Raw genomic sequence first — 115,343 nt, 5'->3', positions numbered from 1 at the left:
GTTGGGCTGGTCTGCGCAGCGCATCCAAGGTTGGCGTGTGCCGGAGGAATTGGTAGGAACAGATCGCCCCATCGTCATTTATGGAGAACCGCTCTTTGCAGAAGCGGTCGCAGATCAACTAGGCCTAGTTATCCTGGAGCCTGCCATTGACTGGCTGACCTCGGTGCCCCGTGAGTACCTCCAGCGTGACATTGAGATCATGCCTCTGGCAAGGGCTCGCGCCTTCGCCACCAAAGCTTTTGTTAAACCTGCCGATGGTAAGATTTTCGATCCCAAAGTCTATGAGTCAGGCAACGCTTTGCCGGGCGACGACCAAGTGGACGCTGACATCCCGGTTCTTCGGTCCGGGGTTGTGGATTTCCGCCTGGAAGTCCGATGCTTCATCCGCGCCCGTGAAATCGTAACATTGAGCCCGTATTGGCGAGAGGATGCCCTGGCTCACGATGAGCAGGGTGAGTGGCTATTCCTCCCCGATGAAGAGGCCGAAGCGCGAGACTTCGCTGGTCAAGTCCTCGGGGATGATCGGATCAAGCTGCCTCCGGCCTGCACGCTGGATGTCGGTCGTCTGGATACAGGCACCTGGGCCATCATTGAAGCCAACCCCTGCTGGGGAGCCGGGCTCTACGGCTGCGATCCTCAGACTGTTCTGGAAACTCTGCGCGCGGCCATTCTTCCTCGCCGCGACATCACCGCCGAGCATCGACCCTGGATCTCGGCCCGGCGGCAGATGCCATAATGCAGAAAAAAGGCGCACCAGACAGAATCCGGTGCGCCTCGAAAGGAGTCAAAACTCGGGTTAACTCAAAGTTATCAGACCAAACACTCCGCGATCTGCACCGCGTTCAGCGCCGCGCCTTTCAGGAGCTGGTCGCCGACGACCCAGAAGGCCAGGCCATTGTCCAAAGCACAGTCCAAACGCAGACGACCCACGGCGCAATTGTCACGGCCAGCGATGTCGAGAGCCAAGGGATACTGTTTGTTAGCCGGATCATCCAGCACATCCAGGCCGGGGGCCTTGGAAAGCACCTCACGGGCAGCCTCCACGGTCACCGGCTTTTCAAACTCAGCGCTGATGGCGATGCTGTGCGCACGGAAGACGGGGATGCGCACACAGGTGACAGAAGCTCGGAAATCCGGGTGGTGCATGATCTTGCGCCCCTCGTTTTCCATCTTCATCTCTTCCTTCGTGTAGCCACTGTCCAGGAACGAATCCACATGCGGGATTGCGTTGAAGGCGATCTGGTGCGGATACACATGCGGCTGGGAGTCCAGCTTCGCTGCGTCCCAGGCACGGTTTTCAGCGGCCCATTCGCGCGACTGGTTTGCCAGTTCCTCGATGGCCTGTGCGCCGGTGCCGGAAACAGCCTGGTAGCTGGAGGCAAAGATGCGCTTCACGCCAAAGGCCTGGTGCAGAGGATACAGTGCCATCAGAGAGATGGCCGTCGTGCAGTTCGGGTTCGCAATGATGCCCTTGTGATTCTTCGCATCCGCCGCATTGATCTCTGGGACCACGAGAGGCACGGTGGGGTCTTGACGGAAGAAGGAGGAGTTATCCACCACCACGGCTCCTGCCTTCACCGCATGCGGGGCGAAGTCGCGCGAAATGCCGCCACCGGCGCTGAACAGCGCGATGTCCACACCGGCAAAGCTCTCCGGGGTCAGTTCCTTGATGGTCACGTCTTCACCTTTGAATTTCATCGTCTTACCGGCGCTGCGTGCGCTGGCGAGAAGGGTGAGTTGGCCGACGGGGAAATTCCGCTGTTCCAGACAGCGAAGCATTTCCACCCCCACCGCTCCGGTGGCGCCGACGACTGCGACGTGCTTGAGGTTGCTCATGGTTGTTTTGTTTTTGGTTTGGGGAAAAAGGGCGATCAGGTTAGGCCTGGATTCCACATTCGCAAGAGAGGGCTTCAAATCTCGCAGGAATACTGGAATCACCGGATTTCATGCTTTCATGCCACCCTCGGGCGGCTCATCCCTACTGCCATGCCCTAAAACTCCCTGTTTTCCTGAGTCGGATTCCACCAATCCAGTATTGCCAGCATAGGTTTGCTGCATGTAGCCTGGAGTTTCCTGCGTTTAATTCGTCCGTTTCAACCCCACCCCATGAGCAAGAAGAAAGCTGCCAAGCCCGCCCCCAAGAAAGCCGCTGCCAAAAAGTCTGCCGGTAAATCCCAGACGATCATGACGGAAAATCGCGTTTTCAAACCCAGCGCAGAATTTTCCAAAAAAGCCCGCGTCGGCAGCATGGCGGAATATCGCCGCATGTATGAGGAGTCCATCAAGCATCCGGATAAATTCTTTGGCCGCGAGGCGAAAGAACTGCAGTGGCAGAAGCCCTACACCAAGGTCATGGAGTGGAAGTGCCCGAATGCGAAGTGGTTCGTGGGTGGCAAACTCAACGTCAGCGAAAACTGCCTGGACCGCCACCTGGTGGGGCCTAACAAAACCAAAGCCGCCCTCATCTGGGAAGGTGAACCCGGTGAAAAACGCGTGCTCACCTACCAGCAGCTTCACCGCGAAGTCTGCCGCTTTGCCAATGTACTGAAGCGCAACAAGGTGAAAAAGGGTGACCGCGTGATGATCTACCTGCCGATGATTCCAGAGGCAGCCATCGCTATGCTGGCTTGTACCCGCATCGGTGCCATCCACAGTGTGGTGTTCGGCGGTTTCAGCGCAGAAAGCATCAAGGACCGTGTGCTCGATTGCGGAGCCAAAATCGTCATCACCTCTGATGGTGGCTACCGCCGCGGCGCCGTGGTCCCGCTCAAGAAGAACGTGGACGATGCCCTCAAAGGTGGCGATACGCCTGTGGAAACCGTCATCGTCTTCCGCCGCACGGGGCAGGACGTCCACATCGAGGAAGGCCGCGATGTCTGGTGGCACCGCGAACTGGAATACGTGGACGCTCACTGCCCTGCCGCCGTCCTGGATTCTGAAACCCCTCTGTTCATTCTCTATACCAGCGGCAGCACGGGCAAGCCCAAGGGGATTCTGCACAGCACCGCAGGCTACCTCCTGCACGCTGAGATGACCTGCAAATACGTCTTCGACCTCCGCGATGACGATGTGTATTGGTGCACAGCCGATGTCGGCTGGGTCACAGGTCACAGCTACATGGTCTATGGTCCTCTTTCCCTCGGTGCCACCTCCCTTATGTATGAAGGCGCGCCGAACTGGCCGGAAAACGACCGCTTCTGGAAGATCATCGAGGAATACGCCGTCACCGTATTTTACACTGCTCCGACGGCCATCCGTGCCTTCATGAAATGGGGTGATGAGTGGCTGAAAAAATGGGATCTCTCTAGCCTCCGCCTTCTGGGCACCGTCGGTGAGCCTATCAACCCTGAAGCCTGGATGTGGTATCATACCCAAGTCGGCGGTGGCAAGTGCCCCATCGTGGACACCTGGTGGCAGACCGAAACTGGCGGCCACATGATCACCCCCATCCCTGGTGCCACCCCCACCAAACCTGGCACCGCCACCCTGCCCTTCTTCGGTGTGGATGTCGCCATCGTGGATGACCTCGGCAAAGAAGTGGGCAAGGATGAACAGGGCAAACTCGTCATCCGCAAACCTTGGCCTTCCATGCTGCGCGGCATCTGGGGCGATAAGAAACGCTACCAGGAAACCTACTGGAGTGAATTTGAAGGCTGGTATTTCGCAGGCGATGGAGCACGCCGTGACAAGGACGGTTATATCTGGATCATTGGCCGTATTGACGACGTGCTCAATGTCGCAGGTCACCGCCTCGGCACTGCCGAAGTGGAAAGCGCCCTCGTCTCCCACCCTGCCGTGGCTGAGGCTGCCGTCGTGGGCCGCCCAGATGAAATGAAAGGCCAGGGCGTCGTCTGCTTTGTCACCGTCAAGGAAGGCATGGCCACCGGTCGCGAGCTCGCAGACGAGCTCAAAAAACACGTCCGTAAAGTCATCGGCCCCGTCGCCACCCCAGATGAAGTCCGCTTTGCCGCCGCTCTGCCGAAGACTCGCTCTGGCAAGATTATGCGTCGCCTGCTGAAGCAAATCGCCGCCGGCGAAGTCATCAAAGGCGATACCACCACCCTGGAAGACCTGAGCGTCATCGCCCAGCTCGCTGCCAGCGGGGAGGATTAATTTCCCTTCCACACTTCAGGTTAAACTTAACCCACGCAGGCAACTGCGTGGGTTTTTCATGCCCTCGTCTTCTCCTCTCTCTGCTTATGGAAGTCGTGGCTGTGACTTGACTAGCCAGCCTGCCCCATCTACCCCAGCCTCATGCGTATCCTCATCACCGGCGGCGCCGGTTTCCTCGGCTCCCATCTCTGCGAACGGCTCCTGAATGAAGGCCACGATATCCTATGCATGGATAACTTCTTCACCGGCCGCAAAGCCAACATTGCGCATCTGCTCCCCAACCCGAATTTCGAGCTCTTTCGCCATGATGTGATTGATCCATTCAAGGCCGAGGTGGACCGCATCTACAACCTCGCCTGCCCGGCATCGCCTCCTCATTATCAATACAACGCCATCAAGACCATCAAGACCTCCGTCATGGGAGCAATCAATGTTCTTGGTTTGGCTAAACGCACTCGCGCCCGTGTTTTCCAGGCCTCCACTTCCGAGGTCTATGGCGACCCTGAAATCCACCCTCAGCCCGAAAGCTACTGGGGCCACGTCAACCCCATCGGCATCCGCTCCTGCTACGATGAAGGTAAGCGCGTGGCAGAGACCCTCTTCTTTGACTATCACCGCCAAAACGGCGTGGACATTCGCGTGGTGCGCATTTTCAACACCTACGGCCCTCGCATGCTGCCAGACGATGGCCGTGTCGTCTCTAACTTCATCGTGCAGGCCCTCCGCGGCCAGAACATCACCATTTATGGAGATGGCAGCCAGACCCGTAGCTTCTGCTACGTGGATGACCTCATCGAAGGCTTTGTCCGCCTCATGGAAACCACCGGTCACACGGGCCCCATCAACATTGGAAACCCGGGTGAATTCACCATGCTACAGCTAGCCGAGCTAGTGCTAAAAAAGGTCGGAGGCCCCTCGAAGATCACTTTCCATCCCCTGCCCTCCGACGATCCAAAACAGCGCCGCCCGGACATCACGCTCGCCAAAAGCCACCTAGGCTGGGAACCCAAAGTGCCACTGGAAGAGGGCCTGGATCGCACCATCGCTTACTTCAAGACGATTGTTGCGGCCTGATAAGGAGGCCTATCAGCCGAACTTTATTTTTATTTACTTTTCCAATGAACATCTGCTGCATCGGTGCTGGTTATGTCGGTGGTCCCACGATGGCGATGATCGCCGCTAAATGCCCGAACATTCGGGTGGAAGTGGTGGATCTCAATCAGGCACGCATCGAAGCGTGGAACTCCGATGAGCTGCCCATCTATGAGCCGGGCCTAGATGAAATTGTCGCTTCAGCGCGCGGGCGAAATCTATTTTTCTCCACTGGGGTAGAAGATGCCATCCGGACAGCAGACATCATCTTCGTTAGCGTCAATACGCCCACCAAGACCTTCGGCCTGGGCGCGGACAAAGCTGCCGACCTTCGTTATGTTGAGGCAGTGGCTCGCACCATTGCAGAGGTGGTGAATGAGCCGAAAATCATTGTCGAAAAAAGCACCATCCCGGTGAAAACAGCGGAGGCCATTCACAGCATCCTCGCCTCCAACGGCAAGGGGCTGAAACATCAGGTGCTATCAAATCCGGAGTTCCTGGCGGAAGGAACGGCGGTGGCTGATCTGAGTAATCCAGACCGCATCCTCATCGGTGGTGAGACCACACCTGAAGGACAGGCCGCCATCGAAGCCTTAGTCAGCGTCTATGCCCACTGGGTGCCCCGTGAGCGCATCCTCACCACCAATCTCTGGTCTTCAGAGTTGTCCAAACTCGTGGCCAATGCCTTCCTGGCACAGCGCATCTCCTCCATCAATAGCATCTCAGCTCTGTGCGAGACGACCGGGGCGGATGTGGATGAAGTAGCCCGCGCCATCGGCACGGATTCACGCATCGGGCCGAAGTTCCTCAAGGCGTCCGTGGGTTTTGGCGGTTCCTGCTTTCAAAAGGATGTGCTGAATCTCGTCTATCTCTGCGGACACTTCGGCCTGCCGGATGTAGCCGCCTACTGGGACCACGTCATTCGCATGAATGACTGGCAGAAACATCGCTTCTCCGAACGTGTCGTCCGCACGCTGTTTAATACCGTCACTGGCAAGCGCATTGCGGTGTTGGGTTTTGCCTTCAAGAAAGACACCAACGACACTCGCGAGTCAGCGGCCATCTATGTCTGCCAAGACCTGTTGGAAGAGCGTGCTCACCTAGCCATTCACGATCCGAAGGTGAAAGCCGAGCAGATTCGCAAAGACCTATCCCTTTCCCTCGAAGACCAACGGGTGACCTTTGCCGCATCGGCCGAGGAGGCCTCCCAAGGGGCTCACGCCCTCCTCGTCCTCACTGAGTGGGATGCTTTTAAAGACTTGGACTTTGAGGTCATTTACGAAAACATGCTCAAACCCGCCTGGATCTTTGATGGGAGAAACATCCTTGATAGGCCCAAGCTAGAGAAGATTGGCTTCCGCGTTTACAGCATCGGCAAACCGCTCGGAAAAAGCTAAACGGAATAGGCGCTCAAGCCCCGTTGTTTCAGCCATTCTCTTCCTTCATTTTCTCTTATCTCCCTCATGCCCATCGCCCTCATCACCGGAATTACAGGCCAGGATGGTTCTTACCTTGCCGAACAACTTTTGGCTAAGGGCTACACGGTGCATGGCATGATCCGCCGCGCCTCGAACTTCAATACTCAACGTATCGAGCACTTGTTCAATGATCCCGAGATCTACAACCAGCGGCTCTTCCTTCATCACGGAGATCTCACAGACTCGAGCAATCTGAACCGTCTATTGGAAAAAATTGGGCCTAACGAAATCTATAACCTCGCGGCACAGAGCCATGTCAAAGTCTCCTTTGAAGTTCCCGAGTACACTGCTGAGGTAGATGGTCTGGGCACTCTGCGATTTCTCGATTCCATCAAGGAAGTGGGGCTCGAAAAACGGGCTCGTTTTTACCAAGCCTCCACCAGCGAACTCTTCGGACTCGTCCAGGAAGTCCCTCAAACGGAAAAGACCCCTTTTTATCCACGCTCTCCTTATGGGGTGGCGAAACTGTACGGCTACTGGATCGTGGTGAACTATCGTGAATCCTACGGCCTGCATGCTAGCAATGGGATTCTCTTCAATCATGAATCTCCTCGCCGAGGCGAGACCTTCGTTACACGCAAGATCACCCGTGCCGCAGGTCGCATCCGCGAAGGTATGCAGGAGCATGTGGCCCTGGGTAATCTGGGAGCTCAGCGCGACTGGGGTTACGCCCCTGAATATACTGAGATGATGTGGCGCATGCTCCAGCAAGAACAGCCTGGCGACTATGTCTGCGCGACTCAGGAAACCCACACGGTGCGCGAATTTTGCGAGCACAGTTTTGCAGCCGTGGACATGCCACTGACCTTTGAGGGCGAAGGCGAAAACGAAGTGGGCCGCGATGAAAAAGGCATTGTACGCGTGAAGGTGAACCCAAACTACTACCGCCCAGCAGAGGTGGAACTGCTCATTGGCAATCCAGAAAAAGCCCGCCGGGAGTTGGGCTGGCAGCCCAAGGTCACTTTCGCTGAACTTGTCCAAATCATGGCGAAGGCCGACTGGGATCTGGCTAAAAAAGAGAAGCTGCTCGCTGCCTGATTTTCACTTTTCCGCCCATGTCTTTTCTCGATTCCCGCATCTACGTCGCCGGTCATCGTGGCATGGTGGGCAGCGCCTTGGTCAGAGCCCTCCATGAACGTGGAGGCAAGGACATCATCACCGCAACCCATGCGGAGTTAGATCTGCGCCGGCAGGCCAATGTGGAAACTTGGTTAGGCCAAAACAAACCCGACACCGTCATCTTGGCCGCCGCTAAAGTGGGGGGCATCCATGCCAACAGCACTTACCCGGCCGAGTTCATTTATGACAACCTCATGATGGCAGCCAATGTCATCCATGGGGCTTACGCGTCGGGGGTGAAACGACTGCTCTTTCTCGGCAGCTCCTGCATCTATCCCCGTCTGGCCCCGCAGCCTATGCCGGAGGACTGCCTGCTTACCGGATCCCTCGAAGGCACCAATGAAGCCTACGCATTGGCCAAGATCGCTGGGCTGAAACTTTGCCAGCACTACCGCAGCCAATATGGGGTGATGTTTCACTCCGCCATGCCCACAAATCTTTATGGGCCGGGCGACAACTACCACCCGGACAATTCCCACGTCATTCCGGGGCTGCTGCGTCGCTTTCATGAGGCCAAGGTGAATCAAACCGAAGCTGTCACCGTCTGGGGCACGGGCACACCACTGCGCGAATTTCTGCACGTGGATGACCTCGCCGAAGCCTGTCTGCACCTCCTTGAGCTCGATACCCCACCCGATTGGGTCAATGTGGGCAGTGGCCAGGAATGCAGCATCGGCGAACTGGCGCAGACGGTGAAACGTGTCGTAGGCTATAAGGGCGAACTTCGTTTCGACACTACCAAACCGGACGGCACGCCGCGCAAGCTGCTGGATTCTCATTTGATCCAAAGCCTGGGCTGGAAACCTCGAGTCAACCTTGAAGCAGGACTGGGCGAAGCCTATGCTGCCTTCCTGAAAACCCTGCCATAAAAAAGTCTGGCCCCGCACGATTGCAGGGCCAAACAAATTTAGTCGAAGGATCTTCAGATCACGCGGTCATTGCCGCCATCCACAGGGATCTGGGCACCTGTGACTTTGGAAAACAGCGGAGATGCCATGGCAGACACCATGTTACCAATGTCTTTGCTCTTGATCTCCACCTTCATGAGGTTCTTTGTTTTGTACTCGTCCACTGTCATGCCGTAACGCTCAGCACTGCGTTGCAGGGCTTCTGGCGTCCAGAGTTTGGTATCAAAAACAGCATCTGGATGGACAATGTTCACCCGGATCCGGTAAGGAGCCAGTTCTAGCGAGGCCACGCGGCAGAGCTGCGTGAGAGCCGCCTTACTGCAAGAGTAGGCCGAGGCACCCGGGCCTGGGGCTTTGAAGTTACGGCTGCCCACGAAGATGATGCTGGCATCCAGGCCCAGCTTCACATAAGGGATCACCTTGTTCATCAGCTTCTGGTGGCTGGTGAGATTGATCGAGATAGTGCGATCCCAATCGTTCTGCGCCATGACATCCAAATGCTCGTTCTTCGGGAAAATGCCCGCATTGCTGACCACGATGTCAATGCCGCCAAACTCACGTACCACGAACTCGATCGCGTCCTGCACGGGCTGGTCTTCGGTGAGGTTCACCACGATACCGATGCCGCCGATCTTCTGCATGATCTCAGGGATGTCTTTATCAATGTCGAGCCCCACCACCTGAGCCCCTTGCTCAGCGAGGCTCTCCGCAATAGCGAAGCCAATGCCTGCCGCACAACCGGTGACGAGGGCCACTTTGCCCTGATGCACCTTACGAGCCGGGCCTTTGCGCAGTTTAGCCTGCTCCAGTTCCCAGTATTCGATGTCGAAGATGTCTTTCTCAGGCAGAGGCTCCCAGCCCCCCACCGCTTCGCCCAGTTGCACCGTAGCCAGGGTGGACTCGGAAATATCCGCAACGATCTTTGCATCCTTCACGGTATCGCCAAAGCTCACCACGCCTTGGTTAGGCCAGATGGCAAAACGTGGCGCAGCATCCAGCATGGTGTGGCCACTGGCGTTGCGGTCGAAATAGGCTTTGTAGTCGTCGGCAAATTTTTGCACGGAAGCCTCGATGTCTTCACCAATGAAAGCAGGAGCACGTTTGGTGCGAATGCTGTGATCTGGTGTCAGAGGCCCGCGTGTGCCAAAGTCCGCCACTGCGGGTAAATTGGCGTAGCCCACAGCTTCAGCGCTGGCATTGAGGCGGGCGATCTGGGGAACGCCGCGCTTCAGGGAAACCACCTGACGCAGTTTGGCGAGGGCCTTGAGATCTGTCGCCGCTTCGCCTGTGGCCAAAGGAGCCCCCGACTTTTTCGCCAGGAACTCTTCCGCCTGCGTCACCATCTCGATGTGCAGTTCATAGCTCTTGCGGGCATCGTCGTCGAAAGTGAAAAGGCCATGCTTCAGCAGCACCATACCCTGGATGCCTTCGGCGCGCAGATCGCGCCCGGCGATCAGGTCTGCCACCGTCTTTGCCAAAATGAAACCTGGCATGACATAGGGGACGATGATGACACGGCTGCCAAATACTTCTTTCACGCGGGCTTCACCGTCTGCGTGGCAGGTCAAAGCTGAAATAGCGTTGGCATGGCTGTGATCCACGAAACGGAAAGGCAGGATGGCATGCAAGATGGCCTCAATGCTGGCCGCAGGCGCATTCGGGTTAGTCATCGCGGCCCGCTGCTGCAGGACCATGTCCGCATCGCTCATGGTGGCGAGTTTCGACATCTTGATGAGGGCCTCCTGGCGGACTGGGGAAAAACCCTCGCGCTCAATGGTGCCGAGGTCCCAGCCACTGCCCTTAACGTAGCAAAGTTCCACTTCGTCACCGAAGAAGTCTTTCTCCGTGACTTTGACGGAGGTATTGCCACCGCCATGGAGTACCAGGGCAGGATTGCGCCCGAGCAGGCGGCTGGTATAGACGCGCTGGCCCAGCAGGTCGGTTCCAAAGGTGGCGGCTTCTGTATCGTTCCAAAGGCTTTGCATGGTCGGGAAAAAGGAGTGTCAGACTTCCGGTGGATGGGCCGGGGGCGCAAGGGGATTTTGGTCAAGGTCATGCCCCATGCTCGATCAATCGCGATTCACATGTATCGCCCTAGGCTAGGCACCTGCCTGGACAGGGATTTATAAAGGATCTTGCGCAGCTCTTGCAGCGTTCGACGGGCGCTGAGGCTGTCGTGGCACACGACTTTGACCGTAAAACCCCCGGTAGAGAGCGGCCCATGCCCCAAATAGACCTCAGGGCTATTCAGCGCCTCCAGTTCAGCCACTGGCAGGTCCCCTCCCCCCAGGACAAAGCAACTCAGATAATGGGCCTGGGGATGCATGAGGCGCAGCGAATGCAGACTGTGGTCTTCCGGGGAAAGTCGGTAGCGCTCCCGGGCGGCTAATTTATCCCCCATCCAGACATCCAAGTCCCAAAGGAGCTCAGCATACTGGAATACCTCGCCACTGGCGACTCGGCCAGGAGAAAGCCAGTCGAAATAGAGCAACTGACCCTCAGCGGCTACCCGCAGCTCTGTTTTCTGCTGATAACGCGCTCCAGCCTGAGGAATGAAGGGCTCGGGGTAAAATTCCAAAAACGCCCCGGCCTCTACCGTAAAGGTCTGGTGCACCTTGGCCGGGCCACCACTGCGCGAGCGATAGACGCGGCTAGCACTGGGGGTGGTGAGCACGATCGAGGCTCCCGTTTCGGCAGCCACATTGATCTCAATGGCATCGCCATCAAAAATCCCGGCGGTGGGATTGACGATATTTACCACCAGGGCCCCGGCATCTTCATGAGGTTTGCTCAGATGAAGCGGCGCACGAAACGATTGATCACGCAGATACGTTTGTCCTGCGGGATAGCAGGAAGCCGTGAGATGAAGATGGCCGCGCATGGCGAGTGGATGACGAAGCCCAGGTCAGACGAAAAGGTAATCGCGCTTGAGCCAACCGATGAGTTCTTCCTTCCCCTTCTCAGATTTCATATCGGCAAAGATGAAGGGTTTGTCACCCCGCATGAGTTTGGAATCCCGCGCCATCACATCGAGGTCAGCACCGACGTAAGGAGCCAGATCAATTTTATTGATGAGGAGGAGATCGCTATTCCGGATGGCAGGGCCACCCTTGCGAGGAATTTTGTCTCCTTCGGCGACATCAATGACGAAGATAAATACATCCGCCAGTTCTGGCGAATAGGTGGCGGAGAGATTGTCCCCACCACTTTCGATGAGCAGCAATTGCAGATCAGGATGGCGTTTTTCCAGCTCGATAACGGCAGCCATGTTCATGCTGATGTCATCGCGGATGGCCGTGTGCGGGCAGCCGCCCGTTTCCACCCCCATGACACGATCTGCTGGCAGGATGTTTTGGCGCAGGAGGAACTCGGCATCCTCGCGGGTATAGATATCATTCGTGATGACGGCCAGAGAGTATTCCTCCTTCAGCCATTCACAAAGGCGAAGGACGCACATGGTTTTACCGGAGCCGACAGGGCCACCGATGCCGATACGGAGAGGACGTGGGTTGCTCATGAAATGAAAAGTCGTTCGTTCGCTCGCGCATGTCGCAGAGAGGCGATTTCGAGAAGTGGATTAAACCAGCCGATGCGCTCGGCGGGGGTGGCGATGAGGCCTTCCAAATGAGGGGCCAGAGAGATCATGGCTCCACGAATGATGAGCTGGCAGCGCTCCTGCCCCAACCTCATCAGCTTCATGGAACTGATGGCATAACCACTGATGCTTTGAAGGGAAAAGGCACAGAGCGCAGCGGCAACAGGTAGATGACGCAGCTCTAATGCACAGGCGATGAGGTGGTGACAAGGAGCCCCACTTTCCCCATAGGCTGCCAGGGAGGGATCTGGATCCAGCTTCTGCACCAAAGACAGTCGGCGAGAGCCGAGCTGGCGGCTGGCCTGACGGAGCTCCGCCGCGAGTTTCCACGCATCCAGCTCTTCATCCAGAAGGCGCAGATTCTCATGATCTCCCGAAGCCGCTAAGGCATGTGCTTTCTCCAAAAAGGGCAGTTCGAAAGCCAGCAGTCCAGGAATGATTTGCTGCTGAAGGAAGGTCTCCAATTGATCGGGATTTTTCACCGCTCCCCGCTGCACCAATTCTTCAAGCCCCATGGAATGCGCATAGGCTCCCGAAGGAAACTGGGAGTCGTTCACCTGCAAGAGCCAGGGCAGCCATTCAAGAAGCATGGGCAGTGACACGTAAGGGGTTAAAGACGACTTCAATCTCTTCAAAGGCCCAGCCTTCCCGCTCAAAGAGCTGCAGCACCGCCACATCATGGGTGATACGAATGACGCCATCCACCACCTGCACACCCAGATGAAGATTGCCGATCTTCCAGCCCATGAGGGCTGCTTCCTCCAGGGTGCTTGGCTGAAGCTGATACACGAGTTCCGGCTGCTGGCGTACGATGTATTCCGCAGTCTCCGTCTGGTGGATGACGCTGCCATGCTGGAGCCTGGATTCCAGGTCAAAGCCGAACTCCGTTCCATCCGCCGCCACGCCGCGCCAGCGGCGCTTGAGAAAAAGCCGCCGTTCAATGAGCAACTCGATCTGCTCTGTGACAGGCCGCATCGGCGTGTCTGAGAGCATCCGTTGAATCAAAATCATCAGAACAAAAAGTAACGTTGGGCCATGGGCAAGACATTGGCGGGTTCGCAGCGCAGCTCGCGTCCATCAGCTTTCACGGTGTAGGTGTCTGGGTCCACTTCGATCTTTGGCAGATAGTTATTCCAAAGCATGTCATGCTTGCTGACAGTGCGGCAGGTTTTCACCGCACTGAGAGTCTTGCAAACACCCAGTTTTTTCACAATTCCACTCTGCAAAGCCGCCTGACTAACAAAGGTGAGGCTGGTGCTGAACTTGGCCCGACCATGGGCAGCGAATTGGTGGCGATACATCATCGGCTGCGGGGTCGGGATGCTGGCATTGGGATCTCCCATGTTCGCCATGGCGATGAGTCCTCCCTTCAGAATGACCTCGGGTTTGACCCCGAAAAAAGCGGGTTTCCAGACCACGAGATCAGCCAGTTTTCCCACCTCGATGCTGCCCACTTCATGGGAGATGCCATGAGTGATGGCGGGATTGATGGTGTACTTGGCCACGTAACGCAGGGCGCGATAGTTATCGGCGGCTTGGTGCTCCGGCCCTTCCAGTTTGCCAAACTGGACCTTCATTTTATGCGCTGTCTGCCAAGTGCGGGTGATGACCTCGCCGAGACGGCCCATGGCCTGGCTGTCACTGGACATCATAGAGATGGCCCCCAGATCATGCAGCAGATCCTCCGCAGCAATGGTCTCGGGACGGATGCGAGATTCCGCAAACGCCACGTCTTCAGGGATCTTTGAATCAAGATGATGGCAGACCATGAGCATGTCGAGATGCTCATCAATCGTATTCACGGTGAAAGGACGAGTCGGGTTGGTGGAAGAAGGCAACACATTGGCCTCGCCACACACGCGGATGATGTCAGGCGCATGTCCGCCACCTGCGCCTTCTGAGTGGTAAGTGTGGATGGTGCGGCCCTTAAAGGCCGCGAGGGTGCTTTCGACAAAACCGGCCTCGTTGAGGGTATCGGTATGGATCGCCACCTGGACATCGAGCTCATCCGCCACGCCCAGGCAGGTATCAATGGCAGCCGGGGTGGTGCCCCAGTCTTCGTGTAGCTTCAGGCCGATGGCTCCAGCGAGGACTTGCTCCCGCAGCGGGCCTGGTGTGGAGCAGTTGCCTTTGCCCAAAAAACCGAGGTTCATGGGGTACTCATCCGCCGCCTCCAGCATGCGATGCATGTTCCAAATACCGGGCGTGCAAGTGGTGGCATAAGTACCGTGAGCTGGGCCCGTGCCGCCGCCAATCATGGTGGTGACACCGCTGGCCAGCGCATGGTCAATCTGCTGCGGGCAGATGAAGTGAATGTGGGTGTCAATGCCCCCTGCGGTGATGATGCACCCCTCCCCAGCAATGACTTCCGTGCCTGCGCCAATGACCATATCAATGCCATCTTGCAACATGGGATTGCCCGCATGGCCAATGCCGACGATGCGACCATATTTGATCCCGATGTCGGCTTTGATAACTCCCTGCACGGCGTCCAGGATAGTGGCATTGGTAATGACCAGATCCAGGCAGTCCGCATCCAGTGCCAAGCAGGACTGGGCCATGCCATCGCGGATCACTTTTCCGCCGCCAAATTTCACCTCATTGCCGTAGCCACCTTTCTCCGCAATGAGGTCACGCTCGACCTCAATAAAAAGTTCCGTGTCTGCCAACCGCACCTGATCCCCCACGGTGGGGCCAAACATGCTGCTGTGTTGTTTACGCGTGATCTTCATACGGGCAGGGGGCCATTCACGAGGTTGTTGAGGCCATAAACCTCGCGTTTTCCGGCGAAGGCGACGACTTCGACTTCGCGAGTATCGCCGGGTTCAAAACGAACGGCGGTGCCTGCGGGAATGTTCAGCCGAAAACCGAGGGAGGCTGCACGATCAAAATCGAGAAAAGTATTCACCTCATAAAAATGAAAGTGGCTGCCGACTTGGACAGGACGATCCCCCATGTTAGCGACCACGAGCTTTTTCGTGGCCAATCCGATATTGGCATTGAGGTCGCCTACACCTTGAGGATGGATGATTTCTCCGGGGATCATGTCAGCGCACGGGGTTGTGAACAGTCACCAGTTTGGTGCCATCGGGAAAGGTGGCTTCCACCTGGACTTCGTGGATCATTTCAGGGATGCCTTCCATGACTTCGTCGCGCTTCACAATGGTGGTGCCATAGCTCATGAGATCTGAAACGCTGCGCCCATCGCGCGCACCTTCCATGATCTCTGCACTGATGATGGCGATGGTCTCTGGGTAGTTCAGTTTCACACCACGATCTCTGCGACGACGAGCCACGTCAGCGGCGACAACGATCAACAGCTTTTCCTGTTCACGAGGGGACAGATGCATGGCAGGTGATCAATGAGAGAGAGCTGCGACAGGACGGCGCAGAGACTGCGTACAGAGCGCGACAAACCAACCTGTGAAGGCTAGCACGGAGCTGGTCAACAACAGCCCGGCAAGGTAGGCGGTAAAACCCGTCTCCAAAGGCCAAGCTAGTGCATGAGCATTCCCCTGCAAAAGGGAGACACACGCAATGACAGCCAGCGGATAACCTGGATGAAGGCGGTATCGCTTCGCGAACAAAAGTAAGGGGCTAGCAAAGGCCAAGGCGCTGCCCAAAGAAACTCCTGAAAGAACAAGCCCCTGGGCACCTGCCCAACCACCGACCAAAAGGCTTGCCAAAAAAGTCAACGCGAGGGCTTGAGAACGAAATCTTCCGCCCGTCGCCACTAAAACCCCCACGGTTAATGCGAATAGCCCGTGCTCCAGACCTAGCAACGGATGTCTCACGCCAGCGAGGAAGGCCATTCCATCTTCGAACTCATCCACATCCTCCATACCAGGAGGCAAATGGTGAGCCTGCAGAGGAGCGACCGTTAATAACAATAAAACAGACCACCGAGCGAACAATGAGAAGCGCCGCAAGAGTGAAAGATGGAAGGACAAAGGCTGGTTAGGCATGGTTGGATAAGATCTCGAGGTTAGACAGTGAGGTGTTTTTTCACCACTTCATCCGTAAGATCCTTGTTCTGTCCTTGAGCAACCACTGTGCCACGATCCATGATGTAAAACACATCGGCCAATTCACGACAAAAATCGAGGTATTGCTCTACGAGCAGAATGCTCATTTTATCTTCCGAGCGAAGGATCTTCAAAGCATCACCGATTTGGTCAATCACATTGGGTTGAATGCCTTCCGTCGGCTCATCCAGAATCAGCACCTTCGGCTCCGTCAAGAGGGCACGCGCAATGGCAAGCTGTTGCTGCTGACCGCCACTGAGCATGCCCCCTTTACGAGGCAAGAATTCCTTGATGATGGGAAACAGGGTGAAGATACGATCCAGCTTTTGTTTGTTCTTCAGCCCTCGGGCCGTGGCACCCAGCATGAGATTTTCTTCGACGGTGAGAAATGGAAAAATGTCACGCCCCTGTGGCACATAAGCCAGCCCCAACCGCGCACGGTCTTCAGGTGCTAATTTGGTGATGTCGGTACCATCAAGCACGACAGTGCCATTGCTGGGTTTGAACAATCCCACGATGGTGCGCAGCGTGCTTGTTTTACCGACACCATTACGGCCCATGAGGCAGCAAAGTTGACCAGCAGGCACCGTCATATCCACCCCACGGAGGATGCGGCTACCGCCAATGGAAGCATGAATAGAAGTCAGATTAAGCATGTTGTTAGGCGGCTTTTTTGCGTCCGAGATAAACTTCGATCACCCGAGGATCATTTTGCACAGCATCCACACTGCCCTCGCAGAGCACACTGCCCTGGTGCAGCACCGTCACCTTGCGCCCGGTAGCGATCTGCTTCACAAAGACCATGTCATGCTCGATCACGATGATGCTGTGTTTGCCTGCGAGCTTGAGCAGAAGCTCGCCAGTGAGAGCAGTTTCGTCATCGCTCATCCCGGCAGCAGGTTCATCAATGAGCAAAAGTTTTGAATTCTGTGCCAGCAGCATCCCGATCTCCAGCCACTGCTTTTGCCCATGAGACAAAGAACCGGCTAGATCCGTGCGGCGGCTACCGAGGTTGATCGTTTTCAGGATTTCGTCAATTCGGTCAATATCCGTGCTGGTAGTTTTACTAAATAGCGTCTTCCAAACCCCGCGCACTCCTTCCAGGGACAATAGGAGATTTTCAAAAACGGTGTGCTCGGTGTAAACGGTGGGGGTCTGGAATTTTCGGCCAACTCCGAGTCGGACAATTTCATGTTCACTCAGGGGTAATAATTCCGTGAGTCCCCCAAAGGTGATGGTGCCTGTGTCGGGCTTGGTGCGCCCTGTGATAAGATCCAGAAAGGTCGTTTTGCCCGCACCATTGGGCCCGATAACCGTTCTCAGTTCTCCCTCGGTAAGATAAAAGTTGAGGTCTGTGATGGCTTTAAATCCAGCGAAGGATTTATTCACGCCCTCGGCGTTCAGAATGAGAGGATTGTCCATGGCGATAAAGTTAAGCGGCTTCCTCCTCGGGCTTGTTGATCGAGATGACCTCGGACTCGTCGGCTCGCGGTTTTCTTTTCTTTAACCAATCACTCACCATGCCTGGGATACCCACAATGCCCTTAGGCAAGAACAAAACGACGATGATGAACATCCCGCCAAGGATGATGAGCCATAGGTCTGGGTAAGCACGCGTGGCCCAGCTTTTGAGCGCATTGACGCTGATGGCTCCTACGATGGGACCAATCAAAGTACCTCGCCCACCCACGGCTGTCCAAACCACAGCTTCCAGTGATTTCTCCGTCGTCATTTCGCTGGGGTTGATAATGCCCACCTGAGGAACATACAGCGCCCCGCCGATGGAGCCAATCAAGGCACTGACAACGAAGATAAAGAGCTTGAAGTTAGGCGAAGAATAGCCACTGAAGAGCACGCGATTCTCACTATCGCGCACTGCTTGTTGGACGAGGCCGAAGCGGCTTCGGGTAAGACAACGGAGCCCAACATAGACCGTGGTGAGAACGATGGCAGTGACGATGAACAGTCCGCGTTTGGTGCCTGGACTGCGAATGTCAAAACCCAGGATAAATCGAAAGTCCGTGAAACCATTGTTACCACCCATGAGCATATCATTGCGGAAAAACATCAACGATGCTCCATAAGTGAGTGCCTGAGTGAGGATGGAAAAATAGACCCCTTTGACTCGTGAGCGAAAGGCTAACCAACCAAAGATGTAAGCCACAATGCCTGGAACTAGCAGCATCATGATCATAGCGAACGAAAAGCTGCTGAACGGAGTCCAGAAAGTCGGCAATCGCTCCCAGCCCAGGAAGACTAAAAAGTCTGGCATATCTTTCTTATACTGCCCCATCGTACCAATCATCCGCATGAGGTACATGCCCATCATGTATCCGCCGAGCGAGAAGAACAGTGCCTGGCCCAGGCTGAGCAGACCCGTGTATCCCCAGAGCAAATCCACGCTAATGGCTAGGAGGGCATAACAGAGATACTTGCCCCAGAGGTTAATCGTGAAGTCACTCACCAACCCGCCCAGATTCAGCAGAGGCAAGACAACGATGAGGAAAAAAGCCACGATGGCGGTGATGGCCCACTCTCTTTTAGCAATGGGGCGGACGAGCAAGGAATGCGTCATGATTTCAAGAGGTCAGTGAAGGTTGATCAGGATTCCAGACTGCGAGTTTTCGTGGCAAACAAACCCGCAGGCCGCCATTGAAGGAAGAGAATGATGGCCCCGAGGACGAGGATTTTACCCAAAACGGGATTGCCCAAAATCTGCTGGAGGGACTGATCCACCACACCGATGCCGATGGCGCTAGCCACCGTACCAATCAGGCTACCTACCCCGCCGACAACGACAGTCATGAAGGCATCCACGATGTAGTTTTGTCCCAGGCTGGGACCGACATTGCCAATTTGGGAAAGGAAGGCACCCGCTAGACCCGCCAAGCCACTGCCAAAGCCAAAGGTCATCATATTGACGCGTTCCGTTCTCACACCGAGGCAGGCTGCCATGTTGCGATTTTGCATCACCGCTCGGATCAACAAACCCAAGGGAGTTTTACTCAAAAGCGCCCAGGTGCCAAAAACGATCAAGATGGCAAAGCCAATCACAAAGACTCGGTTCCAACCGAAGATCACATCGTTGATGGTCCAGTTATCACTGAGCCAGGAAGGGCTATTGACCTGCACATTGTTAGACCCAAAAACGAGGCGGAAGAGTTGCTGAAGAACGAGCGAAACACCCCAGGTGGCGAGCAAGCTTTCCAGTGGGCGCCGATAAAGAAAGCGAATGACTCCGCGCTCCAATGCAAGCCCCACCAAGGCCGCCATGATGAAGGCCATGGGCAACGCGATGACAAAATACATTTCGTACAGCCAACCTGAGGCATTCATACCTGGGAGGCTGAGTTTCATCCCAAAGGGCGAAAGAGCTAAACCTTCCGCAAACAGACACTGCACAACATAAGTGGTGTAAGCCCCCACCGCGATGAGCTCGCCATGCGCCATATTGATGACCCCCATCAAACCAAAGGTGATCGCTAGACCAATGGCGACGACCAGGAGCACCGAGCCCAAAGAAAGTCCCCGAAACAAGGTGCCTAAAAAATTCACAATCGACCGATGAGCTTCAACAGCCTCCAAGGCTTTTTTGGCAGCGATGAGCAGTTCTTTATCTCCGGCTTTCAGAGCCTCTTTCACCACGCTCTCCAGAGAATCTTTGGCGCTGAGCGGGTGAATCTCTGCGAGCGAAGTACAGCCTGCGAGGCGCACCGCTTTGTCTGGGCTTCGCAACTGGGTGAGGGCGATGGCTTCCTGAATGGCTCGTTTGACAGAACTATCGGTTTCAACTTTGAGCCGCTCCTCGAGAATGGGTAACTTTGCTACATCACGTTCCATGCCCATTTGAGTAATGGCGAGCATGCGATCCTTAGCGTTAGGCGCTGTCAATTTGGAAAGGTCGAGCAGCGACTTCATGGCGCGGCGAATGCTGCTATCCGTCTCAGCGATCTCAGCCCGTGCTGGTGCCACGCGGACCACAGTACCTTGAGCGTCTTTGAGAGGTTCTTTGGTATCTAACCGCAGAGCCGTTTCTTTTTTGGTGGCATCTGGATCACCCGCCAGAGTGACAGCAATATATTTATCATCGGCACCTTCGACGAGGTAAATGGATCCACCTTTCCAGGCATCCAGCAAAGGCTCCAGTTCGGGATCAGTCATCCCCGTCAACGAATTAACAAGTTTCACCTGGGCATCGCTGTCTTCCGTCAATACCACAGCCTCAGCAATGATGGCTCGCACACTTTTGGCCTCTTGGGCCCAGGAAAGACTGCTGAAACTCAGAGCAGCCATAATGCTAAAAAACCAGGCTTTATTCATAACAAATGCAGGGCAAACGGTCTTCGATTCACAGTGCAGATTTAATGCCAGTGGCTCTGCCGAATCAGGGTCAGCTCGATAATAAAAAAGGGCGGTCCTCGACCCAACGGACCGCCCCAAATTCACATCAACTCAACTTCAAAGAGAGGAGAAATGAGCAGCGCTAAAACGAAGTTTATTTTGTCTTGAAAGTCCCCTTCAAGAAGGGTTCGCCATAGACATTGTCATAAGATTTGAGGATCTTAAACTGCCCGTTGGCCTTGGTCTCACCAATGAAGACATTTTTCGTCACGTGATGATTTTTCTGGCTGGTCACGGTGCCTGCCGGGCCTTCAAAACTAATGCCTTTTTCAAGCTCGGCGATGACTTTCTCCACCTCAAAAGTCCCGGCTTTTTCGACGGCTGCTTTCCACAGATAAACACCCACGTAACTGAGCACCATAGGGGAACAGGTCACACGACCATCCTTGACGATTCCAGGAACATCGCTCTTAGCCAGCCAAGCTTCGAAATCCGTGATGAATTTCTCATTTGCATCTGATTTGATGGACTGAAAGTAAGTCCAGCATCCCAGTTGCCCCACTAACTGCTTGGCAGGCAGGCCCCGGAATTCATCTTCCGAGATCGAGAAGCTTACAACAGGGCAGGTTTCAGCCGTGAGGCCTGCTGCTGCATACTCTTTGAAGAAAGGAACGTTTGTATCCCCGTTCAAAGTGCTGATCACGCAGGTGTCACCACCGGCAGCATACTGTTTGATTTCAGAGACAATCTGCTGGTAGTCCGTATGGCCAAAAGGCGTGTATTTCCCAGCCGAGATGATCTTGCCGGACTCGTCTTTTTTGAAGCCGCCACCAATGTTTTCCAATGGCACACCCTTGCTGAGGAGGTATTCCAAAAGCACTAAGTTGGTGGTCTGTGGGTACACATAGTCGCTACCCAGCAGGTAGAATTTCTTGAATCCCTTTTCCAGCATGTAATCCACGGCAGGGGTAGCCTGCTGGTTCACGGCTTCCGCAGTGTACATGATGTTGGGGGACATTTCCTCACCTTCGTACTGCACGGGATAAAAGAGCAATCCTTTGTTAGACTCAAAGACCGGCAGCACGGATTTACGACTGACCGAGGTCCAGCAGCCAAAAGTCACAGAGACTTTATCTTGCTCTAGAAGTTGTTTGGCTTTTTCAGCGAAGAGAGGCCAGTTAGACGCTCCGTCCACAACAACGGGTTCGATCTTTTTACCCAGGACACCGCCCTTGGCATTGATCTCATCAAAAGTGAAAAGTAGCACATCTCGAAGAGAAGTTTCAGAAATGGCCATGGTGCCGCTCAATGAGTGGAGCACACCGACCTTAACGGTCTCCTGGGAATGGAGCAGTGGAGTAAGAGCAGCGAGAGCGGCTGCACAGGCGAAACGGGAAAATTGACGAGTGAATTTCATGATTCAGTGAAGAATAAAGTCTGAGCTAAGATGGCCTACTGAGAGAAAGCAGGGTTCAGGAAAGAGCGCATCAGATCTGCCCACCAGGACAATTGATGCGCCCGAAGAAGGGGTGATTAGAAAGTGATCACCACACCCGCACGACCACGGACGAAGCCTTCATCAGGATTGGTCACGATGACGTTGTCATTGGTGTAGAAATAATCCACGGCAGCCGTCAGAGCGACATGCTTGGACAAAGGCAGTGTTGCATTCAGGCCTGCCGAAGCAAAGCCGAAACCTGCCTGGCCACCGTGATAATCATGGGTGTCATAGCTCAGCGCAATAGGCGCAGAGAGTGTGACTGGGCCACATTTCGTGGTAGGGTTGATCCCCACCTGAACCACCAGACCTTCGCCAAAATTGACAGCAGCGCCGCGATCAAAACGACCGTGGAGTAAGAGGTAAGGATTCAGCATGCCGCTATAATCCACACGGAAATCGATGATTTTTTCCGTATTGCCACCGTAGTTCCAATATTGGTTAATCAGCGTGAACTTGAATTTGTCCATGGTGTAGGACATGCCCGCCCAGACGTCGATTTCCTGCACTCGATTACCGAGGGTAGAGTTCGATTCTAGATTATCATTGATGTCCATCCAGGTTCCCACGAAGAAAGTGAAATTGCTGGCAAGATTAAAGTTAATCGCCAAGGAAGGGTGAAAAAGTGGATCCTCCCAAGACTGGCCTGCGCCCCAGATGTCTTGCCCATAGGAAACGAAATGCGAATCCATGAGAAGAGAGAGAGTACCTGTGACCAAAGGTGGCGCAGGAGGCTCCTCCACTGAAGCGACTGCCGGAGTTCCAGCCAGAAGTACGCCTGAGGTCAGGGACATGACAGAGGTGGCCAAAAGGCACTTTTTGAGCATCGCTTGCAACGAGCACTTTAATTTCATCGTATTGATTCGCGTTAGTGTTGATTCGCTAATCCGCCTGGCAGGGTAATCCGGTCTCAAACGAATCCTTGTCAGGCGGTCAGCGATACTAATGTGCTGAGCATCATGCGTGCCATTTAGCTCTAGGATAATGGAGAGATCAGATCCAAATTTGCATTTATGGATCGTTTAAAAAACCGAGTCCATTCTCAGCCCTCTTTTTCTACGCACGCAGAGCGCATGACCAGCTAGGTCTCACTGCGAAACAGCCCTTGAGTCGCCAGGATTGTTGCTTGCTGTGGAGTCAAAGCCGATGCTCTATTCTAAGAACTTCGTGATCCTATGCCAGCCAACGCCACCTCCAAAATCAAACTGAAGAAGAAGCCCGGCAAAAAGATCAAAACCGAGGCCAAGCTGACGCTCAAATCCATCCCTTTCTGGATCGGATTCGATCTCGGGGGAACCAAGATGCTGGCCTGCGTTCTGGATGAGGATTACCATGTTTTGGGCACTGCGAGAAAGTCCACCAATGGATCGGACGGCCAGATCAAGGGGCGAAAAAAAATCACCACCGTCATTCAAGAAGCGATAACGGCTGCGGGCGTGGACCCGAAAGGGCTGCAAGGAATCGGCATCGGCTGCCCAGGCTTGGTCAATCCCGAAAAAGGCATCCTCATCAATGCCCCAAATCTGGGCTGGAAGAACATGGGACTGGCTGGCATTTTGAAGACTGCTTTTAAAAAGCCAGTGGCGGTGCTCAATGACGTGGATGCAGGCACCTTTGGAGAATACAAACTGGGAGCAGGCAAAGGAGCCCGCTCACTTCTGGGCATCTTCCCCGGCACAGGCGTGGGATCTGGTTTTGTCTATGATGGGAAACTCGTGATGGGTCGCAGTGTCTCCGCCATGGAACTAGGCATGGTCTATGTGCCTGGCACTCATTTAGGAAGCGCCGTGCCAGGGGCGGTGATGATCGAAGACCTCACCAGTCGCCTCGCAGTGGCATCCCAGGCTGGCATCGCCTGTTACCGAGGACAGTTACCCGAACTGGATAAAAAAACCCGAGGTAATCTGCGCGAGATCCGCAGCAAGGCCCTTTCCGCAGCCTACAATTCCGCCGAGCCTGCTGCGGTATCCATGATCCGCAACAGTGTGTCCTATTTGGGTATGGGGATCGCCACCGTGGTCAATCTGCTAGCTCCTGATCAAATCACCTTAGGCGGGGGCTTGGTGGAGGAGATCCCTCAGGTTTACCTGACCTTACTCAAGGAAGAGGTCAACCGTTATGCCCTGCCAAGTCTCAGCCGTGGGATCAAATATTCCCTGGCCAAGTTAGGCGGTAATGCCGTGGCTGTGGGCAGCGTCGCCTGGTTGCGCGAGCAGAAACCCTAGCCTATGGCCTCCCATACCAGTGGCTGTAGGGTCAGGCTCACATTTCTCCGGCCCTGAGTCACTTTTCCTCACCAACCTTTCGTCAGTTTTTGTCATGTCCGTCCCGCCTGTGTTATCGTCTTCAGAACACGCCATCATTTACGTCGGTGCGGCGTCGCTCTCGCTCATCATCGGCACACGCAATGACTCAGGCAGCTTTAGCCTTTTGGAACATCTGGATAAGCCGCTGCCCATGGCTAGGGATATTTTCCGCACTGGCAACATCACCCGCGCGACGGTGGAACAAGCCGCCGGAATCTTGAAAGACTATCTGTTAACCGTACGGGAATTCGGACTGCCTCTGGCTAACGTCCGCCTGTATAACACGAACATTCTTTCTGAGGCAGGCAACCATGAGATTTTCCTCAATCGCCTGCAAGTCAGCACCGGCCTGATCGCACGATTGATAGACGATGGCGATATGACGCGACTGGTCTATCAAATCGGCCTGCGTATGCTGAAAAAGAACCCGGAGTTGCGGGAGGGACACACCTTTGTCTCTCACATCGGGCCAGGCAATACGCGCGCCCTGTATTTCAAGGATGGGCGACTGGCTGCGTATAGCAACTATCGGTTAGGCATCTTCCGGGCTCGCGAAGCGGTGGCTGGAGCAGACGGTGAATCTGCCCAGCATCTGACCCACCTCGAAGAGCACATCCGCGGGGTCGTGGACCATCTGGCCCAGGATTACTCTGGCTACCAGATTGATAATCATGTGGCCATCGGCGCAGAGATCCAAAGTGTGGCGGCAGAGCTGACGACGGCTAAGCAAGGGGCCTTTCGAATCACCGAGGAAGAGCTGGAACGTTTCACAGAAAAGCTCGCCGTCCTGAATCCTGACGAGCTGGTGAGAAAACTGCATGTCCACTACACGGGTGGAGAAGGCATTGTGCCGGCGTTGCAGACCAACCTGGCCCTGGCACGCCGGTTTGGCGATGAGGCGCTATGGATCCCTGAGGGGGACTTTCAGCGGGAGTTGATGCTGGATTTAATGACTGCCAGCCCGCACTCGGCCAATTTCCAAGATGAAGTGGTGCAGGCCGCCTGCGAGATCGGCGTGCGCTATAAGACCGACCGTAAGCATGCTGATCATGTGGCAGGCTTTGCCCAGCAACTGTTCCGTGAACTTCAGCACTTGCATGCCCTGGATGCCAAGTATGAGTTGGTATTGCGAGTCGCCGCTGTCCTGCATGAAGTAGGCATGTTCATCAGCCCGCGCGAGCACCACAAACACAGTCTCTACATCCTTCTGCAAACTGAGATCTTTGGTCTGAGCAGTTCCGATGGGGAAATGGTGGCCCTGCTGGCCCGTTACCACCGCCGCTACAATCCTGAGCCTAACCACCCAACCTTCTCCGACCTGACCCGAGAAGAGCGCATGATCGTCTTTAAACTCGCCGCTCTGCTCCGCATTGCCGATGCGCTGGATCGCACTCATGCACAGCGCATCAAGACCATCCAACTCCGGCCCGAAGGCAGCCGCCTCTACATCCTGACGCCAGGCGTGGATGACACGACCGTCGAGCAGATCGCCATCAACTCCAAGTGTGACCTTTTCCGCGAAATTTACGGCTATGACATCCTCCTCACCAAGCCTTGATGCCAAGCAGCAGGCTCAGTCCCCTGCCTTGACAGACGAACATTTCCTCAACCGTGAGTTGAGCTGGCTAGCCTTCAATGAGCGCGTCTTAGCTGAGGCTGCTCGTGCTGAATTGCCTGTGCTGGAGAGGGTCAAATTCCTGGCCATCACGGCTTCGAATTTGGACGAATTTTTCATGGTCCGTGTCGGCGCGTTGCAGTTCCTGCGTGAGCAGGGACGACGGGTCAAAGATCCCTCCGGCCTCACCCCCACCCAGCAGTGGGAAAAGATCCAACAGCGGGCCGCAGCCTTCGTCGCAAGGCAGTATGAGATCTTGAACCAGGAGCTTTTGCCACTGCTGCGGGAAAAAGGTATCCGCAGGCTGAGCGCCAATGAACTGACGCTCGCCCAGCGCACGCATCTGGAGTCCTACTTTCATGAGTACATTTTCCCCGTGCTCTCTCCTATCGCACTGGATGATGATAAGCCGCGCATTTCTGTGCCTGCCCTTCAGATCGCGCTGTTGTGCAATGTACAGTCTGAGTCTGATGGCAAGACCACACAGCGTCTGGTGCTCTTTACCCTGCCTTCAAACCTCCCCCGTCATGTCCTAGTGCCTGAGGTGGAAAGCGGCCTGCATGCCTACCTGAATCTGGAGGACCTGCTCTCCCTCTTTCTGCACCTGTATTTCCCTTCGGAAAAAGTCACGGCCAGCGCTCGTTTTCGCATCAGTCGAAATTCAGACATCGCGGTGGATGATGAAAGCTCATTCGACCTCGCGAGCCAGATGGAAGACATCCTTGAGGCGCGGCTTCAAAGTCCGGCCATCCGTATCGAGATCGAAGACGGTGCTCCAAAAGAACTTGTGAAAGCCATCCGCGATCTTTGTGGGGCGAAAACAGCGCAAGTCTATACCATCCCCGGTGAGCTGGATCTACGGGCTTATTTTGTGATCTCAGGTCTTTCAGGTTTTGAGGACCTCAAGGTGGAACCTTGGGACAGCCAGTCCTCCCCCCAAATCCAGCCCGGAGAGAGCATGTTCGATGCGATCAAACGTGGCGACATCCTGCTGCATCACCCCTACGAGACCTTTGATCCGGTGATGCAACTCATCGAAGAAGCAGCGGCAGATCCCGACGTCATCGCCATCAAACAGATCCTCTACCGCACAGCCAAAAACAGCCGCATCATCAGCGCTCTCATCCGCGCTGCCCAGGCGGGTAAACACGTCACTGTCTTGGTGGAGTTGAAAGCGCGGTTTGATGAAGCACGAAATCTGGAACGTGCTGAAGACCTGCTGAATGCCGGAGCGCAAATCATCTACGGTGTCCGTGGCCTGAAAACACACGCCAAGATCTGCCTGGTCATGCGCCGGGAGGCAGGGCATCTCGTGCGCTACATGCACTTTGGCACGGGCAATTACAATGAAGCCACCTCGAAATTGTACACCGACATCAGCTATCTGACCTGCCGCCAAAACTACGGCAGCGATGCCAGTGCCTTTTTTAACACGGTCACAGGCCGCTCACGGTTCGTCCATTTTGAGCGCATCTCCATGGCTCCTTTTGGGCTGCGGGAGCGCCTGCTTTCCATGATCCACAGTGAAACGGAGCGCGCCCGCCAGGGTGAGGAAGCGGAGATCATGCTGAAGATGAATGCACTGGAAGATCGGAAGATGATCACCGCACTTTATGAAGCCTCTCAGGCAGGTGTGAAGGTGCGCCTGAATGTGCGTGGCATCTGCTGCCTGCGCCCTGGGGTGAAGGGGCTCAGTGAAAACATCAGCGTTTTGAGCATCATTGACCGCTACCTAGAACACGCCCGCATCTACCACTTTCGCCAAGGAGGGAGACCCGTCATTTTCATCTCCAGCGCTGACTTCATGAACCGTAACTTGTCCAAACGCGTGGAGCTACTGGTCCCTGTGGAGGATAAAGAAGCGAAAAAACGTCTCACACACATTTTGGAAACGCACTTCGCAGACACCTCCAGAGGACGCATGTTAAAGCCCGATGGCACCTGGGCCGCGCCAGCGGGAGCCACTGGTAAAGCGCTGCGCTCTCAAGAAATCTTCGCCAAGGAAGCCAGCAAACGCATTCGCCAGCGGAACCAGGCACCGGATGTGCTGGTACCGCATGTGCCTAAATCTTGAATCGCATCAATGATTCATCACCCCACATACTGGGTGATGAATCCCTCATTCCCCTCGGGATCACGGTAACGGCCTAACAAAATAGGTTCTCCATCTCGCTGCTGAGGCAGGTCCAAGATCTTCCCACCTGCACGCTCAATATTGACGGCAATCTCCAGAACGTCCTCAAATTGCAGGCTCAGACCCGTTGCATTCACACTGCCATCGTGCCCGCCATGAAAAGCCAAAATGGCATCGCCACAGGCCACTTCCGACCAGAAATCACTCACGAAAACGGACTGAAAACCGAGAACGGTGGTGTAGAAACGGACCGCGCGGCGCATATCCGCCGCCAACAGCATGAATTTGACTTTCTCTGGGCGCATCCCTGGACTATGCGCGGCTGATTCCTGACGTCAGTGAAAAAATGACTCTCTCTCCCGCCATGCCTGTGGACGTGGTCTGCGCCGTGATCCGACGCCAAGACCGCATCCTCCTTGCCCAGCGCCCACCAGGCAAACGGCTGGCAGGTCTGTGGGAATTCCCAGGGGGGAAAGTCGATCCAGGCGAAACTCCTGCGCTAGCCCTGCACCGGGAGCTCATGGAGGAACTGGGCTGTGAGGTCCGCATCCTTCAGGCAGGCCCTGCCTTTTTGCATGAGTATCCGTGGGGGTGCATTCGCCTTTTTCCCTTCTTGTGTGAATTGACCTCTGAAAGCCCAGAGCCCCAGGCTCATGAGCACACCGAGCTCATTTGGGATTTTCAAAAAAATCTTCTGCGCCCCGACTTGGCCCCGGCAGATGTGCCCGTGGTGAGATGGCTCACTGACTTGGCCTGAGTCTTGCACCTAAAGACTTGATTTTGAGTCGCTTGCAGACTGCTGGGCAATAAACGCCCCGCGCAGCAACGCGCTTATGAAGGAACATTATTTCAGATATGTTAATATTATAATGTTTTTAAAGTTTACCATAACCAGTTGATATTTTAGATAAATCATGACAAAATGCTGACAAGTTATTGAAATTCGCCATGCAAACTCCCGCTCCCCTCGTCAGTTCGGAAATGGCCTTCGCCAACTTTGATCTTCTCAGCTTTGGAGAGATTTTGGTGCCAGATCACCCCCTGCGTTTTGGCTTTCAGGTGGACATCGTCCCTTCACAAAATGCCTGCCGCCAGATTGTGATCGCCCTGGTGGCAAAGACATCTGAAGTTAGTGCTGAAGGACATCCCATGCATGGCTTCGCGGTGCGGGTGGATCTGGAAACTGGGGAAATTTGGGATCTCGTGAATGACAGTGGTTTAGTCGGCTGGATCGAGCGCCCGATGGATAGCTTTACGGACGAAGAACCTCTCCTGCTCAACTGGGAGGTGGAGCACCATGGAGCGGCCCTGATTCCCCGCCTCCAGATTGCCGATGAAGTTTTCCTCTATCCTGCCCTGCTCTATCGGGATGGCATGACGATGGATACCGTCGCAGGCAGTGAAGCTGGTAAGGCTGCGGCAGCTACCTTTCTGCACCCGGCGGTCTGGCGGGAATCGCTGTAACGGCGCTTCTGCAGGTTCATTCAGAAGTGGAGGTTGCGAAATCCATCGCCCCTCGCTATCGCCTACGGATGCCCATCACCCCTGAAAGCCGCATTCTCGTCACCGGTGGCGCCGGATTCATCGGCAGCGCCCTCGTCTGGGAACTGAATCGCCGTGGTTGCGAAAACATCATCGTCTCAGACCGTCTCTGCACGGATGAAAAGTGGAAGAATCTCGTCCCTCTGCGCTTCCATGATTATGTGGATGGTGGAGATTTGGAAAAGCACATCCGCACCTCTCCTGACAGCCTGGGGCAATTTGATGTCATCCTGCATCTCGGGGCCTGCTCAGCCACCACGGAGAAGGATGCCGACTACCTCATGCGCAATAATTATGAGCTGACCAAGATCCTGTGTGAGTGGTCTCTGGCCAAAGGCACCCGTTTTGTCTATGCCTCTTCCGCCGCAACTTATGGCGATGGCGCCCACGGCATGGATGATCAACTGCAGGATCTGCACCGCCTGCGGCCGCTGAACATGTATGGTTATTCCAAGCACCTCTTTGACATCCATGCCCAGCGCACTGGCATGCTCAGCCAGGTGGTGGGCATGAAGTATTTCAATGTCTATGGCCCCAATGAAGACCATAAGGCAGACATGCGTAGCGTGGTGCATAAGGCGTATGGTCAGATCCTGAACACCGGGAAGGTGCAGCTCTTTAAATCTCACCGCCCTGACTACAAGGATGGCGAGCAGATGCGCGACTTTCTTTACGTCAAAGATGCCATCCAGATGACTCTGCACCTGGCAGAGCAGACCCAGGCCAATGGCCTCTTTAACCTGGGCTCTGGCCAGGCACACACCTGGGTGCAGCTAGCTCAGGGCATCTTTGCCGCCTTGGGGCAGCAGCCTAACATAGAGTTTGTGGATATGCCTGAGCATCTCCAGTCCAAGTACCAGTATTATACCTGCGCAGACATCACCAAACTGCGCGCCTCCGGCTTCACCCAGGATTTATACACCCTCAATGAAGCGGTGCGAGATTACGTCCAGGGTTACCTCGTCGGAGACAAACGCCTCGGCGATGAAGCCTGAAAAGCAGCCGTAGAGGCCTAGGGTTTAGGCGGCGGCGGGCTTCCCGCCTCGCCTTCTTTAGCCCGGCGTTCTCTAGCAGCCTGGAATTCTTTGCCCACAGCCTCGCGATAGCTTTCGCGTAGGCTCTGCACGGCCTGCACGCGCTCTTCACCAGTCGTGCCTTCCACCCGGGTGATGGCCTCACGCACCTTAGGGTAAGCGACCACGCGCTCATGCAGTTTGCGAGTTTCTTCACGGCGCTCAGGGCGGGAAAAACTCATCAACTCCATGCCAAGGCGCTGCACCATGATCCGAGGAAAATCGGTCGAATCTGTGGCGGGGAGCTTGGGTAATTCCCGAGGGTCAAAGTGATCTTTGGGTTCGATCTTGGCCAAAATCGCCGCTGCTTCAGGATCTATCTTTTTGAGAGATTCGCGGATGGTATCCCTCATCTCTTCATTGGCACGCATAGCTTTGTCTTTCGCTTCGATGACTTCGGGGCGACTCCATACTTTATCCAGAGCCTCGCGGACGCGCTTTTTTTCGTCGTCGGGAAGCTTGTCAAAGCCATCATGCCGCATGGGAGGTCGCCCACCAAAACCAGACATCCCTCCACGCCAATCGCCGCGGTCACGATCTCCCCGCTCCCCCCTTTCCTTAGGCGGGCCGTAGTGTGGAGAGGGCTTGTCCCCGCGCTCTCCTTTGGGTGGTGGTGGAGGTTCAGCGCGGGCGACCGTTGCCAGGGCTAGCAAGAGGCCAGAGACTGCCAGAAATCGTGTCATCGCGTTAAGTTTCATCGGATCAAAGGGGTGCGCAACCTCGGAGGAGGCCAAAGGGATAAACCTTTGGACTTCTCGAGAGTTGCGGTCAGATCAAACGATTGCTTGCGAGGCTTTGTCTTGATCTTCTTTTAGAGGCCCAGCGTGCGCTCGATGCGCCCTAAGGTACTCGCCTGACCGATGAGGTGCGCAATGGTGCTAACTCCTGGTCCACGGGACTGGCCACTGAGGGCAAAACGCAGCAAGGGCATCAGCGCCCCAGGTTTGACACCCGCTGCTTTCGCCGCGTCTTCGATGGCGGTGTGCACGCTGGCTTCCGTCCATTCTGTGAGTGCGGCGAAGGCTGTGGATGCAGCTTGTAGCAAGGCCGGGTTCTCAGGCTTGGCCTTGAGCTTAGTGACCACATCCGCCTCAAAGGGATAGTCCTCGCGAAAGAAATAATGCACCCAATCGGGGATCTCCGTCAGCAGGCTGACCTTTTCTTTCACGCTATAAACAGCGGCAGCGGCCATGGCTTCATCGGTGATGATGAGACCTGCTTTGTCCAAGAAGGGACGGGTGGCGGCAAAGAGATTTTCCGGGTTCAGGGCACGGAGATACTGCGCATTAAACCAACTGCATTTCTGCATGTCAAAGCGGGCATTGGAGCTATGGATTTCCGCAGGTTCAAACAGGCTGGTCAGCGTGGCGCGGTCCAGCACTTCCGCCTCGGTGCGAGGAGTCCAGCCTAGGAGGCAGAGGTAGTTAAAAACTGCGTCGGGCAGGAAGCCGCCATTCATATAACTGCTCTCGATGGCGCTGCCGGCATCGCGCTTGCTCATCTTGGAGCTGTCGCTGTTCAAGATCAGAGGAATGTGTGCATAAGTAGGCGGGGTGGCCCCGAAGGCATTGAAGAGATCAATGTGTTTCCAGGTATTGGAGAGGTGATCCTCCCCCCGGAAGACGTGCGTCATTCTCATTTCGATGTCGTCCACGACATTGACGAAGTGGAAGATGTAGCTGCCATCGGGACGGCGGAGCGTCATGTCTGGCTCTTCCGTCGGAGCGAAGGTGACATCACCACAGACGAGGTCATGCACCGTGATGGCGGTGCGGCTGAACTTGAACCGAACGGCCCCATTTTCCTCCACGTAGGTGCGGCCATCGGCAGTCAGCTTGGCGAGGTAACGGTCGTAAATTTCTTTGCGCTGGCTCTGGTAGTAGGGGCCATAATCACCGCCTTTTTCGGGGCCTTCATCCCAGTCCAGTCCCAGCCACTTCAGCCCCTTGAGGATGCCTGCGGAGGCTTCTTCGGTATTGCGTGCGCCATCGGTATCCTCAATGCGCAGAATGAAGGTGCCGCCGTTTTTACGAGCGAAGAGCCAGTTGAACAAAGCAGTGCGGGCACCACCGACGTGGAGGTCACCAGTAGGGGAGGGAGCGAAGCGGACGCGGATCATGGTTTTGGGGCCGCCAAGAAAGGGCAAGCGAGATGAGAGTCAACCCAGGAAGGAGGCTTTGCAAAACCACACCTAAGGAGTGCTTCATCTCTAGGACTCCACTGCCCCGTTCACTTCATGAGCTTTTGATAATGCGAAAGAGCGGTGGCATTATGCCGCTGGATGACTTGCGTGAGCTTCTCCGCATCGCCTTGACGAAAGGCCCGCACGATGGCGCGGTGCTCTTTATTCGCCTGCTCAGGGCTAGGTGGCTGAGTACCCTTGAAGGCGAGACGGTGAAGACGCTCCCATTCTGCCAGGATGGATTGTAACCCCTGCTCGGCCCGTGTGAAGCCCGCGATGCGGCAGGGCAGAAGGTGAAATCGGCGATTAGCCTGCTCAAAACCCGCCGTGTCACCACTTGCTGCCGTGCTTTCTAAAACCTGAAGGATGGCCTCCAGCTCGGCCAAGTCCGCGCTGGTCATCAGCGGTAGTGCATGGATGGCCGACGCCGTCTCCAGAGCGCCTAATAACGCAAAGATTTCAACCAGCGCCGACACATCCACCGGAGTAACACGAACGCCTGTATGAGCCCGGATTTCGACCAGTCTCTCCGACTGAAGCTGACGCAGAGCTTCCCTCACAGGGATAATGCTGACCTGAAATCGCTTCGCCAAGGCATCAATCACCAGCACCTCCCCCGGCTGCAAAACGCCCCCCATGATCTCCCCTCGTAGAGCTTCATAAACGGCACGCTGTTTGGTCGTGATGACAGCAGCAGGAATCTCCAAGGGGGCAGATGAAGCGGGTTTGGAAAAAGCTTTAGGCATGGGTGCTGAAGAAAAGACGCATTGAAAAACGCACTTGCCATATATCATATATGATTTAAAAAGCAACACGCAATCCATGCGATTGCCCAACCTTCTTTCACATGAGCATCCAACGCATCGGCATCATTCTCAACGGCGTCACGGGACGCATGGGCACCAATCAGCACCTCGTGCGCTCCATCCTGGCCATCATCCGCCAGGGCGGCATCAAGGTTTCCGATGAACTCACCCTGATGCCGGATCCGATCCTCACGGGCCGCAGTGCGAGCAAGTTGCAGGAACTGGCGACGAAACATAGCTGTGCCAAAACAGGGCCCTTGAAGACCAGCACAGATCTCCCTGCGGTGCTGGCAGACCCTGCTTACCCGATTTTCTTTGATGCCTCCGGCACCCTGCACCGCGCACGTTTCGTGCAAATGGCAGCAGCAGCTGGCAAGGCCATTTATTGCGAAAAACCAACCGCAGTGGAGACGGCTGAAGCCCTTCGCCTAGCTGAAGTCTGTGAGAAAGCGGGTATCAAGAACGGCGTGGTTCAGGACAAACTGTGGCTGCCAGGGCTGCGCAAACTCGCGCTCCTAAAGTCGCAGGGGTTCTTTGGTCGCATCCTGAGCGTGCGCGGTGAATTTGGCTACTGGGTCTTCACCGGTGAGCATGAAGGACAGCCTGCGCAGCGCCCTTCCTGGAATTATCGAAAGGCCGATGGTGGCGGCATCATCGTGGACATGCTCTGCCACTGGCGTTACGTGATCGATAATTTGTTCGGCGAAGTCACAGCCGTATCTTGCCTTGGGGCCACACACATCCCTCAGCGAGTGGACGAGAAAGGCGAGACGTACAACTGCGACACCGATGACAGTTGCTACGCCACCTTTGAAACGGCCGACAATGTGGTGTGCCAGTTCAACAGCTCGTGGAACGTGCGTGTGCGGCGCGATGATCTCTTAACGCTGCAAGTGGATGGCACCCACGGCTCGGCCATGGTGGGGCTGCGCAAGTGCTGGTTCCAATCCATGGCAGGCACGCCAAAACCAGTGTGGAACCCAGACATTGACAGCCCGATTAACCATTACAACCACTGGCAGGAAGTGCCGGATACGGCGGAGTATGACAATGCCTTCAAGATCCAGTGGGAGATGTTCATCAAGCATGTGGCTCTCGATACCCCTTTCCGTTGGACACTGCGTGAAGGTGCTAAGGGCGTGCAGCTCGCAGAACTAGGCCTACAAAGCTGGGCCGAGCGCAAGTGGCTGAACGTGCCTAAGATCTAAGGGTATAGATTTAGAGCGTGGAGGCGGATCGCGACGGCGCTCTCCTCCACGTTTTTTTGACTTATGGCGGCGGGATTAACCGACAACATTGACGGGTTTTCCATCGAGGAAGGCCTGCAAATTAGAAGCCGTAGCCGCGATGAGGCGGACACGCGCCTCACGGCTGGCCCAGCCGATGTGCGGTGTGATGAGACAGTTTTTGGCTCCTATTAGCGGATTGCCATCCTTAGGCGGCTCCACCGAAAGAACGTCCAAGCCAGCCCCTGCAATGCGGCCACTGTTCAGTGCGGCGGCCAGGGCGGCCTCATCCACCAGAGGCCCGCGGCCTGTGTTGATGATGAAGGCGGATTCCTTCATGAGGCCGAGGGTGCGGCCATTGACCAGGTGCTTGGTCGCATCGGTCAGCGGGCAGTGCAGGCTGATGGCATCACTCTGCGCAAAGACTTCGTCTATGCTGGCCGGAGTCACCCCTTCTGGAGGAGCCACTTTCCAGTCACGTTTGCTCGCGAGAACCTTCATGCCAAAAGCCACCGCGATGCGACCAACAGCAGAACCGATATCGCCATAACCAATGATGCCGAGCGTGCGACCACTGAGCTCAATGATGGGAAAATCCCAGTAGCAGAAGTCTGGGCAACTCTGCCAGCGACCTTCAGCAACGGTTTGGGCGTGATGGCCCACGTGGTTGGTCAGCTCCAGCAGCAGGGCAAAAACAAGCTGGGCCACGGCGGGCGAGCTGTAGCCTGGCACATTGGTCACGACGATGCCGCGCTCCTTAGCCGCCGCCACATCCACAATGTTGTAACCCGTCGCGGTGACACCGATGTATTTAAGATCAGGCAAGGCCGCGATGATCTCACGGGTGACAGGTGCTTTGTTGGTAATAATCACTTCCGCACCGGCACAGCGCGCGGCGGTTTCTGTCACGGGTGTACGATCGTGAATCTCGCATTCAGCGATGGCTTGCAGAGGTGCCCAGGAGACGTCTCCTGGATTGGCGGTGTAGGCATCGAGCAGGACGATTTTCATAAAGTGGCCTGTATGATGGGCGGGCGGGCGAGCTTGGCCAGAAAGAAAGTATTCAGTATTCAAAGCCGACGAAAACTGAATACTGAACACTGTCCCGAGAAAAACTGTTTAAGCATTCATGATCCAGATTGATAACCTCACCATGCACTACGGCGACCTCAAGGCGCTGGACAGCCTGTCTCTGGAAATCCAGCCTGGAGAACTGTTCGCCTTTTTAGGCCCCAATGGCGCAGGTAAGACCACGGCTATCAAGCTACTGACGGGCCTCATGAAACCGATGAGTGGCCAGGTTCGCATCTGTGGGATTGATATCCAAAAAGAGCCGCTCAAGGCCAAGTCCATGCTGGGTTATGTGCCGGACGTAGCGGTGTTTTATGAAAAGCTGAGCGCCCCCGAATTCATGCATTTCATCGCCGAGCTTTTTGAGATGGACATTCAACACGCCGCCAAGCGCACCAACGAGCTTTTCACTCAATTTGGCCTGCATGAGCATTGCGGTCAGCGAATCGAGAATCTCAGCCATGGCACACGTCAGAGGTTAGCGATCGCTAGCGCCCTACTGCATGACCCGAAGGTCTTCGTCATTGATGAACCCATGGTGGGCCTGGACCCCATCCACGCCCGTGTGGTGAAAGAAGAACTCAAACGCCAGACCCAGGCAGGAGCCACGGTGCTGATGAGCACGCACCTCCTCAACATCGCCGAAGAGGTGGCGGACCGCATCGGCATCATCAATCGGGGCAAACTTCTCTTCGTCGGCACCCTGCAAGAACTGCGCGCCGCCCATGAGAAGCAAGGGCTACGACTTGAAGAGATCTTCCTGGAGATGGTGGGATGAGGATGCCCTGAGTCCTTGATTGAGCAGTTCCCGATCGCCGTCTTAGAGATGGGATGTCGTCCGCGTCAGCGGTGTCTTCACTTCCAAGCTTGGGGCGGATGCCTTTTCCTTATTTTTCTGGAACTCGCTTTTGTACATGTCGGACACGCTTTGTGATCGCTCTAATTTGGCAGGCCCATCATCCGCTTTAGCACCGCCTGCACTCAAAGAATCGGCAATGTCATCTTGTTCCATGTCCAAATCACGATCTTCCATTTCTCTTTCAAAAGGATGATCGTACTCAGGTCTCACGGGCGAAGAATCCTCTTTCAAACTCAAAGATGAATCGGATGAGGCCAAGGGAGGTGAGGAAACCAACAAAGAGGATGGGGGAGATGCTGGAGACGAAACCAACAACGATGATGGGGGAGACGCGGGTGGTGAGATGGCTGGCAACACCGCCAATCCGACGGGAGCCACGGGACCACGAATTTGATCCATCATCGTATCCCAGGCCGGCATAGCAGCTCCACCTTGTCGGATATCAGCAGCCCCTTGATCGAGTGGGCCCGATACAGCAAGGGGATCCGGCAGGTAGCTTGTGGAGGCAAAAGTCTGAGCGATTTTCACCCCATTCAGCAGAGTTCTTGCACTCGCAGCCTTCGCGGGATCGCTGTCCGCTAATTCCGGAGTCAAATTACCGGTCAGTTGGCCACTCACCCCACGAAGAAAAACCACATTTACAACGATGCGATCCCCTGCCTCTGGCCCTAAATTAGGGTTTTGAAGAGCTGTCTGGTGTAGCCCATGGAGGAAGGGTTGCACGCCAGCCATTTGAGGAGCATGCGCGGCCATGGATTGCAAAAGTTGCTCGCCGATTTGCGGACCTGTGAGCACCCCTAAGTTATTTCGCAGCGCTTGCGCATCGGCTTCAACATTGTCAAAATACGGTGTCGCATTCGTCAATACAAACTCACGCGCGAATTCTGCTGAGATGGTATCTTCCCGCAAAAGGGTGCTGGCGCTCGCTCCATTGAGTTCCACTTGTAGCCTAGCGCAGCAGACATCTTGAAACTCCTGCTGAGTGATGTCCCCTCTGCTATTCAGTGCGTGAAATGCCGCAGCCCCCACATCCTTGGACGCACCAGGCTGATTCATTGCAGCCAGAGCCTGCTGGGCTGCAAGTGCAGGTGTCGCGGCAAGGCGAATATCCTCAATGGATTTTACCGCATCTAACGCAATTTGACGCCCCCCCGCAGCGCTGAGTGTTTGACCGTTCATCACGGCCCTGTTTGCCTCAGTTTCAACGGCGCTTGACACCAATTTTGAGAGATACCCGTTCAGATTTGCGTCTGGTGTGTTGGCAGAGTTTTGAACACACTGGCGAGTGAGTTCATCATGCCAAGTTCGCTGCACCAGATCCAACCCAGTTTTGACAGATTTGCCGTCAAGGTTCACAACATCGTGAATCTGCCCTTGAATCTTTGCCGAAGGAGCCACTCCCGTAGTGACTTTAAAAGCATCCGTTAGGGCGAGTTCAGCCGCCTGTTTTTGAGCACCTCGGGTGAAAACCCCAAACACACCTTCATTGTCTTTCTTCGCTGACAACATTCCACCTTTGACGCGCAACTGAAGGTCGTCAGCCTTGGAAAAGTTGTTTTTGATATCGTCGAAACTCAACTGAACCGTCACTGGCAGGGGATTGCTGTTATCAGGCGGTGTGGGACTAGGCATAAGATTCTAAATTGGTTCCTCTAGAAATAGCCATTGAATGAAATCTTGTGACGACGCCTGCGAAAGCTAAAACCTTTTTCAATCGCACTCCTGAAAAAACCTACTCCCCACTCACCGCCACTCATGTCGGGGATAGCGACCGCGAAGCTGGGTGCGGACAGCAGGGTAACTTTCTTTCCAGAATCGGCCAATATCGCCTGTCGTCTGGATGGGACGCTGAGCAGGTGAGAGGAGATGCACGGTGACGGTGACCCGGCCACTGGCGACCTTCGGGTTTTCATTCACATCGTACATTTGCTGGAGCACGACGCTGACACTGGGCGGCTGCTTTTCGTCATAAACGATGCGGGCTGATTTGCCATTTTTGAGGTTGAGGCGCTCCGGCGCGTAGCTTTCTAAAAGATCTCGCTGCGCATGGCTTAGCCACTGGTGCAATGCGGGAAAAACGTCCTTGTCCTTGAGCTGGCGATAGGCCGTCGCCCCATGGCAGACTTGCTCAATGATGATGCGACGATCCTCTTCCGTGATGGGGGGAATTTCCAGATCTGGCATCCATTTGGCTAGGCAGTTCACCCGAGTGATCCACTGCTCCACCCGTTCATTCCAAAGGGTGAGGGTGAGACGACCTGCGATGACTTCATCAGCCAGCAGTGTGGCAGCGGTGTTGTGATCAGGCTCGCCCTTCTCACGACTGCTGAGGACGAGACTGCGAAAGCGCACCTCTTCCAGGTTCATGACACGGCGATTCACTGCGTCGTATTGAGCACGCTTGCCCACATTGAAGTCATCGGGAAAGAGTTCGCGCAGCCACTCCTCCTCCACCTTGGTGACAAGATTAAGCTGCACGGTCAGCGCCTTACCCTGCACCTCAGTGATTTCTGAGGCCACCAACAGACGCGGTGGTTTGATGTGGGCATCTTTGGCCAAATTTCCACTGTAGCCACCCGCCACGCGATAGATGCGGCTGCCGCTGCTGGTCTCCACGCCGAGGTGATCGCTGAACGCGGCTAACAAAGTCTTTGCCAAAGATTCAGCAGAAGCCACTTCATCATTGATGACTAGCCCCGCACGTTGGGAAAGGCGGAGGAATTGATCGTAACTACGTGCAGCCTCACGGCAGGCCATGGCGTGGACATTCAGCGGGATACAGGCCTGGGGATCAAAGTTCATGGCCTCGGCGCGAATGAAGGCCCGGATGAGCGCCTGGAACTCCGTGAGATCCCCCGGCTCCCAAAAGTCCTCGTTTTTGTGAGAAGCATTGTTTTTCCCCACCATGAGGATGTCACGTCCCTGGGCCATGGCCGCGCAGAGGGCAGCCTCACGCACACAGCCATTTTCGGAAGCTGCCATGAGCATGCGCGCAAAACGGGGATGTGTGGGAAAGGCGGACATCTTCATGCCTATGGAGGTCAGTTTGCCCTGGGCAATCGCCCCTAGGTCCTGCAACAATCCCTCCGCACGGCCCAGGGCCGCTTCAGCAGGCCGCTCGAACCATTGGATGTTTAGCTTGGCCTTGTCCGAAGCCACATGCAGAGCCAGCAGGGCTTCGCCTAACTCCAAGCGTTGGATCTCAGGCGCTTCACTTTCTGCACGGTGGATGTGCTCGCGCTCGGCCCACAGTCGCACAGCGATACCCGGCCCTAGACGTCCCGCACGCCCAGCCCGCTGCTCCGCACTGGCCCGGCTGATCTTCTGGATGGTGAGTGTATTGATGCCACGACGCGGATCGTAGCTGGCGATGCGAGCCAGCCCGGCATCCACCACGGCACGCACGCCCTCAATGGTGAGGGAGGTTTCAGCGACGTTCGTACTGACGATGATCTTCGGCTGCTCACCGGGCGTCACGGCGGCATCTTGGTCCTGAGGAGACAGCTCCCCATGGAGGGCGACGATGCGGCGGCCTTTGGCAAAGCTGCGGCCTTGCAAAGTCATCATCGTCTTGCGGATCTCAAAAGCACCCGGCATGAAAACGAGGATGTCACCGCTGCTGCCGAGTTCGCCCGCCAGTGCTTCACAGGCACGCGCGGCCTGCTCCCACACGGGTTCGATTTCATTTGTGCGGGCGTTTCTATTGGGGGTTTGATAACGCACCTGCACTGGGAAGGTGCGGCCCTGAGATTCCAGCAATTCCACGGGCTCCATGAACTCCGTCAGCGGGCCGGGCGTCAAAGTGGCCGACATGACGATGATCTTTAAATCAGGTCGGCGAGCTCGCTGCAGCGCGATGGCCCAGGCGAGCACGAGGTCACCATCGAGATGACGTTCATGAAATTCATCAATGACGATGCAGCCCACCTTAGCCAGCTCGGGGTCCTCCATCAGCAGTCGCAACATCACCCCTTCCGTCACGTAAATGAGGCGGGTGTCTCGGGAGGTGACGTTGTCAAACCGCACCTGATACCCCACCTCACCCCCCAGCTTTGCACCACGTTCCTTGGCCACACGCTGGGCCAGCATGCGTGCAGCGATGCGGCGAGGCTGGAGAACAATGCAGCGCTGCCCATCCTTGAGGATGCCAGCATCCAGGACAAACTGCGGCACCTGCGTGGACTTGCCAGAACCTGTGGGGGCCTTGATCAGCATGTTCGGCACCTTCGGATCATGCAGGCATGAAACGACGGCATCGCGGATCTCAAAAATAGGCAGGGCAGCAGGGGCAGGCATGGGGGATGGCAAGAGGCCAGGAAAGCAGCGATGAGTCAAGAAGGCGTGAAAGAAGAAAATGGTCAAAAAGAGTCGGTTTCCAAAGTCCAGGATTGCCAGCTAGGTGCCGTTTCCTCCATGGTGGCAGCCTATGCGGTGGCCCCTTCTTCTTTCGCTCCTCATTTCGTCCACCACTTGGGCGGACTCACTTCACACCTGCGAGCACTGCGCCAAGCACCTGCTGCCCGCCGTGACCAAGCTGACCCCAGGCCGCAAGTATGCACGGGACCGCCGGGTGGACATTCAGCACTTGAAGTTAGACGTCACTCCGGATTTCACCAAACGCAGCGTGGCTGGAACGATGACGATGACCTTCAAACCCATCGCGCTTCCTTTGGACAAGCTGGAACTGGATGCGGTGGACCTCGCCATTGCCGACGTGCAAGTCACCGGCGCCAAACTGGCAGACAAGATCGTCGCCGAGGAAAAGCTGACGCTTGTGTTTGCCACGCCCATCGCGCCAGGCGCGGAGGCAAGTGTGAGCATCCGATACAGTGCCGAGCCCACTCGTGGTTTGTATTTCCGCACGCCCGAGATGGGCTACAAGCCAGGAGACAGCCAGATCTGGAGTCAGGGCGAGGCAGACATGCATCGCTTCTGGTTTCCCTGCTACGACTACCCAAACGAGCGCTTCACGAGCGAGGTGATCTGCCATGCTCCGAAAGGCATGGAGGTGGTATCCAATGGCAAGCTGGTGGATAAAAAAGAAGCAGGAGAGCTGACCACCTGGCACTGGCTACAGGACAAGCCGCATGTCAATTACCTCATCGCGCTGGCTGCCGGCCACTTCCACAAGATTGAGGATAAAGCGGGCGATCTCCCCTTGGCCATGCTGGTGCCGCCATCCAATGAAGCTCAGGCAGCCAATGCCTTTGCGGATACCCGCAAGATCATCGAGTTCTTCCAGAAAGAGATCGGTGTCCCCTTCCCGTGGGACAAATATTATCAAGTTTACTGCCACGACTTCATCGCCGGAGGCATGGAAAATACAAGCTGCACCTTTGAAGCCAGCAGCATGCTTTTCAATTCAGATACGGAAACCCTTCGCAGCCTGCATCGGCTAGATGCCCACGAAACGGCGCATCAATGGTTTGGAGATTTGGTGACCTGTCGGGACTGGTCTCACCTGTGGTTAAATGAAGGATTCGCCAGCTACTACACGGTGCTTTATGAGCAGGAAAAAAGTGGTGATGACGCAATGAAATACGCGCTCTGGCTAGAGGCCGAAGAAGTGCTGGAGGCTAAGGACACCCGCCCCACGGTGTGGCGAGACTATGGCGACCCGATGCAGCAGTTTGACACGCGTGTTTATCCGAAAGGCGCTTGGATCCTCCACATGCTGCGCAGCCAGCTAGGGCCAGAGCTTTATCGTCTCGCCATCCGCACGTATTTAGAGCGTCATCGCAATGGCATTGTCAGCACCGATGATTTGCATGAGGTGGTGGAGGAAATCAGCGGCCTGTCGTTCGATGCATTCTTTGATCAATGGGTTTATCACGGGGGTTTCCCTGAACTGAAAGTGGACTACGCCTGGGATGCAGCCAGCAAACAAGCCAAGGTGACAGTGCGGCAAACACAGAAAGTGACGGATCAAGTACGCCTTTTTCAGTTCCCCCTGCCCTTATCATTCAGCCTCAAAGACCAGAAAGATTCGATCAAATTCACCGCGAAGATTACCAAGGCGGAAGAAGCCTTTTACTTCGCTCTACCTGCCCAGCCTGAACTCATGCGGGTGGACCCAGACTACACCGTTCTGGCGAAAGTGGACTTCCAACCGCCCGGGGACATGCTGGACAAACAATTAGTTAGCGATGTCATCGGACGGATGTTGGCGGCACAGATCCTGGGAGCACGTAAGGACCAGGGTAGTGTGGACAAACTGGCCCGCCTGCTCAAGGAGGATGCGTTTCATGCCGCGCGCAGCATGGCCGCCAACGCTTTGGCAAAAATCGCCACCCCCGCAGCCCGCAGTGCTCTCATCGCCGGACTGACTGGCCAGACCGATGCCCGCAGCCGCTCGGCTGTGGTCGAGGCCCTGACCTCCATTCCGCACCCAGACGCACAGAAGGCACTGGTCACCCATGCCGAGACGGAAAAGAATCCGGCCATCCTGACGACCATTATCAAGAGCTGGGGGACCCGACCAGGCGATGCTGCCATTGCCACTGCCCTGAGAAAGCACCTAGATTCCAAGACCTATCAGAACACCCTCGCCGCTGCCTCGATAAGTGCCTATCGCGCCCAAGATGAAGCCAGCGCGGTGCCAGCCATCCTCGCAAAGCTTCAAGATGACCCTCAGGAATTCCGCACTTGGGACTATCGTAATGCGCTGGATGCCGTTGCCTTCCTCGCGCGGAAACAGGAAAACAGAGATGCCGTGCGTAGCTTTTTGGTGACACACCTCTCCCACCCGAAAGAAGAGCTGCGAAGCGGTGCCGCCAAAGCATTGGGCACATTGCGAGATCCCAAGGCCCTCTCAGTTCTCCAAGCCATGTTACCGGAAGCAGGCCCCTATGCCGACCCAGTGAGGGAAGCTGCCGCAAAATCCGTGCAAACCCTGCAAGCCGAACAACCCGGGAGTGCCGAACTCAAGAACCTCTGGGACCAGGTGCAGCAGTTACAAAAGAAGACTGAAGAGCTGCAAAATCGGCTGGATGAAGCCAAGAAAAAAGCCGAACCCGCCAGAAAATAAGACCTGCCGCCACAGTCACGGATCGTTTGCGATATGGGCGTGGCTGTGAAAGGCTGTAACTCCCCAGATTCAGCCTGCCCCCGTCTTGATTCGTTACCCTGCCGACCTTCCCATCACCGCCCGTCGTGAGGACATCCTCGCGGCCATCCGCTCCAGCCAAGTCGTCATCCTGGCCGGGGAAACCGGATCTGGTAAAACCACGCAGTTGCCCAAAATGTGCCTGGAGGTGCTGGGGGAAGCCCGTGGTGTGATCGGCTGTACGCAGCCGCGACGTGTGGCCGCCATGAGCGTCTCCAAACGTGTCGCTGAGGAGCTCGATGTTCACTGGGGCCGCGAGGTGGGCTGCAAGATGCGCTTCAGCGATGACACCACGCGGGACACACGCATCAAGTTCATGACGGACGGGATTCTGCTGGCCGAGATCCAAAGTGACCCCCTGCTGCGTGCCTACTCCATCCTCATTCTGGACGAGGCGCACGAGCGCTCTCTGAACATTGACTTTTTGTTAGGCTATCTGAAATCGCTCTTGGAAAAGAGGCCGGACCTGAAGCTGGTGGTCACCTCCGCCACGATTGATACGGAGGCCTTCAGCGCCCACTTTGGTAGTGCGCCCATCATTGAAGTCTCGGGCCGTCTTTATCCGGTGGACATCCGCTACAAGCCGGTGGGGGACAACGATGATGATCCCAACCATCTCGATGCAGCCATTGCGGCGGTTGAAGAAGTGCTTATCGAAACAGATTCTGGCGATGTTCTCGTTTTCATGCCCACCGAACGAGACATCCGCGAGACGCGCGATGCACTGGATGGCCGATTGGGCAAAGGCATCGAAGTCCTAGCTCTTTTCGGCCGAATGGCCTCGCATGAGCAGCAGCGTGTTTTTTCTCCTGGGTCGAAGCGTCGTGTCATCATCGCCACGAACGTGGCGGAGACCTCCATCACGCTGCCCCGCATCCGCTACGTGGTGGATACAGGGCTGGCCCGCATGAGCCGGTACAATCCGCGCACTCGCACCAAGCGGCTGCCGGTGGAAGCCATCAGCCAGAGCAGCGCCAATCAGCGCGCAGGCCGCGCAGGGCGTGTGCAGGATGGCGTGTGCATCCGCCTCTATGAAGAGGAGGATTTTAACAAACGCTCCCGTTTCACCCAGCCGGAAATCCAACGCTCGAATCTCGCCGAAGTCATCCTTCGGATGAAGGCCTTTCGGTTAGGCGAGATCGAAACTTTCCCTTTCATCAATCCACCCGTCAGCGCTGCCATCCGTGCCGGGTATGACCTGCTGCATGAATTGGGCGCTCTGGGTGAAACCCATGAGATGACGGCCACTGGGCGGGAATTGGCCAATCTTCCCCTCGACCCCACCCTGGGCCGAATGCTGCTGCAGGCTCGTGAAGAAGATTGTCTGGAGGACATGCTCATCATCGCCGCCGGCCTGAGCATTCCCGATCCGCGCGAGCGCCCCGAAGATAAACGCGAGCAAGCCCAGGCTGCGCACAAGACTTTCACCTCTCCAGAATCGGACTTCCTTAGCCTGCTGAAGATCTGGAGCCATGCCCCAGATCCAGATAACTCTGGCAAAAATGCCCTGCGCAAATACTGCAAATCCTACTTCCTCAGCTTCACCCGCATGACCGAGTGGCGGGATGTCTGGCAGCAGTTGCGGGACACCTTTCGCGAGGATCGCAAAAAGGCCACGCTGCCTGCTGCCGCAGATTCGACAAAAGCCCAAACGAGCGGCGCTTCCCCCTGGGATAAGGCTGAAGGCCAAGCAGCGAAGCAGGACAGCGGCACCCTTCGAGATCACGCCATCCACCGCTGCATTTTGGCCGGGCACCTGGGCCACATCGCCACTCGCCTAGAGCGTAACCAATACAAAGCTGCAGGCAATCGTGAGGTCATGGTTTTCCCTGGCTCTAACCTCTATGAGCGCCGGGAAAAACAGGGCAAGGCAGGCCAAGAAAAAACGCGTCAACCCCTGTGGATTGTCGCGGGAGAGATCGTGCAGACCTCGCAGCTTTTTGCGCGATCCATCGCCCGCATTGATCCCCAGTGGGCCGCCGAGCTAGGCGGACACCTGCTGGAACGGCGCTACAGCGAACCGCACTGGAGCGCCAAGGCAGGGCGTGTTCTCGTGACCGAGCGCCTGCTTCTCCATGGCCTAGAGGTGAAAAGGCAGCCAATTGATTTCGGCAAGATTGATCCCGTGGCGGCCACGCAGCTTTTCATTCGTGGAGCGCTGCTGGAAGGCACCACCAACCTGCCGCATCGTTTCTTCCAGCATAACCAAAAGTTGCGCGACCGCCTCGAGGCCACCCTCACCCGTGTGCGCAGCAGCCGGGTGTATGCCATCGAAGAACATCTCTTTGAGTTTTATCGCGCACGATTGGCGGCCATCTCCTCCGTGCATGACCTGAACAAACTGGTGAATGCACGCATCCGCGAAGAGCCGGGTTTCCTCTGTGCTCGGGAAGAGGATCTGACCGGTGGGGATGATCTCTCCTGTGATTTGGAGATGTTCCCTGATGCCGCTTCCATGGGGAACAGCGTGCTGCCGATCAGCTACGCCTACAAACCCGGCCAGGAAGATGATGGCGTGACGGTGCAGGTGCCCCTGCCCATGGCGGAACATCTCACCAGCGGTCAGGTGCTGTGGATGGTCCCGGGGCTACGGGAAGAGCAGATCACCACGCTGCTGCGAGCGCTGCCCAAAACGGTGCGGCGTGACCTCATGCCCCTGGAGGCGAAAGCGCGCGAGATCGCCAAAGACTTTGACCCGGGTCGCTTAGATTTCCATGAGGCCCTGGCCACCTTCCTCCGCCAGCGTTACCGCCTGGATGTCAAGGCCACCGACTGGAATTCACAGACCCTCCCGGCCTATCTACAGCCTCGCGTCGAGGTGATGGGCCAGGGCAATAAAACCGTCATGGCCAGCCGCGATGTGGACAGCATCCGCGAAACCATGCGCAAGCAGGAACGCAAGTCCGATGCCTGGGATCTGACGGCCAAACGTTTTGAAGATTACGCCTTGTCGGCTTGGTCTTTTGGCGACGTACCGGAAACCGTACTCGTAGAAACGATCCATGGAGTTCCAGTGTTAGGCCATCCAGGCCTGATGCTGCGCGATGATGAGGTGGACCTGCGCCTTTTCAAAACACCTGAAGAGGCCCGCAAACACACGCCAGCAGCCATACGCAAGCTGGCAGAAAATCTTCTGAGCAAAGACATCGCCTGGCTGCACAAAGAACTGCGCGTACTGGAGGTCAAAGCAGCACCGCAGAAAACGCTCAATTTCCAAAGCGGCCTCGCAGCTCTGGGTTCCGCCCCTTCTCAGGCAGCACCTGCGGAGAACAAAGCCGCTGCCGCTTGTGATCACATCCTGGCTCATGCGCTGCGACTGGAGCCACTTCTGCCGCTGACTCAAAAGCGCTTTCTCGAAATGTGCGAACGCACTCGTCGAGATCTTCCTGCGCTGACGCATCGAGTCCGCGATCTCCTGAAGCAATGCGAAGACCTGAAACAGAAGATCTTGGCCTATCCCAAACGCTACGCCGGGCTTGAGCAGGACCTTGCCCGCCTGCTGCCGCCTAACGTTTTATCCGTCACACCCCACGCACAGCTTCAACATCTCCCCCGTTATCTGAAGGCCATCCTTTTGCGCGCAGAACGCGCGGCGAACAATCCCGCCAAAGACATCGACAAGGCAGCAGCCGTGGCAGACTTCAATTCCTGGCCGCAAGAGGTCAGCGATACCAATCGAGAGGCCTTTCGCTGGCTGTTTGAAGAGTATCGTGTGTCTATCTTTGCCCAAGAACTGGGCACGGCCCAACCTGTCAGCGTCAAACGCCTAGAAGCTCTTTTGGGCTGAATCCCAACCTAACGGGAAGCATGATCCACTTCTCCCGCCCGCTTCAATTCTTCGACAAACACGGCCAGCATTTTGTCATTCTTATGACGGTCCAGCATGCCCACCGAGATCTGTAGCGGCTCGGGCTGAGGATTCAGTGTTTTCAGAACCACACGCTCTGGGATGAGGCACGCAATCCGCTCCACCACGAGAGCGATGCCCAAGCCCGCATCCACCGCTGAAATGAGGCTGGTGACGCCATCGCACTCACTGGCGATGCGGGCATTGATCCCTTGCTGCTTGAACCACGCGCCGATGAAAGCCCAGTAGTCCGGGTACTCTTTCTGACTATACACGACCAACCGCTGCTCATGCAGATCCTTGGGTACGAGAGTCTTTTTTTCTAACAAGGGATGCTGACGCGGGATGGCCACCCGCCAGGCCTGTTTTTGAACCGTCGTCCAGGTGATGTCAGGGATGTCCTTGATCGTCGGCACCGTGACGATGATGTCGAGCGTACCCTTTTGCAGACCATCCACCATTTCGTTGTTAGTGAGGTCTGCCAGGTCCACCCGCGCTCTCGGGTGCACTTGCGTGAAGGCCTCAATGGCCGGAGAAAGAATGCCTGCACTGAGCGAGGGCGAGTAGCCCACACGGATGGTCTGCGCCTTGGCCGTGGCCCGCACGCGCTGCTCCAGGGCATCGGCCCGCTCCAGCAGATTGCGCCCATCCCGCAGCAACAGTTCACCCGCTGGTGTGAGGGAGAAGGAATGCGCTCCACGCTCCAGCAAGATTACCCCAAGTTCATCCTCCAGGCCCTTGATCTGGCGGCTGAGCGCTGGCTGCGTGAGGTGCAGGCGGGCGGCCGCGCGGCTGATGTTGCCATCTTCAGCAGCGGCAATGAAGGAGCGCAGGGGACGGAGTTCCATGTTGGCTGTAGCATACGCCATCCGCAGTCTCAGGCAAACAGAGCCGCATTAGCGAATGAAGACGTTCTATCGCAGTATCTTGTCGCCATGAAAACCACACTTCGTAAATCCCATGAACGCGGCCACGCCGATCACGGTTGGCTGAATAGCCAGCACACCTTCAGCTTCGCGGACTACTATGATCCCGCCCACATGGGCTTTCGCAGCCTGCGGGTGATCAATCAGGATCGGGTCGCCCCAGGCGGCGGATTTCCCACCCATCCTCACCGGGACATGGAAATCTTCAGCTACGTGCTGGAAGGCACCCTGGCACACAAAGACAGCCTGGGGAATGGACGCGAACTGAAGCCAGGCCAAGTGCAACTCATGAGTGCTGGCAAAGGTGTGCTGCACAGTGAGTTCAACCCCTCCCAGTCCGAGACGGCTCACTTTCTGCAAATCTGGATTCAGCCTGAGGCCCGCGCCTTGGTGCCCAGCTACACCGAGTGGCATCCCGATCCCGCGAAGGAGAAGGAACCCAAGGTCCTCGTCATATCCCATGATGGCCGCGAAGACTCTGCCACCATCCATCAGGACGCCGATGTCTATCGAGTGCGCCTGGGTGCCAGCGACAGCGTGGCCCATGAGGTGAAGGCCGGGCGCGGCGTCTGGTTCCAGCTCATCAAAGGTGAAGCCACCATCAATGGACAAGCCCTGAAACCTGGGGATGCCTTGAGCACGGAGGATGCAGGCACACTGACGATCACTTCCGCGGGTGCTGAAACTGAGGCCCTGCTCTTTGACCTGGGCTGATTGCCGCGTCATCCAAAATTCTGTGTCCTCTTAAAGGACACAGGATTTTGGTGTTCATTACAGAGCTGCCATCACTGTCTCCGCAGCACGGCGATAAGCTCCCCCTTGTCCTAGAGTCGCCACCACTTCGGCCAGATCTTCCTGGAGATTCCGCCGGGTGACCTCATTCGTCAGCAGTTCCACCATTTCAGCCGCCAGTGTATCGGAGGTGAGCCCGCCCTGGACGAGTTCCTTCACCACATCCCGCTGGGCCAGCACGTTGACGATGCCGATGTTTTTGATGCGCACCACCGTCTTAGCCACTGCATACGTAAGGCCATTCACCTGATAGACCAAAGTGTAGGGCAGCCCAAAACAGGCTGCTTCTAGCGTCGCCGTGCCACTGGCCACAGCGCCCACCTGGGCACGCTGCATCAGGTCATAAACGGTGCCCACTTCGATCCAGCGCTTCGCTTCAGGAAAAGCCGCCGCATCGGCCATATCGCGCATCAGACCCGCCAGATTTTCATTGGCAGCAGATACGGCAAAACGGACGTTAGGCTGCACCATGCGGATGGCTTGGGAGGCCTGCAACATGATGGGAAAGAGGCGCTTCACCTCATTCTTCCGACTGCCTGGGAACCAGCCCACTAGGCCGGGCTCGCGCTCCCAGTTGCGGCGCAGGGTTTCCACCCGGTCCACCATCGGATGCCCGCTGAATTCCGTAGGCAGGCCGCTCTTTTTATAAAACTCCTTCTCGAAGGGGAAGATGCAGATCATCAGGTCCAGCACCTTCGCCATCGTCTTTACACGTCCCTTTTTCCAGGCCCAGACCTGAGGGCTGATGTAGTAGATGATCTTGCCCGTGTAGCCTCGCACTCGCAGTTCCTTGGCCACACGCAGGTTAAAGCCCGGGTAATCCACCAGCACCACTGCAGCGGGCCGTTCCTGCATCACCGCCGTCACGACCTCATTGAAGCGTTTCTTGAAGTAGCCGTACATCTTCAGCACTTCCCACAGGCCCACCACACCAGCGGTTTCTACCCAGTCATCAATCCCTTTCCCAGCCGCCTCCACCATTCGGGGACCGCCGAGACCGCTGATCTTCAGCGCGGGGTCTAGGGCCAGGAGCTCCTTGATCAAACCCGCTCCATGCGTGTCCCCGCTGACTTCACCGGCAATGATGTAGAGATGAGGCATGGGTTGGTGTGTCTAAGCCGTTGTTGGGATGGTTTGCGGCGGAGTTATTTCACCACAGCCTTCGGTTCATCACTCATCCCGCCAAAGCTGCGTTTTTTTCAATCTGGTCCGTGATCTCCAGGGCGATGCGCACGGCCTCAGCCCCTTCCTGGCCCGTCACCACCGGACGTTTGCCATGACGAGAACACTCGACAAAAGCGGCGATCTCCAGCTTCAAAGGTTCGTCCTTCTCCACTTCCACGGCTTCGCGGACGATCTGCATGCCATCTTTGCGATAGATCCAGCCGCTTTGTTCCTGGTAGTCGAGCGAGAGGTAGCTGTCCTGCTGGAAGACGCGGATTTTCCGCATCTTCTCCGGGCTGATCCGGCTGGCCGTGATGTTGGCAATGCAGCCGTTGGCAAACTTCAGGCGTGCATTGGCGATGTCTTCCCGCTTGGTCAGCACGGGGATACCCACGGCATCAATCTGGATGAGCGGCGACTTTACCAAATGGAGGACGATCTCGATGTCGTGAATCATCACGTCCAGCACCACGCCAATGTCCATGCTGCGATTCGGAAACGGCGAAAGGCGATGCACCTCAATGAAGCGCGGCTGGTCCATGCGCTCCTCAAGCTGGCGCAGCACAGGGTTGAACCGCTCAATGTGGCCTACCTGGAGGATTACATTTTTCGCCTGGGCCAGTTCGATCATGGCCTGGGCCTCTGCATAGGATTCGCTGATGGGTTTTTCCACCATCACATGCACTCCCTTTTCCATCAGAGGCTCAGCCACGCGGCGGTGGTAGATTGTCGGCACAGCCACCGTAGCGGCATCCACACGGCTGGCAAAGTCCCCCAGGTCACTGGCGGCTTGGGTATTGTATTGCGCTGCAAAGTCGGCCGCACGTGCTGGGTCGGCATCATAAACGGCGGCAAAGACGACGCCCCCTTCGCTGCGGGCGGCGATTTCCGCCATGATGCGGGCGTGATTTTTACCGATGGCACCTACACCGGCGACACCGATGCGGAAAGGTTGGGCTGCTGATTCCATGAAGCCTCAGCGTTAATGAGGACGAAGCCGGGAGGCAAGAGGAAAGGAAGCCTCTCACTGACCTTGAACGCGCGAAATATCCCTCGCGCCGATTCGCCTTCCCCGCCCTTGCATCATCTACGGTTCCTCGCCATAAAGCCGCCATGCCCGGCCCCGTCCTCCTTTCTGATATTGGCAATGTCCTCACCTTTTTTGACTTCAGTGTCGCCGCCCACCGCGTGTCAGAGCGCTGCCCCTTCCCACCCGAGGCCCTTTCAGAGCGACTGGACGACATCAAAGGCCCCTTTGAAAATGGGGATATGGACGATGACACGTTCGTCCGCGCTGCTATCCAGGCCCTGCAATTTGAAGGCACTCCGGCGGATTTCGCGGCCATCTGGTGCGATATTTTCACCGAGAACGAGGCCATGAAATGCACCCTCGCCCCCCTGGTGGGAAAGGTACCCATGAAGCTCCTTTCCAACACCAGCGGTCTGCACAAGGACTACCTCCTGCGCACCTATGACATCTTTCGTCCCTTCAGCGGCGGCGTTTATTCCTACTCTGCCAAGTGCAGCAAACCCGCCGAAGAGATCTTCCAAGTGACCATCCGGGAACTGGCGCTCGACCCCGCCCAGACCTTTTACATTGACGATCTGGAAACTAACATTGCCACCGCCCAGCGGCTCGGTTTCCAAACCCACCTCTACCATCATGCATCTCACGCAAACCTGGAGGCAGAGTTAAATGCGTGGGCGGCCCAGCACGGCCTGACGGCAGGACACCCCCCTGTTGACGTGAGAATCTCCATGCCCTAGCTGTACCTCTGGCACGTGACATGCGTATCATTATGCAAAGGCCGACCAGCCAGGAATCCCTACCCTTATGAAATGTGACGTTTGCGACAGTGAAGCCACCGTGTTTCTGACCCAGATCATCAATGGGCAAATGACCACGGTGAATCTCTGCGATGCCTGCTCCAAGGCCAAGGGCGTCACGGACGAAACGGGCTTTGGCCTAGCGGAGGCCTTCCTCAGCCAACCCCCGCCCGCCATCAGCGCAGAAACGACCTGCCCTGCCTGCGGATTCACGGCGGCGCAGTTGAAGAAAATCGGCCGCATGGGCTGCCCTGAATGCTACGGCACCTTCCGTGAAGGCCTGGATGGTCTGCTGAAGTCCATGCACAAAGGCACCCGCCATGTCGGCAAAGTGCCACACCAGATCGTGACCCAAAATGCCTTAGTGGGTAACCTTGGTCATTTGCGTGAGGAACTGGCCAGCGCCGTGCGTGATGAGCGTTATGAAGACGCCGCACGTCTCAAATCTGAAATTGATCTTCTCCAGGCGAAGCTGCCCAGTCATGCCTGACGTTTCATCGTTGTGCATCTGATCGAACAAAGTGCAACGTTATCCATCTAAAGAATCATCCCCCCGATGCGCTTTACCACCCTCATCAAACACCCAGCTGACTGGATGAAAGGCAGCGGGCCGCACTCGGACGTGGTCATGACCTCCCGGGTGAGACTCGCGCGCAATCTCAGAGGCTTCAGCTTCCCCGGCTACTCAGCCGAACGTCAACGCGTGGAGTTGCTGGAATTGGCTCGTCCTTGTGTCGAATCACTTCCTGAAATGACGGATGGTTACAGCGAGGAATACACCGGGCTGACCAAAATCCGCAAACAAGTGCTCGTGGAACGGCATCTTGTGAGCCGTGAGCATGCCGCCCGCGCTGCAGGTTGTGCAGTCGTTGTGGATCGTAAGCAGAGCCTCTCCATCATGATCAATGAGGAGGACCACTTCCGCATCCAGGGCATCCGCGCCGGGCTGAATCTGCGTAGCGCCTACGCCCTGGTGGATAAAGCCGATACCGCTCTGGAATCCATGCTGCCTTATGCCTATGATGACCGTCTGGGCTACCTCACTGCCTGCCCGACCAACCTGGGCACCGGCATGCGGGCTTCGGTGATGCTGCATCTGCCATCACTTGTTCTTTCAGACCAGATCAACCCCGTCATCAAGGCCGTTGGCAAAATAGGCCTAGCCGTGCGTGGTCTGTATGGTGAAGGCACCGAAGCCCTAGGCAATCTTTTCCAGATCTCCAACCAGCACACGCTGGGAGAGAAAGAGGGTGAAATCATCGCTCAGATCGAAAAAGTCATTGAGCGGGTAGTCAGCTCTGAAATGAATGCGCGCCAGAAGCTCCTGGAGGATAGCCCCACCATGTTGCAGGATCAGGTGGGCCGCGCCTTCGCGATTCTACGCTACGCACACATTTTGACCTCAAAAGAGGCCCTGAACCTGCTTTCCCTTCTGCGCCTCGGAGCAGATATGGATCTGATCCCCAACTGCGACCGGAGTTTGCTCGACATGCTTCTGCTCGAAATCCAACCCGCCCACCTCCAGCTCAGCGCTGAGCGCGAACTCTCGCCCGAGGAGAGAGATGCCCGCCGCGCGGAAATTACCCGGGCGCGGTTGCAAATGCTGACCGGCCCTTCTAACGTTTCTGCAAGCAACTCAACCTCAGAGGAAAAACCCTCTGATTCCAATGATGAATAACTTTACTCCACGCGCCCAACAGGTCCTGGCCCTTGCCCGCAAGGAAGCCGACCGATTCAACCACAACTACGTTGGTACCGAGCACCTCCTCCTGGGCCTCATCAAGCTCGGCCAAGGGGTCGCGGTCAATGTACTCACCAAGCTGGGTCTCGACCTGGAAACCGTGCGCCTCCAGGTGGAGCAGCAGGTCGGTTCGGGCCCAGAAACCAAAATGGTCGGCAATATCCCCTACACACCAAGGGTGAAAAAGGTCCTTGCCCTTGCCAGCAAGGAAGCCAAAGCCCTGAACCACAGCTATGTGGGCACCGAGCACATCCTGCTGGGCCTCCTGCGCGAAGGTGAAGGCGTGGCCGCTCAGGTGCTGCGCAACCTGGACATCAATCTCGACAAAGCCCGCAACGAAATCCTCAAGGAACTCGACCCTAATTTTTCGGGCAGCAATGAAGAGGAAGAAGAGGACTCCGAACCTGTGGCTCCTAGCGGCAACAGCGAGGACGATAAGAAGAAGAAAAAGAATGAGAAGACACCTGCCCTGCGCGCCTTTGGTCGTGACCTGACCGAGACCGCTCAGAAAGGTGAGATGGATCCCGTCATTGGTCGCACCGAAGAGATCGCTCGAGTCATCCAAATCCTCTGCCGTCGCACCAAGAACAACCCCGTCCTCATCGGTGAGGCTGGTGTGGGCAAAACAGCCATCGTCGAAGGCCTGGCCCAGGAAATTGCCGCTGGCAATGTCCCGGAAATCTTGCGCGACAAAAAAGTGATCACGCTCGACCTCGCCCTCATGGTCGCAGGCACGAAGTATCGCGGTCAGTTCGAGGAGCGCATCAAGGCTGTCATGGATGAGATCCGCCGCGCCAAGAACGTCATTCTTTTCATTGATGAGATGCACACCATCGTCGGTGCCGGCTCTGCCGAAGGCACCATGGATGCCAGCAATATCATCAAGCCCGCCCTTAGCCGTGGCGAGCTACAAGTCATCGGTGCAACGACTCTCAATGAGTACCGTAAATACATCGAAAAAGACTCCGCTCTCGAGCGCCGCTTCCAGCAGGTGAAGGTGGAAGAGCCTTCCGTCGAAGATGCCATCCAGATCCTCATGGGTCTGAAGGGCAAGTATGAAATGCACCACAAAGCCAAGTATGCGAATGAGGCTATCAGCTCTGCTGTAAAGCTGAGCTCACGCTACTTGACCGCCCGCTTCCTGCCAGATAAGGCGATTGACATCATGGACGAAGCCGGTGCCAAAGCCCGCATCTCTGCGATGACTCGCCCGCCAGAGCTGAAAACCATTGAAGCCGAGATCGAAACGATCCGAATCGAAAAAGAAACGGCCATCAAGGACCAGGACTTCGAGAAAGCCGCCCGCCTTCGCGACAGCGAGAAAAACACCAAGAAGCGTTACGACGACATCTTGGAATCTTGGCGCCAGAACAACAGCGAGCGCATCGTCGATGTGTCCGAAGATGACATCATGTCCGTGGTTTCCAAATGGACAGGCGTGCCTCTCCAGCGCATGGAAACAGCCGAAGCTCAGAAACTGCTCAAGATGGAGCAGGAATTGAAGGGCAAAGTGATCGGCCAAGACGAAGCCGTCGTGGCCATCAGCAAGGCTCTGCGTCGCTCCCGTGCCGACCTCAAAGATCCTCGCCGCCCCATTGGTTCCTTCCTCTTCCTGGGCCCCACAGGCGTGGGCAAGACCTTCCTGGCCAAGAACCTCGCCGAATTCATGTTCGGCAGTTCTGAAGCACTCATCCAACTCGACATGTCTGAGTACATGGAGAAGCACACCGCCAGCCGCCTCATCGGCGCGCCTCCGGGATATGTCGGTTATGAAGAAGGCGGCCAGCTTTCTGAAGCCGTACGCCGCCGCCCATACAGCGTCGTATTGTTCGACGAGATCGAAAAAGCTCACCCGGATGTTATGAACCTCCTTCTCCAGATCCTGGAAGAAGGTCAGGTGACCGACAACTTCGGCCGCAAAATTGATTTCCGGAATACCATCGTCATCCTGACCTCCAACGTCGGTGCCGAGAGCATCAAGAAGCAGTCCAGCCTGGGCTTTGCCGCCATGGCTCAGAACGAAGCCGACAACGCTAGCATCAAGGGCAAGCTGTCCGAGATGGCCAAGAAATTCTTCAAGCCTGAATTCCTCAACCGTCTGGATGACCTCATCGTCTTCCGCATGCTGGAAAAGGCAGAGCTGGCGAAGATCGTGGATCTCGAAATCAAAAAGGTGGTCAGCCGCCTGAAGGGCAAAAACATCCACATCACCCTGGACGAAGGTGCTGTCGAATTCCTGATGAAGGAAGGCTACGATCCGCAGTATGGGGCACGCCCCATGCGCCGGGCTGTGGAGAAACACATCGAAGATCCTTTGGCCGAGCACGTCCTGGGCGGCACTGTCCGCGAAGGCGACACGGTCAAGGTCAGCTTCGATGCTGAAAACAAGCGCCTCAAGTTCGCTGCCGAGTCCCCCGTCCGGGAGGAGCCCGCTGTGGCGGAAACGAGCGTTTAAGTCCGCACTTCATCAACCTTCAAATTCCGAGGCGGGCCTGCAAAGGCCCGCCTTTTTTGTGCCTTCATTCCAGGATGCCATTACAATCCCCATAGTTTTGCCCCTTCTTATTCAAAATCTTCACTCAAATCACAAAAACCCGTTGCATGTGCCCTCAGCCTTTGCCACTATCGCGGCCCGCCAAAACAGCGGGAATGGCTCAGTAGCTCAGTCGGTAGAGCAGGGGATTGAAAATCCCCGTGTCGGCGGTTCGATTCCGTCCTGAGCCACCTCTTTTTTAAAAGGAAGTGGCAAACAAATCAGCCTGGATCATTTACGACCAGATCCTCCGGGCTCATCGCAGATTTCAAAACTGCGGTTGTCGAATGACCTCGTTTCGTTTCGCCGGGTGATGCATGATCAAAGCCATGGGCCGGACTCGTATGACTCCCGTCTTATGACTTTCCGCACCCGACTCATTCTTCCCTTCTTCAGCCTGCTTTCCGGACTGAATTTCTATTCGCCGCCAACGATGAAAGCCCAGGAAGGCAAAGCTGGCAGCAGCTATACCAAAGTTCTTTTTCTGGGCAACAGCATCACCAAGCATGGCCCTAAAGCCGACATTGATTGGACTGGCAATTGGGGCATGGCCGCCACGTCTGAGGCCAATGACTATGTACACCAGGTGATCGTGGGTCTTCGTCAAAGACAGGGCTCTGCCCCTGAGATGTTGGTGAAAAACATCGCGGACTTTGAGAGGTCCCATGTCGGCTACGATCTTGATGGAAAACTCGCGGAGGCCTTCGCCTTCAAAGCGGATCTCATCATCCTCGCGATTGGTGAAAACGTCCCAGCGCTGAAGACCGACGAAGCCAAGGCAGCCTTCAAAACAGAAACCCTCAAGCTCCTGCAAAAACTTCAGGGGACACACAAGCCTACCATCTTGGTGCGCAGTTCCTTTTGGGCCAACACGGTGAAAGATCAGATTCTCCAAGAATGCTGCGAGACCGTGGGCGGCATCTTTGTCAACATCAGTGCACTCGGCAAGGATGAGTCAAACTATGGCCGCGCCGAACGTCCCTACAAAAACTCAGGCGTAGCCAATCATCCTGGGGACAAAGGCATGAAGGCCATCGCTGAGGCACTGCTGGCAGCGCTGCCTAAATCTTGAGATTTCACCAGGATTTCAGCGGGGAAAGCAGCCTCGACAAATATTTTTGCAAATCGGTGTCCAATCCGTGGCCCACCTAGACCTACCACTCCCGTATGGCCGCCTTGCCCCCAGATCCAGCCGATCAGACGGAGACCTATCTCCGGCTGCTGACCCAGCATGACCGCTGGCTGGCAGCGTATGTTTACAGCCTGGTGGCCAGTGCAGCAGATGCGGATGACATCCTCCAGGAAGTGAAGGTGACCCTGTGGAAGCAATTTGCTAAATTTGAACCGGATTCCAACTTCCGCGCCTGGGCACGGAAAATCGCCACTCACCAGATTTTAAACTATCGTCGCTCCGAAAAAAAACGCTCTGTCTCTTCATCGCTCGATGAAACTTTCATCGAGGCTGTAGCAGCGGAACTTGATCAACGCGCGGACGCCTTGGATCTCAAGGCCGAAGCGCTCAATCTATGCCTGCGCAAGCTACCCGAGGCACATCGAAAAATCGTCGTCTGGCGCTACTATGAAGACTGCGGCATCGAAGAAATCGCCGTCAAAAGCGAGCGCACGGTGGAAGCCGTCTATCGCCTGCTGAGCCGCATTCGCCAGGTGCTGAGCGAATGTGTAAACCGCCAAATCGCCCCCGCTCCATGAAAACCTCCGATTCATCTCTGGACCGCATCCAGCGGGCGCTGGAAGGCCTCCTTTCAACGGAGGAGCATGACGCTCTAAAGGCCGACGTGATCCGCGATGCGGACCTGCGTGCTGTCTATGTGGAGCAGGTCTGGCTGCACTCCACCCTACGGGCGCAGAGCGAGTCCCTTGTTGGCCTCTTAGACATAACCGAGGAAGCTTCTCCAATCCAGGCTCCAGCAAAGCCTTTGCGTCGTTGGCCCATCGCCCTCTGGTCTGCAGCCGCAGCGGCCTGCGTGACCTTAGCGGCCAGTTTTTTCATGCCAGGCAAAGGCGTTTCTCCCCTTCCCCAGGTCGCCACACTCATTCGGGCTGAAAATTGCCGCTGGGCTGGGTCCGATCTTCCCACGGCGCTGGATTCACAATTAGGCACAGGCAAGTTGGCCCTCGTGGAAGGCATAGCGACGCTGAAATTTAAAAGCGGTGCGACGGTGACGATGGAGGCCCCAACGACGTTGGAAATCCTCACCGCCATGCATTGTCGCCTCATCGAAGGCACCCTTACAGCGGAAGTGCCAGAACCCGCTCATGGTTTCACCATTGATACGCCGGATATTCAGGTAGTGGATCTGGGTACCAAGTTTGGAGTGACCGCAGGCTCCGCAGGTAATTCCCAGGTGCGCGTCTTTGAGGGCGAAGTCGAAATCGGCGGTCTTAAAGATGGCAAGATCAAGCGCCTCACGGAAGGCAAAGGCCTGCATGTGGGCTCTGGCAATACTTTGTTAGGCCAAGAGCCTACCCGCGGTGAAGCCGTCCAGGAAGCAGGCGGCTGGACAGCCATCCCCACTTCCTTTGGTCGAGGCAAAGATGGTTATGCACGCCGGGGTGACAATGGCGCTCCCATGGGTACCCACCCACTCATCATCGTCAAACACACGGACCTCGCCCCGGGGATTAAGAATGAGCGCCGCGCAGTCATCACCTTTGACTTGTCTCAGATCCCCACTGAGAGCGTTCAGGAAGCACAGATCGTCCTAGATCCTGAACCCAGCGGCTTCGGCTTCTCGGCTTTGATTCCAGATGAATCCCGCTTCGCCCTTTATGGCGTGACTGATGAAAAACTGGATGCCTGGGAGGAAAAGCAGATGACCTGGGCCACCATGCCCGGCTGCAACGATGCCGGACCCGATGCTGACAAGCTGCGCAAGCTGGCAGAGTTTTGGATCCCCCGTGGCGGCTCCGGCGGCCCGCTCACGGTGCGTGGCGATGAACTCGCAAAATTCATTCGTGAGGATACGAACGGATTCGTAAGTTTTGTGATCGTCCGTGAGACAGGCGAAACCGATCCCTCAGGCCTCGCTCATGCCTTTGCTGCCAAGGAGCACCCCACGGCCCGCGCCCCATTGCTGCGCCTCAAATAAATTTTCCTGACCATGACGAAGCCAACCACGCTCCTGATCGCCTGTCTTACGACGACGCTCGCCTCCGCTGCCGACGACGCCCAACGCGCCGCCATGCAGTTCTTTGAGAAAGAGGTGCGCCCCGTGCTGGTGAACCGCTGCTATGAATGCCATGGCGAGAAGAAGCAGAAGGGCAGCCTACGGTTGGATAACATTGGCTTCATCAAGGCGGGCGGAGATTCTGGCCCGGCCCTTGTCGCGGGAGATCCTGACAAGTCGCTGATCATCGAAGCGGTACGCTATCAGGAGCCGGAGTTTGAGATGCCTCCGAAGGAAAAACTTCCTGCCAAGGAAATCGCCATCTTGGAGAAGTGGGTGAAGATGGGCGCTCCCTGGCCGGAAGCAGAAGCCGCACGCGTCAGCGTAGATGAAAACGGCTTCACCGATGAAGATCGGCAATATTGGGCCTTTCAGCCACTGACCAAACCTACACCGCCGGACATCCAGAGCCCGTGGATTCGCAATGATGTGGATCGCTTCATTGCCAAAAAGCATCAGGAGTTAGGCCTGACACCTGCGGCGGAGGCTGACCGCCATGAGCTGGTGCGTCGTCTCTACTTCAATCTTCATGGCCTGCCCCCCACTCAGGAGCAGACAGAAGCCTTCGTGAAAAGCACCGATCCGAAAGCTTACGAAAAGCTAGTGGACGAACTCCTAGCCAGCCCTCGTTACGGTGAACGCTGGGCACAACATTGGTTAGACCTCACCCGTTATGCTGAGAGCGACGGCTACAACCAGGATGCCTTCCGCCCTGCTGCCTGGCCTTATCGCGACTACGTCATCAAAAGCCTGAACGATGACAAACCCTACGACCAGTTTGTGCGTGAACAACTGGCCGGAGATGAGATCGCCCCCAAAGACCCGAACGTGCTCGTGGCCACCTCTTACCTGCGCAATCCCATTTACGAATACAACCAGCGCGATGCCCGTGGCCAGTATGAAGTGGTGCTGACGGATCTGACCGACAATGCGGGTGAGCTTTTCCTGGGCCTCAGCTTCGGCTGCGCCAAGTGCCATGACCACAAATTCGATCCCATCCTGCAAAAGGACTATTACGCCCTGCGCGCCTTTTTTACTCCTGTCCGTTGGCGTGATGACCTGATCCTAGCCACCGATGAAGAGCAGGCGGAATTTGCCAAAAAAGAGGCCCCTTACAAAGCCGCCACGGCCCACATCCAGGCGGAGATTGATAGCATCATCGGCCCCATGATCGAAAACAACGTGAGGAAGGCCTATGAACGCTTTCAGGCAGACATCCGCGCCATGGTGGACAAGAAGCCTGAGGAACGCGCACCGGAGGACTGGCAGGCATCTTACTTCTGCGAAAGACAGATGGAGTATGAACGCGAGCGTTTTGACGCACTGAAATCTATTAAAGATCCCAAGGTCAAAGCTCGCTACCAAACTCTCATCGAGGAGCTGAAGAAGTTCGACCATCTCAAGCCCGAGCCCCTGGTGAAAGCTTTCGTCGCTACCGATGCTTCCGCCAAAGCTCCGCGCAATCCCCTCAAAACTCGCAAAGGAGAGCTCGACGTCCAGCCTGCCTTCCTCACCCTGCTGGAGCCGAAAGAACCAGCAATCAAGCCCCTGGAAAAATCCACCGGCCGCCGCAGCACCCTGGCCGCCTGGATCACCCGCCCAGAGAACCAGCTCTCCACTCGCGTGATCACGAATCGCGTTTGGCATTATTTGTTCGGCAAAGGCATCGTCGAGACTCCCAATGACTTTGGCAAGCTGGGCGAAGTGCCGACGCATCCCGAATTACTGGACTACCTCACGCAGCGTTTTCTCGCGGGCGGCTGGAGCCTGAAAAAGCTGCATCGCGAGATTCTGCTTTCTGCGACCTATCGTCAGACGGCCCATCGTGAAGTGCCCGCCATCGCGGCGAAGATTGACCCCTCCAACAAGTTCCTGTGGCGCTTCAATCCACGCCGTCTGGATGCCGAACAAATCCGCGATGCCATGCTGGCAGCCAGTGGTGAGCTGGATGAAAGCACAGGCGGCCCTTCTACCGATGGCAATGGCACCCGCCGCTCCATTTACACCATCAAGAAACGCAACAGTCAAAATGAGCTTTTGCGCAGCCTGGATGCCCCCGCTGGCTTTGCCAGCACGTCCGAGCGTCAAAGCACCACCACGCCCACTCAAGCGCTGCTTTTGCTGAATGGCGACTGGACCCTGACACGCGCCCAAAAACTCGCAACTCGAGTCTCCAAAATCGAAGACATCTGGCAATACACCGTCGGCCGCGCCCCCACAAAAAAGGAACTCGATCTGGCCGAGAAATTCATCGCTGCACGCACCACCACACCAGCCGTTGAAGAGCGCCCCACCGCCATGACCAGTGCGGAACTCGCCACGGCCAGCCAGTTCAAAGAGAACACTCCTCAGGAACGTTTGGTGGCCCGTACGGCTGAAAAAGAAGGCGACGAATTCACCATCGAAGCCGTGGTAAAACTCGACAGCATTGATGCCAATGCCTCCGTCCGCACCATCGCTTCCCGCTGGAACAATGGAAAAGACAACGTTGAAGCCTTCGGCTGGAGCTTGGGCGTGACCGGTGAAAAATCCCGCTTCAAACCTCGCAACCTCATCATCCAACTGGTGGCAGAAGACGAGAACCACAACATCACCTATGAACCTGTGGCTTCGGACCTCCGCCTGGAACTCGGCATTGAGTATCACATCGCCGTGAAAGTCTCCTGCAGCGCCCACTCCGTCACCTTCCGGATGAAGCAGGTGGACAAGCCGAATGCTGCCCAGCTTATCTCCGTGGTGCCTCACACCGTGCGCAGTGGCCTCAGCAGCGGTTCGTCTTCTCTGGTCATTGGTGGCGTGCATAAGCGGGCCGCCTCTCATCAGTGGGATGGCAGCATCGAGGCCGCTCGCGTGGTTCGCGGCATCCTTCCAGATGAAGATCTCTCCGCCGATGCCGCTCAGTGGAAAGCCCCCGCCCTGGTCACCTGGGATGTGCGCGAACCCCTGCCAGACACCCTCGCCTGGTCCAGCGCCGAAGCCTCCAGCCCCGGCATGGTGGATCCCCACCAACGCGCCCTGGCCGACCTCTGCCACGTGCTCCTGAACGCCAACGAGTTCTTCTACCTGCATTAAGCCTAGCCCCCTTCCTACCATGCCCTGCCATAACTATGACATCCCCACTTCCCGCCGTGCCTTTCTCCGCCGGGCGGGCTGTGGTTTCGGTTCAGTGGCGCTCGCCGCCATGATGCGCGAGCCCGTGCTCGGTGCAGCGAGTGCGGCCAATCCGGTGCTGAAGCAGTTGCCCCAGCGCATCGGCCAGGCAAAGAACGTCATCTTTTGCTTCATGGAAGGCGGTCCTAGCCACCTGGATACTTTCGATCACAAGCCCCTACTTCAAAAACTCACCGGTCAAAAGCTGCCACCCAGCTTCAAAGAGCCTGTGCTCGCCATGGGTGAAAGCGGTGCCCCACTGCTGGAGTCCAAACGCACTTGGAAGAGATATGGCCAGAGTGGCCTGCTGATCTCAGACTGGTTTGAAAACGTGGCCGAACATGCCGATGACCTTGCCGTCATCAACTCTTGTGTCTCCGATGGCATCAACCACGCCGGCGGCGTCTGCCAGATGAATACCGGCAGCATCTTTGGCGGGCGTCCATCCCTTGGGGCTTGGGTAAATTACGGTCTCGGCAGCGAAAACGGCAATCTGCCTGCCTTTGTCGTCATCAAGGACAGCGAAGGCACCGTGGTCAATGGCGTTCGCAACTGGGGCAGCGGCTTCATGCCCGCCGTTTATCAGGGTGTGGAGTTCAGCTCTGATGGCGTGCCGATCAAATACCTGGACAATCCCAAAGGCTACAGTTCCGCCCAGCAGCGTGAGAAGCTGGATCTGCTAGCCAAGTTTAACCAAGAGTATAACCGCACTCGCACGGACAACACCGAGCTGGATGCCCGCATCCGCTCTTACGAACTTGCTTACAAAATGCAGGCCGAGGCTCCCGAGGCCGTGGATCTAAGTAAGGAAAGCGCCTCCATCAAAGCCCTCTACGGCATGGACAAGCCTGAGACCGCTGTCTATGGACGCAACTGTTTGTTAGCCCGTCGCCTCGTCGAAAACGGCGTGCGTTTTGTGCAGCTTTATTCTGGTGCCGGCAGTAAGTGGGATTCTCACAGCAAGTTGGAAGAGAACCACAGCCGGCTATGCCGCTCCGTGGACCGCCCTATCGCGGGCCTGCTCACGGACCTTAAACAACGCGGACTGCTGGATGAAACCCTCGTCATCTGGGGTGGTGAATTCGGTCGCACTCCGATGAGTGAGCAGGGAGGTGGCCGCGACCATAATCCGGGCGGCTTCACCATGTGGATGGCGGGCGGCGGCGTCAAAGGCGGCCAGACCATCGGTGCTACGGATGAACTCGGCCTCTATGCCATCCAGGACAAGATGCACGTGCATGATCTGCACTCCACCATCCTGCATCTGCTGGGTGTGGACCACACCCAGCTCGTCTATCATCACAAAGGTCGCCCTGAGCGCATTGACCAAAACGAAGGTCACGCGAATAACAAGCTCATCACAGGCTAATGTTGACCCGCTTTTAAATACCCAATCAAATCAGCAAGATCCTGCGGCGTCAGAGCGGCCTCCAGCCCCTCAGGCATCAGGGAAACGCCCAGGCTTTTCAGGCTGCCAATGTCTTTGCGCAAAACAGCCCGTGAACTTCCATCAGGCAGCTTGAAGGTGACGCTGGCGGCGCTTTCAGAAGCGATGAGACCAAAGATCTGCTCGCCACTTCCCAGCGTGCAACTGTAGGCGTGAAATCCCGGCTGGATGTCCAGGTTGGGATCCAGAATATTGGTCAGAATCTTCTCCGCAGGATGGTCCGAGACCGTTCTCAAATCCGGCCCGATGGAGCGCCCTTCTTTACCAAAGACATGACAGGCTGCGCAGGTCCGCTGATACACTTTTTTACCACGCTGCGGGTCCATCTTCATGGCCAAGGCAGGCCGGAACTGTTCCACAACTTTGGTTCGCGTCGGCGATCCCACGACACTGAAAAGCTTCCCCGCCTTCTGTTTCAGTTCTGCATTCGGATGATTCAGCAGGCGCAAACGCCGCCCGGCATCCACCTCACGCAGGGACAACTTTCCCTCCCCCATCCAGGCCAGCAACTGCCCCGTCCAGTCATTGCGAGACATCAGGGCATCCAGTGCCTGCTCACGTCCTGACGGTAGCAGGCTAGGCCATGTTTCCTGCAGCACTTCGGTAAAACGTGCATCCCCCACATTGACGAGCACCTTCAAGGCTTTCTGCCATTCCCGCGCATCCTTCCCAGCTTGCAGTTTCGAGAGGAGATAGCCGATGGCCAATTCGCGGCTGAGCTCTCGCCGCGTTAGCAACTCCGCCGCCGCCATTTGCACCGCCGGATCAGACTTACCCGATGACAGACTCTCAGTCGCCTTCTGAAAAACGGAGTCCGTTTGAGCCAAGAGCGAAGCCAATTCATCTTCCGGTAGTTTCTTCTGAAGCTCCGCCATTTTTGTTTTTTGACGGCTCAGTCCATCGAGAAAACAGCCTAACCAATCCCAGGTTTCAGCACCACCAGCGACCTTCAGCGCCGGTTTAATGAGCTCGGCCAACGCCTCCCGATTTCCCACAGCCAGGGCCATTTGCACCAGGGTCTCCAGAGAGGTCAGAGTCGCCGTGCGTGACATCTCGGTGAGATGAGGCAAAGCAGAACTGAGACAAGCGGTGACCATCATCGTATCCTGCTCATGAGCACGAAAAAGCTGCGCCAGGGCTTGCCCAGCTTTGACCTGAGGCCATTGGCCGAGACTGAAAGCGAGCTGCAACTTCACCTTCGCATCTTCGTCCTCCACGAGTTGAATTACCGCCTCCGCCATCGCCTCCATGGGGAACTTTTCTGCCAGGCGTAGGGCATTCTCTCGCACCCCTGGATTCTGATCCTTGAGAGCCATCATCAACTCCTCTGCTGTCAGGGCCTGCAGCCCATCCAGCACGCACAGAGCTTGCAACCGAGATTGAGGCAACTTCGCTTGGGCCGCCATGTTTTTTAAGCCAGGCACCGCCTCAGCGCCACCTTTCCACAGAAGCATCTGCTGTGCCTTGTCCCGCAGCCACGCATTTGAAGATTCTAGCACGTGTACCAGCCCCTTTGTATCGAGCTGGGAGAGATCAAGAACCACCTTCTTTTCCGCGCTCTGACGAGTGACACGATAGATACGCCCCATGTCATCCCCTAACCGATAGTGCGGCAGCAATTCTTCTTTGCCCTCTTTGGGCAACCAATGCGGATGCTCAATCATGTAACGGTACATGTCCGCGATCCAAAGCGCTCCATCCGGGCCTGTGCGGATCATCACCGGGCGACACCAGCGATCCTCACTGGCGAAAAAATCGGGTTGGCCCTCAGCTTCCGGACGTTGAGCAGAAAAAGTGATGCCCTCCGCCTTCAGTTCCAAATGCTGCACCAGATTGTGAAACGGCTCCGCAATGAAAGCATGCGCTTGGCCACTGGAGAAGAGCCAGGAGTCCCCATAAATCATGCCACCGCAGGCCGAGGTGTAACGGCCTGCCTGCTGGAAACTGTGGTAACGTTTTTCAGGCGAGCTAGCGGGATAAACCGGTGGATTGGATCCACCTGGCAACTGCACTCGCGCCTCCGGCGCAGCCAGATGCGGATTGCGCATCAGGTAGTGATCCGGCAGCACATAGTGCCAGAGAGGATGCGAATTTTGAGTGCCAAACCAGTGCCCCCATTCATCACGATTGCGGCCAAATTGAGTCGGGCCGCTCTGGGCTTCGATCTCGCCCGTATCGGGTCGGATGCGGAAGTCTCGACTACCGATCAGGGTGTCCACACCTGTGCGTTTTGAAAGCAGGCGCGTATCGGCCCCGTGCTTGCCGTGGTGTCCCCCTGCCGCCACATAGATCCAGTTGTCCAGCCCCCAGCGCAGCCCATTGGCCCGCAGTTGTTGGTTGCCTTCACTCAATCCTGTATAGAGCACTTCCTTCTTGTCAGACTTGCCGTCGCCATTCGTGTCTTCCAGGTAGAGGATGTCTGGAGCAGCGGTGACAATGCAGCCCCGGCGCCAAGTGATGATCCCATTCGGGAAATTCAGCCCTTCAGCAAAGAGTGTACTTTGGTCATAAGTCCCATCGGCATTGCTGTCTGTGAGGATACGCACCCGCCCCCCGGCAGCCCCTTTATCATCCAGGCCTAACGGATAGTCTGCCATCTCCACCACCCAAAGCCTGCCCTGAGCATCCCAATCGAAAGCCACCGGGTCCAGCACCAGTGGCTCAGCCGCCACGATGCTCGCTTCAAAGCCCGTGGGCAGATGTAGGCTTTGCAGGCTTTTTTGGGGTGACTGCGGTTCGGAGTCTGGTTTCTTCAGTAGCCGCATAGGAGCCGTGCGCTCTGCCGCCTGAAAGTGAGCGCGAACCCGCGTGGCATCCAGAGGCGCAGAGTAAATGGCCACCTCATCCATCTTGCCTTCAAAACCGGCAAACTGGTCACAGCGTCCGCCCAGGAACCATGGCTTCGCTCCATCTGGCAAAGTCCAGTCCACCTCGGCTTCCATCTCGACCTGACCATCCAAATAAACCACCAGCTTCTTTTCATCCCGGCTGATCACCACATGATGCCAGTCCAGCCGTGCGAGTTTTGTTTTACCCTGGATCACTTTCCCAATTCCGTTGCCCGTGTAGAAAAACAGCTTTCCAGGACTGACGTCTGGGCTCGTCCCGCCAATTCCTAGGTGCTCACCCAAAGCTTGTTTATCCCCATCCTGCCCCCGCGAAAATAGGTAACCTGTCACAGGACGAAGATCGTACGGCAATGCGTTCCAGAACCAAAACTCCGCGCTGTAACGATGGCCGATTTCAGCTTTCTCCACACGGAATCGGCTGCCAGCCACATGCACGGCACGGTTGATCTCTGGGCCAGAGAATGGCGAAGGTTTTTCAGGCTCGGCTGAGATCGCCCCTCCCACCCGCTGCACGCCAGGCAGGCCATAGGCGACGCCGTGTTCCCATTCTCCCTGGCTCTGGCCCGTGGCCTCACGCAGTTGCGGACCACTCAGATCATTCAGCCTCCAGTAGCCCACGGGACTATCCTTCATTATAGCCTGGCTATAGGGGCTGGCCGCATCTGCCAAAGGTCGCCGCTGTTTGCCGGATACCTTTTCCAATAGACCGAGGACCGCCTCGACGATCTTCGGTTCTGCCGTTTCTTCCAGACCTGCGGTGCGGGCAGGCCAGGTGGTGTAGCCGCCTAGCCGATGTTGCTCTGGCGGTGGAATGTAGCCCTCAGCTCCATTCGCCAGTTCAATATTAAACGTAGCGGCAAGCGGGCTCTGGGCTTTGATCTTCAGCCCAGTGATTCCATACACTTCGTTAGGCATGGCCGCGATACCCAGATCGCCGATTTGCACCGCTTGCAGCACCAGCTCTGTTTTGGGATTTTCATGAATCCACTCTGCCTGCTCCGCATACACTTCTGGTTGGTTTTTCGGCGGAGCATCACCACGTTTTTCATTCAGCGGACGCGCCCATGCCAGCCGCTGAGCAGAGGGCAACCGACGCCCCAGTGGCAGAAGAGTTTCAGCCATCCTCAAAGGCACATCCGCCCGATGTCGAATGTCTTTCCAGGCCGCTAGCCCGATAGCCGCTAACGCTTCCGAATACTGCTGGCGCGTGTAGCCTTCGCGTTTCGCCTCGCTGTAATCCATCCAGTGCTGGTCGCCGCTGGTGCCTTGGGAGACAATTCCCACCACGTCACCACCCAGCCCTTTTTCAAGAGCCCGCGCCACCTCGCCAAAGTAGTCCGCTGAAAATCCATCGCCACTGCCGAAGTAGTGCATGGAGTAGTTCGCCATGACGCAGATAGGTTTCTCATCTTCCAGTCCGACGACGCTGAGAAGCGAGAGCTGCGGATCTGTCGGCCCAGAAGGCCCGAGTGAATCGGGATTCAGATAACCCGGGTGCATCATCGCACGAATCGTGGTCTCCCCAAAAGGATCAGCCCCGACTTTGTCCGAGCGGCGAATCCAGCGGCGACAGTGGGTGTAATCATGGGCATCCACCGCCCCCCATCCCGCCTTGGCGGGGCGAAGGCGTGCATGAGCGTTTGTGATCGCCGCCGCCACCTGCGGGATCATTTGGGCCGTGTAGGCCGCATCCTTGCGCGTGCCCAGGCACATCGCCATGGTGCCAGGGGCCGAGTGTGTATGCGTGGAGGAAATCAGGATGCGGTTCTTGGCGATGCCCGTCTGCTGGGTCACCAGGGTCTTGATGTCGTTGCACACATCCGTGGGCAGCATGCAGGAATCCACCACGCAGATCACAACCGTTTCCGAGCCTGACTTCAGTACCAGGGCACGTGCATGCAGAGGATCGTCCACTCGCTTCCAGAGGGCCTGGAGAAATCCCCCGTTGCGGATAGCGGGCAGCTTTTGCGGCGAGATGTCCACCGTCGCTGCGCCTGCGTGCAGTGTTTCGGCCTGTGCGGAAAATGCTGTGCCCAAAAGCCCCAGCAGGAGCAGGACAAATTTCATGACAGAAGACCTCCCGGCAGAGCTTCAAAATCGGCCTCCATGAAATCAGCCACCTCCGCCAACCAACGTTCCTGCACAAAGGCCACGTGATCGGGATGATTTGTGTAAATGTCATAAGCAGCCTGAGTCTCAAACCGCATGGTGATGCCAAATGTGTGCGGATTCTTCGCGCTTGTTTGGCGGCGGATTCCAAAGTCCAGCACGCCTGGAAGATAGGCCAGAGTGGCGGCGGCCATGAGAAAGTCCTGCTCCTCGGCGGAACCAGGCTCATGCTTCAGGCGAAAGGTAACGGTGTGTTCGATCATAGAGATTGTTAGGCTAAAAGGGCGACGCATCAGAACCCAGCCCCCAGGGCCCAGTGCATGGCATCGAGGATGTGTTCGCGCATGGCTTCAGCGGCAGCATCTTCGCTTTTCTGCATGGCCTGGACGAGGCGCTCATGGGAAGCCGCTGGAAATTCCAAGGCAGGATTCACGGCCTGGTCCAGGACGACGAGCCGCGGAAGCAGAGGCGCAAGGGCAGCCTCCAGAGTCGGCACTTCAGACAGACGGGCCACGGCCAAATGAAAATCAATATCGGCCTGCCGGGCAGATTCCAGATCTCCCCCTTCGGCCACCAGGGCATCCACTCGTTTGGCCAATTTTTCCAAGGCTCGCAGACTGCCGATTTCCAAACGTGCAGCGCATTGGCGCGCAGCTTCACACTCCAGGGCCAGCCGCAGGATGAACTCTGCCCGGATGGCAGCCAGGTCGCGGCTTCGCACTCGTGCCCCTACTCTCGGTTCTACTTCCACCAGCCCCTCATGCTCCAGTGCCCGCAGGGCTTCCCCCACCACATTCATGCCCACTCCCAGTTGTTTGGCCACAGGCCGCAATGTCAGCCGAGTCCCCGGAGGAATGCGCCCATCGAGAATCTGTGACCGCAGTTCCAGAAAGGTCTGCCGGGATTTGGTGAGAAAGGATGAAGGCGGCTGCACGTCAGTCATCATGGAGTCTAGGATGTTTTGAACACTGTTGGAACAGTGATTGAACGCCCACCAGGAGGACTTTCTTTCTCCGCCTCATCACCGCGCAGCTCTTCACCTCGTCATCCCATTTGCCCGCTGCATTTCCCGCATCCATAGATGCGGCCATGCCAGACACGCTGCGCCACATTCTTGCCTCTGAATCTCCCCAGTCTTCCATCACCGTGCGTGGCTGGGTGCGCACGAAGCGCGAATCGAAATCCTGCGCTTTCTTGGAAATCACCGACGGCTCTTGCTTTCGCGGCCTCCAGATCGTGGTGGATGCTGCCCTGCCATCCGCCAGTCTGCTCGCTTCTATCCTCACCGGAGCCTCGGTGGAGGTCGTGGGTGACCTCATCGCCTCACCGGCTGCTGGGCAAAAATGGGAACTCCAGGCCAGTGAACTCCGCCTTTTGGGCGAGGCCGATGCCACCTACCCCCTGCAAAAGAAAGGCCACACCCCCGAGTTCCTGCGCACCATTGCGCACCTGCGCCCGCGCACGAATCTCTTCAGCAATGTATTCCGCGTGCGCAGCCGCATGGCCTTTGCGGTGCATCGCTTCTTCCAGGAGCGCGGCTTTTTCTACGTCCACACACCCATCATCACCTCCAGTGACTGCGAAGGCGCGGGCGAGCTTTTCCGCGTCACCACCCTGAAACAGGGTGCCCCTGCGAAGCCCGAGGACGACTTCTTTGGTCGGCCCACCTACCTCACCGTCAGCGGTCAGCTCCAGGGGGAAACCTTCGCCTGTGCACTGGGAAACATTTACACCTTTGGCCCCACCTTCCGCGCTGAAAACAGCAACACAGCGCGCCACGCGGCCGAGTTCTGGATGATTGAGCCCGAGATGGCTTTCTACGATCTCTTTGCCGACATGACGCTGGCCGAGGAGCACGTAAAATACCTCGTGGATGCCATGCTGACCGAGTGCCCAGAAGAACTGGAGTTCTTCAACAAATTCGTGGACAAAGATTTGGTTAACCGCCTGCAACAGACCCTCGAAAAACCCTTTGAGCGCATCAGCTACACCGAGGCGGTGGACATCCTTCTCAAGTCAGGCAAGACCTTTGAGCATCCCGTCGTCTGGGGCGAGGGTTTGCAGACCGAGCACGAGCGCTACATCGCGGAACAGCACGTGCGCGGCCCGGTGACGATCTACAATTACCCCAAGGACATCAAGCCCTTCTACATGCGCCAGAATGACGATGGCAAAACGGTGGCCGCCATGGACCTGCTCGTTCCCGGCATTGGCGAAATCATCGGCGGCAGCCAGCGTGAAGAGCGCCTGGACGTGCTGCGCGCGGCCATGCAGCAGCACAACCTTAGCGAGGAAGACTACCAGTGGTATGTGGACCTGCGCCGCTACGGCAGCGTGCCACACGCGGGTTTCGGGCTGGGTTTCGAGCGCCTGCTCATGTTCGTCACCGGCGTGAGCAATATCCGCGATGTCATTCCCTTTGCACGTACCCCCGGTCACGCGGCGTACTAGTCTGTGATCTTCATGACCGTTCGGGAAAAAGTTTTCAGCTTTCAGTCTTCAGTGTCCAGTCGCCTGGGGCTGCACGCGGGGATGCTTGTGTTCGGGGCATGCCTGTGGGTCATGACGCTTTTTGCAGGAGCGCAGACGGGGCTCACCCTGCAAATCGTGCCAGAGACCACCGCCATCGTCCCCGGCCAGCCCTTCCGGGTGGGTTTGTTCATCCAGCACCAGCCCGGCTGGCACACTTACTGGCGGCAGCCGGGGATCGTCGGCGTGCCCACCAGCATCGCCTGGGAACTGCCCCCAGGTTTTACTGCCGGAGAGCTGGAATACCCCGAGCCCGAAAGTGTGCTCATGTTTCGCATCAAAGCGCAGGGTTATGAGCGCGATGTGCTGCTGCAGACACAGATCACCCCACCTATGGACCTGAAGCCTGGGCAAACCATCCCCCTCAAAGGCAAAGCTACCTGGATGTGCTGTGGCAATACCTGCCACCCTGGCCACATGGACATCCAACTCAAGATGCCCGTGGCAGCGGAAAGCCACGCGCATGCCCAGTGGCAGCCCTTCTTTGAAAAAGAACGCGCCACCTATCCGCAGCCTAGCAACGCCTGGGTCACCCAAGCCACTGAAGAAGGTCTGAAAGTCACCCTCACTCTCACTCCTGGCCCTGAGGCACGACCGTTTGCCGCCGATGAAAAAGTCCTCTTCTTCACCGAAGATGGCTGGATCAACAGCGACGAACCTCAGCCGCAGGACCTCCGCCCCAATGGCAGCCTCGTCCTCCACCTCACTAGGGCTGATGTATATTTGGGTAAAACCATTCCCACCACTCTCAAAGGCGTCATCCAAAGAAACGGCGGCTGGGTCAAAGGTGCGACTTGGCGCAGCCTAGCCGTCTCTCCACCGCTTGGTCGCCCTTAAACTTCATCCTACCAGGGCCTTTTTCGGAGTTTGCACGAGAAGCTCCACTTCCACCCCAAGAACAGCGTGCAGGTGTTCGTTAAGAAAGAGGAAGTCTCCCCATTGAATTTTTTTCAGGCCAGACCACAGTCGCATCCACTCCCATGAAAGGCATCCTCGTTCTCATCCTCGCCGCAGCCGTCGGCTATGTGGCCTACCAATATGTGTATCCGATCATCGCGGATTCGATGAAGTTTGAGAAACACAAACCCAAGCAGGAAGTCGTCGTCGCACCCAAGGCTGAGCCCAAAAAGGAGGTGGTCGTCATCGCCCCGCCCAAGCCAGTCATGGAGGACCCAAAGCCGGTCATGGAACCGCCAAAACCAGCTCCCATGGTCGAGGCCCCCAAGCCTGAGCCCGTCAAACCAAAGGATGGCGAATTTGTAGCCCCTAACTTTGACCCCATCGAAGTGGCCACTCAAAACTGGGCCAACATTCCCAAAAGCGCATTCCCACGCCAAGTGAAGCTGAAAAAGGATCTGGATCTCCAGATGAAAATCGGCAATTCCACCGCCGCCACTCAAGTGAAGGCAGGTGGCAACATCGTCGCCGTGGGTCAGGATGGCATGGACATCCTTGTTTCCCCGACCGAGACCTCCCCCATGCGCGGCAAGGTGGGAATGGATGACACCGATCTGAAGGAAACTCTCACCGAAATCTACGATCGCTGGAAAATCGCCCGCACCGAGACCCTACGTCGCGCCCACGAATTCAAACTCGCCGCTGCAGAGCGCGCTAAAAACGCTCCACCTCCCACCAAAGGAGCCACCGCGAGCGCCAGCAATGACAAGCCTTCCCGCGATGCCGACGGCACCTACCCACTCCTGATAGCCAGCATGAAGTCCGGCCAAGTCACCGAAATCAAACCTGAAAGCATCAAGGAATGGGGAGAGCCACAGATGACTGAAGGCGTCTGGACTGTGATCGTGAAATACGAAACCCAGACCATGTTCGGCAAATTCGATACAGAAGCCCAGGCTCAGATCAAAAACGGCAAGGTCGAGAAATGGATCTACACCGGCTCTGGCGAAGAAGTGCCTTAATCCAAAGTTTTTAAACTCAGCCTGCCACGCGCCGCTGATCCGGCGCTGGCAGGCTTTCTTTTGTCTGGAGACGCCGCCAGATCTTTTATATCCGGGTTCAACCCACTCTAAAGATTGGATCCCCAAATGGCGAAGGCTTACAGGTTCCCATTCATTTTAAATTGCCTCTAGGTCTTCAGCCAACAAGAGTGAAAAGACGTCCCCCCTCGCCCCGCTTGCGGAGAGTAGGGCCAGGGGTGAGGGGCGGTCGAGTGCTCTCGGGGATCGAAGACTGCAAGCATCGCTTTGGGTAAAAGGGCAGCCTTTGCATATAAACTTTCTGCGTGCTGCGCCCCACTCACCTGGGCCTTTCGCTTCGCGGCTTCGCCCCCCAATTCTTGGGGGGGCGAAAACACTCTTTGGGAACTCTGGATGAGAGATCAAACTAGAAGTGAATCACCCCAGTATCCACACGCCGATGTGGCCACATCATTTTTTAAACCGCTCTAGTTATAACACCGAACAGCTCATGCAATACCGCGATCGCAGAGTCTGCGTTTGCCGTTGAGTCACGGAGTGAGGCGCGCCCCACCCGCCTTCATCTCTTCCAGCAGTCTTTTGGAGGCTTCATTGACCGGATTACCCTCTATGAATATCTGGCAATAAGGTGCCCACTCACGGCTCGCCTCGTTGTCCTTTTTCCACATGCGATGCAGGGGAGAAAAGTCCGCGATTTGATTGTTCTCCAGGAACAAGAATTGAAGATCCGTCAGCGGTTCCAGAGGGGTAAGATCCACCACTTGATTGCCTTTCAGGGACAGCATGGACAACCATTTCAAAGAGCCGATCCCAGCCAGATCACGGACTTGATTCCCCTCCAGATAAAGAGTCCAGACCTTGGGCAATTTAAACAGCGGCTTCGCATCCTGGATCTGGTTCCCGGCAAGATAAAGGGAAGTCAGCGACACGATGCCCCCCAGTGGAGAAACATCCACGACCTTGTTATTCGTCAGTTCCACGTATTGCAGAGCTTTGCAGCTTGCCAGCGGGGCCAGATCAGAGATCTGATTGTTCCCCACATCCAGAAACTGCAGCCGCTCCAGGCCTTTGAGAGGAGCCAGGTTCGTGATTTTGTTTTCAGGCAGAGTCAGTGAAGCTAGGGCCGTGCAGCTTTCCAGCCCCGTCAGGTCTGTGATGCCCAGGGCCTTCCCCTCAATGATGGAGACGGAGGCCACATCCGCCGCAGTCAGGGGCTCTTGATTGTCACGCTTGGCAAAGACTTGTTTCCGCACGGCTGCTTCCAGGGCTTTGTCCTTAAAGACAGAAACGGGCTTTGGCGGAGCCGGAGGTGGCGTCGGTTTCGCGGGAGCAACCGCTGGCGGCGGTGTGGCAGGCGCAGGTTTTGTCTCTGGTTTAGCCGCAGGGGCTGGGGCAGGCTTCGGAGCCGCCGCAGGGGCGGGTTTTGTCTCTGGCTTGGGCGTGGGTGCAGGAACCGGCTTCGTCTCAGGTTTCGGGGCCGGGGGCGGAACAGCAGGAGTCACGGGCTTGGGCGCAGCCGCCGGGGGCGCTGCGGGAGTTGTCGGAGCAGCAGGCTTCGCCTCTGGTTTGGGGACCACGGGCGCGGGTTTCTCACGGGCAGCTTCAGCGGCGGGTTTCACCACTTCCGCAGGCTTTGCAGGTGGCGGTGAGGCGGGCTTGACCTCCTGGGAATGAGCGGGAGTAAGGGCCAGGAGGAGAAACAGGGGGGTGGTCAGCTTCATGGCGTGAATGAACATAGCCCGTTTATACGGTATCGCGAGGTTGCATGTTAGCGTAAAATCGGCTCTGAGTCTTTATGGTTAATGTCATCGTCATTCTCGAGATCGATCCAGCCCGTGTGGATGAGTTTCTGGAAGTCATCACCTACAACGCTGCCGAGTCCGTGAAGGAGCCCGGTTGCCTGCGCTTTGAGGTGAGCCGCCAGTTTGATCAGCCTAACCTCTTTGCCCTCAGCGAAAGCTATGTGGATAAAGAGGCCATGGACGCCCACTACCTCACCCCGCACTTTGCCGTCTGGAAGGAAAAATCGGCCACGGGCTTCGTCGCGAAACGCTGGTCCGTCAAAGGCCCCGTGCTGGAGTAAACTTCTGTGGAAGACGCCTTCGGCCATCGCATTTCCTACCTGCGCGTTTCCATCACGGACCGCTGCAACGAACGTTGCCGTTATTGCATGCCGGAAGAGGAGCAGGCTTGGTTCCCGAAAGACGAAGTCCTCACCTATGACGAAATGCTGCGAGTGCTGCGCGTGGGCGCAGGCCTCGGCATCCGCAAAGTACGCGTGACCGGGGGGGAGCCCCTCACCCGCCCTGGTGTGGCGGATTTTTGCGCGCAGATCTCCGCTATCCCCGGCATCGAAGAAATCGGCATCTCGACCAATGGCACCTTGCTTTCCAAGCAGGAAAACGGCGTCACCATGGCCGAGCGACTTGTCAAAGCAGGTGTGCGCAGCGCCAATGTCTCGCTAGACTCCCTGGACCGTGCCGCCTACCAGCGGAGTACCAGTCGCGACCTCCTGCCGAAGGTGATGGAGGGCATTGATGCCGCCATCGCCGCCGGTTTCCGCAGCATCCGCCTGAACTGCGTGCTGATGAAAAACCAGACGGAGCGCGAGTTTGTCCCCCTCATGAATTACGCCTGGGAAAAGGGACTGCTGCTGCGCTTCATCGAACTCATGCCCGTGAGCACGCAAGAAGTCCTCAGCGAGGATAACTTCCTCGCCACGGGCACGGCCAAACAGCTCATCGAGCAACACACCGGCCCGCTGATTCCCCTGCCCGACTTCAAGACCAACGGCCCCGCCAACTATTACGCCGTGCCGGGCACGGAACAAAAAATCGGCTTCATCGGCGCGATGACTAACCTTCATTTTTGCGAGACCTGCAACAAACTTCGCCTAACTAGCGATGGTAAGCTCCGCCCCTGCCTGGGTAGCTGGCTGGAGTTTGACCTCCGCAACGTCCTGCGCAGCGGCTGCACTGATGACGAACTGGCCAGTTTCATCCTTGGCGTTGTGGAACGGAAACCGAAAGAGCACGACTTCCGCGACAACTATCTGCCGAATCGGCGCATGATCGCCATTGGTGGTTAGGCCACTTCTTAGGAAGGGGGCAAGTAACGGTTTAGGTCGTCGCTGGTTTCACCATCATGGGGGGCTCTTTCCCCGCAGGCTTGTCCTCTTTGGCCGTGTCGGCCTCCATCTGCCCATCAATCGAGGGCAGCACCCTGGCACCATCCGCAGGGAAAGGAATCGGCGTGATGCAGAGCACATCTCCAGGTTTCGGTGCCTTCGCCGCAGAGGCAGAAACCACAATGTGTTTCTCATTGCTCACCAGAGGGTCCACGGTCAGACGGCGCAGGGTATTCTGGGGCCGATCTATCAGGATGATCTCATTGCCCGCACGCACAGCATTGCGTGGAATGATGTACACATCCCGCAGTGGCTCACCCGAGATTTCAGCCTCCACGAAGGCTCCGATAGTGAGCGGAGGTGAGCCATCTGCACGCCGGGCATACGGGTCAGTCACCTGCGCCACTGCGGTGGCTTGGCGCGTCTCAGCATCCAGGGAGCCCTCCACGCGGACGATCTTACCCTCCCAGGCCACCGGCTTACCCGCGACGATGGATTTGAGGAAAACCTTCGCTCCATCCTCGGTCGCCGTGCTTTGATCACGGAAGGATTGCGGCAGCTTCAAAAACTGACTTTCACGCTCGGGCAAAGGCAGGCGGATCTCCACATAATCTACAGCAAAGATGCGGCCCAAGATGGTGCCCTGGCTGACAAACTGCCCCACATCCACCGCCTGCTCCAGCACTTGGCAGGCATACGGAGAGCGAATGGTGGTGCGCTCCAGATCCCGCTCTGCCTTCATGATTTGTGCCTTGGCCGAGGCCACGTCCGCCTCCGCTTTCGCCACTTGCGGGGCCCGTGTCACCAGGGCCGATGGCGTCCCTGTACGGCCCATGGCACGCCAGTTTTCCACCGCTTGGTCTGCCCGCGCTTTTTCCTCCGCCAGCATCACCTCCGCCTGGGCCAGCGTGCCCTTGGCGATCACAATGGCGGTTTCATAGTCCAGCGGGTCCAGTCGCATCAGCACATCTCCCTGACCGAAAAAGCCACCCGGACGAAACGACGGACTGATCTCGATGATCTTGCCGCTCACCTCAGGCAGCAGGGTGCTGCGTGTGCGCGGCTGCACCGTTCCCTGGGAACGGACCCGCAGCTCGTATTCCGTCTTGTTGAGCACCGTCCCCTCCACCCGCACGAAGGTAGGTGGCATCTCCTTTTTCTCCTGCGGCGGTGGGTTTTTTAGTAGATACCATGTCACGAAGACACAGGCCCCCAGCACAACGAAGGGCAGGATAAAACGGACAGCTCGGAGGAGGAAGCGCATGAACAACAGTTTAAACGCTTCGGGATGCCTCATGATTCATTCTTTGTCGAATGCCCATTCAGGATAGTCCCCCTGAATGGGCCACTTTTTGCCCTCAGCCGAACAGGGCTGCGATAGGCTTGCCAGCATCCGTGATCGGCACCGGACGAGAAGCATCCACCAGCTCATGAGAAGGATTGATGCCCAATGCTGCGTGAATCGTGGCGTGGAAATCCGGCGTGGAGACTGGGTTTTCCACGATCTCTTTCGACAAATGATCCGTCACCCCATAGGCCCCGCAATGCTTAAGGCCACCACCGGCCAAAATCATGCTGAAGGTGCTGCACTGGTGGCCGCGCCCGCCGCCACCATCGAACTCTGGAGGCCGGCCAAACTCCGTACCAATCGCAATGAGCGTTTTATCCAGCATGCCGTGAGTCTTCAGATCCACAATCAACGTGGCCAGTGAATCATCCAGATCCTTGATCAACAGGTGTTGGTTTTCCTGCCCATCATTGTGAGTGTCCCAGCCCGTGCCGTTGACGAACCCGAGGTTATGCGAAACCTCGATGAAACGCACCCCGTCCTGGATGAGACGGCGTGCTAGCAGGCAGCGCTGGCCAAACTCGCTGCCATAGGCATTGCGTAGATCGGCAGATTCTTCCTCCAGATTGAAATTGCGCATGAACTCGGGCCCGGCCAGACGCAGGGCCTCACGCTGGGCCGCTTCGTAGTCGGCCAGGGCCGCCTCTTTCGCCACACGCTCCTGCAATGGCTTCAGCAACTTTTCACGCGCACTGACGCGCTGCGACGTCACATAGTCGGGGCGGGTAAATCCCGCCGGCCCAGCCTTCGTATCAGATAGATAGATGTTGCCATACTTTGCGCCCAGGAAGCCAGGGCCACGGCTAGGGTTGGGATAACCGATAAGCATGTACGCTGGCACCTTGGGATTCGCCGAACCCCGCTGATGCGCCACAATGGAGCCAATGGAAGGGTAGGTCGTATTGCCGCTGACTGGACGCCCCGTGTGGACGAAGTTCGTGGCGATGGCATGCTCGTTGATCACATTGTGAAACACCGTCCGCACAGCCGTTACATGCTCCATCTGTCGTGCCGTTTTAGGCAGGTGCTCACACACGCGCACACCGGGCACCGAAGTCTCAATGGAGGGATAGGCCGAGCCAGCCTTCTTGGGATTCGCCTTAGGGTCCCCCAGAGCTTTGGGGTCAAAAGTATCCGCCTGGCACATGCCCCCACCCAGCCAGATGAAGATGCAATGCTCCGCCTTCCCCATCGGGATCGGCGCTGAGGTAGCGGCACGCACCCCCATGGAGGCAAAAGGAGCCAAGGCGGCAGTCTGAAGAAAATGGCGACGTTTCATGGTCTTAAAGATAATAATCTGTTAGGCAGTTCAATCGTTCAAAAGGCGTAAAATTAAGGAGCAAAGACCCATTCAGGCGCGTTCAGTAGGGCCCACAGGACGTCCTCCAGGCGATTGCGCCAGTCTTTGCTCAGGCGCTCTGTTGGTGCATCGCCTCGGCGGGCAGCGGCCTCTTCTTCGATGCGCAAGGCATTCGCCGCAGCATCCAGGTGGTTCGTCCAAGAAACATACTTCTGTGGGTAACGCGGCCCAGCTTTCACCGGCGAGACAGGTTGCAGGCGCGAATCATAACCTTCGCTCAGATAGGCGATGTATTGCTCACGCTCAGCAGTCGTCGGCTTGCGGGTAAGCAGGCGCAGGTAGAGTGTATCCACAAACTGGTCTAACGGCATGTCTTGTAAAGCCAGTGCCGTGATGCCGTGGTCATCACTCAGGCGAGTGAGCCAAATGCCCACGGTGCCATTGCCGAGAATCGCAGGTTGAAGAGCATTAGGATCATCATTGCGACTGCTCACCGGGTCCTGACGGGCACCCCGCCAGCCGAAAGCTTCCAGCACGTCGCAGACGGCCTGAATACGCGGCAGGCTAAGGCTGGGGCGATCACGTTCATTGCTGGTGCTAGCCAGCATCCAGGCACGCGTCGGGTTGCCCAGAGTGATGGAGCTTTTCATGTCGCGCCGACCATCAATATCCAGACTGACTTCTTCCGTCTTGAAGGGCTTGCCAGTGGCGGCGAACAGAGAATCCACGATCTGCTCGGCAGCCAAGCGGCGAGGCGCAGGCGATGCAAACAGCGGGCTGGTCGCCGTGAGCTGCGTATCCGTCGCACGCTGATAGGCATGAGAATTCAAGATGATGCGAGAAAGATTTTTCAAACTGTAACCACCGCGCACAAACTCACGGCCTAACCAGCGAATGAGTTCAGGGTGTGAAGGCTTGCCGCGCTCCCAGTCCTCCGCAGGCTCCACGATGCCGCGGCCCATGTATTGCTGCCACAGACGGTTGGCGATGACCTGGGCAAAACGCTCATTCTGCGGCGCGGTGATCAGCGATGCCAGACGATCACGGGTGTCTTTGGGATCCTCCGCCAGCGTATCCGCCAGCTTCTCTGGAGCAAATTCGTCAAAGGGCCACGCAGGCTCCACCTTGGTGCCTGGTTGCAGGGTCACTTGGATCAGCGGCTTGCGACCACCTTCATGCAGTTTGTCCATGGGCACGCTGCTGGTCTTGGGCACATCCACAGCTTTCTTTTCCAGCATGGCAGCCAGTTCGAAGAGGTCCTGCTGGAGGCTCTTGTGAGCAGGCGCATCGTGACAGCGGGCACATTTCATTTCCACGCCTAGGAAGGCGGTGCTGATGATGGTTCCCTTCGCGGCCATGGGCACATCATTGCCTGAGGCAGTGCCAAATCCCGCAGGGCCGCCGAAACGCTCGCTGCCCTGCATGCGCAGCAGTTCGGTAACGACAAGATCCATCGGCCGATCATCTTCCAGTGCCTCATGCAGATACCAGCGGAAGGGGCCTGTGTTATTCAGCGTGGGGTTGAGGATGTTCGGGTTTTCCGCCAAGGCATCCTGCCAGTAGCCCATCCATTTATCTGCCCAACGTTTGTCAGCCAGCAGGCGATCAATCGCCTTGGCACGCTTATTCGGGCTCTTGTCCGCAGTGAAAACGGCGATCTCTTCCAGGGTCGGCACCACGCCCACCGTATCCAACGTCACGCGACGCAGGAAAGCGAGGTCATCGCTGAGATCGGTAATCTCGATGCGGTCCACATTCATCTCAGGCCAGACGGCCCCTTCACTGATCCAGCGCTGGATCACGGCGATCTGTTCTGCCTTCAGCGGGTGGCCTTTCGGCGGCATGATATAGTCCTCATCCGTGGTGCTGATGCGGGCAATCAATGAGCTCTTTTCAGGCTTCCCAGGAACGATGGCAGGGCCGTCAGATTCGCCACCTTTAAGTGCCTCAGCAAGAGAGTCCAGTTTCAGGTCGCCTTTGGTTTTACTCCCTTGATGACAGCTAAAGCAGTTAGCTTCCAGGATCGGCATCACTCCTTTGTAGAAGTTCACGCCATCTTTTTTAGCGGCCGAATATTGAGCAGCGACGGCATCTATCTTGGCATTGAGAAAATGATCCACCTCATTGTTAGCCGGATAGCCTTTCACCGGGGCAGGCACTTTCACCGCTGGGGCACTGGCCAGCCATTTGGCGGCGGCATCACGGCGCTTGGCCCAGTAGGCATCATGCTTCGCACGCACTTTGGCACGTCGCTCGGCATTCGCTTCCACCAGCCAGGTATTTTGCTTCTTCTCATAAGCAGCCCAACCCGCGTCATTGTAGGCCACCTTGTCATGGCCCACCAGTTCCCAGGTCTCGCTCCCTTCATAGGAAATAGCCACCACGGTCTCACCCGTTTCTGGGCGTTTTTTGGAAGAGCCCACCACACCGCCGATCATGCTCTCGATGACAAAAAGATGCTCGCCGCCCTTGGTTTCAAACTCCGCCCACATTTCCTGCGTACCAGGAGGGGCAAAGCGGAAGTCGGGCCCCAAGTTCAGGTACTCATCCTGCTCAGAAACCCGACCATGGCCACCCGTGTCAGATTTAGCAAAAGGCAGATCCAGGAAAGGCTTGCCATCAATGACCAGACGGGTCGCGCTACGGCCACGCACCAGGAGGCGATGCTTGCCCGCAGGCAGCTTCACCACCGAGGCTGCACGGATGAGATAAGGGATGGGGCGGTCCCCACGCACCCCAGTTTCCACATACTTCTGCGGCACCTCGGACAGGCCAAAGACATCCAGCGTGTAAGTCTCCGTCGGGGCGGGTGGCAGCGCAGGCCACGAATTCTTTGGCGGCACACCGTCCTCACAGATCTGCACCAGCACTCGGCCCTTGGGCAGCTTCTTGGCATCAATCGGCGGCGGTGGCGGTTGGAACTGGTAACGCTGCGCCAGCAGCACCTCAGGAAGCACTTCACGATAAACTGCGATCTCATCCAGGGCCCCCGTCAGGGTATTGCCTGCACCGCCACCATAACCAGTGCCGATCATCACATCGTCCGCATCACTCACAGGTGGCTCGGTGGTCTTGCCAGCAATGTCCCACACACCCCCGCTCGTTTTCTTGCCATCCACATAAGCCTTCATGGTCTCCGGCTTGCCGAATGTGTAGGTCACGGCCACGTGATGCCAGCCAGAACCTGGATTGAAACCTTCTTTGGAGACCCAGCGGTGATAGTTTTCAGCTCCCGCCTTATTGCGGCTGCGGAAAAGGAAACAAGGCCGCGCCTCACCATCCTCACCTTTCAGGCGTAGCGCCCAGTTCTGATTTTCAGCCGTGAATTTGTCCGACTTATTTCGTCCCTTACCGATCAGGTAAACATACTTCCCGTTAGCCAAGTCTTCCGCATTCACCCAGGCTTCGATGCTGATCGTGTCTCCCTGGACGAAACGCAGATTCGTTTCCGGCAGGTCGGTTTCCTTGACCTGGATGAAGCTATCCTTGCCCGTGAAGACAGCGGCTTTATTGCCCTTTTCAAAAACGGGATAGATCGGCTTCTGCGGTCCCGTGGGCTCGATGGTTGCCTTGCCTTTCAGTTCGCCTGGCTCCTTGCCCTCAAAGGTCCACTTCACCAGCGGGCTCACCTTTGGCACAGGTGTCGAGTCATTTTGGGCGGCGTTTTTCGCGTCGTCCGCAGGATCGGCCGCCAGCAGCAGGCCAGGAAGGAAAAGGAATGGAAGGGCGCGTGTCATGTCCAGGTGAGTCTCAGTGTGATGAAACCAACGCTCCCTGACGAGACATTTCACTGCCGCCGACACCCCACTTTAGGGGGATGCCGGACATCTGGCGAAAGTACACGAAGCACCTCCCGCCTTCACTTCGCCAAGGGCAGCTCATAGCAAACCGCCTCGCGATCATTGCGCACCAGCAGGTAGCGCCCCGCCAGCGTCGGGTGGTTCCAGGTCTTGCTGCTCAGCGCACCGATCTTGCCCAGTTCCTCAAAGCCAGCAGGTTTCGCCGCAGCGAGATGCACCGGGCCGCTTTCGCTCTGGATGATGACTAAATCATCCACCAGCAAGCTCTGACCGGAGGCAAAACGCCCCTCTTTCCACAGGCGTTCCCCCGTAGCCAGATCCACGCAGGCCAGCCGCCCGTCATCCAGGCCGTAGGCATGACCTTCCCGGACCGCTGGGCTATTGAACTGCGTCTTCATCTTCATGCCCGCCCACAGTTGAGTAGCCGCTAAAGAGCCATCGGCCGCTGCCTTGATTTCCAACATCTGGCAGCCCATGCCGTAACCAGCCGAAAGAAATACCCGATCCTGGCCTAACACCAAGGGTTGCGAAGCCTTGGGCCAATTCGTGCCGCCCCATTCGTAATCCAGCAGCACCGCGCCACTGGCAGGATCATACGCGGTCAAAGAGCGCACATTGTTGCTCAAGACCACCCGTTTTCCCGCCAAAGTAGCGAGCAGGGGTGAGGAGTAGCAGGCCTGGTCATCGCCCGCTTTCCAGGCCAACTCACCCGTATCGAGTTTATAAGCAAACAGCACGGGCCCCTTCGTTTGACCGCCCGTCACCACCACCTTGTCATCCACGATCAAGGGGGAGCAACTCACCCCCCACTCGATGTTTTCTAGCTTGTTCTCACCCAGGACGGAGCGCTGCCAGATGGGCTTGCCCGTGGTGGCATTCAGACAGTTCAGCAGCCCTGTGGCCCCATAGGCATAGACCCGTCCCTCATGTATCGTCGGCGTGGCATGGGGGCCATCTCCACTCTGCCATTGGGAAAAGCGCACCGGGTCCGCATAGGACCACAGCAGCTTGCCTGTGAAGAGATCATAGCACGTGACCAACTCTTCCTCACTCCGCTGCTCCTGCGTGTAGGCCCGGCCCTGCACCACTGCATAGGCAGACCACCCCAGGCCGATCGGCTGACGCCACAGCTCCTTTGGCGTTACCGCCTTCCAATCTCCAGCCAGCTTGGCCCCCGTGACTCTTCCATCTCGATTCGGGCCAAAGAACTGCGGCACATCGGCCGACTGGGCCAGCATCGCTGCATCGGGCGTCCAGCCTTCCGCAGCTTCCGCCACCTTGACCTTGGCCACGGAGGGCCCCTCGGATTTAGACCACTTCCACACGATGTTTGGTACCCCCGTGCCATCCAGCGTACCGTCCACCCGCGTCGTCCATTTGGCCACCCCACCTAGAATCAGCAGCCCAGCCAGGCCGGTGAGCCGAGTACGCCAGGAAAAGCGCGGAGTGAAGACGAACCACAGGCAGTTCAGGATCACCACCAAAAGCGGGATTGCCGCCGTGAGCCAGCTTTTGAGATTCCGCTCAAACTCTGGGAGCGAGCGAATGTAGAAAACAGCAACCACGCCCAGCAAGATGGTGGCAATGGGAAACCACGGCAGGCCACGAGAACGCACGCTGGAGAGGGAGGGAGAATCAGTCGTCATAAAAAGATACAGGTTTAATCATTTCGGAGTGAGTGCTTACTTCTATACAAATTCAAAAAAACATCAGCTCATCAGCAGGGCAAACGCCTGCGGGTGATAATTTCGACGAATGGCCTCGGCCTTCAGTCCTAGGCCTTGCAGGGCAAACCAGACCGCCTGCTCCACCTGCGCAGCGCGCTCCATTTCCAGTTCCACCACGGGACGTCCCGGCATTTCATTCAGCATCAGCATCGCCGCAAAGTGCTGCACAAACCACGCGCCGACGTTTCCCTGCAATGGAGAAGATTCAGCATCACCCGCAGCCTGAGCCACCGCCAAGCAAGATTCCATTTTTTGAATAAATTCACGGCCTACGCGCTGCATGAATCCCCGGGCAAAGTTTCCATCTTCGATGATGCTATTGGCCAGCAAACGATGCAGAGCCTGCTCGGCCTCCGGCACTGCGGATACGGGACGCAGCATCTTCGCCATCATGTAATGTACCAGAGTGACCAACGAAGCTGTGGAATCTTCCAATTGCCCCAGCATCTCAGCCTTCTCTCCTGCCTTGGCTTGGCAGCAATGGGCTTGCAGAGCGATGTAGAGATCCTCCTTGGTCGGAAAGTGGCGAAACATCAGCGCCTCCGAAACGCCCGCCGCCTTCGCCAATTCCTTCGTCGTCGCCCCGTGAAATCCGCGCTCCGCAAACACCCGCAGAGCTGCATCCAAAATGCCCCCACGCCGCTCATCGCTGGGCAGACGCGGATTTGTAGAAGCAGGAGGCATGGCGACACATTGTAAGTGATTACTCACAAACGTCAACCAACATTTGCCTTCGCCGATGCAGCTGAATCTAAAAATGATAGGTCAGCGCCCTTTGAGTATCCATTTTCACTCGCCCGCTTTGGATCAGCCGCTGGATCATCTTGGGAATTTCAGGGCTGTTGACCTCTTTTTTCATGAAGGCCGCCAAATGATTCAGCAAAGTCTTTTCCCGTTTCGGTCGGCTTGCCGTCCCCCTCAGAAAGGTAACTACACGCTCAAATTCCGTCCCGACAGGTTTGGGTGAGGAAACTTTTTTCGCCACATGAATCACCGGCTCCAATTCCGCTCCATTGAGTTTTGTTGCGGGCACCTTTTCGACCACGCTGGTTTTAACGACCTCCGGATGCACCATGGGCGTCTCAGGGTGTGATTCGATGAGATTACGAAAGTCATCATGCCGCGAAACAGCCACCTGTCGGCTGCGCAAATGCTGAACCAGCGGATCATACCCAGTATCTTTAGAGACAATGTGATACTGGCCCCCAGGGTAGCTCAGCACCGCCTGCCCCACATAGTAAGACAGAGCAAAATCGAGTGCATTCTTCCCGATGGATTGCAGGCGGATGATCTGGACGGCTTCCGAATGTTGCAAAAGCTTTTCCACCACTTCCACGCCCAGCTTGGTCTGCTTGGCTCCCATCATCAAAGTAAATTGGAATCCCCGACGTCCCACCAAAGACAGGTCCAGCTCATGCACATTCTCGAAATCGACAAACACATGATGGCTGGGCGCTAGAGGGATCATAATACCTCATTCAATCTAAGCGATTGACCCCATCTCCCAAGTGAAATTTCCACACGAATTACTAATATCCATAAAAAAGACCACCCAGCAAATACCGGGTGGTCATGGAATGGAATCGTCGTGATTAACGCTCGTCAATCGGCACGACCTTCTGACCGTACGGACGACCGACGTATTCGCTCAAGGGGCGGAACAAGCGGTTTTCGCTCCACTGCTCCAGCACGTGAGCAGTCCAGCCGCTCATGCGAGCGATGGCGAAGATCGGGGTGAAAAGATCTGTCGGGATATCCAGGCTGTAATACACGGTCGCGCTGTAGAAATCCACGTTCGCATTCAGGCCCTTCCGCTCGCGCATGATCTCAGCGATGCGCTCAGACATCTGGATCCACTTCGCTTCGCCAAGCTGGGCCGTGAGCTGGATGGCCATCTCGCGGAGGTGCGGAGCGCGGGGGTCGAGGACCTTGTACACGCGGTGGCCGATGCCCATGATCTTCTTCTTCTGAGCCAGTGCGTCTTCCACCCAAGAGTCCACATTGTCAGGGCTGCCAATCTCTTCCAGCATGTGAATCACGCCTTCATTGGCACCGCCGTGAAGAGGACCTTTGAGGGCACCGATCGCAGCGCTGATGGCAGAATACATGTCGCTGAGCGTGGAGGCTACCACGCGAGCGGTGAAAGTGGAGGCATTGAAGCCGTGCTCAGCATGCAGCACGTAGGCCACATCCAGTGTCTTCTCAGCCTCCTTACTCGGCACCTCACCTGTCATCAGGTAAAGGAAATGAGCGGCCTCGCTGAGATCCTTGCGGATCGGTGGCAGTTCCTTGCCCGTGCGAGCGCGGTGGAAGTAGGCAGCGACAACGCCGATCTGTGAGACGAGACGAATTGCCGTGGCGAGGTTCTCACTCACATCCACATCGTGACGCTTCAGCTCATAGCTACCCAGCATGGAAACGGCTGTGCGCATGATGTCAATCGGCTTGGCCTTTTTAGGCGCAGCCAGCAAGTAATCAATCACGCCCTGAGGCAGCTCACGCTCAGCCCGGAGAGCCGTCGTCAGCTTCTCCAACTCCGCGCGGTTAGGCAGCTTTTGGTAAAACAACAAATAGACAACCTCTTCGTAGCTGACCTTGCCGGCGAGTTCGTTGATGTCGTATCCGCAATAAAAAAGGATGCCTTCTGCACCCTTCACTTCCCCGAGACGGGTTTCTGCTGCGACGATTCCTTCAAGACCTTTGGAGACGACTGCCATGGCTGTTTTTAGTGGGATGGGGGTTTGCGATTTTGGAAAGAGGTCAAGATACGAGGCGGCACGCCTCTGTCTTGGTGCGAGTTAGCTGCAAGCGTGCAAACGCTCAAGGCAAAATACGCTTCAAGAGCGTTTCCTGAGTTAAGTTCACGCATCTTCACCTTAGCGAGGAGGTTCCTTGCCAAGCTTTTCCTGACCTAGAGATAAAGGCATCTGCCAGATAGACGCATCTTTGGGGATTTCCTTCAGCTCGACAAAGGGGGCTGACGCCGGGTTTGGGCGGCTCGCCCGGGCCACTCGCTGGTTCGCTTCCGGAGGGTTAGCCTCCCCCTCTTTACCCGCTGCTGTCTGAAGACGCGCCTTCAAGCTACGCGGTTCCACTCGCGTCCAAATTTTGGTGGACCAGTAGTCCCCCTTCCAGGCCTGCCCTGGCGTGGAATGAACGTAAAGAGCGTAACGATCAAACATGATTTCCGGCACATATCGGCTCCCCACCCGCGAGACTAGCGGTGGATTGGAGGGATCTGGCCGCCCTTCGGTGGACTCCAGCAGATACTCCTTATCGTCTAGCTTCACCACCACCCAGGCATGGCCGCCGAGATCCCCATAGCGCCCCAGCGCCACCCGTGCCTGAAAGCCACGTGAGAGCAGCCAGTCACACAAAAAAATGGCCGAATCTTCGCAGTCTCCCTGGCCTTTTCGCTGTGTGTCCAGACTGGTCTGCCAGGCATCCGTGGCCGCTTTCTTACTTCCCGGATCTTTGGTATAGACACAGTTGGCATGCACCGCAGCCCAGATGGTGAAAAGCTCATGCACTCTCGAATCATCTTTTGAAAAAACCGCAGGGGGTGCGTAGCCCGTCAAAAACTCATTCACGAAACGATAGTGCCCGTCGGCATCCGTGGCCACGACTGCATAGGTACGTCGGCATTGGGGACACTCCAGCCCCAGACTGTTTTGCTGGCGTGAGATGCGCACGATGTGCGGGTGCTGGCAATGCGGGCAGGTGCTGAAAAAAGCCTCCTCTTTGCTGCTCGCCATCACCTCAGGACTGAAGTCTTCCAGCCTCTGCCCCACGATCAATAAAGACTGATGCATCAGCCCTCCGGCGGATTCTCGCACCGCACAGGCGAGGTGAGTCATCTCCCCTCCGATGCTTTGGCCAAAGTCATGGTATTGATCCAGCAAAGAGCGCAAAGTCGGGCCGCTGGCCGTGCACACGGACACACGCAGATAGCGAGGCGCTTGGGACTGCACCAGTTCAGAGATCCGCGTGGCATCATCCAGAACCATGGTGGGGAATTCCTTCTCCAGCCAAGCCTCCAATTCCACATCCACCTTCAGCAGTGGTTGTCGCACACCGATCCGGACAAAGTTCAGCCGATCCACCAGATCCACCTCAAAGCGAACCCCAGAATAGGTTTTGTCTTCGCCACTTAGCCATTCCTTGAACCACAGGTTCCACGCCGTCAGCTTCCCCTCCTTATGCGCCATCAATCCACCCGCCAGGGCGAGGCCAGAAAAGATGGACCAAATGAGGAGACGAAGCATCATGCGCCCTTAATTATAGTATTTATAATCAAACGCGCAATGCGAAAGCCCGCAGAAACAAATTGTTTACACACACCCCGCTGGCCTCTGCACGCAGTGCCCTAAATGCCCCTTGCCTTTAGTTTCGCGCCTTTGCTCCACGCTCATCCTTTTCCACCACCCCATCTCGCAGACGGATGATGCGCGTGCAGCGCTCCACCATGCGTTCATCATGCGTCACAAAGACCAGGGTCTTCCCCTGCTCATTCAGTTCATCAAACAGAGCCAGGATCTCCTGCCCAGATTTGGAGTCCAGGTTCCCCGTGGCCTCATCGGCCAAGATCATCAGCGGGCTGTTGGAGAGAGCACGGGCGATGGCCACACGCTGCTGCTGCCCGCCGGAAAGTTCATTGGGCTTGTGGTAAAGGCGATGTCCCAGGCCCACCTGCGTTGCCAGCTTTTCGGCCACCTCCCGCATCTTCGCGTCATCCGCCCCGCCGTAGTACATGGGGACCGAGATGTTCTCCACCACGGTCAATTGCTGGATGAGATTGTAGCTCTGGAAAATAAACCCCAGGTTCCGATTTCGTGCAGCGGAGAGATCGTCATCATTCAGAGTCGCCACATTCTCGCCACCTAGGAAGTAATCCCCACTCGTCGGCTGGTCCAGACAGCCCAGGACATTCAGCAGGGTGGATTTACCACAGCCAGAGGGCCCCATGATGCAGACATACTCTCCGCGATGGATGTCAAAGGACACCCCTTGGAGCACATGGCTCAGGACATCTCCCATCTGGTAGGACTTGCGGATATCCCGCAGACTGATGATCGGCTCAGACATGTGTCACTTCACGGCGGCCACATCTTTCGGCTTGGCTTTGCCCTGCCCCTTCGGTTTAGCCGGAGCCACGGGGTCCTCAGACATGCCTGGGCTAGGACCACCGGGTTTGTTTTCCGGCACCAGTTTCTTCGGCAGAGACAGCGCCACCAGTTCGCCCAGTTGCAGCCCCGTGCGGACCTCGATGAACTCATCGTTGAACAATCCTGTCTCCACAGAGCGGCGCTCCAGACTGCCGCTTTCATTCACGTAGCAGAAGTGGTGATCATTCTCCACCTCGATGCTCTGCACTGGCACAAACATCACGTCCGCCAGTTGATCCACCAGGATTTCCACCTTCGCATTCATGCCCGGCTTCATCCAAGGATGCGTGCCCAAAATATGGATGGAGGCAGGATACACCTTCAAGTTAGGCGTGTAGCGGCTGCTGCTGGAATCGGGTAGCACGGCAAGTTCAGCCACACGTCCTTCCAGCACGATGCCCGGCTCAGCATCCACCTTGATCAAGGCTGGCTGGCCGATGCGGACCTTCTTTACCTGAGATTCGTGGACATTCACGTGGACGCCCATCTGCGACATATTTGGAATGGTCAGCACCGTTTGGCGAAAGCGCACATTGCTGCCTTCTTCAATGGACTCACTGTAACGCGCAGCAGCACTGGCGTTCAGATCTCCGTAAGCTACCAGACCAGGCTGCACCGCACGCATCATGCAGGCCTTGAGCTGGCGATCTAAGTCCTCTTTTTTGGCCAACTCCATTTCGTAACGACGTTTCGCCGTCTGAAAACGCGTTTCCGCCTGCGCCATTTTGGAGCGGTTCGCCCGCACCGTGCGCTGCAGCTTCGTCAGACTTTCGCGGTAGGCCGAGACCAACTGCGCGCACATCTTCGAGAACGCATACTTCTTAAACAGATCCAGTTCCGTGCTCGCGGTCTTCCCTGCCAAAGACACTTTTTCAAAGTTCACTTGGTCATTTTCCAACTGAGTCTTGGAGATGAAATCCCGTGAAGCCAGGCGTTGAGAGGCCTCCACTTTCTGCTTGGCCACCGCCAGCTCCGACTTACGCAGCAGCAGCTCGTCTTCCAATTGACGGAGCTTTTGTTGGGCCTCACCATCGCCGCTTTTTTGCCCTTCCAAGAAAGGCGAAAAATCAATGCGCTCAGACTCAGCAGAGCCCACCGTCTTTTTCAGCGCGTTCATCGTGTCTTTTTTGGCTTCGCCCACCGCAGAGACCTTGGCACCAGCCTCCAACTGTGCGTTCGCTTGAGACTCAAGCTGATCGGCAAATTTATCAAATTCAGACGCATCTTTTGGCAGACCTGCATCCGCCAAAATCTTCATGCTCAAGTCACGGCCCAGGTATTTTTCAAAGTCCATCAGCGCAAAGATGGCCGTCTCCTTCATGTCACGCACCAGGCTCTGGTTTTCACTGCGCTGGATTTCACGCCCTTCGTCGGCATCAATGTAAGAGGCCACCGTGGTCTGAAACTGGATCTCGTGATCTTGAATCCGAGTCTTCAGATCAGAGTTATCCAGTTCCACCAGCACCTTGCCTTCCTTCACATCCTCTTCTGTCACCAAGTAACCCTCAGGAATCAGGCTGAGAATTTTCGTCGGTGTTTCGATTTCTGATTTCAGTTCAAAGTTCTGCAACGCGCGGATCTCCCCGCCTTGGAGCACATTGATCTGCAACCGCCCTTTTTGGACGGAGAAAGTTGGCACATCGTCGGCCTGCCGGGTCGAACCAGATGTGAAGTAACTCACTGCAGCGATCCCTGCCACAGCGACTCCTCCGTAGATCCAGATTTTAGACTTCACCTTCTTCATGACTCTCCCTTCGGTTTTTCTTTATTCAATACGTCCACCCATGAGCCGTCTTTCTCAATGTAGAGGACTCCCATGTCACTCCACAGCTGCAGACGGGCGATCACGTGGTCAATCAAGGTCGAAACAACCAAGTCGCGTGCCGTGATCAGGCGGTCCTGAGATTCCACAATGTCACGGGCAGTCCCCTGGCCTTCTTCCATCAGCGCGGTTTCGATTTCAAGACGCTTCTGGGCCAGTTCCAGCCCCTTCTGAGCCAGATCATACTGCTTCCGCGCCACCGCTAAACCGCGCCAGTCCGTGCGGATCGTGCTGCGCAGTTGCTCCTCGGCCAGGTCCAGTTGCCGCTGCGCTAACTGCTCATCCAATTGGCTCACACGAAGGGCATTCCGCTCCGGCTTTGTATTGAGGTTGAGGTCCACGTCCACCCCACCCGTGTAGCGGCGCACCCTGGGGTTCAGTTCCAGTCCCTCGTTGTTATTCGGTGTGCCGATCTGGTACCCCGCCAAGGCATTCAGCGTGGGCAATGTTTGCTGGTGAGCAATCTTCACCCGCCGACGCGTATCCGCAAGACGATCCCGCTGATTGAAGAGGTCCAGCCGGGTAATCAAGGCCGTGTCCATCACGGTATCCAGGTCCTCCTTAGGCTCCACCACTTCCAGGCGCTTCAGCTCCGTGTTGCTCAAGATGATGCGCTCCGTCACTGGCAGACCCAGGGCGATCTTTAAATCATCCAGTTGTTCTTCATAGTTACGCACGGCCGTGATCCAGTTACGCTCATAGGTGAGTTGCCCCTGCTGGATCTGCTTCAGGCTAGATTGCGTGCGCAGATTCGCCTCCGCGAGGGCACCTTCACGAATGATGGAGGCGGCAGCAGCCCGGTTAGCCACGTAGCGGTTACGGGCGGCTTCACGAGCCTGCAAGGTGCGCAAATACTGTGTGGTGATGCTGACGGCGAACTCTTTACGATACTGGGTAAAATCACGAATCGTGTACAAAACATCGCGCTCATCCTGACGCAGAGGCTCAGAGGCCGCCAAGACACCCGCCCCACGCAGCAAAGGCTGTGACAAGACGACACTGGCCTGCGAATCCGAGACATTCCGCAGACCGCCGGTAAAAAAGCGGGTGAAATCGGTCGTCAGGCCGATCGCGAGACGCGTGCCCGTTTTCATCAGATAATCCACGCCTGCTCCGCCATCGGCTGTTAGCGTGTTGGACCGCACTAGATTGTTTACCCCAGTTTTCACCTGAGTATCCGTATAGGCAGCGCCACCATCAGCTCCCACAATCGGGCTGAACTGCTGCCGGGTGCCCGTGAGTGTCAGCGCGGAGAGATAGACAATTTCCTTTCGTCCCAAATAAGTGCGGTTGCGATGCACGGCGAAATCCAGGGCATCGGCCAAACTGATCACCCGCGCGCCTTTTTCGATAAAGGCCCGCTCTCCCAGGAAATCTGCCGTCTCGGAGTTCTTGATGAGCACATCCAGATTCACGGGCTGCGGCGGCGTCACACTCAACAGCGTGTCATCTTCAGCCCCAGGAACGAACTGCGCTTTTTTGCCAATGATGCCAAAGACTTCCCTGTCCGCCCATTTTTTGAAAAACCCCTGGGAACACCCAGACATCAGGCACAAGCTCAGCGCTGCAACGGCGTGCAGCGAACGGTACAGGTGACTGGAGGGCATGGATGACAGCATAACAAGGAAGCGATCTGCTCAGGAAGAGGGTTGAGCGAGCAGACTGACAGTGGTTGGGGGCTGAATACTACGCCCCGAAAACCCGTCTCTATCAGGGGAGCTTAAATAAAGAACCTTCGGAGCACCCAAATCCGTACTGTCCCGCACCACCAATCTGAGCCGCATCCGCGAAATAGCTTTATTGCAGTTTTGACCGCATCCAAAACGCCAACGAGGTGTTTCAAATAGCCGTTGCCACACCTGCCTCATCCCTACACTTTCCATCATGGAGGAACCGCTCCCAAAAGAAATCACCGAAGAAATGATCAAGGAAGTGTCCGGCTCACCCGCGACACGTAAGACCTTGATCGAGCGACTGGACAACTGGAGCGATTGGTCAAGCTGGGACGAATTTTACCGCACCTACTCTGGATTCGTCTTCCACGTCGCCCGTAAGTCCGGTCTCAGTGATGATGAAGCCAGCGACGTCGTGCAGGAAACCTTCATTGGCGTGGCCAAAAATCTGCAAAAGAAGAAATTCGATACCAGCCTCGGCTCCTTCAAATCCTTCCTCCTCAATCAAGCGCGCTGGCGTATTTTGGACCAATTTCGCCGCCGTAAAAAGCAGCAGAGCCGCGAGGCCAATCTGTATGCCGATGAAACGGACGACCGCCGCACTGCACCGATTGACCGCTGCGCCGACCCGAACGGCATGACTCTCGAAAAACTCTGGGACAAAGAATGGCAGGACAAGATCATGGACATCGCCCTCCGACGGGTGAAGGCCCTGGTCTCTCCCCGCCAATACCAGATTTTTTCTTGCTATGTCCTCAAAGGCTGGGACCCCGAACGCGTCAAAAAAGAACTCGGCGTCAATGCGGCGCAGGTCTATTTGGCCAAACACCGGGTGGGTCGCATCCTCAAACGCGAAGCCGCCAAACTGGCTGCTGAAGAAGAGGAATAAAATCGCGCGGCCACTTGCAACAATCGATTTGGAAAAGTGGCCTGCTGCGTTGATGAAAGCAGCCTTTGGCTTCCAAAGAATCAGCTTTTACTGGCTGACTTTGAGCCCCCTTGGCTACCCCGTAAGGATTCGAACCTTAAATAAGAGATCCAAAATCTCCTGTGTTACCATTACACCACGGGGTAATGAGGTGAGGGTCGTCAGAATACCGCTCAATTTTCAGCGTGCAACCGTGTCAGGTAAAAAAATTCATTTTCTTTCTCTCTGACAGGTCTCGGCGTGCGACATCCGGTGTCCCTAGGTTGCCAAAACAGGTGCTTTTCCCCTTGCCCATGGTATGCAGACTGCTAGAAAGGCGCAATGCAGATGCTAACACGCCAACTTTTCATTTTAGGATCGCTCGGGATTCTTCTTTCCGGTTTCACAGGATGCAACAAGAGCGGCGGAGATACCATCCTCATCGGTGAATTTGCCTCCCTCACAGGTAAGGAAGCTACCTTTGGCACCTCTTCTCATGAAGGCACTCTCCTGGCGATCAAGGAAATCAATGCCGCCGGCGGCGTGCTGGGCAAGCAGCTAGAATTGAAGACCGAAGATGATCAGTCCAAGGCCGGCGAGCCAGCCAACGTCGTCAACAAGCTGATCTCCAAAGACGGTGTCGTCGCTATCCTGGGCGAAGTGGCCTCCAGCCGCTCCCTCGAAGCCGCACCGATCTGCCAAGAAAATGGCATCCCCATGATCACCCCGGCCTCCACTAACCCGAAAGTGACTGAAACGGGCGACTACATCTTCCGCGTCTGTTTCATCGATCCCTTCCAGGGCACCGTGATGGCCAACTTTGCCCTCAATACCCTGAAGGCTAAAAAAGTCGCCGTATTCACGGATGTGAAGAGCGACTACAGCAAAGGCCTCGCCAAATTTTTCAAAGAAGGCTTCACCAAAGCAGGTGGCCAGATCGTTTCGGAGCTCGACTTCAACGGTGGCGATAAAGATTTTAAAGGTCAGCTCACCGCCATCAAATCCGCTGCACCGGATGCGGTTTTTATCCCTGGTTATTACACGGATGTGGCCCTCATCTGCATCCAGGCCAAGCAACTCGGCCTGAACGTCCCCCTCATCGGTGGTGACGGCTGGGAAAGTGACAAGCTGGTGGAACTGGGCGGCGCTGCTGTGGAAGGCCATTATTTCTCCACCCATTATGCGGCGGATGCTGCATCCCCAAAGGTCACGGCCTTTGTGGAATCCTACAAAAAGGAATACAAGGGTAAAGTGCCAGACTGCATGGCCGCTCTTGGTTATGATTCCGTTTACTTCCTGGTGGATGCCATCAAACGCGCCAACGGGACCGAGCCTGCCAAACTTCGGGATGCCTTGGCTGGCACCAAAGAATTCGATGCTGTCACGGGTAAAGTCGCCATCAATGCCCAGCGCGATGCCGTCAAATCCGCCGTCATTTTGCAGATCAAAGACGGCAAATTCAAATTCTTGGAAACCGTCAATCCTTAAGCTGGAAATCGCATCGGTTCGAGAGTCTTAGTCTCCGGCATTTGGGTCGAATTAACTGAGTGAACCACCCCCTTCATTCCGTCTTTCTGAACGTCGCCTAACCCTCAACTCGTTTCATTCCTCTGGACTGGTTTCTTCAGCAACTCATCAACGGCCTCGCCCTAGGTTCTATCTACGCGCTCATCGCGCTGGGTTACACCATGGTTTATGGGGTCCTCCGGTTCATCAATTTTGCCCACAGTGATGTGCTCATGTTGGGGGCCTTTTCAGCTTACTTCTTAGCCCCTGCGGTGGAGAAGATACTGCCCCTACCCTCCATCGCGGGGGCCCTTATCGTGGTGCTGCTCTCCGCCATGATCTGCGCGGGCATCGGCATGCTGATCGAGTTCTTGGCTTACCGCCCCCTGCGCTCACGGCCTAAATTGACCGTGCTCATCACGGCCATCGGTGTCTCTCTATTCATTGAGTTCACCTGCCAGCACCCTGCCGTACTAGGCGCCGATACCAAACCCTTCCCGAAATTGCTCACGGAAAATGATCTGCACTTTGGCGGGCTGGTCATCGGCAGCAATGACCTCGTCATCGTGGGCACCACCCTGGTCCTTCTCGCTTCCCTTTGGTTTGTGGTGCAGCGCACCAAGATCGGCACGGCCATGCGCGCTGTTTCTTTCAATCAGCAGGCGGCTGCTCTGATGGGCATCAACATCAACCGCATCATCTCCTTCACTTTCGGCCTGGGATCCGCCCTGGCTGCGGTGGCGGGCATTTTGTATGCCATCAAGGCCCCAGGCATTGATCCCCTCATGGGCGTGCAACCCGGTCTGCGCGCCTTCGTTGCAGCGGTCCTCGGCGGTATTGGTAACCTCCCCGGCGCAGCGCTGGGTGGCTTGATCTTAGGCCTCGTCGAGACTTACGCTGGTGGTACACCTGGCCTCTCGAATTACCGGGACGGCATCGCCTTTGCCATCCTCATCCTCATCCTGTTGTTCAAACCTGCCGGCCTGCTCGGCAAAGCCACCGTGGAAAAAGTATGACCTCCATGAAGGGCGCTAAACGCTGGCTTATCGCTGGCATCATTCTGGCCATCGTCGCCTCCCAGTTCAGCGGTTCTATCAATCGTTACGATCTGGGCATCCTCATTGACATCGGCATCAATATCATCCTGGCCGTCAGCCTCAATCTGATCAATGGCCACACAGGACAGTTCAGCCTCGGCCATGCTGGATTCATGGCCGTGGGAGGATATTCAGCGGCGAAGTTCACGCTCGTCGTCGCGCCCCTGGTGCCTGAGTCCATGCAGCCACTGCTCTTCTTGGTTGCGCTTTTACTCGGCGGTCTTTTCGCTGCCATTGCAGGTCTGGCCGTGGGCATTCCATCGCTTCGGCTGCATGGGGATTATCTTGCCATCGTCACTCTGGGGTTCGGTGAAATCATCCGCGTCATTGCCCAAAACACAGAGGCCGTTGGCGCGGCGAGCGGTCTAACCGGCATTCCCAAGGACACCACACTGGGCTGGACGTTTGCCCTCGCTGCCGTGACGGTTTATGTGGTCGCTGCCTTGGTCAATTCCACCTATGGCCGCGGTTTCATCGCCGTGAGTGATGACGAAGTGGCCGCCAGCTCCATGGGCATCAACCCAGTGCGCTACAAGGTCACTGCCTTTGTCATTGGGGCTTTTTTTGCTGGCATCGCCGGTGGCCTGTATGCCCACCACAAAACCTTCCTCTCCCCCACCGGTTTCGATTTCTTCAAGTCCATTGACATCGTCGTCATGGTCATCCTGGGCGGAATGGGTCGCACGGCTGGCGTCATCATCGCCGCCATTTTGCTGACGCTCCTGCCTGAATTCCTGCGCTCCTTTGCGGACTACCGCATGATCATCTATTCCTTGCTCATCATCGGCTTGATGATCGCAAGACCCCAGGGGCTCTTCACCTTTGGCAAACGGAAAGGAGCCGCAGCATGAGCGACTTCCTCCTCGACATGGACCATGCCACGATCCGCTTCGGTGGATTGACGGCCGTTTCAGAATTGAATCTGAAGATCGGGCCGAATGAGCTCGTCGGCCTCATCGGCCCCAATGGCGCAGGCAAGACCACCGCCTTTAACCTCATCAGCGGTGTTTATAAACCCACCTCGGGAAACATCACTTTTAATAGTTCGAGCATCTGCGGCATGAAGCCTCACCAGCTCACCAAGCTGGGCATCGCACGCACGTTCCAGAACATCCGTCTGTTTGCCTCGCTCAGCGTCTTCGACAACGTCCGCGCCGCCACGCAGCTCCATCGCAGCCATGGCATTCTCAATTCCCTCTGGCGCGGAAAATCCTTCACCGAAAGCGAGCGCGAAGTCGAAAAAGAGGTCTTGGATCTGCTGGATATCTTCGACCTCGCACGCTTGCGGGATGAAGAGGCCAAGTCCCTGCCCTATGGCAACCAGCGCCGCCTGGAGATCGTGCGCGCCTTGGCGACACGCCCTAAACTGCTGCTATTGGATGAACCTGCCGCCGGGATGAACCCCACGGAGAAAGAGGAGCTGATGCACCTGATCCAGTTCATCAAGGACAAGTTCAAAATCGCCATCCTTCTGGTGGAGCATGACATGAAAGTCGTCATGGGCATCTGCCAAAAAATCGCCGTGTTGGAGTATGGCAAAAAGATCGCCGAAGGCACCCCTGAGCAGATCCAGAAAGATCCAAAAGTGATCGCGGCCTACCTGGGAACCGAAGATGAGGAGGTGAATGACGATGCTTGAGATCCAAAACCTCGAAGTCGCCTACGGCTCCATCAAAGCCCTGCATGGCATCTCTTTGAATGTGCCGGAGAAATCCATCGTCACCCTCATTGGCGGCAATGGTGCGGGCAAATCCACCACCCTGCGCACCATCTCTGGACTGGTGAAAGCCCGCTCTGGCAAGGTGATCTATGATGGCCAGGACATCACCCATCTGCCACCGCATGAGATCGTGAGTCGGCATCTCTGCCATGTGCCGGAAGGCCGAATGGTCTTCGCGAACCTGACGGTCTTGGAAAACCTCAAAATGGGTGCCTACCTGCGGAACGACCGCGCAGGCATCGCGGCAGACATTGAATATTCCTTCCATGTCTTTCCCCGTCTGAAGGAGCGCCTTAGCCAGCAGGCAGGCACCCTTTCCGGAGGTGAGCAACAGATGCTCGCCATCGCACGGGCACTGATGAGCCAGCCTCGCTGCCTGATGCTGGATGAGCCCTCCCTGGGCATTGCCCCTATCTTGGTTCGCGCCATCTTCAAACAGATCGTCGCCATCAATAAGGAGCGCGGCATCACCATCCTCCTGGTGGAGCAGAATGCCAACCTTGCCCTTGGCATCTCCCATTACGGCTATGTTTTGGAAACAGGCAAAGTCCTGCTCCAAGATGATGCCAAGGCCTTGAGGCAAAACCCGCAGGTGCGCGAAGCCTACCTCGGAGATTGATCTCCTCTCGCGGCGGGATCAGCGGCAGCGCAGCGAGTTGGAAAACTCGTTCTAAATCATTGCACTCACGCGTATGTTCTCCCTCCCCCGCACTCTCCCTTGAAAACTACTCTCCGCGTCTTTTCCTACCTGCGCCGCTATCCCCTAATGGCGGGTGCCCAGCTCTTCTGCGCCATCACAGGTACCTTGATGGTCGTGGTCTTTCCCGCCGTGACCCGGGAGGTGCTGGATGTGGTGGTGCCTCAGGCGCAGTGGGATCGCCTCGTGCCCCTGATTCTCATGGCTCTGGGTGCCTACTTTGCCCAGCATCTGTTCAATAGTCTGCGCATCATGCTGAACAACACGTTTGAGCAAAAGGTGATCTATGACCTCCGGAGCGACCTCTATCAGCGCCTGCAAACCCTGCCTCTGCGTTGGTTTGATAATCGGCCGACTGGGGACATCATGACCACCGTCGGGGAGGACATCCCCAGCGTGGAGCGTGTGCTCATTGACGGCATCGAGCAGGGGCTGGTGGCCATCATCCAGATCGCCGTCGTGGGGGTCTTCATGTTTCAGGCAGATACCACGCTGGCCCTCTGGGCCCTGGTGCCCATCCCGTTTTTAGCCATCGGCGCCATGGCTTATACCCGGACGTCCAAAGATCGCCACCGTGCGGTGCGCCGGGCCAGCAGCGGCATGAACAGCATCCTTCATGACAACGTGGCAGGCATGCGCCAGATCAAAGCCTACGCCATGGAAAAGGAGGAGCATTCACGCTTCAATGCTGCTAGCGAAGCTCTCAAAAAAGCCAGCCTGCATGTCATGCGCATCTGGGCCATTTATCGTCCCGGCATGCACTTTCTCACCAGCGTGGGCATGGTCATTGTCCTGTGGATGGGTGCTCGCGGGCTGATGGAAGGCCGCATTGAAAAAGGCGACCTGGCCGCTTTCCTCCTGCTGCTGAAATTCTTTTATGATCCCATCGAGCAACTGCATCAGCTCAACCAGATCATCCAGGGCGGGCGAGCCGCAGGGGAGCGTGTTTTTGACATCCTGGATGCCCAGCCAGAAACCGATACGGTGGAGGGGAAAACCCTGCCTGTCATCCAAGGACATGTACGCTACCAAGATGTGGGCTTCAGCTACGGAGGTAAAATTCCCACCGTTCACGGTATCAATCTGGAGGCCCTACCAGGCCAAACCATCGCCCTAGTGGGTCCCACAGGAGCTGGCAAGTCCACGCTGATCAATCTCCTCACTCGCTTTTACGAATATGATGAGGGCCTCATCACCATTGACGGGGCTCCCGTTCATGAACTCAACAAAGCCTGGCTGCGAAGCAGCATCGGATACGTCACTCAGGAAAGTTTCCTCTTCAATGGCACGGTCAGGGAGAACCTCGTCATCGGTAAACGCGACGCGACCGACGAGGAGCTCTGGCAGGTTTTGACCGATGCGAATGCCGCAGGCTTTGTCCAGCGTCTGGAAAAAGGCCTGGATACCCGTGTGGGTGAGCGTGGGGTCAAACTCAGCGTGGGCGAAAAGCAGCGCATTTCCATCGCCCGCGCCCTGCTGAGAAATCCTCCCATCCTGCTCCTGGACGAAGCCACCGCCAGTGTGGATACGGAAACCGAGCGCCAGATTCAAATCGCTCTGGATCGCCTGATGCAGAACCGCAGCAGCTTTGTCATCGCTCACCGACTCAGCACCGTACGTCACGCTGACAAGATCTACGTGCTAGATCAGGGAAAGATCGTAGAGAGCGGAACGCATGATGATTTAATTAAGCGTGACGGCATGTATGCCAGCCTCTGTCGCACCTCTCTCATAGGATATTCATGACTCATGACTAATGCTAGCCATTAAGACTAATATCGTTACGAAACCTTTCCAAAGATAACTAGACTTTTTGCACGAAAGCGTATTGATTCCCAACAGTTTAATTCTATGGGAATCATCATCGTATCCGGTATCGGTTTGGTGACCGTCGTCGCTCTGGTCATCAATCTCAGAAAACCACGTTCGAAACGTGGTTGGGGAAAGCGTGACTAAAATCATAGTCCGCTGCTTTTCACCTGTGAAAGTAGCATTCAAAAGGACAGATATGAAACCTTGCAAAGAAGAGGGACGACAGACTTCAAAGCATCGGGTTACGATACAATAGCCTGAACCTAGGCAAGTCATCTCCACCTAAATCGGTGAACTTTGCCCTTCCCTATCCCTGTTAGAAAGCCGTGGCTGGTCAGTTGCCATGTCCCTGGGATACGCCACACTGACAACGTGAACCCCGTCACCCCAGCCCACGCGGACACTCTCCGCGCCCTGCTATCTCCTGATCGTGTCCTGACGGCCGATGAGGACATCCTGCCTTACAGCTTTGATGGCACCGCCGCGTTGAAAGTCCGCCCCGGGGCTGTGGTTTTTCCGCGCACGTCCGAAGAAGTCGCCGCCTGCGTGAAGCTAGCCCGGGAGGCCCACATCGCCGTGGTCACTCGGGGTTCTGGCACGGGCCTCAGTGGCGGCAGCGTCCCCTCCCCGCAGTGCCTCGTCGTTTGTCTGGTGCAGATGGACAAGATTCTGGAAGTGGATGAAAAGAACCTGACCATGCGTGCCCAGTGCGGGGTCATCACCAAGGAGATTGATGATGCCGCAGCCAAGGTGGGTCTCTTTTATCCGCCTGACCCCGGCAGCATGAAAATCAGCACCATCGGCGGCAATGTGGCGGAAAACAGCGGCGGCCTGCGCGGCCTAAAGTATGGTGTCACGCGCGATTATGTCATGGGCATCCAGGTGGTCCTGCCGGATGGCACACTGACTTGGCTGGGCAACAAGTGCGTGAAGGATGTGGCCGGCTACTCCATGAAGGATCTTTTCATCGGCAGCGAAGGCACCCTCGGCATCATCACCGAGGTACTCATCAAGCTGCTGCCCCGCCCCGTCGCCCGCAAGACCATGCTGGCACTCTATGACCGCATGGAGTCCGCCGCAGAAACGATCAGCGCCATCATCGCGGCCAAGATCATCCCCTGCACGCTGGAGTTCCTGGACCGCACCACCGTGCAATGCGTGGAAGATTACGCCAAGATCGGCCTACCTACCGATGTGGAGGCCCTGGTGCTGATGGAAACCGATGGTCACCCTGTGGTGGTGCAGGAAGAGGCCGAACAAATGATGCAACTGGCCCGCCAGCACGGGGCCCGCGAGGTCCGTGCCGCTGCCGATGAAGCCGAAGGGGCCAAGCTGGCCTCCGCCCGCCGCAATGCCTTCTCCGCCCTGGCCCGCGTGATGCCCACCACCATCCTGGAAGACGTCACCGTGCCGCGCACGGAGCTAGCGCACATGGTCGGCTTCATCCGCGAATGCGCCATCCGGCATAACCTCAAGGTGGGCACCTTCGGCCACCTCGGCGATGGCAACCTGCACCCCACTTTCCTGACCAATGAGCGAGACCACGAGGAGATGCATCGCGTGGAGGCGGCGCTGGAGGAAATCGTCAATGAAACCCTGCGCCTGGGCGGTACCGTAACGGGTGAGCATGGCGTCGGCCTCGCCAAAAAAGCCTTCGTCCGCCGCCAGCTAGGCGATGGCAGCTACGAGCTGATGAAGAGCATCAAGCGAGCACTCGATCCCCAGTGCCTGCTAAATCCTGGCAAGATTTTTGATCTGTGAGCCGCAGCATTGCCATCACTGCCGCTGAGACGGCCTGCGCCCTCGGAGACACCCTGGATGCCAGCCTGGCCACTTGGCAGGCAGGCCGCAGCGGCCTGAGCCAGCAAGAGGGTCTCCTGGCCGGCCGTATCGCAGATCGCAGCGTGCTCAAAGGCCGCCGTTACGGGGCGGCCAGCAATCTGGGCGTGCAGGTGGCCCGCCGGGCCGTGGCCCGCGCTGGCTGGAGCGAGGCCGAGACCCGCAACGCCTGGCTCTTTGCTGCCAGCAGCCGGGGCAATGCCGGGGAGTTGCTTGGTTCCCACGCCTGGCGTCGCCCTTCCCGCCGCTTCAGCGCCAGCAATACCCTGCACAGTGAAATCGCCGCCGCCATCAGCATCGAGCTCGGCATTCGCGGCCCCTGGCAGATGATTTCCAATGGTTGCTCCGCCGGGCTGGACGCCCTCGGGTTCGCCTGGATGGCCTTGCAGGCTGGGCTCACTCAAAGGGCACTTGTCGTCGCTGTGGACCTGCCGCTTTACCCGGAACTGCTGCGTGATTTCCAGGATACACGGCTGCTTTCCACCAGTGGCCGCAATGATCCCTTGTCTCCCCACACCTCCGGTTTTCACCCCGGCGAGGCCGGCGTGGCCCTGACGCTAGAACTCGGCGGTCAAGGCCCGGTAGTGAAACGCTATGCCGCCAATAGCGATGCCTACGACTCCCTCGTCATTCCTGAGGATGGCGCACCCCTGGCCGAGTTGCTCGCAGGTTTTGAAAAACCCGCGCTCCTCTGCCCGCACGCCACTGGCACGGCCAATCACGCCCAGGCGGAAATGAATGCCCTGCGCAGCACCTATCCACAGGCGCCGCCGCTGCTGCTGCTGAAACCCTTCACCGGCCACACGCTCGGGGCCAGTGGTCTCCTGGACATCGCCCTGATTTCCGAGGCCCTCCGCTGTCGTGCCATGCCGGGGAACCTTTCCGGCCTCACCTGCCCTGACAGCCTGTGTTTAGACCTCCCGCCGAAGCCCCAGAGCGTGCTCAAAATCGCCTCCGGCATGGGTGGCCACAATGCGGCAGTGCTGCTGACCCACGAATGATCTCTGGCCACAGGCAACGGCAAATTCGGGAATTTCGTTGACGCTCCCGCCACTCTGCATTCATCTCAAACCGTGACCCAACCGCCTGACAAACTCCGCCAACTCCTTGACGCCGCCGGAGTGGCGCGTTGCCTGGATGAGATCGCGGCCGCCATTGATGCCCGTTGGAAAAACGAAGCCCGCATTGCCCTGGTGGGCGTCTATCGCCGGGGGGTGCCCTTTGCCCGTGCCCTGACCGAGCGCCTGCGGGCCCGTGGCCGTGAGGTGGACTTTGGTAAGATTGATATCACGCAGTATCGCGATGACCTGCAGACCATGAAGGTGGTGCCAAAGCTGGAAGGTTCCGATCTCGGCTTTGATCTGGACGATGCCGTCGTCATCCTCTGCGACGAAGTCATTTACACCGCCCGCACTTCCCGCGCCGCTTTGGAGGAGTTGCTAGATTTTGGCCGCCCTCGCTGCGTGCAGTTCGCCGTGCTGGTGGACCGCGCTGGGCGCGAACTCCCCCTCCAGCCCGACTACGTCGGCATCCGTGTGGACCTGCCCGCTGAAGAGCGCGTGAGCGTGCGCTTCGCTGATGGCGACGGCTGGGACGAAGTATTTGTTAGACCTTGGCAAAAGACAAACGCATGAGCCTCACCCCGCGCAAAGACCTCCTCGACATCGCCTCCCTCACGAATGAGGAAATCGAGTTCGTGCTCGCCAATGCGGTGCCGTTCAAAGACCTCTTCAAACGCAGCGTCAAGAAGGTGCCCACGCTTAAAGGACAAACCGTGCTCACACTCTTTTATGAGCCCAGCACCCGCACCCGATCCTCCTTTGAAGTGGCGGCCAACCGCCTTTCCGCCGATGTCACCCACTTTGACATCGAGTCCTCCAGCGTGGTGAAGGGCGAGTCCGTGCTGGATACCGTGGAGACCTTGGAATCCATGCGCGTGGACTACATCGTGGTGCGGCATAAGCAGTCCGGCATCCCCAGCCTCATCGCCAAAAACACCCGCGCCAGCGTCATCAATGCCGGCGATGGCTGGCATGCCCACCCCACCCAGGCCCTGCTGGATGCCTTCACCCTGCGTGAAAAATTCAAGGACCTGCGCGGTGCCCGTGCCCTCATCGTCGGGGACATCCAGCACAGCCGCGTGGCCCGCAGCACCAGCCTCATCTTCCGCCGCCTGGGTATGCACGTCGCCTACCTCGCCCCCGGGTCCATCATGCCGCGCGAGACTCCTGAGGACGTGAAACTCTTTGGCAACTGGACCGATGCGCTAGATTGGAAACCGGACGTTGTTTACCTCCTGCGCGTGCAGAGCGAGCGCATGGACGAACCCTTCTTCCCCAGCGCTGCCGAGTATCACAAGAACTACGGCCTCACCGATGCCCGCGTGGAGATCCTCAAAGAGCGCGGCCTCTGGCTCATGCATCCCGGCCCCGTCAATCGCGGCGTGGAGATCACGGACAGGGGCATGAACTACGAGAAGAGCCTCATCAATCAGCAGGTGGAAAACGGCATCGCCGTGCGCATGAGCGTGCTCTACTGGCTGAAGCCGGGAGCTGTCTAAGTCGTCTCCTGTTTTTTGGAAAGCTGGTCCACACAAAACACAGCAACCGCACTCCAGATGAGCGCGAAGGCCACCAGGGACAGCGGGCTCAGCGGCTCGCCATAGGCCAGCACGCCCAAAAGAAATTGACCTGTGGGAGCCAGGAATTGCAGCAGGCCTAACAAACTAAATGGCAATTTTCTGGCCGCATGAGCAAAGCCCAGCAAGGGCACCGTGGTGACTACTCCGAGGCCCATCACCAGGGCCAAATCCAGCTCACTGCCACTGCCAAAAATCGCCCGACCCTGAGCCGAAGCCCAGAGCAAAAAACCACCCGCCACTGGCAGGGCCACCAGAGATTCCGTGGCTAGCCCCGCCAAGGCCCCCTGCGCGGACTTCCGCCGTACCAGCCCGTAAAAACCAAAGCTGAAGGCCAGCACGAGGGCAATCCACGGCGGCCTCCCGACTGCAATCATTTGCAGCAATACTCCGCCAGCGGCGAGGCCGATGCTGATCTTTTGCCGACGAGAAAGCGTCTCCCCCAAGAGCACACAACCGATCAGCACATTCAGCAGCGGATTCAAAAAGTAACCCAGGCTGCATTCTACCAGATGCCCATGCTGCGCGGCCCAGACAAAGGTGCCCCAGTTGATCCCCAGCAGCACCGCTGCCAGCGCATGCGTGCGCAGGATGTCCCCGCGCCGCAGATCCCTCAGCCAAGCCCGAGCTTCACCGAACAGCAGCAGTAGAGGCACCGTCAGCGCCAGCGTCCACACCACCCGCTGAGCCACCGCAATGTCCGACCCGATGTGCCCCACCCATTTCCAATAAACCGGGATGATCCCCCACAGCCCAAAGGCCATGACCGCACTCAAAATGGCGGGTGTAGGCGGGCGTGGCATGGTACCTCATTAAGCACCAGATGACGGACAAAACAAAATGAGATAAAGGATCCAAATTCTTACGCTCAATTCGCCTCCCATGTCACCCCTCATCCAACACTTAATCTCCGAGATTGATTCTAACACACCAGACAATGATCTGAATGAAGTGTTGCTGACAGCTAGACAAGCTATTTTTAAACTCAATGGTTCACAGGAGTATTCACCTCAAGTGCTTGATGAGTGGCAAGATGAGCTACAGGAAACGAATCTAACTTCAGAAGAAATCAGCGCACTAGTTGCTCATTTAAAAGACTTCATTCGACGTCATCCAGATCAGCCCTTGGTCGGAACCGCCATATGGGCATTGACTGCGACAAACAGTATTAATGAAGCACATTTTTTTCGCAATCAGATCATAATCCACGCAAATGCACGAAGGTTTCATCCTGTGGATCAAGCTGACTATGGGCTGCTGCGTCTCGGCCTAGATCATATAAGGTGGGACTCCATGCGAGAGGTTTGGGATCGCCCTGGATCCGAGAGACCAGATTCATATTGGACGGCTGTAAAAATCTATCTACGGAGATCTCACTACCAAAGAATGCGAGCTGCACACAAATCACTCCGTTGACCGCCCGCCCGGCCCCTCTAGCATCGCGGGCTCATGCCTCAGCCAGCACGCCGCCTCGAAGTCTTTACTGAATCCGTCATCCGGGAGATGACGCGTCTTTCGAACCGTCATGGGTCCATCAATCTGGCCCAGGGGTTTCCAGACTTTGATCCGTCGGCGGAACTCATCGAAGCCCTCGCCGTGGCCATTCGCGGACCGCATCATCAGTATGCGGTCACGTGGGGGGCTCCCCGTTTCCGCCAGGCGCTGGCTCGCAAGCATTCGCAATATACAGGGCTGGATCTGGATGCGGACCGGCACCTGGTGGTGACCTGCGGCAGCACAGAGGCGATGATGGTGGCCATGATGACGGCCTGCGACCCGGGCGACAAGGTGATCGTCTTCTCCCCCTTCTACGAGAACTACGCTGCCGATGCCATCCTTTCCGGAGCCATCCCAGTACACATCACACTCCATGCGCCTAACTTTGAATTCGACCGCACGGAGCTGCGCCAAGCTTTTGCCGATGGGGCTAAGGCCATCGTTATCTGCAATCCCTCCAACCCCTGCGGCAAGGTTTTCACACGTGAGGAGCTGCTGTTCATCGCCGGACTGGCGGAGGAGTTCGATGCCTTTGTGCTGATGGATGAGGTGTATGAGCACATCGTGTATGCCCCGCACCAGCACACCTACTTTGCCACGCTGCCGGGCATGTGGGAGCGCACGCTGAGCTGTGGCTCCCTGTCAAAAACTTACTCCATCACGGGCTGGCGACTGGGCCATGTGATCGCCCCGGAAAACCTGATTTCACGGGCGAAGAAGGTGCATGACTTCCTTACGGTGGGTGCTGCTGCACCATTGCAAGAGGCGGCGGTTACAGCTCTGGATTTCCCCGCGAGTTACTACGAGGAACTGCAACGCGACTATGATGCGAAACGGGATGTCTTCCTGGGCTACATGCGCCAGACCGGGCTGTCCTTTTCCGAGCCCCAAGGGGCCTACTACACGCTGCTGGACATCAGCCCGCTGGGCTTTGCCACGGATACAGAGGCCGCCGCCTGGATGACCCAGGAGGTGGGCGTGACGGGCGTGCCGGGGTCCAGCTTTTACCGCGAGCCTGAGCATCGTTTCATCCGCTTCCACTTCGCCAAAAAAGAGGAGACGCTGCGGGCGGCTGGAGAAAAACTGGTGGAAGGCCTGCGGCGCGGAAGGTAGGCAGAACGAGCAACCCTGTGACCCACAAAACAGCGTGGATATCCATCACACCTCCTGCCAGTCCCGCTTTCCTTCTCCACGCTGAAAACGCCACAGCCTGCCCGGCTTGTATGCCATCCCGTCCCAGGTCCAGGCCTGGATGCTGAGCTTGCGGGCATCGCCCTCGATGACGTGGAATCCGTTAGGCTCGCCCTTCAAGCGATGCGAGATGGCCGTGGACACTGCCGACAGCACACAATTCCGTGCGGCACTGCCCCCACTGAGCCGCAGTGTCTGTGCATAGCTGATGTGGAAATGTCCCGCCAGCACAAGGTCCACCCCGGCAAGGTTCACCGATTGGGAAAACTCGCGCTGCCGCCCGATGAGATGCCGCCGTGTGCCCTGTGGAGGCGCTGCGGGGGGATGGTGCACCACCAGCACCCGCAGGGAATCTTCATCCACCGCCTGCCCCAGCTTCACCATGCGCGCCATCTGATGATGCGACAGCCGCCCGCGCGACCAGTCCAGGTGCCAGCCTGCGGTGCGCGCTGAATTGGTGCCCATGACAAACAGCCCCGGGCGGCTCCACACAGGCTCCAGGTCTTCCTGCACCAGTCGGCGGAAATGCCGCCAGGGGCGGCGAAAGCGCTCCCACACCACCCACCAGCGTGGCACGTCGTGGTTCCCCGGCACCACGAGTTGCGGGATGGCAATGGAGTCCAGAAAAACCCGTGCTTCCTCGAACTCGCGCGCGCGTCCGCGCTGAGTGAGATCCCCGCTCACGATAAGCAGCTCCGGGTTTGCCTTCAAAATGGCCTCACGGAGAAAGGCCGGTAGATCAGGGCTCACGGCCCCGAAGTGGAGATCCGAAATGTGGACCAGACGCATGATTAGGAGGCGGGTTCAGATTCCACCTCTTCAGCCAAACGTGGGGCGATGACCAGCAACGCTTTCGGCACCAATTTCACCCGCAGGGGCACGGGCAGTTTCTCCAGCTCCCCATCCATCATCACCGGGATGCGGCGTTTCCGAGTCACTCGGATCTCGAGATCAGTGGCATGCATGACCACGATTTCGCGGTCCTCTTTCCAGCGGCCCATGACCCAGGCAATGAAGGAACGCAGGAGGCCAAAGCGGGTCTGGTGCTTCGAGATGTAAACCGTGAAGTAACCGGCATCCAGACTGCGGCGTTTGGGGATGATGCCGAAGATGTCCTCGTAGTCGTTATTGGCCAGCAGGGCGATGCGGGTGCGGTGGCGCTCGATGCGGTCACCTTCCTGAAGGCAAAGATGCAATGGCGGATACGTGGCCGCGCTGCGAAGGGCATCCCACATCGTCCGGCAAGATTTCACAATCCAGCTCCCATGATACTCAGGCCTGCCCATGACCAGGGCCGGATAAAAACCCAGCACCACCACGCACATGTAGAGATTTCCCGCCACATCCAGCAGGTCCATCTTGCCTTCTGGGGCGGTCACCAGCGCACGGGCAGCCTCCTTCCAGTCCAGCGGCATGCCCACATCCCGCGCAGCCAGATTGAAGGTGCCCAGGGGTAGGATGCCCAGGGGCTTGTCATGCCCGGCAAAGACCGTCGCCGCTGTGGCCACGGTGCCATCGCCACCACCTACGATCACGGCATCTGCCCCGCCATCGCGGGCATTTTCCAGAGCCTTGCGCACCTCTTTCCCAGGCACCTGCTGGATCTCTACCGTGCAGCCCAGTTCTTCAAAGACCTCCTTCAGCCCTGCCTCCACCACATCCGGCCCCAGGGTGCAAAGGGTGCCAGATTCACGATTGAGAATGACGCAGAGATTCCGGCGATGATCGGGATTCATGAGGGGAGAATACGCGGCTACAGCACGTAGGTCGCGAGGAATAATCGCAACCACCCGCCTAACCACGTGCCCCTAACCTCAGGCTACCAACAAAAAATCACCGGCTGAGTTCCAGCATGCGCAAAATCGGCTTCTCCGCTCGTGCACGGATGTCCTCAGGCATGTTCACCTGGGGGGTGAGATCACGCAGGGAGTCGTGCAGCTTTTGCAGCGTATTCATTTTCATATAGCGGCAGTCCGCACAGGCACAGTGGCCGGTGGGACCGGGGATGAAACGTTTGCCTGGCACCTCGCGCTCTAGGCGATGCAGCATGCCGCTTTCCGTCACGATGATAAAGGTGCTGGCCTCGCTGGCCTGGCAGTAGTGCACCATCTTTTCGGTCGAGCAAACGACATCCGCCAGCACGCGCACCGCATACGTGCACTCCGGGTGCGCCACCACGGCGGCGTCTGGATACTCGTCCTTGATCGCCTGGATGCTGTCGCGGGTAAACTCCACATGCACGTAGCAGGCCCCTTTCCAGAGGTCCATCTTACGGCCCGTCTGCTCCATCACCCAGCTACCCAGGTTTTGGTCCGGCACGAATAGGATCGGGCGATCCTGCGGCGCGGCATTGACGATTTTCACCGCATTGCCGCTGGTGCAGATGCAGTCGCTCAACGCTTTCACATGCGCGCTGCAATTGATGTAAGCGATGACGTAATAGTTCTTCTCCGCATTCGCTTTCAAGAAAGCCTCCAACTGCGGCCCAGGACAGCTTTGCTCCAGCGAGCAGCCGGCATCCGCATCCGGCAGGATCACAGTCTTCGTCGGGTTCACGATCTTCGCCGTCTCCGCCATGAAATGCACCCCGCAAAAGGCGATCACATCCGCATCCGTCTCCTTCGCGTGGTAGGCCAGCCCGAGGGAGTCCCCGACAAAATCGGCGATCTCCTGAATCTCTTTGGACTGATAGTTGTGAGCCAGAATGACAGCATTCCGCTCCTTCTTGAGGCGGAGGATTTCAGAAACCAGGGTGGGGGTGGCGACAGCGACCATACCCATGATATAGCGGAGACTGCCCCAGGCTCAAGGAAGAACCTGTCTCATCAAGGTAGGCATCCGCTGCACCTCTCTGTTTTTATCTTCCCCTGATCCCGACTAACCAAAAATACGGACACCCCCATCCCTCCAGCACGAGGCAACCATGCAACGTGCAACAGCGCTGGCGGAAAAATATTTTGCTCTCAGCGGTCTAGGCTTGCCATCGAAACAGCTTTTTGACACGAAGAAGAGGTATGAGCGCAGCCCACCCCCCGCCCCTGACTCTCTTCACCCTTAAAGACGGTCTTGTCGAAAGCTCCGCCGACCAGGAACTGGTGGACGCCTTTGCTGCCGACTTTCAAGGTCTCCGGCATTTCGCTTCCAAGATTGGTGAAGCCCTGAACCTGGGCCATGCCTGGACAGGCACCCTCCAGGAAGAGGACCTGACCGTGAGCTACGCCTACTTTGGCGAAGGCACGAGTCCCAATGATCCAGGGGCAGGTTCCCTCATCGGCAAAAAAACTCTGCTTTTCGATTCTCTCACCCGTCTTACCACCCAGGAGGCTTAAACCATGGCTGCAAACATTACCCCTTCCCTGCGTTCCGCTCTGGAGCGCCTCAAACATGCAGGTGCGGTCAATGGCCTGCTGCTGGGCTGGCGGCGACAGATTCTGCTAAATCTCCTGCCCTATGAGGAATTCCGTGCCGAGCGTCTGCTGCAGACCGTGCATGATGGGCGAGACCACTTTTCCAGTGGCGGAGATCGCAATACGGAGACCTTTTGGTTTGGCTACGATGTCTGTCATGCACTGGTCTGCTTTCGCGGCGACTGCACACTGGTCATTCTGCACACGCGGGCGGAGGAGGGTGACTTCCTGAAACGCACGGCCGAGACCTTCCTGGAGGATAGCCAGCTTTTACTCGATTCCCTGCTGAATCCCACTCCTGAGGATGGGGGTGAAACCCAGCCTCTAGGCGATGCTGGCGAGGAGCCTGCCTTCAGTGACACGCATACCAACTTCATCAGCCGCGTAGCTTAAAATCCAAGAAAGTGGCAGGTGAGAATCATTACACCTGCCACTCACCGTTTTAGAGCACTGGCAGCAAGAAGCCCCGCTCATCCATCTTGATGCCAGGGAGGACCACCGGGCCAGGATTCTTGGGCGTCAGCATGGAGATCTCCAGCCCTTCTACGCTGGTCTTTACTGCATACCCTGGCAGCAGGCGGCCATAGGTATTGGGCATGATGCCCAGTTGCAGACCGCGTTCGCCCTCGGGCATTTCTGGGTCAGGCACACAGGTGGCGATGAGGGCCCCCGTTTCCTGGTGCAGCAGTCCACGGTAGATCGTCACGTCCTCAGAGACGGGCACTTGGGCATCCGCCCAAAGCATGGCGTATTTGCCCAGTCGCGACCATTCCACCACGCCTTCCAACTTTTGCACCAGGGTAGCATCGCCCACGGCCACCACGCTATTTTCGGCACAGCCGCTGATGCTGGCGGCCTCAGTCACTACGCGCACGCGGCCTTTCATGTCTGCAAAAGCGAGGAGCGTCTGGTGAATGACACTGCCCACGGGGGCCAGACACAGCAGGGTTTCCCCCTGGCGTACCCATTCACATTCCATGAGACGGAGGGCATTTCCGATGATCTGCTGCTTGTCGGCATGATCCGTATTTTGGAAGTCGCGACGGCTCAGGATGGCCTCGGCGCTGAGGGCCAAAATCTGGGCACGCACCGCCTCTGCCGTGGCTTCTTTGGCCGGGATCGGGTGTCCGAAATAGACCGTCACCGGGTAGCGCAGGTTCTTCGGCCATTTTTTGAAAAACAGCCCCCCTTCAAAGGAAAAGATGCTGCCATAGAGGCCATCCATATAGGCAGGCACCACCTGTGCATCGCCCTGGCGGGCCATGAGTTCGTAGCCTTTGCGCAGGTCATTGACGATGCCGTGGCGGGTGATCTGACCCTCTGGGAAAAGGCAGACAATTCGCCCCTCCTTCAGGGCGGCACCAACGGTCCGCACCGCATCCTTCGCCCGAGTCGGCGAGATAGGCACCGTACCGCAGATCTTCACAAACCAGGTCATGGCCGGGATGTTATAAAGCGCATCCCACATCACAAAGCGTACCTGCCGCGTGCAGGAGGCCCCCATGATGAAGGCATCCACGTAACTCACGTGGTTCGGCAGCAGCATGGTGCCACCATCTTTCGGGATACGCTCATGGTGCACAGACTTCACCTTGTAGATCGTCTTCACGATCGCCAGGGCCACAAAACGCAGCAGGTAATGCGGTAGGAGCTGCACGATGTACACCGTAGCCACCAGCATGAGCACACCCAGCAGCCAAAACTGCCCTTGGAAACTAAGTCCCAGAGCCTTCAGTCCCACTAGCACAGCCACGGCCAGCACCCCAGCCACACTGTCTAGCAGATTCATGGAGGCCAGCACACGCCCGCGTTTTTCCGAATCTGCCGTATCCTGAATGAAGGTCTGGATGGGCACCATGTAGCAGCCGCCCATGAAGCCGATAAGGCCCAAGACCCATAAAAACGCCTCGGAATTCACCGGAGTCAGCCCAGCCCAAAACAAGCTTCCCGCGAGCCCCAAAGCCCCCAGCGGAATGATGCCAAGCTGCACGCCACGGCGATTCACCCAGGAGATGAAAAGGCTGCCCACCACCGTACCGATCCCCACCATGAGGGTCATCTTTGAGGACTCCGTCGCTGCCCCGCCCACATTCAGATCCGGATGCAGGGCCACGCCGATGTCCACAAACATGGCGGCGACCATACTAGCCACAAACCAATACGTGGAATTACCAAAGAAAGCCCGGCGCATGGGCAGAGACGAAAGGCTTTCTTTCAGGTGCTTAAAATGCTCCCACCACAGACCGTGATGATACTTCACGTGAGGATGCGCCGGCGTGCGCTGGATGTAAAAACCCACCACCATGGCCACCATCGCCACGCCAAACAGCCACCAGATCGGCTCCGCCGCAGCCCACCAGGCATTCTTGTGCCCATCGTAAAGAGCATCAAACCAGGCACCGCCGAGGCCTAAACCGGCCAGGATGCCGATCATGGCCACCATCTGGAGCCAGCCAGCCACCATGCCCAACCTGCGGGATCCAACGATTTCCTTCAGAATGCCCATCTTCCCCGGACTGTAAAAAGTGGCTTGGGTTGCCAGGAGGAAAAAGGCACCTAAAGCCAGAAGTATGCTCAGATCCCCCAGGGCTAAGTGGAAACACAGGCCCGCGAGCAAAAGGATAACGGACTGCGCCACCAGCATCACTAAAATGAGTGACCGCTTGGAATAACGGTCCGCAAAATACCCTGCCAGGGGAGCGAACAAAATGAAGGGCAGCAGGAGCATCGCCCCCAGCCATATGCCGATGTTATCGGCCAAAGGTCCGGTGGTTACCTTCGGCACCAGCCCCACCAGCATCATCTTCAACAGGTTGTCATTGAAGGCATTCAACAAAGAAACTCCCAACACCAACGCAATAGAGACCCACGCCCGCTTGGGCAGGCTTTTCATTTTATCGAGAGAGTCAGGATCTGGGGCAATCGGGTCAGGCATGGGTAGAA

The 115,343-nt window shown here is 56.9% G+C and carries 92 protein-coding genes and 2 tRNA genes (1 of these 94 cut by a window edge); 47 read left to right on the top strand and 47 right to left on the bottom strand.

Going from position 1 to position 115,343, the window contains the following annotated elements; all coding sequences use genetic code 11:
• Positions 1 to 736 carry the 3' portion of an ATP-grasp domain-containing protein gene (locus HNQ64_RS15635; RefSeq protein WP_184210253.1) on the top strand. The gene continues 80 nt to the left of window position 1, outside the view, so only the last 736 of its 816 coding nucleotides appear in the window; its start codon lies off the left edge, out of view; its stop codon occupies positions 734 to 736.
• Between the two features lie 74 nt (positions 737 to 810).
• On the opposite strand, the gene HNQ64_RS15630 is transcribed toward HNQ64_RS15635, so the two are convergent.
• Positions 811 to 1,836 carry an aspartate-semialdehyde dehydrogenase gene (locus tag HNQ64_RS15630; protein ID WP_184210251.1) on the bottom strand — a complete coding sequence of 342 codons (1,026 nt, stop codon included), beginning with the start codon at positions 1,834 to 1,836 and terminating at the stop codon, positions 811 to 813.
• A 348-nt stretch (positions 1,837 to 2,184) separates the two neighbouring features.
• Here HNQ64_RS15630 and acs point away from each other — a divergent pair, with 348 nt between their 5' ends.
• The 5 genes from acs (at position 2,185) to HNQ64_RS15605 (ending at position 8,671) form a co-directional block, all read left to right on the top strand.
• The gene (gene acs, locus HNQ64_RS15625; RefSeq protein ID WP_343075902.1) at positions 2,185 to 4,113 is read left to right on the top strand and encodes an acetate--CoA ligase; all 1,929 of its coding nucleotides are present in this window, start codon (positions 2,185 to 2,187) and stop codon (positions 4,111 to 4,113) included.
• 141 nt (positions 4,114 to 4,254) lie between these two features.
• Positions 4,255 to 5,187 (top strand): UDP-glucuronic acid decarboxylase family protein, encoded by a 933-nt coding sequence (locus HNQ64_RS15620; RefSeq protein ID WP_184210247.1) that lies wholly within the window; start codon positions 4,255 to 4,257, stop codon positions 5,185 to 5,187.
• Positions 5,188 to 5,231: 44 nt separating this feature from the next.
• On the top strand, positions 5,232 to 6,602 hold the full coding sequence (locus HNQ64_RS15615) for a UDP-glucose 6-dehydrogenase (RefSeq protein ID WP_184210245.1): 1,371 nt from the start codon (positions 5,232 to 5,234) through the stop codon (positions 6,600 to 6,602).
• A 66-nt stretch (positions 6,603 to 6,668) separates the two neighbouring features.
• Entirely contained in the window at positions 6,669 to 7,721 is a 1,053-nt protein-coding gene (gmd, locus tag HNQ64_RS15610; RefSeq protein ID WP_184210243.1) for a GDP-mannose 4,6-dehydratase, read from the top strand.
• 17 nt (positions 7,722 to 7,738) lie between these two features.
• Positions 7,739 to 8,671 carry a GDP-L-fucose synthase family protein gene (locus HNQ64_RS15605; RefSeq protein ID WP_184210241.1) on the top strand — a complete coding sequence of 311 codons (933 nt, stop codon included), beginning with the start codon at positions 7,739 to 7,741 and terminating at the stop codon, positions 8,669 to 8,671.
• Positions 8,672 to 8,724: 53 nt separating this feature from the next.
• On the opposite strand, the gene HNQ64_RS15600 is transcribed toward HNQ64_RS15605, so the two are convergent.
• The 15 genes from HNQ64_RS15600 to HNQ64_RS15530 all read right to left on the bottom strand — a co-directional run bounded on the left by HNQ64_RS15600 (position 8,725) and on the right by HNQ64_RS15530 (position 22,963).
• Complete coding sequence (locus HNQ64_RS15600; RefSeq protein WP_184210239.1) at positions 8,725 to 10,695, bottom strand: bifunctional aldolase/short-chain dehydrogenase; 1,971 nt, start codon at positions 10,693 to 10,695, stop codon at positions 8,725 to 8,727.
• 95 nt (positions 10,696 to 10,790) lie between these two features.
• On the bottom strand, positions 10,791 to 11,591 hold the full coding sequence (locus HNQ64_RS15595) for an urease accessory protein UreD (protein ID WP_184210237.1): 801 nt from the start codon (positions 11,589 to 11,591) through the stop codon (positions 10,791 to 10,793).
• Between the two features lie 24 nt (positions 11,592 to 11,615).
• Positions 11,616 to 12,227 (bottom strand): urease accessory protein UreG, encoded by a 612-nt coding sequence (ureG, locus tag HNQ64_RS15590; protein ID WP_184210235.1) that lies wholly within the window; start codon positions 12,225 to 12,227, stop codon positions 11,616 to 11,618.
• Positions 12,224 to 12,895, bottom strand: coding sequence for an urease accessory protein UreF (locus HNQ64_RS15585; protein WP_184210233.1), 672 nt, complete (start codon positions 12,893 to 12,895; stop codon positions 12,224 to 12,226). The genes ureG and HNQ64_RS15585 overlap by 4 nt, the downstream gene beginning before the upstream one ends.
• The gene (locus HNQ64_RS15580) at positions 12,885 to 13,316 is read right to left on the bottom strand and encodes an urease accessory protein UreE (protein ID WP_184210231.1); all 432 of its coding nucleotides are present in this window, start codon (positions 13,314 to 13,316) and stop codon (positions 12,885 to 12,887) included. Before HNQ64_RS15580 ends, HNQ64_RS15585 begins: the two co-directional genes overlap by 11 nt.
• The gene (ureC, locus tag HNQ64_RS15575; RefSeq protein WP_184210230.1) at positions 13,316 to 15,037 is read right to left on the bottom strand and encodes an urease subunit alpha; all 1,722 of its coding nucleotides are present in this window, start codon (positions 15,035 to 15,037) and stop codon (positions 13,316 to 13,318) included. The genes HNQ64_RS15580 and ureC overlap by 1 nt, the downstream gene beginning before the upstream one ends.
• Positions 15,034 to 15,351, bottom strand: coding sequence for an urease subunit beta (locus HNQ64_RS15570; RefSeq protein ID WP_184210228.1), 318 nt, complete (start codon positions 15,349 to 15,351; stop codon positions 15,034 to 15,036). Before HNQ64_RS15570 ends, ureC begins: the two co-directional genes overlap by 4 nt.
• 1 nt (position 15,352) lies before the next feature.
• Positions 15,353 to 15,655 carry an urease subunit gamma gene (locus HNQ64_RS15565; protein ID WP_184210226.1) on the bottom strand — a complete coding sequence of 101 codons (303 nt, stop codon included), beginning with the start codon at positions 15,653 to 15,655 and terminating at the stop codon, positions 15,353 to 15,355.
• Positions 15,656 to 15,664: 9 nt separating this feature from the next.
• Positions 15,665 to 16,270, bottom strand: coding sequence for a HupE/UreJ family protein (locus HNQ64_RS15560; RefSeq protein WP_184210224.1), 606 nt, complete (start codon positions 16,268 to 16,270; stop codon positions 15,665 to 15,667).
• Positions 16,271 to 16,290: 20 nt separating this feature from the next.
• Positions 16,291 to 16,986, bottom strand: a complete 696-nt coding sequence (urtE, locus tag HNQ64_RS15555; protein WP_184210222.1) for an urea ABC transporter ATP-binding subunit UrtE — start codon at positions 16,984 to 16,986, stop codon at positions 16,291 to 16,293.
• A gap of 4 nt (positions 16,987 to 16,990) precedes the next feature.
• Entirely contained in the window at positions 16,991 to 17,752 is a 762-nt protein-coding gene (gene urtD / locus HNQ64_RS15550; RefSeq protein ID WP_184210220.1) for an urea ABC transporter ATP-binding protein UrtD, read from the bottom strand.
• A gap of 10 nt (positions 17,753 to 17,762) precedes the next feature.
• Positions 17,763 to 18,905, bottom strand: a complete 1,143-nt coding sequence (urtC, locus tag HNQ64_RS15545; protein WP_184210218.1) for an urea ABC transporter permease subunit UrtC — start codon at positions 18,903 to 18,905, stop codon at positions 17,763 to 17,765.
• A 26-nt stretch (positions 18,906 to 18,931) separates the two neighbouring features.
• Positions 18,932 to 20,650, bottom strand: coding sequence for an urea ABC transporter permease subunit UrtB (gene urtB / locus HNQ64_RS15540; RefSeq protein ID WP_221305467.1), 1,719 nt, complete (start codon positions 20,648 to 20,650; stop codon positions 18,932 to 18,934).
• Between the two features lie 175 nt (positions 20,651 to 20,825).
• On the bottom strand, positions 20,826 to 22,088 hold the full coding sequence (gene urtA, locus HNQ64_RS15535) for an urea ABC transporter substrate-binding protein (protein ID WP_184210214.1): 1,263 nt from the start codon (positions 22,086 to 22,088) through the stop codon (positions 20,826 to 20,828).
• Positions 22,089 to 22,204: 116 nt separating this feature from the next.
• Entirely contained in the window at positions 22,205 to 22,963 is a 759-nt protein-coding gene (locus tag HNQ64_RS15530) for a hypothetical protein (RefSeq protein ID WP_184210212.1), read from the bottom strand.
• Between the two features lie 381 nt (positions 22,964 to 23,344).
• Between HNQ64_RS15530 and HNQ64_RS15525 the strand changes: the two genes are divergently transcribed.
• The 3 genes from HNQ64_RS15525 (at position 23,345) to ppk1 (ending at position 28,164) form a co-directional block, all read left to right on the top strand.
• Complete coding sequence (locus HNQ64_RS15525) at positions 23,345 to 24,394, top strand: ROK family protein (protein WP_184210210.1); 1,050 nt, start codon at positions 23,345 to 23,347, stop codon at positions 24,392 to 24,394.
• A gap of 94 nt (positions 24,395 to 24,488) precedes the next feature.
• Entirely contained in the window at positions 24,489 to 26,033 is a 1,545-nt protein-coding gene (locus HNQ64_RS15520) for a Ppx/GppA phosphatase family protein (RefSeq protein ID WP_184210207.1), read from the top strand.
• A complete protein-coding gene (gene ppk1, locus HNQ64_RS15515; protein WP_184210205.1) occupies positions 26,008 to 28,164 on the top strand; it encodes a polyphosphate kinase 1 in 2,157 nt (718 codons plus the stop codon). Before HNQ64_RS15520 ends, ppk1 begins: the two co-directional genes overlap by 26 nt.
• 17 nt (positions 28,165 to 28,181) lie before the next feature.
• On the opposite strand, the gene HNQ64_RS15510 is transcribed toward ppk1, so the two are convergent.
• The gene (locus HNQ64_RS15510) at positions 28,182 to 28,529 is read right to left on the bottom strand and encodes a VOC family protein (RefSeq protein ID WP_184210203.1); all 348 of its coding nucleotides are present in this window, start codon (positions 28,527 to 28,529) and stop codon (positions 28,182 to 28,184) included.
• Positions 28,530 to 28,570: 41 nt separating this feature from the next.
• Between HNQ64_RS15510 and HNQ64_RS15505 the strand changes: the two genes are divergently transcribed.
• From HNQ64_RS15505 to rfaD, 3 genes are all read left to right on the top strand, one after another.
• Complete coding sequence (locus HNQ64_RS15505; RefSeq protein WP_281382928.1) at positions 28,571 to 28,981, top strand: NUDIX domain-containing protein; 411 nt, start codon at positions 28,571 to 28,573, stop codon at positions 28,979 to 28,981.
• 191 nt (positions 28,982 to 29,172) lie between these two features.
• Positions 29,173 to 29,688 carry a hypothetical protein gene (locus HNQ64_RS15500; protein ID WP_184210201.1) on the top strand — a complete coding sequence of 172 codons (516 nt, stop codon included), beginning with the start codon at positions 29,173 to 29,175 and terminating at the stop codon, positions 29,686 to 29,688.
• Positions 29,689 to 29,756: 68 nt separating this feature from the next.
• Entirely contained in the window at positions 29,757 to 30,761 is a 1,005-nt protein-coding gene (gene rfaD, locus HNQ64_RS15495; RefSeq protein WP_184210199.1) for an ADP-glyceromanno-heptose 6-epimerase, read from the top strand.
• 17 nt (positions 30,762 to 30,778) lie between these two features.
• Here rfaD and HNQ64_RS15490 read toward each other — a convergent pair whose 3' ends face one another.
• The 3 genes from HNQ64_RS15490 to HNQ64_RS15480 form a co-directional block, all read right to left on the bottom strand.
• The gene (locus HNQ64_RS15490; RefSeq protein WP_184210197.1) at positions 30,779 to 31,537 is read right to left on the bottom strand and encodes a hypothetical protein; all 759 of its coding nucleotides are present in this window, start codon (positions 31,535 to 31,537) and stop codon (positions 30,779 to 30,781) included.
• A gap of 113 nt (positions 31,538 to 31,650) precedes the next feature.
• The gene (locus HNQ64_RS15485) at positions 31,651 to 32,958 is read right to left on the bottom strand and encodes a glutamate--tRNA ligase (RefSeq protein ID WP_184210195.1); all 1,308 of its coding nucleotides are present in this window, start codon (positions 32,956 to 32,958) and stop codon (positions 31,651 to 31,653) included.
• A gap of 110 nt (positions 32,959 to 33,068) precedes the next feature.
• Positions 33,069 to 33,767, bottom strand: a complete 699-nt coding sequence (locus tag HNQ64_RS15480; protein WP_184210193.1) for a GntR family transcriptional regulator — start codon at positions 33,765 to 33,767, stop codon at positions 33,069 to 33,071.
• Positions 33,768 to 33,868: 101 nt separating this feature from the next.
• Here HNQ64_RS15480 and HNQ64_RS15475 point away from each other — a divergent pair, with 101 nt between their 5' ends.
• Positions 33,869 to 35,035 carry a Gfo/Idh/MocA family protein gene (locus HNQ64_RS15475; RefSeq protein ID WP_184210191.1) on the top strand — a complete coding sequence of 389 codons (1,167 nt, stop codon included), beginning with the start codon at positions 33,869 to 33,871 and terminating at the stop codon, positions 35,033 to 35,035.
• 75 nt (positions 35,036 to 35,110) lie between these two features.
• On the opposite strand, the gene HNQ64_RS15470 is transcribed toward HNQ64_RS15475, so the two are convergent.
• Positions 35,111 to 36,064 carry a D-2-hydroxyacid dehydrogenase gene (locus HNQ64_RS15470; RefSeq protein WP_184210189.1) on the bottom strand — a complete coding sequence of 318 codons (954 nt, stop codon included), beginning with the start codon at positions 36,062 to 36,064 and terminating at the stop codon, positions 35,111 to 35,113.
• A 118-nt stretch (positions 36,065 to 36,182) separates the two neighbouring features.
• Here HNQ64_RS15470 and HNQ64_RS15465 point away from each other — a divergent pair, with 118 nt between their 5' ends.
• The gene (locus tag HNQ64_RS15465) at positions 36,183 to 36,902 is read left to right on the top strand and encodes an ABC transporter ATP-binding protein (RefSeq protein WP_184210187.1); all 720 of its coding nucleotides are present in this window, start codon (positions 36,183 to 36,185) and stop codon (positions 36,900 to 36,902) included.
• A 42-nt stretch (positions 36,903 to 36,944) separates the two neighbouring features.
• On the opposite strand, the gene HNQ64_RS15460 is transcribed toward HNQ64_RS15465, so the two are convergent.
• Both HNQ64_RS15460 and hrpB read right to left on the bottom strand, forming a co-directional pair.
• Positions 36,945 to 38,615: a hypothetical protein gene (locus tag HNQ64_RS15460; protein ID WP_184210185.1), complete on the bottom strand. Its 1,671-nt coding sequence runs from the start codon at positions 38,613 to 38,615 to the stop codon at positions 36,945 to 36,947.
• Between the two features lie 111 nt (positions 38,616 to 38,726).
• Positions 38,727 to 41,279, bottom strand: a complete 2,553-nt coding sequence (gene hrpB / locus HNQ64_RS15455; RefSeq protein WP_184210183.1) for an ATP-dependent helicase HrpB — start codon at positions 41,277 to 41,279, stop codon at positions 38,727 to 38,729.
• 130 nt (positions 41,280 to 41,409) lie between these two features.
• Between hrpB and HNQ64_RS15450 the strand changes: the two genes are divergently transcribed.
• Both HNQ64_RS15450 and hrpA read left to right on the top strand, forming a co-directional pair.
• On the top strand, positions 41,410 to 44,010 hold the full coding sequence (locus tag HNQ64_RS15450; RefSeq protein WP_184210181.1) for a M1 family aminopeptidase: 2,601 nt from the start codon (positions 41,410 to 41,412) through the stop codon (positions 44,008 to 44,010).
• Between the two features lie 85 nt (positions 44,011 to 44,095).
• Positions 44,096 to 47,875: an ATP-dependent RNA helicase HrpA gene (gene hrpA / locus HNQ64_RS15445; protein ID WP_184210179.1), complete on the top strand. Its 3,780-nt coding sequence runs from the start codon at positions 44,096 to 44,098 to the stop codon at positions 47,873 to 47,875.
• An 8-nt stretch (positions 47,876 to 47,883) separates the two neighbouring features.
• Here the strand turns inward: hrpA and HNQ64_RS15440 are convergent, their stop codons facing one another.
• The gene (locus tag HNQ64_RS15440) at positions 47,884 to 48,783 is read right to left on the bottom strand and encodes a LysR family transcriptional regulator (RefSeq protein WP_184210177.1); all 900 of its coding nucleotides are present in this window, start codon (positions 48,781 to 48,783) and stop codon (positions 47,884 to 47,886) included.
• An 87-nt stretch (positions 48,784 to 48,870) separates the two neighbouring features.
• On the opposite strand from HNQ64_RS15440, the gene HNQ64_RS15435 reads away from it, so the two are divergent.
• Positions 48,871 to 49,575 (top strand): pirin family protein, encoded by a 705-nt coding sequence (locus HNQ64_RS15435; protein ID WP_184210175.1) that lies wholly within the window; start codon positions 48,871 to 48,873, stop codon positions 49,573 to 49,575.
• Positions 49,576 to 49,632: 57 nt separating this feature from the next.
• On the opposite strand, the gene lpxB is transcribed toward HNQ64_RS15435, so the two are convergent.
• A complete protein-coding gene (gene lpxB, locus HNQ64_RS15430) occupies positions 49,633 to 50,754 on the bottom strand; it encodes a lipid-A-disaccharide synthase (RefSeq protein WP_184210173.1) in 1,122 nt (373 codons plus the stop codon).
• A 73-nt stretch (positions 50,755 to 50,827) separates the two neighbouring features.
• Positions 50,828 to 51,787, bottom strand: a complete 960-nt coding sequence (locus tag HNQ64_RS15425; protein ID WP_184210171.1) for a Gfo/Idh/MocA family protein — start codon at positions 51,785 to 51,787, stop codon at positions 50,828 to 50,830.
• Between the two features lie 143 nt (positions 51,788 to 51,930).
• Between HNQ64_RS15425 and HNQ64_RS15420 the strand changes: the two genes are divergently transcribed.
• The 10 genes from HNQ64_RS15420 to HNQ64_RS15375 all read left to right on the top strand — a co-directional run bounded on the left by HNQ64_RS15420 (position 51,931) and on the right by HNQ64_RS15375 (position 64,625).
• The gene (locus tag HNQ64_RS15420; protein WP_184210169.1) at positions 51,931 to 52,584 is read left to right on the top strand and encodes an HAD-IA family hydrolase; all 654 of its coding nucleotides are present in this window, start codon (positions 51,931 to 51,933) and stop codon (positions 52,582 to 52,584) included.
• 67 nt (positions 52,585 to 52,651) lie between these two features.
• A complete protein-coding gene (locus HNQ64_RS15415) occupies positions 52,652 to 53,134 on the top strand; it encodes a UvrB/UvrC motif-containing protein (protein WP_184210167.1) in 483 nt (160 codons plus the stop codon).
• Positions 53,135 to 53,200: 66 nt separating this feature from the next.
• Positions 53,201 to 54,322 (top strand): protein arginine kinase, encoded by a 1,122-nt coding sequence (locus tag HNQ64_RS15410; RefSeq protein ID WP_184210166.1) that lies wholly within the window; start codon positions 53,201 to 53,203, stop codon positions 54,320 to 54,322.
• Positions 54,315 to 56,840 (top strand): ATP-dependent Clp protease ATP-binding subunit, encoded by a 2,526-nt coding sequence (locus HNQ64_RS15405; RefSeq protein WP_184210336.1) that lies wholly within the window; start codon positions 54,315 to 54,317, stop codon positions 56,838 to 56,840. Before HNQ64_RS15410 ends, HNQ64_RS15405 begins: the two co-directional genes overlap by 8 nt.
• 196 nt (positions 56,841 to 57,036) lie before the next feature.
• A tRNA-Phe gene (locus tag HNQ64_RS15400) sits at positions 57,037 to 57,109 on the top strand.
• A 167-nt stretch (positions 57,110 to 57,276) separates the two neighbouring features.
• A complete protein-coding gene (locus tag HNQ64_RS15395) occupies positions 57,277 to 57,990 on the top strand; it encodes an SGNH/GDSL hydrolase family protein (RefSeq protein WP_184210164.1) in 714 nt (237 codons plus the stop codon).
• A 95-nt stretch (positions 57,991 to 58,085) separates the two neighbouring features.
• Positions 58,086 to 58,628 (top strand): sigma-70 family RNA polymerase sigma factor, encoded by a 543-nt coding sequence (locus HNQ64_RS15390; protein WP_184210162.1) that lies wholly within the window; start codon positions 58,086 to 58,088, stop codon positions 58,626 to 58,628.
• Entirely contained in the window at positions 58,625 to 60,028 is a 1,404-nt protein-coding gene (locus HNQ64_RS15385) for a FecR domain-containing protein (protein ID WP_184210160.1), read from the top strand. The genes HNQ64_RS15390 and HNQ64_RS15385 overlap by 4 nt, the downstream gene beginning before the upstream one ends.
• A gap of 12 nt (positions 60,029 to 60,040) precedes the next feature.
• Complete coding sequence (locus tag HNQ64_RS15380; RefSeq protein ID WP_184210158.1) at positions 60,041 to 63,178, top strand: PSD1 and planctomycete cytochrome C domain-containing protein; 3,138 nt, start codon at positions 60,041 to 60,043, stop codon at positions 63,176 to 63,178.
• A gap of 19 nt (positions 63,179 to 63,197) precedes the next feature.
• Positions 63,198 to 64,625: a DUF1501 domain-containing protein gene (locus tag HNQ64_RS15375; RefSeq protein WP_184210155.1), complete on the top strand. Its 1,428-nt coding sequence runs from the start codon at positions 63,198 to 63,200 to the stop codon at positions 64,623 to 64,625.
• Here the strand turns inward: HNQ64_RS15375 and HNQ64_RS15370 are convergent.
• Genes HNQ64_RS15370 through HNQ64_RS15360 form a run of 3 tightly spaced genes read right to left on the bottom strand, consistent with a single transcriptional unit; the run spans position 64,622 to position 70,607 of the window.
• The gene (locus tag HNQ64_RS15370) at positions 64,622 to 69,619 is read right to left on the bottom strand and encodes a PVC-type heme-binding CxxCH protein (RefSeq protein WP_184210153.1); all 4,998 of its coding nucleotides are present in this window, start codon (positions 69,617 to 69,619) and stop codon (positions 64,622 to 64,624) included. The genes HNQ64_RS15375 and HNQ64_RS15370 overlap by 4 nt on opposite strands.
• A complete protein-coding gene (locus HNQ64_RS15365; protein ID WP_184210151.1) occupies positions 69,616 to 69,924 on the bottom strand; it encodes a Dabb family protein in 309 nt (102 codons plus the stop codon). The genes HNQ64_RS15370 and HNQ64_RS15365 overlap by 4 nt, the downstream gene beginning before the upstream one ends.
• 29 nt (positions 69,925 to 69,953) lie before the next feature.
• Positions 69,954 to 70,607 (bottom strand): GntR family transcriptional regulator, encoded by a 654-nt coding sequence (locus HNQ64_RS15360; protein WP_184210149.1) that lies wholly within the window; start codon positions 70,605 to 70,607, stop codon positions 69,954 to 69,956.
• Between the two features lie 143 nt (positions 70,608 to 70,750).
• On the opposite strand from HNQ64_RS15360, the gene asnS reads away from it, so the two are divergent.
• The 3 genes from asnS to HNQ64_RS15345 all read left to right on the top strand — a co-directional run bounded on the left by asnS (position 70,751) and on the right by HNQ64_RS15345 (position 74,109).
• Positions 70,751 to 72,112, top strand: coding sequence for an asparagine--tRNA ligase (gene asnS / locus HNQ64_RS15355; RefSeq protein WP_184210147.1), 1,362 nt, complete (start codon positions 70,751 to 70,753; stop codon positions 72,110 to 72,112).
• A 111-nt stretch (positions 72,113 to 72,223) separates the two neighbouring features.
• Positions 72,224 to 73,027 carry a protein-disulfide reductase DsbD domain-containing protein gene (locus tag HNQ64_RS15350; protein ID WP_184210145.1) on the top strand — a complete coding sequence of 268 codons (804 nt, stop codon included), beginning with the start codon at positions 72,224 to 72,226 and terminating at the stop codon, positions 73,025 to 73,027.
• Between the two features lie 143 nt (positions 73,028 to 73,170).
• Positions 73,171 to 74,109, top strand: a complete 939-nt coding sequence (locus tag HNQ64_RS15345; RefSeq protein ID WP_184210143.1) for a hypothetical protein — start codon at positions 73,171 to 73,173, stop codon at positions 74,107 to 74,109.
• 548 nt (positions 74,110 to 74,657) lie between these two features.
• Here the strand turns inward: HNQ64_RS15345 and HNQ64_RS15340 are convergent.
• Positions 74,658 to 75,863: a leucine-rich repeat domain-containing protein gene (locus tag HNQ64_RS15340; protein WP_184210141.1), complete on the bottom strand. Its 1,206-nt coding sequence runs from the start codon at positions 75,861 to 75,863 to the stop codon at positions 74,658 to 74,660.
• A gap of 59 nt (positions 75,864 to 75,922) precedes the next feature.
• On the opposite strand from HNQ64_RS15340, the gene HNQ64_RS15335 reads away from it, so the two are divergent.
• Together HNQ64_RS15335 and moaA are read left to right on the top strand one after the other, a co-directional pair.
• A complete protein-coding gene (locus HNQ64_RS15335) occupies positions 75,923 to 76,210 on the top strand; it encodes a putative quinol monooxygenase (protein WP_184210139.1) in 288 nt (95 codons plus the stop codon).
• Between the two features lie 6 nt (positions 76,211 to 76,216).
• Complete coding sequence (gene moaA / locus HNQ64_RS15330; protein ID WP_184210137.1) at positions 76,217 to 77,215, top strand: GTP 3',8-cyclase MoaA; 999 nt, start codon at positions 76,217 to 76,219, stop codon at positions 77,213 to 77,215.
• A 31-nt stretch (positions 77,216 to 77,246) separates the two neighbouring features.
• Here moaA and HNQ64_RS15325 read toward each other — a convergent pair whose 3' ends face one another.
• From HNQ64_RS15325 to HNQ64_RS15275, 11 genes are all read right to left on the bottom strand, one after another.
• Entirely contained in the window at positions 77,247 to 78,518 is a 1,272-nt protein-coding gene (locus HNQ64_RS15325) for an efflux RND transporter periplasmic adaptor subunit (protein ID WP_184210135.1), read from the bottom strand.
• A gap of 94 nt (positions 78,519 to 78,612) precedes the next feature.
• Positions 78,613 to 79,881, bottom strand: a complete 1,269-nt coding sequence (locus HNQ64_RS15320) for a DUF1501 domain-containing protein (RefSeq protein WP_184210133.1) — start codon at positions 79,879 to 79,881, stop codon at positions 78,613 to 78,615.
• Between the two features lie 53 nt (positions 79,882 to 79,934).
• Positions 79,935 to 83,639: a DUF1553 domain-containing protein gene (locus HNQ64_RS15315; RefSeq protein ID WP_184210131.1), complete on the bottom strand. Its 3,705-nt coding sequence runs from the start codon at positions 83,637 to 83,639 to the stop codon at positions 79,935 to 79,937.
• A 122-nt stretch (positions 83,640 to 83,761) separates the two neighbouring features.
• Positions 83,762 to 85,348, bottom strand: a complete 1,587-nt coding sequence (locus tag HNQ64_RS15310) for a PQQ-binding-like beta-propeller repeat protein (protein WP_184210129.1) — start codon at positions 85,346 to 85,348, stop codon at positions 83,762 to 83,764.
• Positions 85,349 to 85,411: 63 nt separating this feature from the next.
• The gene (locus tag HNQ64_RS15305) at positions 85,412 to 86,113 is read right to left on the bottom strand and encodes a TetR/AcrR family transcriptional regulator (RefSeq protein WP_184210128.1); all 702 of its coding nucleotides are present in this window, start codon (positions 86,111 to 86,113) and stop codon (positions 85,412 to 85,414) included.
• Positions 86,114 to 86,180: 67 nt separating this feature from the next.
• Positions 86,181 to 86,897, bottom strand: coding sequence for a PIN domain-containing protein (locus HNQ64_RS15300; RefSeq protein WP_184210126.1), 717 nt, complete (start codon positions 86,895 to 86,897; stop codon positions 86,181 to 86,183).
• A 124-nt stretch (positions 86,898 to 87,021) separates the two neighbouring features.
• The gene (locus HNQ64_RS15295) at positions 87,022 to 88,146 is read right to left on the bottom strand and encodes a citrate synthase (RefSeq protein ID WP_184210124.1); all 1,125 of its coding nucleotides are present in this window, start codon (positions 88,144 to 88,146) and stop codon (positions 87,022 to 87,024) included.
• Positions 88,147 to 88,305: 159 nt separating this feature from the next.
• Positions 88,306 to 89,697: a transglutaminase domain-containing protein gene (locus HNQ64_RS15290; protein WP_184210122.1), complete on the bottom strand. Its 1,392-nt coding sequence runs from the start codon at positions 89,695 to 89,697 to the stop codon at positions 88,306 to 88,308.
• 115 nt (positions 89,698 to 89,812) lie between these two features.
• Positions 89,813 to 90,514: an ABC transporter ATP-binding protein gene (locus HNQ64_RS15285; RefSeq protein ID WP_221305466.1), complete on the bottom strand. Its 702-nt coding sequence runs from the start codon at positions 90,512 to 90,514 to the stop codon at positions 89,813 to 89,815.
• 3 nt (positions 90,515 to 90,517) lie between these two features.
• Positions 90,518 to 92,329: an efflux RND transporter periplasmic adaptor subunit gene (locus HNQ64_RS24355; RefSeq protein WP_184210120.1), complete on the bottom strand. Its 1,812-nt coding sequence runs from the start codon at positions 92,327 to 92,329 to the stop codon at positions 90,518 to 90,520.
• A 5-nt stretch (positions 92,330 to 92,334) separates the two neighbouring features.
• A complete protein-coding gene (locus HNQ64_RS15275; protein WP_184210119.1) occupies positions 92,335 to 93,963 on the bottom strand; it encodes a TolC family protein in 1,629 nt (542 codons plus the stop codon).
• Between the two features lie 337 nt (positions 93,964 to 94,300).
• Between HNQ64_RS15275 and HNQ64_RS15270 the strand changes: the two genes are divergently transcribed.
• On the top strand, positions 94,301 to 94,978 hold the full coding sequence (locus tag HNQ64_RS15270; RefSeq protein WP_184210117.1) for a sigma-70 family RNA polymerase sigma factor: 678 nt from the start codon (positions 94,301 to 94,303) through the stop codon (positions 94,976 to 94,978).
• Positions 94,979 to 95,089: 111 nt separating this feature from the next.
• Here the strand turns inward: HNQ64_RS15270 and HNQ64_RS15265 are convergent.
• A tRNA-Gln gene (locus tag HNQ64_RS15265) sits at positions 95,090 to 95,163 on the bottom strand.
• 181 nt (positions 95,164 to 95,344) lie between these two features.
• Between HNQ64_RS15265 and HNQ64_RS15260 the strand changes: the two genes are divergently transcribed.
• The 10 genes from HNQ64_RS15260 (at position 95,345) to HNQ64_RS15215 (ending at position 106,227) form a co-directional block, all read left to right on the top strand.
• Complete coding sequence (locus HNQ64_RS15260; RefSeq protein ID WP_184210115.1) at positions 95,345 to 96,484, top strand: ABC transporter substrate-binding protein; 1,140 nt, start codon at positions 95,345 to 95,347, stop codon at positions 96,482 to 96,484.
• Positions 96,485 to 96,606: 122 nt separating this feature from the next.
• On the top strand, positions 96,607 to 97,518 hold the full coding sequence (locus HNQ64_RS15255) for an ABC transporter permease subunit (RefSeq protein ID WP_184210332.1): 912 nt from the start codon (positions 96,607 to 96,609) through the stop codon (positions 97,516 to 97,518).
• Positions 97,515 to 98,450, top strand: coding sequence for a branched-chain amino acid ABC transporter permease (locus HNQ64_RS15250; protein WP_246431059.1), 936 nt, complete (start codon positions 97,515 to 97,517; stop codon positions 98,448 to 98,450). The genes HNQ64_RS15255 and HNQ64_RS15250 overlap by 4 nt, the downstream gene beginning before the upstream one ends.
• Positions 98,447 to 99,238 (top strand): ABC transporter ATP-binding protein, encoded by a 792-nt coding sequence (locus HNQ64_RS15245; protein ID WP_184210113.1) that lies wholly within the window; start codon positions 98,447 to 98,449, stop codon positions 99,236 to 99,238. The genes HNQ64_RS15250 and HNQ64_RS15245 overlap by 4 nt, the downstream gene beginning before the upstream one ends.
• Entirely contained in the window at positions 99,231 to 99,938 is a 708-nt protein-coding gene (locus tag HNQ64_RS15240; RefSeq protein ID WP_184210111.1) for an ABC transporter ATP-binding protein, read from the top strand. Before HNQ64_RS15245 ends, HNQ64_RS15240 begins: the two co-directional genes overlap by 8 nt.
• A gap of 99 nt (positions 99,939 to 100,037) precedes the next feature.
• Positions 100,038 to 101,762, top strand: a complete 1,725-nt coding sequence (locus HNQ64_RS15235) for an ABC transporter ATP-binding protein (RefSeq protein WP_184210109.1) — start codon at positions 100,038 to 100,040, stop codon at positions 101,760 to 101,762.
• Positions 101,763 to 102,200: 438 nt separating this feature from the next.
• Positions 102,201 to 103,589, top strand: coding sequence for an FAD-linked oxidase C-terminal domain-containing protein (locus HNQ64_RS15230; RefSeq protein ID WP_184210107.1), 1,389 nt, complete (start codon positions 102,201 to 102,203; stop codon positions 103,587 to 103,589).
• Positions 103,586 to 104,668 (top strand): beta-ketoacyl synthase N-terminal-like domain-containing protein, encoded by a 1,083-nt coding sequence (locus tag HNQ64_RS15225; protein ID WP_184210105.1) that lies wholly within the window; start codon positions 103,586 to 103,588, stop codon positions 104,666 to 104,668. The genes HNQ64_RS15230 and HNQ64_RS15225 overlap by 4 nt, the downstream gene beginning before the upstream one ends.
• A gap of 72 nt (positions 104,669 to 104,740) precedes the next feature.
• Positions 104,741 to 105,301: a bifunctional pyr operon transcriptional regulator/uracil phosphoribosyltransferase PyrR gene (pyrR, locus tag HNQ64_RS15220; protein ID WP_184210103.1), complete on the top strand. Its 561-nt coding sequence runs from the start codon at positions 104,741 to 104,743 to the stop codon at positions 105,299 to 105,301.
• Positions 105,298 to 106,227, top strand: coding sequence for an aspartate carbamoyltransferase catalytic subunit (locus tag HNQ64_RS15215; protein ID WP_184210102.1), 930 nt, complete (start codon positions 105,298 to 105,300; stop codon positions 106,225 to 106,227). Before pyrR ends, HNQ64_RS15215 begins: the two co-directional genes overlap by 4 nt.
• Here the strand turns inward: HNQ64_RS15215 and rarD are convergent.
• On the bottom strand, positions 106,224 to 107,108 hold the full coding sequence (gene rarD, locus HNQ64_RS15210; RefSeq protein WP_184210100.1) for an EamA family transporter RarD: 885 nt from the start codon (positions 107,106 to 107,108) through the stop codon (positions 106,224 to 106,226). The genes HNQ64_RS15215 and rarD overlap by 4 nt on opposite strands.
• 79 nt (positions 107,109 to 107,187) lie before the next feature.
• Here rarD and HNQ64_RS15205 point away from each other — a divergent pair, with 79 nt between their 5' ends.
• Both HNQ64_RS15205 and HNQ64_RS15200 read left to right on the top strand, forming a co-directional pair.
• Positions 107,188 to 107,721 (top strand): hypothetical protein, encoded by a 534-nt coding sequence (locus tag HNQ64_RS15205; protein ID WP_184210098.1) that lies wholly within the window; start codon positions 107,188 to 107,190, stop codon positions 107,719 to 107,721.
• Between the two features lie 33 nt (positions 107,722 to 107,754).
• Positions 107,755 to 108,915, top strand: a complete 1,161-nt coding sequence (locus HNQ64_RS15200) for a pyridoxal phosphate-dependent aminotransferase (protein WP_184210096.1) — start codon at positions 107,755 to 107,757, stop codon at positions 108,913 to 108,915.
• Positions 108,916 to 108,960: 45 nt separating this feature from the next.
• Here HNQ64_RS15200 and HNQ64_RS15195 read toward each other — a convergent pair whose 3' ends face one another.
• From HNQ64_RS15195 to nadA, 3 genes are all read right to left on the bottom strand, one after another.
• The gene (locus HNQ64_RS15195) at positions 108,961 to 109,782 is read right to left on the bottom strand and encodes a metallophosphoesterase family protein (RefSeq protein WP_184210094.1); all 822 of its coding nucleotides are present in this window, start codon (positions 109,780 to 109,782) and stop codon (positions 108,961 to 108,963) included.
• Between the two features lie 2 nt (positions 109,783 to 109,784).
• The gene (locus tag HNQ64_RS15190) at positions 109,785 to 110,729 is read right to left on the bottom strand and encodes a diacylglycerol/lipid kinase family protein (RefSeq protein ID WP_184210092.1); all 945 of its coding nucleotides are present in this window, start codon (positions 110,727 to 110,729) and stop codon (positions 109,785 to 109,787) included.
• A gap of 97 nt (positions 110,730 to 110,826) precedes the next feature.
• On the bottom strand, positions 110,827 to 111,768 hold the full coding sequence (gene nadA / locus HNQ64_RS15185) for a quinolinate synthase NadA (protein ID WP_184210090.1): 942 nt from the start codon (positions 111,766 to 111,768) through the stop codon (positions 110,827 to 110,829).
• 239 nt (positions 111,769 to 112,007) lie between these two features.
• On the opposite strand from nadA, the gene HNQ64_RS15180 reads away from it, so the two are divergent.
• A complete protein-coding gene (locus HNQ64_RS15180; RefSeq protein WP_184210088.1) occupies positions 112,008 to 112,322 on the top strand; it encodes a hypothetical protein in 315 nt (104 codons plus the stop codon).
• A gap of 3 nt (positions 112,323 to 112,325) precedes the next feature.
• A complete protein-coding gene (locus tag HNQ64_RS15175) occupies positions 112,326 to 112,793 on the top strand; it encodes a hypothetical protein (protein WP_184210086.1) in 468 nt (155 codons plus the stop codon).
• Between the two features lie 49 nt (positions 112,794 to 112,842).
• On the opposite strand, the gene HNQ64_RS15170 is transcribed toward HNQ64_RS15175, so the two are convergent.
• Positions 112,843 to 115,335, bottom strand: a complete 2,493-nt coding sequence (locus HNQ64_RS15170) for an MFS transporter (RefSeq protein WP_184210084.1) — start codon at positions 115,333 to 115,335, stop codon at positions 112,843 to 112,845.
• Positions 115,336 to 115,343: the final 8 nt, after the last annotated feature.

The organism is Prosthecobacter dejongeii (genome assembly GCF_014203045.1).
Classification (GTDB): domain Bacteria; phylum Verrucomicrobiota; class Verrucomicrobiia; order Verrucomicrobiales; family Verrucomicrobiaceae; genus Prosthecobacter; species Prosthecobacter dejongeii.
Note: the sequence above shows the minus strand (reverse complement) of the source record. Positions and strands in the feature narration are given on the sequence as shown.

What these genes read in the sequence shown, in the direction of transcription:
- HNQ64_RS15630 (WP_184210251.1), bottom strand. Translation starts at nt 1,836, where the DNA reads ATGAGCAACCTCAAGCACGTCGCAGTCGTCGGCGCCACCGGAGCGGTG.
- acs (WP_343075902.1), top strand. Translation starts at nt 2,185, where the DNA reads ATGACGGAAAATCGCGTTTTCAAACCCAGCGCAGAATTTTCCAAAAAA.
- HNQ64_RS15620 (WP_184210247.1), top strand. Translation starts at nt 4,255, where the DNA reads ATGCGTATCCTCATCACCGGCGGCGCCGGTTTCCTCGGCTCCCATCTC.
- HNQ64_RS15615 (WP_184210245.1), top strand. Translation starts at nt 5,232, where the DNA reads ATGAACATCTGCTGCATCGGTGCTGGTTATGTCGGTGGTCCCACGATG.
- gmd (WP_184210243.1), top strand. Translation starts at nt 6,669, where the DNA reads ATGCCCATCGCCCTCATCACCGGAATTACAGGCCAGGATGGTTCTTAC.
- HNQ64_RS15605 (WP_184210241.1), top strand. Translation starts at nt 7,739, where the DNA reads ATGTCTTTTCTCGATTCCCGCATCTACGTCGCCGGTCATCGTGGCATG.
- HNQ64_RS15600 (WP_184210239.1), bottom strand. Translation starts at nt 10,695, where the DNA reads ATGCAAAGCCTTTGGAACGATACAGAAGCCGCCACCTTTGGAACCGAC.
- HNQ64_RS15595 (WP_184210237.1), bottom strand. Translation starts at nt 11,591, where the DNA reads ATGCGCGGCCATCTTCATCTCACGGCTTCCTGCTATCCCGCAGGACAA.
- ureG (WP_184210235.1), bottom strand. Translation starts at nt 12,227, where the DNA reads ATGAGCAACCCACGTCCTCTCCGTATCGGCATCGGTGGCCCTGTCGGC.
- HNQ64_RS15585 (WP_184210233.1), bottom strand. Translation starts at nt 12,895, where the DNA reads ATGCTTCTTGAATGGCTGCCCTGGCTCTTGCAGGTGAACGACTCCCAG.
- HNQ64_RS15580 (WP_184210231.1), bottom strand. Translation starts at nt 13,316, where the DNA reads ATGATTTTGATTCAACGGATGCTCTCAGACACGCCGATGCGGCCTGTC.
- ureC (WP_184210230.1), bottom strand. Translation starts at nt 15,037, where the DNA reads ATGAAGATCACGCGTAAACAACACAGCAGCATGTTTGGCCCCACCGTG.
- HNQ64_RS15570 (WP_184210228.1), bottom strand. Translation starts at nt 15,351, where the DNA reads ATGATCCCCGGAGAAATCATCCATCCTCAAGGTGTAGGCGACCTCAAT.
- HNQ64_RS15565 (WP_184210226.1), bottom strand. Translation starts at nt 15,655, where the DNA reads ATGCATCTGTCCCCTCGTGAACAGGAAAAGCTGTTGATCGTTGTCGCC.
- HNQ64_RS15560 (WP_184210224.1), bottom strand. Translation starts at nt 16,270, where the DNA reads ATGCCTAACCAGCCTTTGTCCTTCCATCTTTCACTCTTGCGGCGCTTC.
- urtE (WP_184210222.1), bottom strand. Translation starts at nt 16,986, where the DNA reads ATGCTTAATCTGACTTCTATTCATGCTTCCATTGGCGGTAGCCGCATC.
- urtD (WP_184210220.1), bottom strand. Translation starts at nt 17,752, where the DNA reads ATGGACAATCCTCTCATTCTGAACGCCGAGGGCGTGAATAAATCCTTC.
- urtC (WP_184210218.1), bottom strand. Translation starts at nt 18,905, where the DNA reads ATGACGCATTCCTTGCTCGTCCGCCCCATTGCTAAAAGAGAGTGGGCC.
- urtB (WP_221305467.1), bottom strand. Translation starts at nt 20,650, where the DNA reads ATGAATAAAGCCTGGTTTTTTAGCATTATGGCTGCTCTGAGTTTCAGC.
- urtA (WP_184210214.1), bottom strand. Translation starts at nt 22,088, where the DNA reads ATGAAATTCACTCGTCAATTTTCCCGTTTCGCCTGTGCAGCCGCTCTC.
- HNQ64_RS15530 (WP_184210212.1), bottom strand. Translation starts at nt 22,963, where the DNA reads ATGTCCCTGACCTCAGGCGTACTTCTGGCTGGAACTCCGGCAGTCGCT.
- HNQ64_RS15525 (WP_184210210.1), top strand. Translation starts at nt 23,345, where the DNA reads ATGCCAGCCAACGCCACCTCCAAAATCAAACTGAAGAAGAAGCCCGGC.
- HNQ64_RS15520 (WP_184210207.1), top strand. Translation starts at nt 24,489, where the DNA reads ATGTCCGTCCCGCCTGTGTTATCGTCTTCAGAACACGCCATCATTTAC.
- ppk1 (WP_184210205.1), top strand. Translation starts at nt 26,008, where the DNA reads ATGACATCCTCCTCACCAAGCCTTGATGCCAAGCAGCAGGCTCAGTCC.
- HNQ64_RS15510 (WP_184210203.1), bottom strand. Translation starts at nt 28,529, where the DNA reads ATGCGCCCAGAGAAAGTCAAATTCATGCTGTTGGCGGCGGATATGCGC.
- HNQ64_RS15505 (WP_281382928.1), top strand. Translation starts at nt 28,571, where the DNA reads ATGACTCTCTCTCCCGCCATGCCTGTGGACGTGGTCTGCGCCGTGATC.
- HNQ64_RS15500 (WP_184210201.1), top strand. Translation starts at nt 29,173, where the DNA reads ATGCAAACTCCCGCTCCCCTCGTCAGTTCGGAAATGGCCTTCGCCAAC.
- rfaD (WP_184210199.1), top strand. Translation starts at nt 29,757, where the DNA reads ATGCCCATCACCCCTGAAAGCCGCATTCTCGTCACCGGTGGCGCCGGA.
- HNQ64_RS15490 (WP_184210197.1), bottom strand. Translation starts at nt 31,537, where the DNA reads ATGAAACTTAACGCGATGACACGATTTCTGGCAGTCTCTGGCCTCTTG.
- HNQ64_RS15485 (WP_184210195.1), bottom strand. Translation starts at nt 32,958, where the DNA reads ATGATCCGCGTCCGCTTCGCTCCCTCCCCTACTGGTGACCTCCACGTC.
- HNQ64_RS15480 (WP_184210193.1), bottom strand. Translation starts at nt 33,767, where the DNA reads ATGCCTAAAGCTTTTTCCAAACCCGCTTCATCTGCCCCCTTGGAGATT.
- HNQ64_RS15475 (WP_184210191.1), top strand. Translation starts at nt 33,869, where the DNA reads ATGAGCATCCAACGCATCGGCATCATTCTCAACGGCGTCACGGGACGC.
- HNQ64_RS15470 (WP_184210189.1), bottom strand. Translation starts at nt 36,064, where the DNA reads ATGAAAATCGTCCTGCTCGATGCCTACACCGCCAATCCAGGAGACGTC.
- HNQ64_RS15465 (WP_184210187.1), top strand. Translation starts at nt 36,183, where the DNA reads ATGATCCAGATTGATAACCTCACCATGCACTACGGCGACCTCAAGGCG.
- HNQ64_RS15460 (WP_184210185.1), bottom strand. Translation starts at nt 38,615, where the DNA reads ATGCCTAGTCCCACACCGCCTGATAACAGCAATCCCCTGCCAGTGACG.
- hrpB (WP_184210183.1), bottom strand. Translation starts at nt 41,279, where the DNA reads ATGCCTGCCCCTGCTGCCCTGCCTATTTTTGAGATCCGCGATGCCGTC.
- HNQ64_RS15450 (WP_184210181.1), top strand. Translation starts at nt 41,410, where the DNA reads ATGCGGTGGCCCCTTCTTCTTTCGCTCCTCATTTCGTCCACCACTTGG.
- HNQ64_RS15440 (WP_184210177.1), bottom strand. Translation starts at nt 48,783, where the DNA reads ATGGAACTCCGTCCCCTGCGCTCCTTCATTGCCGCTGCTGAAGATGGC.
- HNQ64_RS15435 (WP_184210175.1), top strand. Translation starts at nt 48,871, where the DNA reads ATGAAAACCACACTTCGTAAATCCCATGAACGCGGCCACGCCGATCAC.
- lpxB (WP_184210173.1), bottom strand. Translation starts at nt 50,754, where the DNA reads ATGCCTCATCTCTACATCATTGCCGGTGAAGTCAGCGGGGACACGCAT.
- HNQ64_RS15425 (WP_184210171.1), bottom strand. Translation starts at nt 51,787, where the DNA reads ATGGAATCAGCAGCCCAACCTTTCCGCATCGGTGTCGCCGGTGTAGGT.
- HNQ64_RS15420 (WP_184210169.1), top strand. Translation starts at nt 51,931, where the DNA reads ATGCCCGGCCCCGTCCTCCTTTCTGATATTGGCAATGTCCTCACCTTT.
- HNQ64_RS15415 (WP_184210167.1), top strand. Translation starts at nt 52,652, where the DNA reads ATGAAATGTGACGTTTGCGACAGTGAAGCCACCGTGTTTCTGACCCAG.
- HNQ64_RS15410 (WP_184210166.1), top strand. Translation starts at nt 53,201, where the DNA reads ATGCGCTTTACCACCCTCATCAAACACCCAGCTGACTGGATGAAAGGC.
- HNQ64_RS15405 (WP_184210336.1), top strand. Translation starts at nt 54,315, where the DNA reads ATGAATAACTTTACTCCACGCGCCCAACAGGTCCTGGCCCTTGCCCGC.
- HNQ64_RS15395 (WP_184210164.1), top strand. Translation starts at nt 57,277, where the DNA reads ATGACTTTCCGCACCCGACTCATTCTTCCCTTCTTCAGCCTGCTTTCC.
- HNQ64_RS15390 (WP_184210162.1), top strand. Translation starts at nt 58,086, where the DNA reads ATGGCCGCCTTGCCCCCAGATCCAGCCGATCAGACGGAGACCTATCTC.
- HNQ64_RS15385 (WP_184210160.1), top strand. Translation starts at nt 58,625, where the DNA reads ATGAAAACCTCCGATTCATCTCTGGACCGCATCCAGCGGGCGCTGGAA.
- HNQ64_RS15380 (WP_184210158.1), top strand. Translation starts at nt 60,041, where the DNA reads ATGACGAAGCCAACCACGCTCCTGATCGCCTGTCTTACGACGACGCTC.
- HNQ64_RS15375 (WP_184210155.1), top strand. Translation starts at nt 63,198, where the DNA reads ATGCCCTGCCATAACTATGACATCCCCACTTCCCGCCGTGCCTTTCTC.
- HNQ64_RS15370 (WP_184210153.1), bottom strand. Translation starts at nt 69,619, where the DNA reads ATGAAATTTGTCCTGCTCCTGCTGGGGCTTTTGGGCACAGCATTTTCC.
- HNQ64_RS15365 (WP_184210151.1), bottom strand. Translation starts at nt 69,924, where the DNA reads ATGATCGAACACACCGTTACCTTTCGCCTGAAGCATGAGCCTGGTTCC.
- HNQ64_RS15360 (WP_184210149.1), bottom strand. Translation starts at nt 70,607, where the DNA reads ATGATGACTGACGTGCAGCCGCCTTCATCCTTTCTCACCAAATCCCGG.
- asnS (WP_184210147.1), top strand. Translation starts at nt 70,751, where the DNA reads ATGCCAGACACGCTGCGCCACATTCTTGCCTCTGAATCTCCCCAGTCT.
- HNQ64_RS15350 (WP_184210145.1), top strand. Translation starts at nt 72,224, where the DNA reads ATGACGCTTTTTGCAGGAGCGCAGACGGGGCTCACCCTGCAAATCGTG.
- HNQ64_RS15345 (WP_184210143.1), top strand. Translation starts at nt 73,171, where the DNA reads ATGAAAGGCATCCTCGTTCTCATCCTCGCCGCAGCCGTCGGCTATGTG.
- HNQ64_RS15340 (WP_184210141.1), bottom strand. Translation starts at nt 75,863, where the DNA reads ATGTTCATTCACGCCATGAAGCTGACCACCCCCCTGTTTCTCCTCCTG.
- HNQ64_RS15335 (WP_184210139.1), top strand. Translation starts at nt 75,923, where the DNA reads ATGGTTAATGTCATCGTCATTCTCGAGATCGATCCAGCCCGTGTGGAT.
- HNQ64_RS15325 (WP_184210135.1), bottom strand. Translation starts at nt 78,518, where the DNA reads ATGCGCTTCCTCCTCCGAGCTGTCCGTTTTATCCTGCCCTTCGTTGTG.
- HNQ64_RS15320 (WP_184210133.1), bottom strand. Translation starts at nt 79,881, where the DNA reads ATGAAACGTCGCCATTTTCTTCAGACTGCCGCCTTGGCTCCTTTTGCC.
- HNQ64_RS15315 (WP_184210131.1), bottom strand. Translation starts at nt 83,639, where the DNA reads ATGACACGCGCCCTTCCATTCCTTTTCCTTCCTGGCCTGCTGCTGGCG.
- HNQ64_RS15310 (WP_184210129.1), bottom strand. Translation starts at nt 85,348, where the DNA reads ATGACGACTGATTCTCCCTCCCTCTCCAGCGTGCGTTCTCGTGGCCTG.
- HNQ64_RS15305 (WP_184210128.1), bottom strand. Translation starts at nt 86,113, where the DNA reads ATGCCTCCTGCTTCTACAAATCCGCGTCTGCCCAGCGATGAGCGGCGT.
- HNQ64_RS15300 (WP_184210126.1), bottom strand. Translation starts at nt 86,897, where the DNA reads ATGATCCCTCTAGCGCCCAGCCATCATGTGTTTGTCGATTTCGAGAAT.
- HNQ64_RS15295 (WP_184210124.1), bottom strand. Translation starts at nt 88,146, where the DNA reads ATGGCAGTCGTCTCCAAAGGTCTTGAAGGAATCGTCGCAGCAGAAACC.
- HNQ64_RS15290 (WP_184210122.1), bottom strand. Translation starts at nt 89,697, where the DNA reads ATGATGCTTCGTCTCCTCATTTGGTCCATCTTTTCTGGCCTCGCCCTG.
- HNQ64_RS15285 (WP_221305466.1), bottom strand. Translation starts at nt 90,514, where the DNA reads ATGTCTGAGCCGATCATCAGTCTGCGGGATATCCGCAAGTCCTACCAG.
- HNQ64_RS15275 (WP_184210119.1), bottom strand. Translation starts at nt 93,963, where the DNA reads ATGTCTGGGTGTTCCCAGGGGTTTTTCAAAAAATGGGCGGACAGGGAA.
- HNQ64_RS15270 (WP_184210117.1), top strand. Translation starts at nt 94,301, where the DNA reads ATGGAGGAACCGCTCCCAAAAGAAATCACCGAAGAAATGATCAAGGAA.
- HNQ64_RS15260 (WP_184210115.1), top strand. Translation starts at nt 95,345, where the DNA reads ATGCTAACACGCCAACTTTTCATTTTAGGATCGCTCGGGATTCTTCTT.
- HNQ64_RS15250 (WP_246431059.1), top strand. Translation starts at nt 97,515, where the DNA reads ATGACCTCCATGAAGGGCGCTAAACGCTGGCTTATCGCTGGCATCATT.
- HNQ64_RS15245 (WP_184210113.1), top strand. Translation starts at nt 98,447, where the DNA reads ATGAGCGACTTCCTCCTCGACATGGACCATGCCACGATCCGCTTCGGT.
- HNQ64_RS15240 (WP_184210111.1), top strand. Translation starts at nt 99,231, where the DNA reads ATGCTTGAGATCCAAAACCTCGAAGTCGCCTACGGCTCCATCAAAGCC.
- HNQ64_RS15215 (WP_184210102.1), top strand. Translation starts at nt 105,298, where the DNA reads ATGAGCCTCACCCCGCGCAAAGACCTCCTCGACATCGCCTCCCTCACG.
- rarD (WP_184210100.1), bottom strand. Translation starts at nt 107,108, where the DNA reads ATGCCACGCCCGCCTACACCCGCCATTTTGAGTGCGGTCATGGCCTTT.
- HNQ64_RS15205 (WP_184210098.1), top strand. Translation starts at nt 107,188, where the DNA reads ATGTCACCCCTCATCCAACACTTAATCTCCGAGATTGATTCTAACACA.
- HNQ64_RS15200 (WP_184210096.1), top strand. Translation starts at nt 107,755, where the DNA reads ATGCCTCAGCCAGCACGCCGCCTCGAAGTCTTTACTGAATCCGTCATC.
- HNQ64_RS15195 (WP_184210094.1), bottom strand. Translation starts at nt 109,782, where the DNA reads ATGCGTCTGGTCCACATTTCGGATCTCCACTTCGGGGCCGTGAGCCCT.
- HNQ64_RS15190 (WP_184210092.1), bottom strand. Translation starts at nt 110,729, where the DNA reads ATGAATCCCGATCATCGCCGGAATCTCTGCGTCATTCTCAATCGTGAA.
- nadA (WP_184210090.1), bottom strand. Translation starts at nt 111,768, where the DNA reads ATGGTCGCTGTCGCCACCCCCACCCTGGTTTCTGAAATCCTCCGCCTC.
- HNQ64_RS15180 (WP_184210088.1), top strand. Translation starts at nt 112,008, where the DNA reads ATGAGCGCAGCCCACCCCCCGCCCCTGACTCTCTTCACCCTTAAAGAC.
- HNQ64_RS15175 (WP_184210086.1), top strand. Translation starts at nt 112,326, where the DNA reads ATGGCTGCAAACATTACCCCTTCCCTGCGTTCCGCTCTGGAGCGCCTC.
- HNQ64_RS15170 (WP_184210084.1), bottom strand. Translation starts at nt 115,335, where the DNA reads ATGCCTGACCCGATTGCCCCAGATCCTGACTCTCTCGATAAAATGAAA.